Origin of the sequence: Actinomadura kijaniata (genome assembly GCF_014138665.1) — a bacterium.
Taxonomy (GTDB): Bacteria; Actinomycetota; Actinomycetes; order Streptosporangiales; family Streptosporangiaceae; genus Spirillospora; species Spirillospora kijaniata.
In genome coordinates this window covers 56,666-169,556 of the sequence record NZ_JACJIA010000015.1, presented here as the reverse complement: position 1 = coordinate 169,556, position 112,891 = coordinate 56,666, and the positions used below count along the sequence as shown (strand labels likewise).

Below are 112,891 nucleotides of genomic sequence, written 5' to 3'. Positions count from 1 at the left end.
GGCGCTGAGGTCCTGGACGGCGTGGTGCGCGAACTGGCTGCGGTGGACGAAGGTGATCCGTTCGGCCTGCGCGCGCATCGCGTCCAGGACCTCCGGGACGCCGTGGCCCAGGTTCACGCAGACCGCGCCCGAGCTGCCGTCGATGTACTCGCGGCCCCGCTCGTCCCAGACGCGCGCGCCCCGGGCCCGTACCGCCACCGGCCGCCGCGGCGGGGGAGCGGCCGGCGCCGCCGCGTCCGCCGCGGTGACCGCGCTCACCGCTCCCCCTTCCGGGACGCGGCGACCCGGGCGCGGAAGCGCTCCAGGTCGACGACGGCGCGCAGGTGGCTCCCGTCGCACAGCACGGTCCCCGCCTCGTCCCGGACGGTGAACGCGAACTCGGTCCTGCGGTCCACCGCCGCGGCCGTGACCTCGTAGTGGACGGTGGCGCCGACCGGCGCGGCCGCGCGGTGGTTCATGGTCACCGTCACGCCCACCGACATCTGGCCGGGCTTCAGGAAACGGCCCATCCCCTCGGCGCACAGCCGCTCCATGTCGCCGAGGATCGCCGGGGTGGACAGTACCTCCAGCCCCTCGTTGCCCCACCGCGTCGCGCAGTCCTCGGGGAGGACGACGCGGGAGGCGGTCGCCCGCAGCGGGGTGGTCTCCGTCCGGGTCATCGCGTGGTCCCTCCGCTCACCAGGCCGCCGCCGTGCGCGCGCATGACCTGGGTGAAGATGTTCTTCTTCTGCATCTCGTTGGTGCCGCCCGCGATGCGGAAGGCGACCGCGTCGCGCAGGTGGCGCTCGATCCCGGTGCCCCGCTCGAACCCGAGGTGGCCGAAGATCTGGACCAGTTCGAGGGCGGCGCGGACCAGGCCGTCGGCCGACAGCAGCTTCACGCAGGAGGCCAGCAGGCTCGCCCGGTCGGTGCCGTCCTCGCGCTGGAGCGCGGCGGCGGCCGCGTACGCCAGGCCGCGGGACGCCTCGATCGTCGTCTGCATGTCGACGACCTTCTCCTGGACGTACTGGTGCTCGGCCAGCGGGACGCCGAACGCCTCCCGTTCGCGGATGCGCGCGACGGCGCGGGGCAGCAGCGCCTCCACGTGCGCGGCGACCACGATCCCGTAGATGAGCCGGTCGAAGGCCAGGCACCAGTACAGGACGTCCAGCCCCTCGCCGACCTCGCCGAGCACCCGGTCGGGCCCGACGGCCACGTCCCGCAGGGCGATCGGGCCGAGCGGGCTGCCCCGCAGCCCCAGCAGGCTCTCGTGGCCGCCCCGGGTCACGCCCTCCTGGTCCTTGTCGACGAGGAACAGCGTGATGTCGCGCCCGCCGATGCCGGCGACGCGGCCCACGACCATCATCAGGTCGGCCAGCGGGGCGTTGGTGATGTGGCTCTTGTCCCCGGTCAGCAGGAAGCCCCCGTCGGGGGTCCGCCGCGCCGTGGTGCGGACGGCCGACACGTGCGACCCTCCGGTGGCCTCGGTGGCCGCCGTCGAGCCGAGCCGCCCCGCCAGCAGACCGGGGACGAACCGCCGCCGCTGCTCCTCGGTGCCCCACCGCAGGAGCAGTTGCAGGAGCCCGGCGTGCGCGGCGGCCGACAGCACGAACGCGCAGTCGTCGGCCCCGGCGGCCAGGCCCTCGAACGCCGCCACGTGGTCCCACAGGTCGCCGCCGTCGCCGCCGAGCCGCTTCGGCACGTGGACGCGCCAGAAACCGGCGTCGGCGAGCTCGCGCCACACCGCCAGGTCGAAGGTCTCGTCGCGGTCGCGCTCGGCGCCGCCCGGAGCGATCCGCTCCCGCGCGAACCGGGCGAACCGGCGGCGCAGCTCCTGCTGCTTGTCCGTCCACGTCAGATCCATGTGCTCCTCCTGGGAGTGGTTCGTCAGGGCCGGGCGGCCGACGGCCACCGCATCAGCGCGCGGCCCCAGGTCATCCCGGCGCCGAAGGTGATCATCAGCACGGTGTCGCCGGCCCGGATCCGCCCGTCCCGCACCGCGGTGTCCAGCCCGATGGGCAGGGACGCCGCGGCGGTGTTGCCGATCACGTCGCCGGTGAGCACGACCTGGCCGGGCCGGAACCCGGCGTTCTCGGCGACCTCCCGGACCAGCCTCGGGTTGGCCTGGTGGCACACCAGGTGGTCGACGTCGGCGACGGTCAGGCCCTCCTCCTTCACCGCGTCCTCGACCAGCGCCGGGAACTCGGTCCGGACGAGCGCGGCGATGTCGCGCCCGAGCATCGTCAGGTGGTGCGCCCCGCCGGCCAGGCCGTCGGGGGTGAGGAGGTTGCCGTGGCCGCCGACGGCGTAGTGCCCGAGCCGCCCGTCGGTCCTGATCTCGATCCGGCCGATGCCCTCGCCGGCGGGGACCCGCGCCACGACGACGGCGCCCGCGCCGTCCCCGAACAGGGGATAGGTCCTGCGGTCGCCCGGGTTCAGGATGCGGGAGTAGGTGTCGGCGCCGACGACCAGGACGTACCGGCGGCGCTCGTCGGCGCGCAGGAACCCGCGGGCCGTCTCGATCCCGACGAGCCACCCGGCGCAGGCCGCGTTGACGTCGAAGGCGAACGCGTTGCGCGCCCCGACCGCCTCCTGCACGCGGGCCGCGACGCCGGGGATCGGGGTCTCGGGTGTGGAGGTGGCCAGGACGATCGCGTCGACGTCCTCGGGCGCGACGCCCGCCCGGTCGAGGGCCCGCGCCGCGGCCCGGGCCGCCAGCCCCGTGCCGGTCTCCCCGGTCCCGGCGAACCGGCGCTCCAGCACGCCGACGCGCTCGACGATCCACCGGTGCTCCACGCCGAGCGTCGCGGCGACCTCCCGGCTGTCCACCCGCCGCTCGGGCAGGCACGATCCGGTTCCGATCACTCCGACGTCGGTCGGTGTCAGCCTGGTCATGGGCTTCCCCCTGTCTGGGTGGCCCGAACCGCGTTCCGGACGGCGCCGGAGGGCTCGGGCGGGGACTTGTCGGCACGCCGGCCCGACCGGGAGCCGAACCGGCGGGTCAGCGGGCGCTCGACGAGGCGGTACAGCAGCCACGCCACGCCCAGGCAGACCGCGGTCAGCAGCGCCGCCGTCGCCGCCTGTCCGACCGCGGCGCGCACCCGCCCGCCGACCAGGTGGTCGAACAGGAGGATCACCTGGTAGTGGGGCAGGTAGAGGGCGTAGGAGATCTCGCCGAGCAGGAGCATCGCCGGGCTCCGCCACCAGGAGCGGGCGCCGCGCAGGTCCGCCGAGGCGCCGCCCACCACGGTCAGCGCCACCGGGACCACCGCGAGCGCGGCGTAGGAGAACGTGATCGGCAGCCGGGGGCTGACCACAGGCAGACCGCCAGCGCGGCGGCGAGCGGCGCGGCCACGCCGACGCGCGGCCGCCACCCCTCGCGCACCATCCGCGCCAGCACCATGCCCAGGACGAACTCCGGCAGCCGGCACACCGGCAGGTAGCAGGCGAACCAGAAGCGGACCATGGGCTCGTCCAGCACGCCGGGCGCGACCGCCGGTCCGGTCAGCGCCAGGGCGGCCGACGGCACCGCGACGACCAGCGCGACCGTGGCGCCCGCCGCCACCGGCAGCCGGGATCGCGGGATCCGCCGGACCAGCGGGAACAGCAGGTAGAAGAACGCCTCGCTGCCCAGCGACCAGCTCGCGGGGTTGGCGCTGTAGACGAAGTCGCGGGCGGGCACCCAGGTGTGCACCAGGAACAGGTTCGCCACGGCCTGCGGCGGGGGCGTCACGCCCTCCCGGACGAAGCCGGGCGCGGCCGAGGTCCCGGTGACCGCCAGCATGATCAGCGCGGTCGCCCAGGTGACGGCGCGGTTGGGGTAGATCTTCCAGAAGCGGCGGCACCAGAACGCGGCGGGCGCGTCGCCGGGCCGACCAGGTCAGCACGAACCCGCTCAGCACGAAGAAGAAGGTCACCGACGCCATCGCCACCGACAGCAGCGGCGGCGACACGTAGACGTGCCCGATGAGCACCCCGAACGCGGCGGCGAACCGCAGCCCGGTCAGGGTCGGCAGCCGGTCGTGGGTCACGGCCGCGGTCATGCGGCACCTCCGACCGGCTCGGGCGCCGCCGGGACCGCCGGGGCCACCGCGGGGTGGCGGAGCCGGTCGAGACCGGCCCGCCGCACCAGGTCGGCCGCCAGCTCCCGCGACCGTTCGACGACCTCCGGCACCGGGACGCCGGTCACCCCGCCGCCGGCGACCGACCGGCGTCCCGCCACCCACACGTCCCTGACCTCGCGCGGGCCCGCGCAGTAGACGACCGACTGGAACGGGTCGTGCACGTTCGCCAGCGCGGGGGAGTCCCCGTCGAAGACCACCAGGTCGGCGGACTTGCCCGGCTCCAGCGAGCCCAGCTCGTCGCCCAGCCCGAGCGCGCGGGCCCCGCCGAGGGTCGCCATGCGCAGGGCGTCGCGCGCCGACAGGGCCGCGGTGCTCAGCCGGTGCACCCGCTGGAGCAGGACCGCGCTCTTGATGACCTCCAGCATGTCCTGCCGGTCGTTGCTGGCCGCGCCGTCCACGCCCAGCCCGACCTCGACGCCGGCGCGCCGCAGGTCCCCCACCGGGCACACGCCCGAGGCGAGGACCATGTTGGCGACCGGGTTGTGCGCGACCGCGACCCCGTGCCCGGCCAGCAGCGCGATGTCGCGCTCGTCGCTCCACACGCAGTGCGCGGCCAGGGTCGGCGCCTCGAACAGGCCGTGCCGCGCGCAGTACTCCACCGGGCTCACGCCGTGCTCGGCGCGCGCCGCGCGCACCTCGTCCCGGACCTCGTGCAGGTGGACGTGGACGCCGTGGCCGCCGTCGACGGCCAGCCGGACGGTGCGCGCGAACAGCTCGGGCGACTGCGCCGCCAGGACGGTGATCCCCACCCGGAAGCGGCTGAGCCGGCTGGCCCCGGCCGCCCGCCGCAGCGCCTCGTGCTCGCGCAGGACGCCGGCGACGGTCACGCCCGGCCGCCGGTCGCCCGCGCCGAACGCCACCACGCCGCGCAGCCCCAGCTCGTCCAGGGCCCGCACGACCCCCGGGGTCACCGGCGGCCCGTCGGCCGCCGGGTCGCACACGAACATGTCACCGGTGAGCGTCACCCCGGTGCGCAGCAGCTGCACGCCCGCCAGCAGCGTCCCGACGTAGGCCGCCTCCGGGCCGAGGTGCGGCGCGACCGGGGCGATGAGCTCGCGGATCCAGTCCCCGAGCGCGTACTCCTCGCCCATCCCGGCGATGAGCGCCTCGGAGAAGTGGCCGTGCGTGTTGACGAAGCCGGGCGTCACGATGTCCCGCGGCCCGCCCGACACCCGGTCGGCCGGGTACCGCGCGGCCAGCTCGGCGTAGGGGCCGACGTCGGCGATGCGCTCGCCGACGATCCGCACGGCCCCGTCGGCCAGGACCTCCGGGGAGGCCGAGGTGAGCACGTGGCGGCCGCGGACCAGGGTGCCGGGGGCGGCGTTCACGGCGCCGCCCTCTCGGCGGCCGCCCCGGCGGCCAGGGCCGCCGGGGGGAACTCCGCGTCGAACAGCCCGGCCTCCAGGCCCTCCAGGTGGGCCAGGACGTCGGCGGTGTCGGTGACGTCGGCGTACTTCATGTGCAGGTCGAGCAGGGTCGCCTTGTGCGCCAGGCGGGACCGGTCGAACACGGCCTCGTGCGGGACGGTGACCCGCAGGTCGTGGGAGATGCCGTCGACGGCGGTGGCCCGGACGCAGCCGCTGGTCGTCGTCCCGGTCAGGATGAGCGAGTCGGCGCGCAGCATCGTCAGATGGCTGATCAGCGGGGTGCCGAAGAACGCCGAGGGCTTGCGCTTCTCCAGCAGGATGTCGCCCTCGCGCGGGGCGACCTCGGCCACGATCTCGTTGCCCAGGTGGCCCCGCACGTCCACGGTGTCGTCGCTGCGGTGGCTCTTGAGCGTCCACACGCCGAGGTCGAAGCCGTCGGCCCGGCGCGGGTTGGTGGTGTAGACGACCGGCAGCCGCTTGCGCCGCGCCACCTCCAGGATCCGGGCGATCGCCGGGATCCCGGTGGTCCAGGCGACCTCGCCGCACGAGTAGCGCCAGCGGCGGATCGAGTCCAGGATCGGCTCGGGCCGGTCGCCGCAGAAGTTGTAGTTGACGTCGATCACCATGATCACCGGTCGCCGGCCGAACCCGGCGCGCCGGCCCCAGCCCGCGGCCTCGAACACCGCCCGGTCGACGTCGTCGAGCACGTCGTCCCAGATCGCGCCGCTCATCGGGCCCCCTCGCCGCCGGGCTGCCGGACGGTGGTGTGCACGGTGGTCTCGGCGCAGAACCCCGGGCGCTCGAAGACCGGCGGCGACCAGCGGCCCGAGCGGGCGACGCGCGGCGGCTCGGCGGCGTCGTGGCCGGTGCGCGTGCCGTGCAGCCGCCGGGGCAGGTACCCGCCGCGCGGGTCGCCGACCGGGCGCATGCCGGGCGAGCCGTCGGCCCACTCGGCGGTGACCTCGCCGCGCAGGATGGTCTTGATCGGCCAGCCGGTGAAGGTGTGCCCCTCCATGATCGACCAGCCGGAGCGGGTGTTGAGGTGCTCCTTGCCGACCGTCACCTCGCGGCCCGCGTCGACGATCACCATGTCCGCGTCGAAGCCCGGCAGCAGCGAGCCCTTGCGGCCCCACAGCCCGCTGGTCTTGGCGGGGTTCTCGCAGCTCACCTGCACGAGCCGTTCCATGCTGATGCGGCCCTTGTTGACCCCTTCCGACAGCAGGACGGGCAGGAACAGCTCGACCCGGCTGAAGCCGGTGCGGCAGTCCCAGATGTTGGCGTTGTACATCTCCTCGTAGGAGGAGGGCTCCCAGCCGACGACGTGGTCGGAGCCGACGACGTCGACGATCCCGTCGGCGAGCGCGGCCCACAGCGCCTCGACGTTCTCGCGGCGGCGCAGCGGGACGTTGATGCGCCAGCCGCGGCCGTCCTCGGGCTGCGCCCACAGCCACGCCGGCCCCGTCTGCGCGTACAGGTCCACACCCTCGGCGCGCGCCTTGAGGACCTCCTGGAAGCTCAGCGCGGTCGTGCAGTGCTGGAGGTACAGCGGCACCCGGCCGGGCGTCTGCTTGGCGAGGTAGGCGTAGGCGGCGATGTGCTGGGCCTCCAGGAAGTCCGGCGAGCGGTCGGTCCAGGCGCCGAAGTCGGTGCGCCCGGCGGCCCGCAGCCGGTCCTCGAAGATCCGGCCGATCTCCCAGTTCTCCGGGTGGATGTGCACCATGCCCGGGTAGCCGAGGTGGGCGGTCTGCTCCATGGCCAGGTAGACGGTGCCGTCGTCGAGGCCGGTGCCGAGACCGGCCCGGCGCGAGGGCCAGTTGCTGTCGTCGTCGTCCGCCATGCCCTTGAGGCTGCGCGTCTGCAGGTACAGCTTGAACGAGGTGACGCCGTGCTCCTCGGCGTACTCGGGGATCTCGCGGGCCTGCTCGTCGGTCTCCAGCATGTAGGTCAGGTAGGCGTCGACCTGCGAGTAGGTCTCGATGACCTTGCGCGCGGCCGGGAACGACTCGTGGAACGACACCACGTCGGCCCGGCGCACCACCTCGTGGAACGGCTCGGTGCCCATCCGGGTCACCGGGGCCTGGATGCCCCAGGTGGTGACCCCGGCGCAGGCGGCGGCCCGCGACTCGGTGCGGATGTCGTCCTTGAACGGGACGTAGCAGCCGGGGTGGGCCTCGGAGTCGACGATCCCGGGCAGCACGTAGTGGCCCCGCGCGTCGATCCGCCGGCGCGCCGGGGGCATCAGCTCCTCGGGGGCCAGCGCCACCACCTTGCCGTCCTTGACACCGACCGCCAGCCGGTGCCGCCCGTCTCCGAGGACCACCGTCCCGTTGGCGACGATCAGGTCGAGGGTTTCGCTCGTCACCGCGCATCACCCCTTTCGACTTTCGCCGTACACGGCGAACCAAAAACCATCCGAACGTGCGGACCGAGTCTCACACCGCGAATTGGAGAGGGCAACGGAAAGGCGTCGCGGTGGCCGTCAACCGTCCCGCCGGCGAGACGTTCCAAGACCGTCACCTGCTAGAACGTTGGCATTGAGAAGGCTGACGGCATGCGCCACCGGTCCCTCGCCGGCATTGCCGGGCTTTTATTGCCGCGCCCGTGGCATCGGAATACATTGCGCTGGACCCTGTAATTCCAGGGAAACTTCCCGGCACTGGAGGGTGTATGAGGCTAGGAATTCTCGGCTGGGAGCCAGGTGAGGCCGAGTCCGTCGGGATCGCCGAGCTCGGCCGCACCCGAGGCCACGAGGTCACCGTCTTCGACATCGCCGACGTCGGCTGCGCGGCGACCCGGTACGGCACGGTCCCGACCGTCGCGGGACGGGACGCCGCCGACTTCGACGTGATCCTGTCCCGGGCGCACGTGGGCCACGACGGCTGGCGGGACACCGTGGAGCGGCTGCACCTGCTGTCCGGGATCCCCCGCGTGCTGATGCTGGACCCGGTCGACGTGCATGTCAGGACCGCCGGCAAGTTCGCCATGCTGCACCAGCTCACGCTGAACGGGATCAACGTCCCGCCGACGCGCTCGGTCCGCAGCCTGCCGGAGGTGGAGGAGGCGGGCCGCGCGTGGGGGCCGATCGTCCTCAAGCCGTCGGTCGGGTTCCGGGGCATCGACGTGGAACGGTTCCTCGGCGGGATCACCGGCGGGGAGCGGGACCGGGCCGCGGCCATGCTCGACCGGTACGGCGTGCTGATCTGCCAGCCCTACTACCCGCACGAGGGCGACCACCGCGTCCTGGTCATCGGGGACGAGCCGTCGATCTGCACGCGGTTCCACACCGGGGGAGAGGCGTGGAAGCCGTTCCCCGGCGACGGGCTGCCGTCCGGCGCGGACTGGGACGTGGACATCGAGATCGTCACCCCCTCGCCCGAGATGGCCGACATCGGGATCCGCGCGACCAAGGCGATGGGGCTGAGCTACGCCGGGGTGGACATCGTGGAGACCGACGAGGGTCCCGTCGTCATGGAGGTCAACGTCGTCCCCGGCTGGGGCGCGCTCCCGCCCGACGTGCAGGAGATCCCCAACCGCGCCGTGCTGGACCTGATCGAGCGCCGGTACGCCGAGTCGCAGGAGGCGGCATGAACCAGGTCACCGTACGCCACAACTTCGAGACCGCCCACCGGCTTCCCCACCTGGGCGGAAAGTGCCAGAACCTGCACGGCCACTCCTGGTGGGCGGAGGTCACCGTCGCCGGGGACCTGAACGACCAGGGGATCGTCGTCGACTTCGGCACGCTCAAGCGCCACCTGCGCGAGTGGATCGACACCCATCTCGACCACGGGGCGATGCTCGGCGACCTGGACCCGCTCGTCCCGGCGCTGGAGGAGGACGGCGGCAAGCTGTTCCGGTTCGGGGTGGCCGAGCCCTCCAAGGGGCTGGACTGGCCGACGGTCGAGAACGTCGCCGAGCTGCTCGCGCGGGTGACCGACGACTGCATCGACGCGGCCGGATGGCGGGGGGTCGCGGTGACGCGGGTCCGGGTCACCGAGACGCACGTCAACGCCGCCGAGGTGGTCCGATGACCGCGCCGAGCCCACCCTCGACCGCGTCGCCGGCCCCCTCGGCGGCCACCTGGCTGCCGCTGGCCGAGACGTTCGGCCCCACCATCCAGGGCGAGGGCCCGGCCGCCGGGCGCACCGCCTGGTTCGTCCGGCTGGGCGGCTGCAACCTGTCGTGCTCCTGGTGCGACTCGGCCTACACCTGGGACTCCTCCCGCTACACCCTGCGCGAGGAGATCCGGCACACCCCGGCCGGCGAGATCGCCGCGAGCGTCCCCGACGGCGCGCTGGTGATCCTGACCGGGGGAGAGCCGCTGCTCCAGCAGGAGACCGAGGGGTGGCGCGAACTGCTCACCCTGCTGCGGGCGCGCGGCTGCGTCCCGCACGTGGAGACCAACGGGACGATCGCGCCCACCGCGACGACCCGCGAGCTCGTCGAGACCTTCGTGGTCTCGCCCAAGCTGCCCAACGCCGGCCGGCACCGCGGGCACCAGAACCCGGCGCTGCACCGGGGCTGGGCCGCGGCCGCGCGGGCGGGGCAGGCGCACCTGAAGGTCGTGTGCGCGACCGCCGCCGACGTCGGGGCCACCCGGGCGCTCGCCGCGGCCCACACCTGGCCCGCGGGCCAGGTGTGGGTCATGCCCCTGGGCGTCACCACGGCCGAACTCGACGAGCGCTGGCGCGTCGTCGCCGAGGCCGCCGCACGGCACGGCATCAACGCCACCCACCGGCTCCACGTGCTCGCGTGGGGCGACGAGAGAGGGCACTGACCGATGATCAACCTGGACAAGGCCGAGAACGCCGTCGCGGACCTGCTGCTCGCGCTCGGCGTGGACGAGGGCGAGCACACCCGCGAGACCCCGCGACGCGTCGCCAAGGCGTGGGCCGAGACCCTCGCCGGATACAACGACGACCCCGCCCGGCACCTGGCCCGGCGGTTCAGCACCACCCACGACCCCGGCCTGATCATCGTGGCGGGGATCCGGCTGAACTCGACCTGCGCCCACCACCTGCTGCCGGTCACCGGCACCGCCACCGTCGCCTACCGGCCGCACCCCGGCGACCAGATCGTCGGGCTGTCGAAGCTGGCCCGGGTCGTGCACGGGTACGCGCGGCGGCTCCAGGTGCAGGAACGCATCGGGCACCAGGTCGCGAACGCCGTGCAGGAGGCGCTGAACCCCGTCGGCGCGGCCTGCGTGATCACCGCCGAGCACGGCTGCATGACGGTCCGCGGCGTCGGCGAGCCGGCGACGGTGACCACGACCCACGCCAGCACCGGCGAGTGGGGACCGGGCCACCCCGACCTGCAGGCGGTCCTGGCCGACCACGCCGCGAGCCTGCGCTGAGCGACCCGGAGGGGGACCGATGACGGCACCCGCCCTGGGCGTGAGCGCCACCGCCCTGGTGATCGCGGCCGCGCGCGCCGCCGAGAGCGCCCGGCCCGACCGGCTGTTCGACGATCCGCCGGCGGCCCGCTTCGTGGCCGCCGCCGAGCACGGCCAGCAGCCCGCCGTCGAGACCATCCGGCATCCGATGGAGCACTACTTCGCGATCCGGACCCGGCCGGCCGCGACCAGGTGGTCCTGCTCGGCGCCGGGCTCGACACCCGCGCCTTCCGGCCGGACTGGCCGGACGGGGTGCGGCTGTCCGAGGTCGACCCGCCCGGCGTGCTCGACTTCAAGGAGTCCGTGGTCACCGCGGCCGGGGCGCGGGCCCGGTGCCGGCGGAGCGCGCTGCGGTCGGACCTGGCCGACGACTGGGCGGAGCCGCTGCTGGCGGCGGGCCCGCGGCCCGACCGCCCCACCGCCTGGCTCATCGAGGGGGTGCTCTGCTACCTCACCGGCCCGGAGGCCGACCACGTGCTGTCCACGGTGTCGCGGCTGTCGGCGCCGGGCAGCACCCTGGCGGGCGAGCACGTGAGCCTGCGGGTGTTCGACGACCCGGTGGCCCGGCCGATGCTCGACGCGCTGGAGTCGGTCGGCGCGCCGTGGCGGTCGGGCGTCGAGGACGCCGGCCGGTGGCTCGGCGCGTACGGGTGGCGCGCCGGGATGCCGGACCTGACCGACCCGGCCGTCCACCACGGGCGGCTGGCCGACCTGGACCGGACGCGCCTGGACGACGGCCCGCCACGCGGCTGGATCTTCAGCGCCGTCCGCTGACGCCGGCGGGGGCGTCCCGCCGGCGGGACGCCCCCGACCGCTGAACGGTTGCGCCCCGGGCGCGGGCCGTTCCTACAATGAACGCTCACCGACAGCGATCAGCGACCACGGAAGCGACCATGTTCTGGACCGTTCGGCAGCGAGCTAGCCGCGCCGGGCTGGTCAGCTAGCGCGGTCGTCCCCTTCCGTCGCACCCGGCCCGGCGAGGACCGTCACCGTACCGTCCCCCGAACGCCGTCCGGGCCGCAGCCCCGACCGGGGACCGGGCCCGCGCGCCCGCGCGCGGAACGGCCCGGCCGGCGTTCGGCCTCCACCGGGAGATCGCCCCATGCGTTCCACCGAGATCCGCAGGACCTTCTTCGACTTCTTCGCCGCGCGCGGCCACCGGCGCGTCCCGTCCAGCCCGCTGGTCCCGTCCGACCCCACGCTGCTGCTCGCCAACGCGGGCATGAACCAGTTCAAGCCCTACTTCCTGGACGGGGCCGAGCCCGCGTTCCGGCGGGCGATGTCGGTCCAGAAGTGCGTGCGCACCTCCGACATCGAGAACGTCGGCCGCACCACGCGGCACGCGACGTTCTTCGAGATGCTCGGCAACTTCTCCTTCGGCGACTACTTCAAGCGCGAGGCCATCGCCTGGGCGTGGGAGCTGCTCACCGAGGGGTACGGCCTGGACCCCGGGCGGCTGTGGGTCACCGTCTACCTCGACGACGAGAGCGAGCGGATCTGGCGCTCCATCGGCGTCCCGGCCGCGCGGATCCAGCGGCTCGGCATGGCGGACAACTACTGGTCGATGGGCGTGCCGGGGCCCTGCGGCCCGTCCACCGAGCTGTGCTACGACCGGGGGCCGGCGTTCGGCGCGGAGGGCGGCCCGGCCGCCGACGACGAGCGCTACGTCGAGCTGTGGAACCTGGTCTTCATGCAGAACCTGCGCGGCGAGGGACCGCCGAAGGAGGGCTACCCGATCGTCGGCGAGCTGCCGAAGAGGAACATCGACACCGGCCTCGGCATGGACCGGCTCGCCGCGATCCTGCAGGGCGTCGACACCGTCTGCCAGACCGACCTGCTGGCCCCGGTCCTGGAGACGGTGCAGGAGCTGGCCGGACGCCCCTTCCCCGGCCGGGACGGCTCGGCCGGGTCGGTGTCGTTCCAGGTGGTGACCGAGCACGCCCGCTCGATCGCCTTCCTGGTCGCCGACGGGGTGCTGCCCGGCAACGAGGGGCGCGGCTACGTCCTGCGCCGGCTCATGCGCCGCGCGCTCCGGCACGCCCGCCTGCTGGGGATCGACGGCCCGGTGCTGCCGCCGGCGACCGGCGCGGTGGTGGCGGGCCTGGGCGCGGACTGGCCGGAGCTGACCGCCCACGCCGCGCTGATCGAGCAGGTCACGGCGGCCGAGGAGGAGTCGTTCGACCGCACCCTGCGCCAGGGCACCCGCCTGCTGGACGGCGCGATCGACCGCGCCCGCGGCGCGGGCTCGCCCACCCTGCCCGGCGAGACCGCGTTCGAGCTGCACGACACCTACGGCTTCCCGCTCGACCTGACGCTGGAGGCGGCGCACGCGGCCGGGCTGACCGTCGACGAGGACCGGTTCGGGGCCCTGCTGGAGGAGCAGCGCCGCCGCGCCAAGTCCCACGGCAGGGGGCGCACCGCCGCCGCGCTGGCGCGGCTGGAGACCTACCGGGAGATCTCCGCGCGGTCCGGGCTCACCGACTTCGTCGGCTACGGCACCACCGAGGCGGACGGCACGGTCGTCGCGCTGCTGGCCGGCGGCGTCCCCGCCGCGCGCGCCGGGGAGGGGCGGGAGGTCGAGGTGGTCCTCGACCGCACCCCGTTCTACGCCGAGGGCGGCGGCCAGGTCGGCGACTCCGGGACCGTCACCACCCGCGACGGCGCGGTCATCGAGATCACCGGGACGCGTCCGGGGATCGACGGGCTGCACGTCCACACCGGCCGGGTCGGCGCCGGCGAGGTCGGCGTGGGCGAGGAGGTCCTGGCGCGGGTCGACGCCGACCGCCGCGCCGCGGTCGCCCGCTCGCACTCGGCCACCCACGTCCTGCACGCGATGCTGCGCCGGGTGCTGGGCGGGCACGTCCGCCAGCAGGGCTCGCTGGTGGAGGCGGGCCGCCTGCGGTTCGACTTCGCGCACTTCCCCGCCGTCTCCGACGAGGAGCTGCGGCTGGTCTCCTCGCTGGTCAACGAGGCGCTGGCGGCCGACCCGGAGGTCCGCGTCTGGCACGCGAGCCGGGCCGAGGCCGAGGCGGCGGGGGCGATCGCGATGTTCGGCGAGAAGTACGGCGAGACGGTCCGGATCGTCGACATCGGCGACGTCTCCCGCGAGCTGTGCGGCGGCACGCACGTCGGCCACGGCTCGGCGGCGGGCCCGGTGCACCTGGTCGGGGAGTCCTCCGTCGGCGCGAACCTGCGCCGCGTCGAGGCGCTGACCGGACTGGACGCGCTGCGGCACATCGACCGGGAACGGCAGCTGCTGGACCAGCTCACCGCGGCCCTCGGCGTCCCCCGCGACCAGGCGCTCGGCACGCTCACCACCCGGCTGGACGCCCTCGCCGACGCCGAGCGCAGGCTGGCCGGGCTGCGCCGCGCCGAGCTGGAGGCGACCGCCGAACGGCTGGCCGCGACCGCGCGCGGCGTCGGCCCCGGCTGGCTGGTCGCCACGCACGCGCCCGGCGCCGACCGCGCCGAGCTGCGCGCCCTGGCGCAGTCGGTGCTCGCGCGGCGCGGCCCCGGGCCCGCCGCCGTCGTGCTCGCGGCGCGGGTCGACGGCAAGGCGGCGCTGGCCGCCACGGTCAGCCCGGAGCTGCGGGAACGCGGTGTCGCGGCGCGCGACCTGCTCACCGCCGCCGCCAGGGCGGTCGGGGGCGGCGCGGGCGGCCGGGGCGCGGTCGCCGACGCCGGCGGACGCGAGGTGGAGCACCTGGACCGGGCGCTGACGCTGGCGGCCGAGGAGGCCGCGCGGACCCTGACCTCCGCCTGACCGGAGAGCCGCCGCCGGGCCGCGCCGTTTCGCGCGCGTCCCGGCGGCGGCGCCGTGAACGCCTTTTCCTTGAATGCCCCATAACGATCGGCGACGCTGTTCCAGTACGCATTTCAGGGCGGCGTGCCATTGCGGTGCGGAACGCCGAGAGAAATGGGGAACTGGCATGTGCGGAATCGCTGGATGGGTCTCCTACGGCCGCGATCTGACCACCGCCCGCGAGACGGTCGACGCGATGACCGGGACCATGGCGGCCCGGGGCCCCGACGACGAGGGCGTCTGGGTGGGACGGCACGCCGCGCTGGGAAACCGCAGGTTGTCCGTGATCGACCTGGCCGACGGGCGGCAGCCGATGACGGCCGAGACCGACGCCGGAACGGTGGTCCTGGTCCACACCGGCGAGGTCTACAATTTTCGCGAGTTGCGCGCGGAACTGCGTTCCCGCGGCCACCGCTTCCGGACCGACTCCGATACCGAGGTGGTGCTGCGCGGTTACCTGGAATGGGGCGAGAGCGTCGCCGAGCGCCTCAACGGAATGTTCGCCTTCGCCGTCTGGGACGAACGCGACGCGAAACTCGTCCTGGTCCGCGACCGGCTGGGGATCAAGCCGCTGTTCTACCACCCCACCGACGACGGCGCGCTGTTCGGATCCGAGCAGAAGGCGATCCTGGCCAACCCCCTCGCCGAACCGGTGGTGGGCCTCGGCGGGCTGCGCGAGCTGTTCGCGTTCGTGAAGACGCCGGGCCACGCGATCTGGGAGGGCATGCGCGAGGTGCTGCCCGGATCGGTGACCACGGTCACGCGCGAGGGCGTCCGCACCCGCGTCTACTGGACGCTGCGCACCCTGGAGCACACCGACGACCTCGACACCACCGTGGCGCGGGTCCGCGAGCTGCTCGACGACACCGTGGACCGGCAGCTCATCGCGGACGTGCCGCGCTGCACGCTGCTGTCGGGCGGGCTCGACTCCTCGGTGCTGACCGCGCTGGCGGCGCGGCGCCTGGAACGCGACGGCGTCCGGCTGCGCAGCTACTCGGTCGACTTCCGCGGCTACACCGAGAACTTCGTCAGCGACGGCATCCGCGTGTCCCCGGACGCGCCGTACGTGCGCGACCTGGTCGCCCACGCCGGGACCGACCACCGCGACCTCGTCCTGGACGCCGACGCGCTGGCCGACCCCGAGGTCCGCGGCGCCGTGGTGGCCGCCTACGACATCCCGCCCGGCGTCGGCGACATGAACGCCTCGCTGTACCTGCTGTCCGGGGAGGTGCGCCGGAACTCGACGGTGGCCCTGTCGGGGGAGTGCGCCGACGAGGTCTTCGGTGGCTACAAGTGGTACCACGAGTCCGAGGCGGTGGAGGCCGACCTGTTCCCGTGGCTGGTGCAGGGGCCGGGCGACCAGACCGTGGACCCGTTCGAGAAGGTCTTCACCCCGGAGGCGGAGAAGGCGCTCGACCTGGCCGCGTTCGCGCGCGACGAGTACCGCGCCGCCGCCGCGCGGATCGAGCCGCTGCCCGGCGAGAGCGACCACGACCGCATGATGCGCAAGGTGTCGTACCTGCACCTCACCCGCTTCATGCAGTTGCTGCTGGACCGCAAGGACCGGATGAGCATGGCGGCCGGCCTGGAGGTGCGGGTGCCGTACTGCGACCACCGGCTGGTCGAGTACGTGTACAACGTGCCGTGGCGGATGAAGGTCTTCGACGGCCGGGAGAAGAGCCTGCTGCGCGCCGCCGCGCGGGACGTGCTGCCCCGGTCGGTCGTCGAACGGGTCAAGTCCCCCTACCCCTCCACCCAGGACCCCGGCTACGCCGACGCGCTGCGCCGCCAGGCCCGCGCGCTGCTCGCCGACCACGCGCATCCGGTGTTCGAGCTGCTCGACCGGCAGCTGCTGGCCACCGAGGCCGCGCGGACCGGCGCCGCGACCACCCAGGGCAGCCGGAGCCTGCTGGAGCGGGCCCTGGACTTCGCGGCCTGGTTCGACCGCTACTCCCCGACGGTGCGGCTCTCCTAGAACGCCGACCGCGACTCGTACAGGACCCGTACAGGACTCGTACAGGAAAGGACGGGTGCATCGGCGTGCGACCTGACCCGGTGTGGAACGACACCCGCCTGCCCTACCCGGCGGGCCAGAGCGTGCACGGCGTCGTGAGCCGGGTCGCGGCGGAGCGACCCGACGCCGTCGCGCTGATCGACGGAGCCGAGCGGACCACCTACCGGGAGCTCGAACGCGCCTCCGACGCGTACGCGCACCTGCTCCGCGGCGCGGGCGTGCGCCCCGGGGACGTGGTCCCGGTGCTGCTGCCCCGCAGCACCGAGCTGGTCGTCGTCATCCTGGGGCTGCTCAAGGCCGGGGCGGCGTACGCGGTGCTGGACGAGCGCTGGTCGGACGCCCGCCTCGGCGAGGTCGTCGCGGAGCTGGGCGCCGGGCTGCTGGTCGGCGGCGACCGGCCCGCCGGGGCGCCGGTGCGGCGGTGGACGCCGCCGGGCGTCCACGCCGCCGGGAGGCCGGACGGGTTCGTGCCCGCCGAGGTTGCGGGCGGGGACCCGTGCTGCGTGTTCGTCACCTCCGGCACCACCGGGCGGCCCAAGGCCGTGCTGTCCCCGCACCGGGCGACCGTCCGGCTGTTCCGGCCGGGGGCGTCGTTCGCGCTGTTCGACGAGCGGACCGTCAAGCCGCTCGCGGCGCCCCCTCCCTGGGACGGCTTCACCCTCGAACTGTGGTCGGTCCTGCTGAACGGCGGCACGTCGGTGGTCGTGCGCGAGCCCTACCTGACGCCGGAGGCGCTGCGCCGGGGCGTGCGCGAGCACGGGGTCAACACGGTGTTCCTGAGCAGCGGGCTGTTCAACCTGTTCGTCGACGAGGACCCGGGGGCGTTCGAGGGCGTCCGCCAGGTCATGAGCGGCGGCGAGCGGCTGTCGGTCCCCCACGTCCGGGAGTTCCTGCGCCGGTATCCCGACGTGCCGCTCGTCAACGGCTACGGCCCGGTGGAGAGCACGGTCGTGGTGACCGCGCACCGGATCGCCCCGGCCGACTGCGAACGGCCGGACGGCGTCCCGATCGGGCGCCCGGTGCCCGACACGGCCGTCCACGTCCTCGACGGGACCCGGCCGTGCGCCGTGGGAGAGCGCGGAGAGCTGTGCGTCTCCGGCGACGGGCTGGCGCTCGGCTACCTGGGGTCCCCCGGGCTGACGGCGGAGAGGTTCCCCGTGGTGGAGATCGACGGCGGACCGACGCGGATCTACCGCACCGGCGACCTCGCGCGGTGGGACGAGGACGGTCTGCTGCACTACCTGGGGCGGCTCGACCGCCAGGTGAAGATCCGCGGGCACCGCGTCGAGCCCGCCGAGGTGGAACGCCAGATCGAGCGGATCCTCGGCGTGCGGCGCTGCGTCGCGCTCCCCAGGCGCGGCCCGGACGGCGCGGTCGGGGGGCTGGTGGCGTTCTGCGTCCCGGCGACCCCCGGCGACCGCCTGCCGGACGCGCTCGGGACGCTGCGCGACGTCCTGGTCCACTACCACCTGCCCGACGCCGTGGTCAGCGTCGACGCGATCCCGCTGACCGTCCGGGGCAAGGTCGACGAGACGGCGCTGCTGGCCCTGCTCGACACCGTCACCCCCGACCCCGCGCCGTCGGGCCCCGGGCGGTCCGCCGCCGGACCGGACGACCCGCTCACCGCCCTGGTGGCCCGCGTCTGCGCCGAGGTCCTGGACCGCCCGGCGGTTCCGGCGGAAGCGGCCTTCGACGAACTCGGCGGGTCCTCGCTGGACGCCGGGCGGGTCTGCGCCCGGCTGACCACGGAACTGCGCCGGCCCGTGCCGGTCGCGCGCCTGCTCGGCCTGCGCACCGCGGAGGCGCTGGCCCGCTGGCTGCGCGAGCACCCCGCCGCGCCGCTCCCGGAAGGGGAGGCGGACGGGGCGGTGCCGCTCACCCCCGTGCAGGCGAACTTCCTCGCCCGGCACCTGCGGGACCCGGGCGACCGGACGGCGCACTGCGTGGGCGTCTGGCTGGCGGACGGCCCCGTGGACGCCGGGGCGCTGGCCGGGGCGGCCGCCGAGACCCACCGCCGACACGAGGCGCTGCGCGCCGAGTACCGCGGCGGCGACGTCCCGGCGGCCCGCGCGGGCGACGTCCCCGCCCCGCGACCGGTGGTCCTTCCCGAGGCGGCGACGGAGGCGGCGGCCGTCGCGGCCGTCCGGGCCGCGCTGGACGGACCGCTGGACGTCACGCGGGGACGGGTCTGGCGGCTGGCGCTGGCCCCGGTGCGCGGCGGGGGCGCGGCGATCGGCCACGTCGTCCACCACATCGCCTTCGACGGCTGGTCCGAGGCCGTGCTCGCGCGGGACCTCTCCCGCGCCTACGCGTCCATCGTCCGGGGCGGCGGCGGGCGGGAGCGCCCCCCGGCCGCGACCCTGGCGCGGGCCCGCGCTCTCTGGGACGCGCAGCGCGCCGACGCGGCGGAGACGGCCGCGCTGCTGGCGGGCCGGGTCGCGGAGCTGCGCGACACCCCCGAGCTGCCGCTCCCCGCCGGGCCCGCCGCCGGGCGGGACCTGCCCCCGGACCGCGTGGAGCACGCGCTGCCCGCCGAGGCGGCCGCGGCGGTCCGGAAGGCGGCCGCGGCCGAGGGCTGCTCGGAGTTCACCGTGCTGCTGGCCGGCTACGCGCGGGCCCTGTCCGCCACCACCGGGCAGGACGATCTCGCCGTGGTCGTCCCGGTGGCGCAGCGGCTGGACCGGGAGATGGAACGGGCCGTCGGGTGCCACGTCAACATGGTCTGCGTCCGGTTCCGGAACGCCGCCCGGGTCACGGTCGCCGAGGCGGTGCCGCTCGTCCGCGCGGCCCTGGCGGCCCAGTACGTCGAGTTCGGCGAGCTGATCGGCGAGCTGCGGGCCGCGATGCCCGGCCGCCCGCCGCACGCCCCGGTCTTCCAGACGAACTTCGCCTACCAGAACGTCGCGCCCGCCGCCCTGGACCTGCCGGGGCTGCGCACCCGTCTGCTCCGGCCGCCCTACCAGGGCCTGTCCACGCCCCTCCAGACCGAGGTGTGGCCCGGCGCCGACGGCGGGCTGCGGCTCGTCGTGAACTTCCTGCCGGGCGCCGTGGACGCCGGGTACGCCGCGCGCCTGGCCGGCGCCCTCGCCGGCGAACTGGCGAGCGCCGCCACCTGGTGAGCCCAGCGGGCACGCGAACGGGCCGCCGGTCCGGGAGAGGACCGGCGGCCCGCCGTCCAGGGCCGGCTCAGACCGAGCCGACGCTGTCCCGCAGCCCGTTCCACCAGCAGCGGTTCTCCCGGTACCAGCGCACGACCTCGGGCAGGCCCTGGTCGAGACCGATCGCGGGGGCGTAGCCGAGCTCCCTCCTGGTCTTGCTGTCGTCCACGGAGTAGCGCAGGTCGTGGCCCTTGCGGTCGGTGACGAAGCGGACCCGTTCCCAGCCGGCGCCGCACAGCTCCAGCAGGCGTCCGGTGAGCTCCTTGTTGGTGAGCTCCTGACCGCCGACGTGGTAGACCTCGCCCGGCCGTCCCCGGGTCAGCACGAGCTGCACCGCCCGGCAATCGACTGACGGGTCCTCCGCCAGGGCGGCGACGGTGCGGGCCAGTCCCTCGCGCAGCGCGATCCGCGGCCGCCATCCGGTGGCCCGCCGGAACGCCGAAGGGGCGATCTCCATGTCGTGGAAGTCGGCGGTCATGGCGTGGTCCGGTGGGCGCACCGACTCGACCGGGACCGGCGGGCGCCGGTTCCGCGCGGCGGCGGCCCCGGCGATCTCCGCGAAGATCTCCCGCAGCGGCAGGCTGCGGCCGGCGCCCACGAGCCAGTGCCGTCCCGCCGGCGCGTCGGCGTGGTCGAGCGCCGCCGTGAAGGCCCGCGCGATGTCCCGCACGTGGACGAGGTCGCGCCGGACGGACCCGTCGTGCCACACGGTCAGCGGCCGGCCCGCCAGCGCCCGGCGGGCCATCGCCGCGACGACGCCCCGGCCCGCGCCGCCGGGGCCGTCCCCGTAGACCGTGCTCAGGCGCAGCGAGACGCCGCGCAGCACCCCCTCGCCGCTCGCCTCCTTCAGGATCAGCTCGGCGGCCAGCTTCTGCCGCGCGTAGGGGTCCACGGGCTCGTCGGGCTCACCGCCGCCGAGCCGCGCCGAACGCGACGGGCCCCGCTGCATCGCCGTGCCCGCGAACAGGACGGCCGGCGGGCGCTCGCGCCGGTCGCGCCGCAGCGCCTCGACCAGGTCGCGGGCCAGGCCGACGTTGACGCGCTCGGCCCCGTCGTCGTGCTCGGCCACGCGCCAGGAGGCCGGGCCGCCGATGCGCGCGGCCAGGTGCAGCACCGCGCCGGCGCCGGCGACGGCCGCCGCGACCCCGCCGTCCTCGGCGAGGTCGACGGTCAGGGGCTCGTGCTCGGCCACCGCGCCGGGCGGCAGCCGGACCGGGCGGCGCGCCGCCGTCCGCAGCCGGACGGGGCGGCGCGCGAGCTCGGCGGTGACCGCCGAGCCGACGTACCCCGCCGCGCCCAGGACGACCACCAGCGGCCGGGGGTCACGCGCCGGCATGGCGCGCCCCCCGCCGGTCCGCACTCGGCGTAGTCCGGGAGCAGGCCGCGTTCGGCGGCCTCGGTCAGCGCCAGCGCCGCCCGGTCCCGGTCGGACAGGTAGGGGCCGGGCACGCCGCCGAGGGGCAGAGCGGCGAGACGGCCAGCTCGTTCTCGGGCACGTAGCCGCCCGACATCAGATAGGTCATGACGGTCTCGTCCTCAAGGGCCACGAACGCGTGGCCGAGCCCCGCCGGGACGTACAGGGCGCGGGGGACCGCCGCGTCCAGCTCGACGACGTCGTGGCGGCCGAACGTCGGCGACCCGACCCGCAGGTCGACGACGAAGTCGCGCGCCCTGCCGCGCAGGCAGTACACGTACTTGGCCATGCCCGGCGGGGTGCGGGTGAAGTGGACCCCGCGGACCGTTCCATTCCGGGACACGCCGTGACTGACCTGGGCCACGGGGAAGGCGGGGCCGCCGGTCCGCTCCGTGAACGCCGTGCTCTCGTAGGGGGAGAGGAAGCACCCTCGCGCGTCGTGGTGGACGTCGGGGCGGAACTCCAGGGCGGGTTCCACGGACAGGGCACGCGTCTTCATCATCACTCCGGGGGAGGCGGGGTCAGGCGGGGATCGCGCCGTCGGCGGAGCACGCCTCGTCCAGGACGGCCTGCATCCACTCGTCGAGCTGGCGTCCCGCGCGGGCCGCCTGCTGCTGCCAGAGCCGCCGCCGGTCCGAGTCGATCTTTATGACGACGACGGTCTCCTCGCGGCGCTCCCCGTCGGGCAGCGCCCCCCTGCTGGCCCTCAGGTACTGCCGGAGCGTGGCCTTGGACCAGCCGAAGCGCTCGGCCCGTTCCAGCCAGGCGTCCTGCTCCTGCTCCGGCAGCGCCGCGACCTCCAGGTGGTGCTGCATGCTGAGGCCGCCGTGACGCCGCTCGGGCGGGAACTTGCGGGCGACCCAGGCGTAGTTGCGCAGCGTCTGGTGGTCGAGCCCGGTCTTCTCGATCGCCCGCTTGTAGCGGTCGGGGTAGCGGTTCTGCCCGTAGACGAGCCAGTCGCCCAGCCACCACGTCGAGGCGTCGGAGAGGGCGTGGATCTGCTCGCCGATGCTCCGCCACTCGTCGATGGGCATGGCCGGCGGGAGCGAGAGGCTCGTCCGCGTCGTGGTGGCCTTGCGGTCGAGGGGGCGCATCCGTCTCGGTCGTACTGATGTAACCATGAGGCACCTCACTGCTGGGAGCTCTGGTGATCATGTGATGTCCGCAGCATCGATCATGAGCCAAAGATCAATGAAGATCTATATTTGAACTCCGGTACATTTGTGGTATTCCGCCCGAGTCCGGTTCGGGCGGCGGCCGTGATGGGCGTCCCGGTGGCCAGGCGACGCTGGGTGTCCGCGGGGGACTCTCCTCTCGGTGGCCGTCAATCACAGACTGCATCGAGTCGGATGCGAAGAGGAACCTCCGGCAGGATGAACCGCCTTCGTCCTGTCCGGCGGCCCCGGATCATCCCCGTGCAGGAGCCGGGGTGTCGGCGACGAGGCCGTCATGAGGATCATGGGACGCGATTGACGCAGGTCAGAGCTGGTTTCGATGATCGACGCCCCAGGGTGCCCGATGGAACGAAAGTCGTATCGGACGGCTCCCCGCGACCAGGGATGAGGCGGCTTTCCGTGATCGTTCGATGACGTGCCGCATGGCGATCCGCCCCTGTCGTGGCACGGCCGGGTTTCGCACGCGTGGCCGGATGCGGCCACAAGATCTTGGTCTATAGATCAAAATTGATCTCCGATTGATTCTTGTACCCGGCCCGTGATGCGCGGGTGGTGCCGGACCCCCTGGGATCGCCGTCGTGGAAGGGAGCGAGGATGCTCGGAGCCAACGTCGAACAGGCTGGTCAGGAACTCGTCGCGGTCATCGGCATGGGAGGCAGGTTCCCCGGGGCCCGCGGTGTCGAGGAGTTCTGGCGGCTCCTCGTCGGCAACGTCGACGCCTTCCACGATCCGGTGCCCGGCGCCCCGGGCCGGACCGTGTCCCGGCACGGCGGGTTCGTCGGGGACCCGTTCCACTTCGACGCGGGCTTCTTCGGGATCTCGCCCACCGAGGCCCGCGGGATGGACCCCCAGCAGCGCCTGCTCCTCCAGGTCGTCTGGGAGGCCCTGGAGGACGCCGGGATCCGGCCGTCGGCGCTCGCCGGCAGCCGCACCGGGGTCTTCGTCGGCCAGGTGACCGCCGAGTACGGCGAACGCACCCAGGACCCGGAGAACGACGACGTCAGGTACACCGCCGGCAGCCGCCTCAGAGCGGTCGGCGCGGGCCGCGTCTCCTACGCCCTCGACCTGCGCGGCCCCAGCGTCATGGTGGACACCGCCTGCTCGTCCTCGCTGGTCGCGGTGCACATGGCCCGGCAGAGCCTGCTGACGGGGGAGAGCGACATCGCCATCGCCGCCGGGGTCGACCTCGTGCTGTCGCCGGTCGACTCCCTGGCCTACTCGCGCGGCGGGATGCTCGCCCCCGACGGCCGCTGCAAGTTCGGTTCCGCGGACGCCGACGGCTTCGTGCGCAGCGACGGCGTCGGCGTGGTGGTGCTCCGGCGGCTGCGCGACGCCGAGGACGCCGGCGACCCCGTGCAGGCGGTGATCCGGGGGAGCGCCGTCACCAACGACGGCCGGGGCGGCGGGCTGCTGCTCCGCTTCGCGGTGAGCGGCCAGGTCGCGGTGCTGCGGGAGGCGGCGCGCAGCGCGGGCGTGCACCCGGCGGGCCTGGACTACGTGGAGGCGCACGGATCGGGGACCCAGGTCGGGGACGGCGTCGAGCTGCGCGCCCTCGCCGAGGCGGCGACCGGCGGCCCCGACGGCCCCGGCGGCCACCGGACCCGCCCCGAGGGCGTCCCGCTGCGCGTCGGATCGGTGAAGAGCAACATCGGGCACGCCGAGGCCGCCGGGATCGCCGGGCTCATCAAGGTCGTGCTGATGGCCCGGCACCGGCTGATCCCGGCGTCCCTGCACGCCCCGGTCCCCAACGCGCTGCTGAGCGACGGCGCCCTGCCCGTCGAGCTGGTCCGGGAGAACACGCCCCTGCCGGCGGAGGGCCCGCCGCCGCTGCTGGGCGTCAGCCCGTGCCGTGGGCGGTGCAGGTCGCGCTCGCGCGGCTGTGGCGGGAACTGGGCGTCGAGCCCGACCTGTGCGTCGGGCACAGCATGGGCGAGGTGGCCGCCGCGCATCTGGCGGGCGCGCTCACGCTGGAGGACGCCGCCACCGTGATCTGCGAGCGCAGCCGCCTGCTGTCCCGGCTGGCCGGGCGTGGCGCGATGCTCCTGGTCGGCCTGGCGGCCGAGGAGGCGGCGGCCCTGGCCGCCGAGCACGCCCCGGCGGTGTCCGTCGCGGCGGTGAACTCGCCGCACGCCACGCTCCTGGCGGGCGACCCCGACGCCCTGGCGGCGATCGCCCGCGCGCTGGAGGCCCGCGGCGTCCTGGCCCGCCGCGTCCCGGTCGACGTGGCCTCGCACTGCCCGCTGGTGGACGAGATCCGCGACGATCTCCTCGACCGCCTGCGCGGGCTGAGCCCCGTGCCGGCGCGGACCCCCTGCGTTCCACCGTCCGCCCCGGACCGGTCGCGGGCGGGGACCTGGACGCCGGGTACTGGGCCGAGAACCTGCGCCGGCCGGTGCTGTTCGCCGACGCCGTCGCCGGTCTCGACGCCGACCACTCCCTCTTCGTGGAGATCGGCCCGCACCCCGTGCTCACCGGCGCCGTCGAGCAGACGCGGGCCGCCGCCGGACTGCCGGGGACGGCCGTGGCGAGCCTGGTCCGGCGGCAGGACGAACGGCGCTCGCTGCTGCGCGCCCTGGGCCGGATCTTCGGCCGCGGCGGCACGGTCCGGTGGGACCGCCTCTTCCAGGGCGGGGGCGGATACGCGCCGCTGCCGCCCTACACCTGGGACGAACAGCGCTTCCAGCGCGACTTCACCGGGACCGCCGGCCCGTCCCGGCGCAGCCGGGAGATCGGACCGGACGAGTGCGGGGCGGTCGGCGGGATCGCGGTGCGCGGCGTCACCCCCGTGCCGCCGGTCGTCTACCTCGACGCCGCGCTCGACACCGCCCGGCGGTTCGGCGACGCGCCCGACTTCGCCCTGGAGGACGTCCGGCTCGGTGACGAGCCGGTGGACGCCGCCGACGCGCCGTCCACCGGCCTGCGCGTCACCGTGGGCGCGCCGGACGAGGACGTCGAGGTGACGGCGTGGCGCGGGACCGGCGGCCACCGGACCGCCGTCCCCTGCCTGACGGGCCGCCCGCGCGCGGTTCCCGCCGGACCCGCGCGCGACCACCGGGCGCTCCTCGACGCGGCCCTGGCCCGGTGCCGCGAGTACCTGCCGATGGACGGGTTCCGCGCCGTCGTGGCGGCGTCCGGGACCGACTACGGCGCGACACCGGCGGTCGACGGCCGGGTCTGGCGCAGGAACGGGGAGGCCGTCGTGCGGCTGGACCTGACGGGCCTGCCGCGTCCGCTCGCCGTCGAGAGCGCGCTGCACCTCGTCCTCGCGGCGCTGCCGGGCAGGGCGGCCCGCGCGACCCACGTTCCGGTCTCCTTCGCGAGGGTGCGGCTCGCCGCCGCGCTGGACACCGAGGTCTGGGCGGTGGCCCGGGCCACCCGGGCGCGTGACCGGGTCCACGCCGACGTGCTCCTGCTCGACCGCGACGGCCGGGCCGTCGCCGAGTTCGTGGGGATGACGCTGCGCCGCCTCCCCCCGGGCGGGCGGCGTTCCCCCGCGGCGGACGCGTGCGTCCCGTCCCGCCGTCCATCGCCCCCCGGGCCCCGCGCCGTGACGGCGCCTCCGAAGGCCGCCGAACGCGCCGGGCGCACTCGCCCGGATGACGCGCGGGAGGTCTTCCTGAAGCAGGCGGCGGCCGTCCTCGGGCTGCCGGTCGAGCGCGTCGACGAACAGCGGCCGCTGCGGGCCCTCGGCCTGGACTCGCTGATGGCCGTCGACCTCAGCAGGCGTCTGGAACGTGCCCGTGGACCGCACTCCCTCGGCGCCGCCCGGCTGCTGTCGGCCGAGAGCGCGGGGCGGCTCGCCACGGCGTTCACCGGCGAGCCCCGCGTCCCCGCGGGCCGGGGAGCGTGATCAGGTCTCCGACCGGTCGGGCCGCCGCCCGTGCCCCCACCGGCACGGGCGGCCCCGCCCCCGGACCCGCCCTACGCCAGGATGCCGCGAAGGCAGATCTTCAGCACGTACTGCAGTTCCTGGTCGATGTCCATGCCGGACGGGCCCACCCGGGACCAGCGGAACAGGATCCCGAGATACGCGTCGCGAAGAAGGTTCCCCACGCGCTCCGCTTCCACGTCGGCCCGGATCTCGCCCCGCCGCTGGCCGCGTTCCACGAGCTCGGTGAATATCGCGGCGATGTGCGGCTCGGCGAGGATCGGCTTGCCCGTCTTGACCCAGGCCGTCACCAGCGCCGGGGCGACGTCGCGCTCCTCCTCGTTGAGCTCGGCGAGGATGGACAGGCACATGCGCATGAGGAGTGCGGCGCTCATCTCCTTGGACGAGAGGCTCTCCTCCAGACGGGTGCGCAACTTCGCCCCCCTCCGCTCCTCCCAGGCGTTGATGATGTCTTCCTTGTGCTGGAAGTAGTTGAAGAACGTGCCGCGCGCGACGTCGGCCCGGTCGGCGATCGCGTCCACGGTCGCCTGGTCGTAGCCCTCCTCCGCGAACAGGCTGATGGCCGAGGCGTAGATCCGTTCCCGGACCCGCTGCTTGTTGCGTTCCCGACGTCCTATCGCGGGCGCTTCCTCGACCTCTTCCTCGACCATGTCGATCCCTTTCCCGTCCCGCTTTCCGAGGGAAAAATGTACCAAAGTGTACTGATGAACTTTAGTATATGTATGTACAGACGTGCAAGAACTATATACCTTTCAGCAAGATCAAAGAGGGTGTCGGCACCGCCCTGACCAGCGGTGCCCTGGCCGGCATCGGCCTGGACCCCGAACGCGCTTCCACGGCGCCGCACGCCGACGAGATCGGCCATTGCCGAACTTCGCCACCCGGCCTTACCGGCACGCGCCGGCCGCGCCCCAGGCCGAGAGATCTCGTGGATCCCTTTACGCCTCCCCGCCCGTCCCCCATCCCCGATACCCCCGCGTCACGGTCGCGGAAGCGGCGGCCCGGGACTCCACATGGGGTGCGGGCAGAGCGCGCAGCGCCACCGGCCGGCCTTCGGCTACGGCAGGCGGAAGGCGGTCAGCACCGCGGCGTGGTCGGAGGTCCAGGCGTTGCCGGTGTGGCCGGGGTAGGGCGCGGGTGTGCCCTCGACGACCGCGTTCGACGTCAGGACGGTCGCCGGTCCCTTGAAGTGCACGAAGTCGATGCGGTCCTGCGGTTCGGGCTCGCCCTTGTGGGAGTCGTGGCCATAGCCGCCGGTGAAGGTCTTGTAGACCGGCGACCAGGTCGCGCCGGGGGAGGCGAGGGGGTCGGGGTGGGCGGCGCGGTAGGAGTCGGTCAGCCCGGCGTTGGCCACGGCCGCCGAGGTGGGCCAGTTGACGGCCCCGTAGCCGCACCGCCTGGTGGCCGCCGTCCAGTCCAGGTGGGAGGGGGCGTTGAAGTCGCCCACCAGGAAGACCGGCGTGGTGGAGGCGGAGGCCAGGTCCGCGCTCATGGCCTTGAGGATGTCGTTGATCTGCCCGGTGCGTCCCGACCGGGCCTCGCGGTCGAAGAGCTGCTGGACCGGCAGGCGGCCGAAGCAGGCGTCGTAGGGCCCGTAGGGGGTGTGGCCCAGGTGGGCGTTCCACACCACGGCGGCCCTGGAGCCGAGCCGGATCCTGGCGGCGATGGCCGCGCCCGCGACGGCCGGGGTGGTCCGGGTGATGGGGTAGCGGCTGATGACGCCGAGGTCGGCGGTCTGGTGGTAGGACCAGCCCAGCGCCTGGGCCAGGGCCTGCGCCGAGGTCCCCTCGTTCTCCTGGATCCCGACGACGTCGACGTCGCGGTCCAGCAGGAACTTCAGCTGTTTGTCGCGGTGGCCGCCGATGGGCGTGCCGCCGTGCCACAGGTTGTAGGACAGCACCTTCAGCTCCGGCACCAGCGGCGCTCCGGCCGCCTGGACGCGGACGCCGACCGAGGCGGCCGCCTTCAGCCCGGCGCTGTTGGCGGCCTCGATCCCGATCGTGGCGGTGCCGGGCGCGGTGGGCGTGCCACCGACCGTGCCGGTGGGGGAGACCGAGGCCCAGGCGGGGCCGGAGGTCTTGCGGAAGGTCAGGCCGGCGGTGTCACCGCGCACCAGCCCCTTGACGGTGGCGCCGTAGGAGCTGCCGACCTGACCGTTGCGCAGGAAGAACGAGGCGGACGCCCAGCGCGTCGGCGAGGAGTCGGCCAGCTTCAGCCGCCTCGGCTGAGCCAGCCAGGCGTACCCGTCGTCGTGCAGGAAGTAGACGATGTTAGTCGCCCGGCGGCAGACCGGTGGTGGGCAGGGGGACGACTGCCCGACCTGCGCCGGTGGCTGCGCGGTCGCGGGACCGCCCCACACGTCGCCCGTCGCGGCATCGACCGCTCCGATCGCCTCGCCCCGCTCGGTACCCCGTGTGTTCGACGCCATGAAGGCCCCGGCTGGAACGCGACGTTCCTGGCCGGGGCCTGCGTGGTGGGCGAGTGTCTAGCCGACCGTCAGGCCCAGGAACTTCGCCGGGGCCAGTTCGAGGGATCCCGCCATCGCGGTGCTCAGCCGGGCCGCCTCGGGGCCGCCGGGCTCGGCCGCCAGGCTGCGGAACGTCAGTTCCAGCGCCCGGTCGCCGTGGCGGACCAGCAGCGTGGTGATCTGGGCCTGTCGCGTTGCCGCACGACCAGACCGCCGCCCTCAACGAGACCGGCGTCGACATGTTCCTGGCCTACTACAACAACCGCTGAGGAGATCCGCCCAGGGCTTCCCCGGCGGACGGGCGCCTCTCGTGTCGCAGGTCGCCATCACCAGAGCCGGGCGGACGTCGGCCGCGCGCCGGTCCTCGGTCCGCATCGCCTCGCCGTCGTGTGCGTGCGTCCCAGATCATGGGGGCGCGGGTCAGGGCTACAGGCCCACGGAGCGGCCGATGATCTCTTTCATGATCTCGTTGGAGCCGGCCCAGATGCGGGTCACGCGGGCGTCCATCCAGGCGCGGGCCACCCGGTACTCGCGCATGTAGCCGTAGCCGCCGAACAGCTGCACGCAGCCGTCGATGATCTCGTTCTGGACGTCGGAGGTCCACCACTTGGCCTTGGAGGCGTCGGTGGTGTCGAGCTCCCCGGCCACATGGGCGGCCAGGCACTGGTCGACGAACGCCTGCGCCACGTCCAGCTTGGTGACCAGCTCGGCGACCAGGAACTTGTTGTGCTGGAAGCGGCCGATCGGCCGGCCGAACGCCTGCCGCTCCTTCACGTAGGCGACGGTCTCCTCCAGGACGCCGCGGGCGTGGGCGACGTTGGCGATGGCGCAGGACAGGCGCTCCTGCGGCAGGCGCTCCATCATGTGGATGAACCCGCGGTCCACCTCGCCGAGGACGCGGGAGCCGGGGACGCGGACGTTCTCGAAGAACAGCTCGGAGGTGTCGGCCTCGGGCTGGCCGACCTTGTCGAGCCTGGCGCCCCGGGTGAAACCGGGGGTGTCGGCCTCCACGCCGAACAGCGTGATGCCCTTGGCGCCCCGGTCCGGCGTGGTCTTGGCGGCGACGATGACCAGGTCGGCGTGGCCGCCGTTGGTGATGAACGTCTTCGAGCCGTTGATCACCCAGTGGTCGCCGTCGCGGACGGCGGTGGTCCTCAGGCCCGCCAGGTCCGAGCCGCCGGACGGCTCGGTCATCCCGATCGCGGTGACCAGCTCGCCGGTGCAGAAGCGCGGCAGCCACCTTTCGCGCGCCTCCTCGGTGGCCAGTTCGAGAAGGTAGGGGGCGCAGACGTCGATGTGGATGGCGACGATCGAGTTGTAGGCGGCGGCGACGCGGGCCAGCTCCTCGCCGATGACGGCGTTGAATCGGAAGTCGCCGGCGCCCTGGCCGCCGTACTCCTCGGGCACCTGCATGCCGAGGAGGCCCTGGCGGCCCGCCTCCAGCCACACCTCGCGCCGCAGCATGCGCTCGTCGCGGATGGTCTCGTCCAGCGGCAGCAGGGTGCGCTCGACGAACCCGCGCACGGACTCCCGGAACAGCTCGTGGTCCTGGTCGAAGACGGTGCGGCGCATGCTTCCTCCCGAACTCGAGGTGACTAGCCGGTCACCTTACTGGCGGGTCGGGAGCCGCCCGCGGTCAGTCCCACCAGAACGACCACCAGTGCTTGCCCCGGATCTCCTCGGCGTACCCGGCGAGCGTGCCGGGCCCCTGGAACAGGATGTCGGGGCAGAACGCCCAGTGCTCGGCGGCCACCTGGAGCGCGTGCCGGATGGTGACCGGCGGCGCGGCCACGCTCAGCTCCAGGGTGTTGAAGCCGAGCCCGATCACCCGCGCCCCGAACCGGTCCTCCCAGCCGCGCACCACCGCCGACAGCGGCGCGGTCCACTCGTTGTGGTTGAGCGCGCCCTGCCAGCCGACGGCGGTCAGCGCGTCGGCGCCCCGGTCCACCGCGACCAGGCCGAGGGACAGGCCGCGCGCGGCGATGGCGCGGGCGTGCCGGTCGGCGACCGCGTCGGGGTCCTGCAACGCCGCGCCGCGCGGGGCGGGGCCCGGGCACTGCCGCCCGAACGGGGCCAGGTCCTCGACCTCCTCGTCGCCCGCCTGCTCGGCCCAGTCGCTCCAGACCTCGGACATGAACGCGTGCGGCGCGTAGTTGTCGATCTCGCTGACGGGCTCGGGCGCGACCTGCCCGGCCGACCACGGCTGGTCGGACTCGTCCAGCAGCAGCGGCCACAGCCCCGAGCGGGGGTGCTCGGCGCGCAGCCGCGCCCACAGATCGCCCGACACAGGCTCCTCGCTCACCCAGAACGCGGGGCGCAGCAGCAGTTGCCGCTGCGGGAAACCGGGGTCGGGCCAGACCACCTCGCCCGCCGGCAGCGGCACCGACAGCGCGCGGTGGGCGGACTCGCCCCCGAAGAGCTGCGGCAGGTCGCCCGGCAGTCCCGAGCGAAGGTCGAGGTCATCCATTTCACGCCGTTCCGGTACAGAGCATGCCAACACAGGATCTTGGCACTCCGGAGATGTTAACGGCGTCGGGACCGCGCGGGGGACGGGCCTCCCGGTTAGGTCATCCCTCCCGGCCCGGTCCCGGGGGCCGCGCGTTCGCCGTCACGCCCCGGACCTGCGCTTCGATGGTCCGTCCCGGTCGCCGAGCCCCGGGACGGAACCGATCACGATCCGGTACCGGGTGCGGTCGCCCGGCGCGCGGGCAGCATCATGGCGGCCGTGCCGGAGACCGCGACGAACGCCAGGACCGCCAGGGCCGTCACCGGGGACACCGCGGGCAGCGGCAGCCCGGTGACGCCCGCCGCGAACGCCAGCAGCGTCACCGCGGCGATCAGCGTGCCGACGGCCAGTCCGGTGCCGAGCACGACCAGCGCCTCCAGCCGCACCATCGCCAGCACCTGCCGCCGGGTCGCGCCGATGTCGCGCAGCAGCCCGAACTCGCGGCGGCGCGCCCCGGTGGCCAGCGCCAGGGTGGTGACCAGGCCGATGACGACGAACCCGAGGATGGCAGCGACCACGACCCACGACAGGAGGTTCTGCAGCCGCAGCTCCCGCGCGAGCGCGACGCCGAGCGCCTCCGGCCCCGCCACGCGGGCCCCGGCGTAGCGGGCGGCGACGGGCCGCAGGTCGGCGTCGCCCCTGACCAGGACGTGGTCGTCGAGCGGCGCGGTGACCGCCGAACGCGGCAGCAGCACGTCGCCGAAGCCGAGCCCCCGCTCGTAGAGCGCCACCACGCGGGGCCGGATCCGCGTGCCGTCGGCCAGCCACAGGGTGACCGGGGAGCCGAGGCGGACGCCGCCGGCGACGTTCTCGCTGAGCGCCACGGTGCCGTCGGCGAGGTCGCCGAGCCGCCCTGCGGAGACCTTCGGGTCGAGGACGCGGGCGGCGTCTCCGGGGGTGACGCCCTGGCCGTGGAGGGAACGAAGCCGCCGCTCGCCCAGCTCGCGGACCGTCATGACCACGGTGGTGCGGGCGACCGCCGTCGCGGCCGTCACGCCGGGGACGGCGCGCACGGCGGCGGCGGCCTCGGACGGCAGGCCGGGGCCGGTGGACACCAGCACCTGGTCGGCGCGGTTCCCGGCGGCGGCCTCGGCCGTGGTCGCGCGGGCGACGGTGGAGGAGGCGAACAGCTGCGTCCCGGCGAACGCCACCGCCAGCGCCACCGGCGTGAGCATCGACCCCGCGCGCAGGGCGGCGGCGGCCGCGTTGTGCTGCGCCAGCCGCCCCGGGACGGGGGACAGGGCGCGGGCGAGCCGCCCGAGGATCCGGCCGCCGCGCCGGGCGATCAGCGGTCCGAGCAGCGCCGTCGCCGTGACCAGCGTGAGGACCAGCCCGCTGACCGACGCGGCCGCCGCCTGGCCGGAGACCGCGAACGACAGCCCGAGCGAGTTCAGCCCGAGGATCAGGAAGACCACCCCGGTCACGACCCGCCAGCGGGGCAGCGCGGCCGGTTCCAGCTCCGCCTCGCCGAGCGCCCGCGCCGGGCGGATCCGGGCGACGCGCAGCGACGCCAGCAGCGAGGTGACGGCGGCGGCCAGCACGGTGACCAGGAACGCCGCCAGCGCGGGCAGCACGCTCAGCGACAGCCGGTACCCGTCGGGCAGCACGTGCGCGGAGGCCATCACCGCGTGCAGCCCGGCCCCCGCGGCGAGCGACAGCGCGCCGCCGGCGACCCCGGCGGGCACCGCCGCCGCGAGGGCCTGCCGGACGATCCGCCCGCGCACCTGGCCGGGCGTCGCGCCGACCGCGCGCAGCAGCGCCAGCTCGCGGGTGCGTTCCCGGACCGACAGCGCGACCAGCCCGCCGACCACCAGCAGCGCGATCATGACGGCGACGCCGCCGAGCGACGCCGACAGCTCGATCATGTCGGGGCGGGCGGCGGCGACCGCGAGGTTCTCGGCGTCGCCGCGGTCGGCCCCGGTGGCGACCCGCAGCCCCGGAACGGCCCGGCGCAGCGCGTCCGCGTCGGCGTCGCCGAGCACGGCCAGCGCGTCGGCGTGGCCGGGACGCCCGCCGAGCGCCTCGGCCGTGGCGGCGGCGAAGTAGGCGGCCGGAGGACCGGCGACCAGCCCCGTCACCCGGAACGGCCGCGGCGCCCCGGTGGTCTGGAGCCGCACCGCGTCGCCGACCCGCGCCCCCGACGCCGCGTCCAGCGCCACCTCGCCGGGCGCCCGCGGAGCCCGCCCCTGCCGGAGCGGGAACGGCCCCAGCGCCGCCGACTCCCAGCCGTGCCCCCGCATCGCCCGCCCGGCATCCGACACCACGGGGAACGACACGTCCGCGACCACCGCCCGCACCCCGGGAAGGCCCCGCAGCCTCCCGGCGAGCGCGACCGGAACGCGCCCCGGCTCCGTCAACGGGCGGCTCTGCACCTCGGGAGCGTCGCCGAGCGGCTTGATGCGTTCCTGGACCCGGTGGGGCGCGGTGACCACGGCGGACGCCGCCCCGTAGCGCTCCACCGGCGCGTGCGCCCGCAGCGCCGACTCCAGCAGCACCCCGCACGACCCGACCAGCACCGCCGCGAACAGCAACGCCGCGAACACACCCCACATGCTCCCCGCGGCACCGCGCCCCTTCCCCTTCCTCATGCTGTCCCCCGATCGCCTGCGGGGCGCCAGGGGGTGCCGCCTTCCTTCGTCGCTCTGGTCGCTTCGCTCCCGGCGTTCCTCAGTCCAGGCGACACCGCGCCCCTCCGGCTCCCTCGCTGTGTTTCCCGGTCGCCTGCGGGGCGCCAGGGGGTGCCGCCTTCCTTCGTCGCTCTGGTCGCTTCGCTCCCGGCGCTCCTCAGTCCAGGCGACACCGCGCCCCTCCGGCTCCCTCACAGGGCCTCCCAACGGTTCATGACGGCCGCGACCGTCGGGGAGACCAGCTCGTCCACGATGCGCCCGGCGTTCAGGAACACCACCGAGTCGGCCCAGGCGGCGGCCACCGGATCGTGGGTCACCAGCACCACCGTCTGCCCGGTCAGGTCCGCCGCCTCGCGCAGCAGCCGCAGCACCTCGCGCGCGGTGCGGGGGTCCAGCGCGCCGGTCGGCTCGTCGGCGAACACCACCTCCGGGCGCGTGACCAGCGCGCGGGCCACGGCGGCGCGCTGCTGCTGCCCGCCCGACAGCTCGGCGGGCCGGTGCCGCAGCCGGTCGGCGAGCCCGACGCGGGTCACCACCTCGCGCAGCCACGCGCGGTCGACCTCCGCGCCGCCCAGCTGCAGCGGCAGCGTGATGTTCTGCTCGACGTCCATCGACGGGACCAGGTTGAACGCCTGGAACACGAACCCCACGCGCTCGCGCCGCAGCCGCGTCCGCTTCGCCTCACCGAGCTCCCCGAGGTCCACGCCGCCGATCCGCACCGTCCCCGCGTCGGGCCGGTCCAGCCCGGACGCGCACTGCAGGAACGTGCTCTTGCCCGACCCCGACGGCCCCATCACCGCGGTGAACGCGCCGCGCGGGAACGTCCACGACACCCCGTCCAGCGCCCTCACGTTCCCGTAGGTCCTGGTCACCGACTCCAGCCGCACCGCGTCCGCGGTGGCCTTGGCCGTCATTGTCATCGTCTGCTTCACCTGGTCGAAGCTAGGTTCGGGGAGGGGGCGGGCACATCGGGGTGATCTCCCGAAAGGGTGGTGTAGCCAGCTCCACCACCGGACCGGGGGCGGGCCCGGATGCGTACCGGCCGGACGCCCCGTAACGTGCTTCCCGACATGAGACCGACCCTCCACCACGTCCGCGACGCGACGGTGTACCTGATCCTGGGGCTGCGCACCGCGCTGCCCGCGCTGCTCGGCATGTGCCTGCTGCCCTACGCGCTCTTCCTGCTGGTGGTGCTGGTGGTCCTGCTGCCGTGGCTGCCGTTCCTGGTCCGCCCGATGCGGGCCCTGGCCAACGCCGAGCGCCGCCGCGCCGGACGGGCGCTCGGCCGGGAGATCCCCGAGCCCTATCCCGAGCTGCGGGGAACCTCCGTCGAGCGGTCGGTGGCCCTGCTGCGTTCGGCCTCCACCTGGCGGGACGCGGCGTGGATGGCCGCGCACGGGGTGACGGGCCTCACGATGGGGGCCCTGGCGATCGCGCTGGTACCGGGCACGCTGTACGCGCTGTCGATGCCGCTGTGGTGGTGGGCCGCGCCGGAGGGGTCGGTGTCGGCGTTCGTGCCCCTGGACGGCTGGCCGAAGGCGCTGACGCTGCCGCTCGCGCAGGCGGGCCTGAACACCGCGGTACTGGTCTGGTTCATCCCCCGCTGCGCGCACTGGCAGGCCCGGCTCGCCGAGGTGCTGCTGCGCCCCACCCGCCGCATCAGCCTCAGCGAACGCGTCGAGCAGCTCACCGAGACCCGCGCCGAGGCCCTGGAGGCGCACGGCGCGGAGCTGCGCCGCATCGAACGCGACCTGCACGACGGCACCCAGGCCCAGCTGGTCGCCGTCGCGCTGCGCCTCGGCCTGGCCGACCGCCGCTTCGACGCCGACCCGGCGGCGGCCCGGACCCTGTTCCTGGAGGCCCGCGAGGGCGTGGAGGACGCGCTGGCGCAGCTCCGCTCGGTGATCCGCGGGATCTACCCGCCGATCCTGTCGGACCGGGGGCTGGGCGGCGCGGTCCGCGCGCTGGCGGCGGCCCAGCCGATCCCGGTCACGCTGGACCTGCCGGACGCCGACCCGCGCGCCCCCGCCGCCGTCGAGGCCGCCGCCTACTTCGTCGTCGCCGAGTCGCTGACCAACATCGCCAAGCACAGCGGCGCCTCGCACGCCTGGATCTCGGTCCGCCGCGACGGGCCCGTGCTGCGCCTGACGGCCCGCGACGACGGCAAGGGCGGCGCGGACCCCGCGCGCGGCAGCGGCCTGGCCGGCATCCGCCGCCGCGTCGCCGCCCTCGACGGCACCACCAGCCTGGACAGCCCCGATGGGGAAGGAACGACGCTCACCGTGGAGCTGCCGTGCGGATCGTGATCGCCGAGGACAACGCCCTGCTGCGCGAGGGCCTGTCCCTCCTGCTGTCGACCGAGGGCCACGAGGTCGTGGCCGCGCCCGACAACGGCCCCGACGTGCTGCCCGCGCTGCTGGAGCACCGGCCCGACGCCGCCGTGCTGGACGTGCGCCTGCCGCCGGGCTTCCGCGACGAGGGGCTGCGCGCGGCGATCGAGGCCCGCAGGGAACTGCCCGGCCTGCCGATCCTGGTGCTGTCGCAGTACGTGGAGGAGACCTACGCCGCCGAGCTGCTCGCGGGCGGCGCCGAGGGCGTGGGCTACCTGCTGAAGGACCGGGTGAGCCGCGTCGACCAGTTCCTGGACGCGCTGCACCGGGTGGCGACCGGCGGCACCGCGCTGGACCCCGAGGTCGTCTCCCAGCTGATGACCTCGCGCAGCGACCCGCTGGCCGCCCTGACCCCGCGCGAACGCGAGGTGCTGTCGCTGATGGCGCAGGGCCTCGACAACGCCACCATCGCCGCGTCGCTGGTCATCACCGAACGCTCGGTCAGCAAGCACATCGGCTCGATCTTCGCCAAGCTCGGCCTGCCGCCCAGCGACAGCGGCCACCGCCGCGTGCTGGCGGTACTCGCCTACCTCAACTCCTAGGCTGTGTTGCAAAAGCCCTGGTCTACGGCGCTCGCCCTGGGGGCTCGCTTCTTACCAGGGCTTGGCGAGCGCGGCATCGCTTCGCGATCTGACCGGCGGGCCCTCGCCTTCGGCTTCGGGCCCGCCGGTCAGGTCACGCGCTCGCGTGCGTGGTTGAGGTCCGCTTTGAAACACGCTCTAGCCCGGGGCCGGGCCCGAACCCGGGGCCGCGTGCGGGGTCATGCCGTCCAGCAGGTAGGCCAGGCCCCGGGCGAACACCTCGTCCCAGTCGTGGCCGCTGGTGTGGCCGTGCTCGGCGAGGCTGGGGTAGCGGTCGTGCCGTTCGCGGAGCATCGCGTCGACGGTGTCGCGCAGGTCGTCGCCGGCCCCCGCCTGCGGCGCTTCGAGGAGGCCGGGCCGCCGCGCGCCGCGCCCAGGGAGCAGAACGTCCGCATGCGGCTGCGCGGCGGCCGCACCGGCAAGCGCGCCCTGGTCTGCGAACGGCTCGGGCTGACCGGCCTGATGCGCCCGTTCGACCTGGAGGTCCGCTACGGCGAACGCGTCGCGGTCCTCGGCTCCAACGGGTCGGGCAAGTCCGCGTTCCTGCGCCTGCTGGCGGGCGAGGACGTCCCGCACACCGGCGAGGCCCGGCTCGGCGCGCGCGTCGTGCCCGGCCACTTCGTGCAGACCCACGCCCGCCCCGACCTGCACGGCCGCGCCCTCGCCGACATCGTCACGACCGAGCACGCCCTGACCCGCAACGACGCGATGGCGGCGCTGGCCCGCTACGAGCTGGCGCCCGCCGGGGCCCGCCCGTTCGAGACGCTGTCGGGCGGCCAGCAGGCCCGGTTGCAGATCCTGCTGCTGGAACTGTCGGGCGCGACCCTGCTGCTCCTCGACGAACCCACCGACAACCTCGACCTGGCCAGCGCCGACGCCCTCCAGGAGGGGCTGGCCGGGTTCGCGGGCACCGTGCTGGCCGTCACCCACGACCGGTGGTTCGCCGCCGACTTCGACCGGTACCTGGTTTTCGGCGCCGACGGCACGGTCCGCGAGTCCCCCGAGCCGGTCTGGCGGGAAAAACGGCCCCGGCCTCCCCTGTCCAGGGAAAGCCCGCTGGTCTAGCCTTTGCGCAACACAACGGGCGGCAGGGCCGAAGGGAATTCCCGCATGAACAGAACCGAACTCGTCGAGGCCGTCGCGGCCCGCGCCGGAAGCGACCCCGCGGCCGCGCGCCGCCATGTGGACGCCGTCTTCGAGGCCATCATGGAGAGCGTCGCGTCCGGTGACCGCGTGCTGGTCACGGGCTTCGGCACGTTCGACCGCGTCGCCCGCCCGGCCCGCACCGCCCGCAACCCGCGCACCGGCCTGCCGGTCGAGGTGCCCGCCGGCGACGCGCCGCGGTTCCGCATCGGCCAGACCTTCAAGAACCGCGTCGCGCGGGGCGCGGACCCGGCGGTCGAGGAAATCGCCGAGCGGGCGCCCGCCGAACCGGCCGCCGAGAAGACGAAGAAGCCGAAGAAGAAAAAGAAGACCGACACCAAGAAATCCGGCGCCAAGAAGACGGATGCCAAAAAGTCCGTCAAGCCTGACAAGCCTGACAAGACCGACAAGAGGGCGAAGAAGCCCGCCAAGGTCAAGGCCGGCAAGGGGAGCTGACGCCGCGCCGGCCTCAGTTCCGGCCGAACTCGCGCCGCAGGGCGCCCATGACCCGCCGGAGGACGGCGCGCCCGGCCGCCGCGACGTGCGAGGGACGGAACCCCACCGCCTCCGGCGCCCTCCACCGGCCGGTCCCGCGCGGCCTGCCCCCGTCCAGCTCCAGCAGGTGGTCGGCGGCGGCGCGCAGCACGGGGGAGTGGGAGGCGACCAGCACGGTGCGGGTCCGCGCCAGCCGCGTCAGCGACGTCGCGAACTCCGCCTCGGCGTTGATGTCCAGATCGGCGGTCGGCTCGTCCACGAGCAGGACCGGCGCGTCCGTCAGCACGGCCCTGGCCAGCGCCACGCGCTGGACGTCGATGTCCGACAGGAGCACGCCGCCCTCGCCGACCCGCAGGTCGGGACGCAGGTACAGGCCCGCCGTCCGCATCGCCGCGACGATCTCCCGGCGGCCGGCGTCCGGGACGGGCAGCGCGACGTTGTCGGCGATCGTGCCGGGGAACAGGTGCGGGCGCCGTCCGACCCAGGCGTGCCGGACGGCGGGGACGACATGGCCCCCGGACGGGGCGACCCGCCCGGCGGCGACCGCCAGCAGGGTGGTCTTGCCGCTGCCGGGAGGCCCGGCCACGACCGTCAGCGCGCCCGGCCGGGCGAACAGCGAGACGCCCTGGAGAGCGGGGCGGCCCCCGCCCGGATGGCGCACGGTCACCCCGTCCAGGACGACCGCGCCGCCCGGGCCGTCGGCCGCCGCCCGCATCTCGTCCGCCGCGCGGGAGACGGCGGCGAACCGGCGGGACGGCCGGAAGTACAGCGGCGTGGCCAGCAGCACGAACAGCCCGTCGCGCAGGTCCATCTCGGGCTGGAGTCCCAGCGCCGGCAGGACCGGCGACAGCACGAGCGCCAGCGTCACGCAGACCGCCGCCGCCACGACGGCCATCGCGGTCGCGGCCCCGGCGCGGGAGGGGCGCAGCAGGACCGGCGGCGCGGCCGCCAGCAGCACGATCCCCATCACCGGGCTGACCGGCAGGACCGCCGCCAGCACCACCAGCATCCCCGGCACGACCGCCAGCCGCGCGGGCAGGTAGCGGTGCAGGTACGGCTCGACCCGCCCGGCCTCCGCGACGAGCCGGGCCGACGCCGCCCCGGACCGTTCCCCGCGGTCCGCCGCCTCCCCGACCAGCCGCCTGCCCAGGTCGCGCGCGGCCCGTCGCGCTCCCACGGCGGCCAGGCGCGACCGGGCGCGGGCGGCGGCGACGCGGACCAGCGTGCCCAGCGCCAGCAGCCCCACCCCCCACCGCGCGGTCGCCAGGGACGCGTCGTCCGTCAGCGCGTGCCGGAGGAGGTCGGCGATCCCGTACACCTGCACGAGCGCGCCGGCCAGACCCACCGCGGCCGCCCCGGCGGCCGCCGCGGCCCAGCGGCGGTGCGGACGCGCCAGATCGTCCGGGTGCGTCGTCGGCAGGAGCTCGGTGTCGGCCATCGCCACCTCCGCCTCTCCCGTCGCCCGTTCCACACGGTGCGTCACACCGTCATCGCACTGTGTTGCTACCCGGGTCGCGGATCTTGAAGCCCGGCGCCGGTATGACCGGGCGGTGATAACTCGCGCCGAGGCCGGTATTTGATCGACACGGAGCGCGGGGGCGAGCCTGGGGGGATGGCAGTGCACAGCGGCTTTCCCGGTGACGAACTCACCGACGAGGAACTGGACGTCGCCTACAACGTGCGGCGCAAGGCGGGCCCCGAGCTCTTCGACCGGCACATGGAGCGCTACCGCGCCGAGTCCGGCAAGGCGGTGGCGGGCCTGCCCGGAACGCCCGGCGTCGTCTACGACGAGGCGAGCGGCGAGCGCCTCGACGTGTGGGGGACCGGCGACGGGCCGCGGCCGGTGTTCCTGTTCGTCCACGGGGGCTACTGGATGGCGCTGTCCCGCCACGAGTCGGCGTTCATGGCGCGGATGCTGCACGAGCAGGGGATCGCGACCGTCGTCCCCGACTACACGCTGGCGCCGAGGGCGACCCTGGAGGAGATCGTCCGCCAGGTGCGCGCGGCGGTCGCCTGGGTGCACCGGCACGGCCGCGACCACGGCCTGGACCCCGACCGGATCGTGGTGGGCGGCAGCTCGGCGGGCGGCCACCTGACCGGCATGACGATGGTCGGCGGCTGGCAGGCGGAGCTGGGCCTGCCCGCCGACGCCGTCAAGGCCGCGATGCCCGTCAGCGGCCTGTTCGACCTGCGGCCCATCACCCGGGTCTACGTGAACAGGACCGTCGGGCTGGACCTGGACCGCGCGGCGGCGCTCAGCCCGCTGCTGCTGCCCGCCGAACGCCGCTGCCCGGCGGTGGTCGCCGTCGCCGAGCACGACGGCGCGGGCTTCCTGGAGCAGACCCGGCGCTTCGGGGACCACTGGGGCGGGGGCGCGCCGTTGGTGGTGCCGGGCCGCGACCACTTCGACGTCGTCCTCGACTGGACCGACCCCGGCACCGCGATGAGCCGCGCCCTGCTCGACCTGATCCGGTCGGTCTGACCGGGCTCAGGCCGCCCCGGCGCGGGTGACCATGGACGCCTGCTCGCGCAGGTGGTCCAGCATCAGCTGCGCCGACGGGGTCAGCGGCCGCTGGTCCGGCAGGGTCACCCCCACCTGGCGGCGCACCGGGTCCAGCGGCACCGGCAGCGGCGCGATCTGCTCGTCGGTGCGGGCCACCAGCTCCGGCAGCGCCGCGATCATGTCGGTGTCCTGGACCAGGGTGCGCACGGTCAGGATCGAGGTGCACTCCACCAGGTCGGTCGGCAGCCGCAGCCCCGCGGCGCGGAACACCTGCTCCAGCTCCCGCCGCAGCGCGGTCTGCTCCAGCGGCAGCACCCAGGGATAGGCCAGCAGGTCGGCCAGTTCCAGATCGGCCCGGTCGCGCGCCGGGTGCCCCTTGCGCGCCACCAGCCGCACCGGCTCGCTGTAGAGGGTGATCTGCCGCAGCCCGCGCATGTCGTCGATCGGGTTGAGGCGGCCCAGGATCAGGTCGATCTCGCCGTCCAGCAGGCGGGGGACCTGCGCGTCGAACGTCGCCTCCTGCACGATCACGGTGATGCCCGGCCGGTCCTGCTTGAGCGCGGCGATGGCGCGCGGCAGCAGCACGTTCGACCCGGCCAGCAGCGTTCCGATGGTGACGGTGCCGACCTCGGCGTCGGCCAGCCCGGTGATGCGCTCCCCGGCGCGCCGCAGCTCGGCCAGCACCGCCCGCGCGTGCTCGACGAACGCCTCCCCGAACAGCGTCGGCGTCACCCCGCGCGGCCCGCGCGTGAACAGCTCCACGCCCAGGATGTGCTCGACCTCCCGCAGGCTGCGCGTCACGGCGGGCTGGGCCAGGTGCAGGTGCTCGGCGGCGCGCAGCACGCTGCCCTGGTCGGCGATGGCGACCACCAGCACCAGGTGCCGCAGCTTCAGCCGTCCGTTGAGCAGATCGATCGCGCGCATGGCGACTTCCTATCACGGAACGGTCATATCCGCCGCCGTCCGACGACGAATCGATCATGGCTCGCGGCCGGGGAGCGCCCGACCGGAGCGGGTATCGCCATTCTGCTATATCAACCTTGGCGAATGGTATTTGTCAGGCATAGCGTCGCGCGCCATCATCGCTGGTGTGTCCCCCACCATCGCGACGGAAGGAACGGCATGAAGGCCGCGCACTACGTCGGCGGAGGCTTCCGGACGGACGGCGCCGCCTTCGCCCTGGTCGATCCGGTCGACGGCCGCCGGGTCGGTGACGTTCCCGAGGCCACCCGCCAGATCGTCGACGAGGCGGTGCGCGCCGCCCGCGCCGCGCTGGAGGACGGCTGGGGCCGCACCGGCGCGACCGAGCGCGCCGCCGCGCTGCGCCGGATCGCCGACGGCATCCAGGCCCGCTTCGACGAGTTCGTGGACGCCGAGGTCGCCGACACCGGCAAGCCCCGCGAGCTGGCCGCCACCGTCGACATCCCCCGGGCGATCGGCAACTTCCGCGCCTACGCCGACCTGCTGTACGGCCGCCCCGAGCGCGCCTACACCACCGACGTCCCCGGCTGGAGCGCCACCCCCGGCGCGGGCACCGGCCAGGCCCTCAACTACTCGGTGCGCCGCCCGCTCGGCGTCGTCGCGATCATCTCCCCGTGGAACCTGCCGCTGCTGCTGCTCACCTGGAAGGTCGCCCCCGCGCTGGCCGCCGGGAACGCCGTGGTCGCCAAGCCCTCGGAGGAGACCCCCTCCACCGCCACCCTGCTCGCCTCGGTCATCGACCAGGCCGGGCTGCCGGACGGCGTGTTCAACCTGGTCCACGGGCACGGCACCGACGCCGCCGGGGAGTGGCTGACCCGGCACCCGGGCGTGGACGCCATCGCGTTCACCGGCGAGTCGGCCACCGGCGCGGCCATCATGCGCAACGCCGCCGACCACATCACCCCGGTCTCGTTCGAGCTGGGCGGCAAGAACCCGGCGCTGATCTTCGCCGACGCCGACCTCGACGCCGCCCTCGACGGCACCGTGCGCTCCTGCTTCACCCACTCCGGCCAGATCTGCCTGTGCACCGAGCGCGTCTACGTCGAACGCCCCGTCTTCGAGGAGTTCGTCGCGGCGCTGGGGGAGCGGGCCCGCGCGCTGGAGGGCTACGGCCCCATGATCTCGGCGCAGCACCGCGACAAGGTGCTGTCGTACTACCGGCTCGCCGTCGAGGAGGGCGCGACGGTCGTGGCGGGCGGCGGCGTCCCCACCTTCGGCGACGACCGCGACAACGGCTTCCACGTCGAGCCCACCGTGCTCACCGGGCTGCCGGAGACCGCGCGCCTGGTCCGCGAGGAGGTGTTCGGGCCGGTCTGCCACGTCGCGCCGTTCGACACCGAGGACGAGGCGGTCCGGCTCGCCAACGACAGCCCCTACGGCCTGGCCGCGACCGTGTGGACCCGCGACCTGTCGCGCGCCCACCGCGTCGCGCCCCGCGTCGAGACCGGCATCGTGTGGGTGAACTGCTGGAACCTGCGGGACCTGCGGACCCCGTTCGGCGGGGTGAAGGCTTCCGGGATCGGCCGGGAGGGCGGAGAGTACTCCCTGGACTTCTTCTCCGAGCCCGTCAACGTCTGCATCCAGATCTGAGAGCGAACCCTTGACCGAGACCACCGTTTCCCCGATCGACCAGGCGGCCGACCGCATCCTGGACGCCTACGCCACCGGCGTGCCGTGCGAACCCGTCCGCGACCTGATCACCTCGACCGACGCCGCCTACGCCGTCCAGGACCGGCTGACCGGGCACTGGCTGGCGCAGGGGCGCCGCCTGGTCGGCCGCAAGATCGGCCTGACGTCGGCCGCCGTGCAGGAGCAGCTCGGCGTGGACAGCCCCGACTTCGGGATGCTGTTCGCCGACATGGCCGTGCCCGACGGCGCGGAGATCCCCGCCGGGGCCGTGCTCCAGGCCAGGGCCGAGGCCGAGGTCGCCCTCGTGCTGGAGCACGACCTGACCCACGAGCGCCACACCGTCGCCGACCTGATCCGCGCGGTCGCGTTCGTCCTGCCCGCCATCGAGGTCGTCGGCAGCCGCATCCGCGACTGGGACATCACCCTCGCCGACACCGTCGCCGACAACGCCTCCTGCGGCATGTACGTCCTCGGCAACCGGCCCGCCCGGCTGTCCGACGTGGACCTGCGGCTGTGCGGCATGGTCGTGGAACGGCGCGGCGAGCAGCTGTCCACCGGCACCGGCGCGGCCTGCCTCGGCCACCCCCTCAACGCCGCGCTGTGGCTCGCCGACACCCTCGTCAGGGTCGGCCGCCCCCTGCGCGCGGGCGACACCGTCCTGACCGGGGCGCTCGGCCCCATGGTCCCCGCCGTGCCCGGCGACGTGCTGGAGGCCCGCGTCGACGGGCTCGGCGACGTGCGCGTGGCGTTCGCCAAGGAGGAAGCGTGAGCACCCCCGACGTCAAGGCCCTGGCCGACGCCCTGGAGCGGGCCACCGCCGACCGCACGGCCATCCCGAGGCTGACCGACACCGTCGCGTTCGACGTGCCGACCGCCTACGAGGTGCAGCGCGAGGGCATCGCGCGGCGGATCGCCGCCGGGGAACGCCCCGCCGGGGTCAAGATGGGCTTCACCAGCCGCGCCAAGATGGTCCAGATGGGTGTCGACGACGTCATCTGGGGCCTGCTCACCGACGGGATGCTCGTGGAGTCGGTGGTGGACACCGCCGCGCTCATCCACCCGCGCGTCGAACCCGAGATCGCCTTCCTGGTCGGCGCGGAGATCCACAACCCCGCCGAGGCGGCCACCGCCGTCGCCGGGGTCGCGGTCGGGTTCGAGGTGCTGGACTCCCGCTACACCGGCTTCAGCTTCACGCTGCCCGACGTGATCGCCGACAACGCCTCGGCCGCCGCGTTCGGGTTCGGCACCTGGCACCCGCCGCGCGAGCTGGCCAACCTCGGCATCGTCATGGAGATCGACGGCCGGGTCGCGCAGACCGGCTCGTCGGCGGCGATCCTCGGCGACCCCTACCGGTCGCTGCGCGCCGCCGCCCGCCTGGCGCTGGCGGCGGGCGTCCCGCTCCGGCCCGGCGCGGTCGTGCTGGCCGGGGCCGCCACCGCCGCCGTGCCGCTCCCCAAGGACGCCCACGTCCGCGTCACCTGCGCGGGCCTCGGCAGCGTGGAGGTGACCACGAGATGAGTGACGCGATCCTGGTCGAGGGGAAGGCGAGACCGCGCGGGAGGTTCCCGCACGTGAAGCGGGCCGGGGACCTCGTGTTCGTGTCCGGGACCAGCTCGCGCCGCCCCGACGGCACGTTCGCCGGGGCGAGCGCCGACCCCATGGGCGTCACCGACCTCGACATCCGCGAGCAGACCCGCGCCGTCATCGAGAACATCCGCGACCTGCTGAGGGCCGCCGGCGGCGACCTGCCCGACATCGTCAACATCACCACCTACCTGGTGAACATGAACGACTTCGGCGGCTACAACGAGGTCTACGGCTCCTACTTCGACGAGACGGGCCCCGCGCGCACCACCGTGGCCGTCCACCAGCTGCCGCACCCCCACCTTCTCATCGAGATCTCCTGCGTGGCCCACATCCCCCGGGGCACCGCCCCAGGCAAGGAGGACCGCTCATGACCCTGCCCAAGCTGACCCACGGGCAGCCGTTCAACTTCGACAAGTGGATCGACGAGCACCGCGACCTGCTCAAGCCGCCGGTCGGCAACGTGCAGGTCTGGGACGAGTCCGGGCTCATCGTCATGGTGGTCGGCGGCCCCAACCGCCGCACCGACTTCCACGACGACCCGCGCGAGGAGTTCTTCTACCAGCTCAAGGGCAACATGGTCCTGCGCGTGATGGAGGAGGAGGGCAAGCCGCCGGTCGACGTCCAGATCAACGAGGGCGACGTGTTCCTGCTGCCCCCGCACGTGCGGCACTCCCCGCAGCGGCCCGAGGAGGGCTCCATCGGCCTGGTCGTGGAGATCCCCCGCGCCGAGGGCGAGCTGGAGTCGTTCGAGTGGTACTGCATGGAGTGCCACCACCTGGTGCGCCGCTCCACGCTCCAGGTCCGCTCCATCGTGGACGACCTGCCGCCGGCCTTCCAGGCGTTCTACGACAGCGACCGCGAGTGCCCGCACTGCGGCGCGACCCACCCGGGCAGGCAGTGGCCCGACCACATGGTCCCGACCACCGCGCCCCGCGCCTGACCCCAGCTCCCGAGGCCGCCGCCGACGCCGCCGGACCCCTCCGCCGGGGACCGGCGGGCGGGAGCGTGCCCGCGACCCACCCAGCAGAAAGCAGGGAACCGTGACTGTCATCGACGTCCACGCCCACGTCTTCCCGCGCCTGACCCGCGCCGAGGGCCGCGTGCTGACCGACGCGGGAGAGCCGTGGCTGCGCGTCAACGGCGACGGCACCGGGATGATGATGAGCGGCGACGAGGAGTACCGGCCCGTCACCGAGGCGCTGTGGGACCCGGCCCGGCGCGTCGCCGACATGGACGCCCTCGGCGTCGACGTGCAGGCGGTGTCCTCGACCCCGCTGATGTTCGGCTACGACGCCGACCCCGCCCGCGCCGCCGACTGGTGCGACCTGGTCAACGACCGCATCCTCGCCTACTGCGCCGCCGCCCCCGACCGGCTGCTGCCGCTGTGCCAGGTGCCGTTGCAGGACACCGGGCGCGCCTGCGAGGTCGCCACCCGCGCCCTGGCCGCCGGGCACCGCGGCGTCCACATCGGCAACCACGTCGGCGACCGCAACCTCGACGACCCCGGCATCGTGGAGTTCCTGGCCCACTGCGCGCGGATCGGCCTGCCGGTCCTGGCCCACCCGTGGGACATGATGGCGGCCGAGCGGATGCGCGGGCACATGCTGCCCTGGCTGGTGGGGATGCCCGCCGAGACCCAGCTCGGCATCCTCGGGCTGATGCTGTCGGGGGCGTTCGAACGGATCCCCGCGTCGCTGCGGCTGTGCTTCTGCCACGGCGGCGGCAGCTTCGCGTTCCTGCTGGGCCGCGCCGACAACGCCTGGCGCAACCGCGACATCGTCCGCGCCGACTCCCCGCGCCCGCCGTCGGAGTACACCGACCGCTTCCACGTCGACTCGGCCGTGTTCGACCCCCGCGCGCTGCGGCTGCTGGTGGAGGTCATGGGCGCCGACCGGGTGATGCTGGGCACCGACTACCCGTTCCCGCTGGGGGAGAAGGAGCCCGGCGCCGTCGTGCGCGCCTGCCCCGAGCTGGACGACGCCGACCGGGCGAAGGTGCTGGGCGGCAACGCCGCGGCGTTCTTCGCGCCCGCCCCCGCCCCGGTCGGCGCGGTGGGGGGCGGGGCGTGACCGCCACCGCCGCGTCCGCCGTCGTGCGGACCGGCGCGGGCCCGGTGCGCGGCGGCCGCGAGAACGGCGTCACCGTCTACCGGGGCGTCCCCTACGCCTCGGTCGCGCGGCGGTTCGCCCCGCCCGCGCCGCCGGCGCCGTGGAACGGGCTGCGCGAGACGCGCGCGTTCGGCCCGCCGGTCCCGCAACGCCCCGGCCACCTGGCGTGGGTGCCCGGCCTGGGGCCGCCGCCCGGCCCGGCCCGCGAGAACCGCCTGACCCTCAACGTCTGGACGCCCGGCCCCGGCACCGGCCCGCACCCGGTGCTGGTGTTCCTGCACGGCGGCGGGTTCGTGTCCGGGTCCGGCGCGCAGCCGATCCACCGCGGCGAGGTCCTGGCCCGCGACCACGGCCTGGTCGTCGTCACCGTCGACCACCGCCTCGGCCTGCTCGGGTTCGGGTACGACGACGAGATCCCCGCCAACCTCGGGCTCCGCGACCAGATCGCCGCGCTGGAGTGGGTGCGCGACACCATCGCCGCGTTCGGCGGCGACCCCGCCCGCGTCACCCTCGCCGGGCACGGCACGGGCGCCACCGCCGCGCTGGCGCTGACGGCGAGCCCGGCCGCGCACGGGCTGTTCCACCGGGCCGCGCTGCTGAGCGCGCTGCCGTACGGGTTCGCCACCGAACGCGGGGCCCGCGTGCGGACCGCCGCGTTCCGCCGCGCCCTCGGCCGCGCGCTGCCCCGCTCGGCCCCGCTGCGCGCGGTGCTGGACGCCGAGGCCAGGGCGGTCGCGGCCCTGCCGCCCGTCGAGGGCGTGCTGCCGGTCGCCCCGGTCGTCGACGGCGAGATCCTGCCGCGCCACCCGATGGACGCCGTCCGCTCCGGCACGGCCGCGCGGGTCCCGCTGCTGGTCGCCACCACCGCCGAGGAGACGCGGCTGTGGGCGGCCGACGACCCCGGGAGCCTGTCGCGGGCCGACGTGCGCACCGAGGTGGTGTTCACCCGGCCCGCCAACGAGCTGGCCCGCTGGCACCGTACGCACGGCTCCCCGGTGCTGCGGGAACTCTTCGAACACCGCTCGCCGCTGGCCCGCCGGGGCGTCCCGCTGGGCGCGGCGCACCTGGTGGACCTGCCGTTCCGGTTCGGGACCCTGCACGACCGGCGCGTGGCGCCGCTCACCGGGACCGGCCCGGAGGCCGTGGCGCTGGCCGGGCGCGCCACGGCGGCGTTCGCCGCGTTCTGCCACGGCGGCGACCACCGCGCGCAGACCGACCACCACAGCGAAACCCACGACCGAAGGGAGGGACGGCCATGCCGGACGCGCAGCGTGTCGCGATCCTAGGATCGGGCAACATCGGCACCGACCTGATGATCAAGGTGATCCGGACCTCGAAGTCCCTCGACATGGCCGTCATGGCGGGCATCGACCCGGACTCCGACGGCCTGGCCCGCGCCCGCCGCCTCGGCGTCGCCACGACCGCCGAGGGCGTCGAGGGCCTGGTGCGGATGCCGGAGTTCGCCGACGTGGCGGTGGTGCTGGACGCCACCTCCGCCCAGGCGCACCGGCACAACGCGAAGGTGCTGGCCCCGCACGGCAAGCGGGTCGTGGACCTGACCCCGGCGGCGATCGGCCCGTACGTGGTGCCGCCGGTCAACCTCGACGAGCACCTGGACGCCCCCAACGTCAACATGGTCACCTGCGGCGGACAGGCCACCGTGCCGATCGTCGCGGCCGTGTCCCGGGTGACCCCGGTCCGCTACGCCGAGATCGTCGCCTCGATCGCCTCTAAGTCGGCCGGGCCCGGCACCCGCGCCAACATCGACGAGTTCACCGAGACCACCTCCCGGGCGCTGGAGGAGGTCGGCGGGGCCGCCCGGGGCAAGGCGATCATCGTCCTGAACCCGGCGGAGCCCCCGCTGATCATGCGGGACACCGTGTACTGCGTGGTCGGCGACTGCGACCACGACCAGGTGCGCGCCTCGGTGGAGAAGATGGTCGCCGAGGTCGCCGCCTACGTCCCGGGCTACCGGCTCAAGCAGCGGGTGCAGATCCGCCCCGTCGCCGACGACGACCCGCTCGCCGGGCTGGCCGGGGGCGGCGGGAACCTGGTCTCGGTCTTCCTGGAGGTCGAGGGCGCGGCCCACTACCTGCCCGCCTACGCCGGGAACCTCGACATCATGACCTCGGCCGCCCTCCGCGTGGCAGAAAGGCTGGCCCTGCGATGACGCACGAGCTGTACGTGCAGGACGTGACCCTGCGGGACGGGATGCACGCCATCCGGCACCGCTACACCGTCGACCAGGTCCGCGAGATCGCCCGGGCGCTCGACGCCGCCGGGGTCGACGCGATCGAGGTCGCCCACGGCGACGGCCTCGCCGGGTCCAGCGTCAACTACGGGCCCGGCGCGCACCTGGACGAGGAGTGGATCGCCGCCGCCGCCGAGGTGATGGAGAACGCCGTCCTCACCACGCTGCTGCTGCCCGGCATCGGCACCATCGCCGAGCTGAGGCGCGCCTACGAGCTGGGCGTGCGCTCGGTGCGCGTGGCCACCCACTGCACCGAGGCCGACATCTCCGCCCAGCACATCGCCACCGCCCGCGAGCTGGGCATGGACGTCGCCGGGTTCCTGATGATGTCGCACATGGCCGACCCGGAGACCCTCGCGGGGCAGGCCAGGCTGATGGAGTCCTACGGCGCGCACTGCGTGTACGTCACCGACTCCGGCGGGCGGCTGACGATGGACGGCGTCCGCGACCGCGTGCGCGCCTACCGCGACGTGCTGGACGACGCGACCGAGATCGGGATCCACGCCCACCACAACCTCGGCCTGGGCGTCGCCAACTCCGTCGTCGCCGTCGAGAACGGCGTGCGCCGCGTGGACGCCTCCCTGGCCGGGATGGGCGCGGGCGCGGGCAACTGCCCGCTGGAGGCGTTCGTCGCGGTCGCCGACCTGATGGGCTGGAAGCACCGCTGCGACGTGTTCGGCCTGATGGACGCGGCCGACGACATCGTGCGCCCGCTCCAGGACCGGCCCGTCCAGGTGGACCGGGAGACCCTGACCCTCGGCTACGCGGGCGTGTACTCCAGCTTCCTGCGGCACGCCGAGGACGCCGCCCGGCGCTACGGCCTGGACACCCGGGACATCCTCGTCGAGGTCGGCCGCCGCGGCATGGTCGGCGGCCAGGAGGACATGATCGTGGACATCGCGCTGGACCTGGTCGAAGGAAAGAACGAGCGATGAGCACCAGAGAGCGGGAGGCCCGGAGCCTCGACGCGAACGACCCGCTGCCGACGCTGCGCGAGGAGTTCCTGATCCCGTCGGCCCCCGGCGGCGACCACGAGGAGTGCGCCTACTTCGCGGGCAACTCCCTGGGCCTCCAGCCGCGCGCCACCGCGGCCCGCGTCGCCGAGGAGCTCCAGGACTGGGCCGAGTACGGGGTGGAGGGCCACACCGACGCCCGCCGCCCCTGGGTGAGCTACCACGAGCTGCTGCGCGAGCCCGCCGCCCGCCTGGTCGGCGCGCTGCCGCACGAGGTCGTGGCGATGAACACCCTCACGGTCAACCTGCACCTGATGATGGCCAGCTTCTACCGGCCCTCCGGCGCGCGGACCCGCATCGTCATCGAGGACACGGCGTTCCCCTCCGACTCCTACGCCGTCGCGAGCCAGGCCGTCCACCACGGCCTGGACCCGGCGGCGGCGGTCGTGCGGCTGCGCCCCCGCGACGGAGAGGAGAACCTGCGCACCGAGGACGTCGTGGCGTTCCTGGAACGCGAGGGCGACACGGTGGCGCTGCTGATGCTCGGCGGCGTCAACTACCTGACCGGCCAGCTCATGGACATGGAGACCCTCACCAAGGCGGGCCACGCCGCCGGGGCGGTGGTCGGCTGGGACCTGGCGCACGCGGCCGGGAACGTCCCGCTGCGCCTGCACGACTGGGACGTGGACTTCGCGGCCTGGTGCACCTACAAGTACCTCAACAGCGGCCCCGGCGCGGTCGCGGGCTGCTTCGTCCACGAACGCCACGTCGGGAACCCGGAGATCCCCCGGCTGTCGGGCTGGTGGGGCACCGACCCGGCGGTCCGCTTCCGCATGGACCCCGAGATCGCCCATCCCGCGTCCGCCGACGCCTGGGCGCTGTCGAACCCGCCGATCCTGTCGCTGGCCCCGGTGCTGGTCTCGCTGGAGATCTTCGACCGGGTCGGCATGGACGCGCTGCGCGCCAAGAGCCTGCGGCTGACCGGCTACCTGGCCGACCGGTTCGCGGAGATCGGCACGATCGAGGTGCTCACGCCGCCGGACCCGGCCGCGCGCGGCACCCAGCTCTCGGTGCGCGTCGCCGACGCCCGCGCGACCGTGACCCGGCTGGCCAGGGAGCACGGCGTGATCGCCGACGCCCGCGAACCCGACGTGATCCGCTTCGCGCCGGTCCCGCTGTACTGCACCTTCCACGACTGCCACCGGGCCGCCGAGGCCCTGGCCGCCGTGACGGCCTGACCCGCGCCACGCGACGGCGGCGCCCCCCCGGTCCCGGGGAGCGCCGCCGTCGCGTTCGGTGATCAGCCGCCGGTCGCGGCGGCGAAGGCCGGCAGGTAGCCCTTGGCGTGGCCCTCCGCCGTGGGGTGGACGTTGCCGCCGTCGATCCACTCGTCGGCGGTGCAGATCTCGTGTCCGGCGAACGCCGGGCGGGCGTCGGCGAACGCGAAGCCGGCGGCGCGGGCGCGGTCGGCGATGACGGCGTTGAGCTGGTCGGACCCGTCGTTGATCAGCTCCCGCTTGGTGGCGTTCATGCCGGCGCAGACGCCGCCCTCCCGGTACAGGTAGGGGTAGCCGAGCACGACGACCCGGGCGCGGGGCGCGCGGGTCCTGATCGCGGTGTAGAGCCCGTCGAGGCGTCCGGGCAGCTCGGTGCGGACGAAGACGGCCGCGTTGCGCAGCGCGTTCTGGCAGGCGGTGGTCGAGAAGTACCGGCAACTGATCATGGTGCTGGCGAAGCCGGAGTCGTTGCCGCCGATGCTGATGCTGACCAGTTCGGTGGTGGAGGTCAGGGCCGGGAGCTGGGCGTTCTGGACGTCGGGGATCCGCGCGCCCCCGCAGGCGACGAACCTGAAGGCGCCCGGGGCGTTGGCCGCGGCCCACCGCGCCGGATAGGCGTTGCGGCTGCGGGTGCACGCGATGTCGGTGTAGTCGCCGGCGCCGGTGCCCGACGAGTAGGAGTCGCCCATGGCGACGTACTCGCGGACCTGCGCGGCGGCGGCCGGAGCGGGCAGCAGGGCGGCGGCGAGCGCCGCGATGGCGACGGGGAGGGCGGGGGACAGGCGCATGAGGCCTCCTTGGGGGGCGGGACGCGCCAGTAAAGCCGGGACCGTGGCACCCCGATACGCCTCGGCGGTCCGAATCGCGGGAGCGCCGTGCGGGACGCGTGCCTGGCAGTGGTTTCGGCGCGACGGGCGCCGGCGGGCCGTTCGACCCGGCGCTCCGGACCCGGCGATGTCACCGATGCCCCCACCGATCGGGCGGTGGCGGGGGGTGGGATGCCGACGGTGCCTCCGCCGCCCCGGTGCGCATCAGAGACCCGTTCTCAGCGGGTGTCGTTCCCGGTCGCGAAGCGGCGGACCAGGTCGGTGCGCGAGGTGATGCCGAGCCGCTCGAAGACGTGCCGCAGATGGTGGTCCACCGTGCGCGGGCTCAGCGACAGCCGGGCCGCCACCTCCTTGTTGGTCGCGCCCTCCGCCACCAGCCGCGCGATCTGGCGCTGGCGGGACGTCAGCACGGCGTCGGTGGCGGCCGGGTCGGGTCCGCCGTCGCCGCCCGCGCGCAGCTCGGCCCGCGCGCGTTCCAGCCAGGGCCCGGCCCGGTGCCGCCGGAACACCTCCGCCGCGTCCCGCAGCTGGACGCGGGCCTCCCCGCGCCGGCGCTCCCGGTTGAGGTGCTCCCCGTACAGCAGCGCGGTCCGGGCCCGTTCCAGCTCCCGGCCGCCGGAGCGGTGCAGCCGCAGGGCCTCCCGGTAGTGCCGGTCGGGGTCGCCGGTGTCCAGCAGGGCCCGGCAGCGCGCCGCCAGCGCGGCGGGCCAGCCCCGGCCGATCTGACCGGCCCACCGGTCGAACGCCGCCGCGGCGCGCTCGGCGCGCTCGCGCCGCCCGGCCCGCACCGCGGCCTCGACATAGGTCGGCACGGCCTCCACCGCGACGCCGGGATGCCCTCCGTCCGGGCGGGTGACCTGGCCGAGCCGCTCGGCGGCCCGCGCCCAGTCGCCCTCGGCCAGGCTCAGCAGCGCCAGCCCCCACAGCCCCAGCGACGACGCCAGGCCCAGGCCGTGCTCGGACGCCTCGTCCACCACGCGGTCGGCGTACCGGCCGCAGGCGCGGGCGTCGCCGGTCAGGCCCGCGGCCAGCATCAGCGTTCCCATCAGGGTGCGGGCGCAGTTGAGCTGCCCGGTCTCGCGGGCGAGCCGCAGCCCCTCCACGGCGGTGCGCGTCGCGGCGGCGGGCCCGCCCAGCCAGCACTCCGGATACGCCTGGTACTGCATGGCGTGCGCCATCGCGGCGGTGTCGCCCGCCGCGCGCGCCAGCGCCACCGCCCGGGACGCCAGCGCGCGGGCGCGCGCGTCGTCGGCGGCGAACAGCGCCCCGTAGGCGCCCCAGGTGAGCAGCTGCGGGTCGGTGATCCGGTCCGCCGTGTCGAGCAGCCGGCGCAGCCGCGGCACCGCCTCGGCGAGGCGCCCCTCGAACGAACCGGCCACGCCCAGCAGGAAGTCGGCGGCGAACCCGATCTCCGCGCGGTCGGGCCCGGGGGCGTCGCCGAGCAGCGCCCGCAGCCGCCGTCCCGCCCGCACCGGCAGCGCGGCGTCGCCCGCGTACAGCCCGGCCTCCCCGGCCGCGACCAGGGCCTTGACCGCGAGCGGCCGGTCGTGCCCGGCGAGGTGCCCGGCGGCCGACAGCAGCGCGTCGAAGGCGTCGGGGGCGGCGGCCTGGCGGAGCGCGATGACGCCCTGGAGGTACTGGAGACGGCCGAGCAGGTCCGGGCCGGCCAGGGGCGTCGCGCGGTCCAGGAGCCGCGCGGCGCGCCGCGGGCGGCCCGCCCGCAGGTCGCAGTCGGCGGCGCCCAGCAACCGGCGCGCGCGGCGCTCCCCGTCCCGGCCCAGCCACGCCGAACGCTCCAGCAGCGCGGCGGCCCGCGCCTGCTCGCCCCGCCGGCGGGCCGCGGTGCCCTGGCGTTCCAGCTCGTCGGCGAGCCCGTCGTCGGCGCCGGGCGCCAGCGCCGCCTCGTGCCAGGTCCGCCGCTCGTCGCCGGTCTCGGCGAACGCCCGCGCCAGCGCCTGGTGCGCCCAGTGCCGTTCGGCCAGGTCGGCCGTCTGGTAGATCACCCGGCCGAGGTCGGGGCGCCGGAAGCGCACGGCGGTGGCCGACAGCGTCACCAGCCCGGCGTCGGCGGCGGGCGCCAGCGCCACCGGGTCGAGCCCGGCCCGGCGCGTGACGTGGACCAGCGCGAGCGGTTCCAGCCGGGGTTCGGCCGCCAGCAGCACCAGCAGGCGGCGGCACCCGGCGGGCAGGCGGCGGAACCGGTCCAGGCGCGCGGCGGTGAGCCGGGGACCGAGCGGCAGCGGATCGGGCAGCAGGGCGGGCTGCCCGAGCTGCGCGGGGCTCAGCGTGCGCAGCAGCTCCAGCAGCGCCAGCGGGTTGCCGTCGGCGGCGTGCGCCAGCACCTCGCGCGTGCCCGGCGCCACCGGCGTCGGGCAGCGTTCGGCGATCAGCCGCAGGCAGTCGCCCTCGTCCAGGCCGCGCAGCGGCAGCACCGGCACGCCCGGCATCAGCGCGGCGGGGTCGCCGTCGGTGGCGGCCAGGACCAGCGCCCGTTCCGCGCCGACGCGGCGGGCGACGAACCCGAGGACCCGCCGGGACTCGGCGTCGATCCACCGCAGGTCGTCCAGCAGGACCAGCAGGGGACGCCGGGCGGCGGCCCGCGTCAGCAGCCCGAGCGTCGCGACGGCGACCCGCAGCCGTTCCCGGGGCGGCGGGGTGCGCCGCCCCAGCACCCGTTCCAGGGCCTGGCGGGCCGCCGGGGGCAGGTGGGGGACCCCCTCGGCCAGCGGCCGCACCAGCCGGTGCACCGCCCCGTAGGTCAGATCCTCCTCCGAGGGGACCCCACCGGCGCGGATCACGCGGAAACCCCCGGCCAGCCGCACGGCGTGCTCCAGCAGCTCGCTCTTGCCGATCCCGGGTTCGCCGGTCAGGACCAGCGCGCCGCCCTCCCCGCCGCGTGCCTGCCCGACCAGTTCGGCGAGCCGGCGGCACTCGCCGCTCCGGCCGATGAGCGCGTGTTCCGTGCGGGGCCTCATGGGACCTCCTCGGGCCGAACGTCGCCTGGAATAACGTTCGGGGACTTCCGCGGACACGGACCCGCCGAGGCGGGCGCCCTCCTGTTCCGCCCCGATATCCGGTTGACGTGGCGAGGACGTCCGGGATGCTGGTCGGATGGACGTTGAGGGCTTCGTGCGCGACGGCTACGCGGTGATCCGCCGGGCGTTCGACGCCGACACCGCCGCGGCGTGCCGCGAGGTGATCTGGTCGGCGCTGGAGTCCCACGGGATCGACCGGGCGGACCGCGGCACGTGGCGGAGCCCCAAGGTCGAGGCCGAGTGCCCGCCGGGAGGTCCGTTCGCCGCCGCGGCGGGCGGCGCGGCCCTCCTCGACGCCGTCGACACGCTGATCGGCCCCGGCCGCCGGGAGGCTCCGATCCCCGCGCACGGCGGGATGCCGGTGCGGTTCCCCTCCCCGGACTGGCCGGGCGACACCGGCTGGCACATCGAGGGCAACCGGTGGGGCGGCGAGGACTACTGGACCGACGTGCGTTCCACCGGGCGCGGCCTGACCGCCTTCTTCCTGTTCTCCGACATCGGCCCCGGCGACGCGCCCACGCGGCTCGTCGCCGGCTCCCACCTGTACATCCCCCCGATCCTGGCCGCCGCCGGCCCGGCCGGGATGAGCGGCGGCGCCGCGGCCCGGCGGCTGCGGCCTTCCGTGCTGCACCGGCCGGTCGCCCACGTCACCGGCCGGGCCGGTGACGTGTACCTGCTGCACCCGTTCATGGTCCACACCGCGACCTGGCCGCACACCGGGACGACACCGCGGATGATGTCCCAGCCGGGCGTCGCCGTTCCCGAAGGCTTCGCCCTGGACGGCGGCGACCCCTCACCCGTCGCCCGGGCGATCGTCCGCGGGCTCGGCTCCGCCCCGGCGTGATGACACCTGCCTTCCGCGCGTTCCCTGGTGGGGGACCAGGCGGCGACGATGCGGAGACGCTGGGGAACGACGGCGGCTCCGGCGAAGAAGCCCACGGCCCCCGGATCATGGTGAAGACCGACCACAGGAAGGTCGCGGCCCCGTGGACACGTTCGAGGTCGGCACCCGCCCATAACGCGCTGTCCACCGGCTCCGCGCGACAGTGGCGGATGGTGACGCCGTTGTGCGGGGACGCTAGCTTGCCGGGCATGCGCATGCTGCATCTCGGGCTGCGGGTCACCGACCTGGAACGCTCGCTCGCCTTCTACACCGCGCTCGGATACGCCGTTCTCGGCAGTGTCCCCGAGACGGAGTTCGGCAGTCTGACCATGCTCAAGCTGCCCGACGACCCGTTCGTCAGCCTCGAACTCGTCCACGACCCGGCGCGTCCGGTCAAGGACACCGGCGCCGTCAACCACCTGGTCGTCCAGGTCGACGACCTCGACGCCACGGTCGCCGACCTCGCGGCCGGGGGCGTCACGGCCGAGCCCCCGGCGGACCTGGGACCGGGCATGCGAACGTCGTGGCTGACCGACCCCGACGGCTACCGGATCGAGCTCGTGCAGTGGCCACCCGGTCACCCCGCCGGTATGACAGCGGCCGACTTCGCCTGACCGTCCGTTGTCCCCCCGATGCGGGACCTGGTTCCACCCGGCGGAAGCGGGTGGTGCCGGTGGGGGACTCGAACCGAACGCACATGCCCGCTCATGATCGGGCACACGTCGGCCGCCGGGCGATGCTCATCCCGGTGCGCGGTCTGCCGGCGAACGAGTTCGGTGACGGGAGCCTCCCCAGCGGTGGCGGGCGCGTCGGACGGAGCTTTGAGGACGAGGGCGGTGTGCTCGGCCGACCGCTTGGCGGTCTTGGAACTCCTGGCCCGGTGTGCGTCGGAGGCGGTGCCGGCAGATGATGGCGGCGGCCAGGGCCGGGAACGCCTCGCGGACGTCACCCTGGTCGGCCCACCCGGTCCGCGAGGCCGCGAGCGGGATGCCGTCGCCATCCCGGATCGCATGGCGCCTGGAGCGAGCCCAGGCACGCCCCGCCCGGGCTCGGACCGGTCGTGGGCCGCCTTGATCGCCCGCGCGTGCGAATGGTCGATCACCATCCACGCCCTGCGGTACGGCCGGTGACGTCCCGTTCGGCCCCTACACCAGGCCGCCGTCGGCGACGAGGTTCTGGCCGGTCAGCCACGCGGCGTCCGGGCTGAGCAGCAGCATGACGACGGCGGCGATGTCAGCGGGCGTGCCCACCCGGCCGAGGGCCGTCATCCGCGCCACTCCGGCCACCGCCTCCGGCGGGGCGCCGGCGCGCAGCATGTCGGTGTCGGTGGGGCCGGGTGACACCGCGTTGACCGTGATCCCGCGCCGCCCCAGTTCCCGGGAGGCGACCCGGGTGAGCTGCTCGATCGCCGCCTTGCTGGCGGCGTACACCGACTCGCCCGCGCTGGGCCAGGCGGTGCCGGTGGAGGAGACGCTCACGATCCGGCCGCCCTCGGTCATCCTGCGCGCCGCCTCCTGCACGGTGAAGAACGCACCACGCACGTTGACCGCCATCACCCGCTCGTACGCCTGGAGGGTCAACCGGTCGATCGGCGTATGGTCGATGACACCCGCGTTGTTCACCAGTGCCGACAGCGGACCCGCGGCCCTGTCGGCGAACACCTCGTCCGCCGTGGCCAGCAGCCGCTTCACCTGGTCCAGATCGGCCGCGTCCGCGCGCACGGCGACGGCCCGCCCGCCGCACCCCCGTTCCACCTGCCGGGCCGCCCGCTCGTCGGCGACGTAGCTGAACACCACCGTGGCGCCGCCGTCGGCCAGCCGCTCGACCACGGCCCGCCCGATCCCGCGCGATCCGCCCGTCACCACTGCCGCATGCATGGATGATCTCCCTTTCGGTTCGAGGAGGCCCCACCATGGCAGCCCTTGCGGAAGCAGGACTTCCGCGAGGTGCGAAATGCTGGACGGCGTGGTCACCAAAGATCCTGCGGCGCGGCTGCTGCGGCTGCTGTCGCTGCTGCAGTCCCGCACCGACTGGCCGGGGCCGGAACTGGCGGACCGGCTCGGCGTCAGCACCAGGACCATCCGCTCCGACATCGAACGGCTCCGCGACCTGGGCTATCCGGTCTCGGCCACCTCCGGCACAGCGGGCGGCTACCGGCTGGGAGCCGGTGCCCGGCTGCCGCCGCTGCTGCTGGACGACGAGGAGGCCGTCGCGGTGGCGATCGGCCTGCGCACTGCGGCGGCCCAGACGGTGGGGGGTATCGAGGAGACATCGCTGCGTGCGCTGGCCAAGCTCGACCAGGTGCTGCCGGCCCGGCTGCGCTCCCGGGTGGCCGCGCTGGCGGCCTCCACGGTGCCTCTGCCCGGGAACGGCCCGGCCGTGGACGCCGACGTGCTGGCCACCCTGGCCGCCGCCTGCCGGGACCGGCGGCGGATACGGTTCGACTATCGCGACCACGGCGGGAACGCCACCCTGCGCGACACCGAGCCGCACCGGCTGGTGGCGACCGGGAGACGCTGGTACCTGGTGGCCTGGGACGTCGACCGCGAGGACTGGCGGACGTTCCGCATCGACCGGCTCGCGCCGCGCACGCCCCCGGGGCCGCCCTTTCCCGGCCGCCGACTGCCGCCGGACGAGGCGATCGATGTCGTGACCAAGGGTGTGGCCTCGACGCTGGGTCCCTGCCGCACGGTCGCGACCGTGCACGCCCCGGCCGCGGTCGTCAGCGACCGGATACCGCCGGTGGCCAGGGTCGAGCACCTCGACGACGAGCGGTGCCTGCTGCACATCGGCGCGGCCACGCCACTGACCCTGGCGGTCTACCTCGCCGCGCTCGGCCTGCCTTTCACCGTGGAGGGGCCGGCCGCGCTGTTGGAGGCGTTGCGGCAGGTGTCGCGGCACTGCGCGGGCGCGGTATGAGCGGGGACGTGTGGCTTCGTGGTCGAGACCGGCGGCGGTGCCGGGCGCCGTGGCCGCGTCCCGGGGCGGTCACGACGCTCAACCGCGCGGCGGATGCGGGCGGTGGTGTTCGAGGCCGTCCGGGACCCGGCCGGTCGCATCGGTCGCGACCGTCGGCGACCGGCGCGTTCAGCGGTGGGCCAGGACGTTGACCACCCGGCCGTCGGGATCGCGGACGAAGAACCGGCGCACTCCCCACTCCTCGTCCCGCAAGGGGTGCACGATCTCCGCGCCGCTCCGGCGCATGACCGCGTAGGCGGCGTCCACATCGTCCACCTCGACGCTCATGTCGGGGGTGACCGGGGCGGTCCTGTCGCCGGTCATCAAGCTGACCTGCGCCGTCGGGGCGGACGGGGAGGCGAGCGTCACGATCCAGCCGAGGTCCATGACCTCCTCCAACCCCAGCAGCCCGTAGAACTCCCGGCTCTCCCGCACGGCCTCTGACCGGACGTTGGGAACGACACGGCGAACGGCCATCGAGAACTCCCATCGGGAAAACGGCGCGGCGGGCCCGCTCCGTGCAGGCCATCGTCGCCCCGGGTCACGTTCGCGTCTTGGACGGATGGGAACTCCGCGGGCCACGGCGGCGCTGACCGGGGATTGGCGCGGCGGTGGTGGAGGGTTGGCCTGGACGCGGGCAGGGGTGGGGCGTGGAGTTCGTGCGGGTGTCGAGGTGGACGGAGGCGCTGGAGGCCAGGGCCGCCTGCCCGCGCGCGGTTCCGGTGTCCGGCGGCACCGACGTGATGGTGGAGCTCAACGCCGGGCGGCTGCGCCCGGCGATGTTGCTGGACCTGGGACCGGTGGCCGAGCTGACCGGGTGGGAGCCGGTGGACGGGTGGCTGCGGGTGGGGGCGGGGGTCACCTACACCCGGTTGATCGAGGAGCTGGGAGCCCGGCTGCCGGGGCTGGCCCAGGCCGCGCGCACCGTCGGCTCCCGGCAGATCCGCAACCGCGGCACCCTGGGCGGCAACCTGGGGACCGCCGCGACCAAGGGCGTGTGCCACCCGGTGCTGCTGGCCTGCGATGCCCGCATCGAGCTGGCCGGGGCCACCGGCGGCACGCGCCTGGTCGAGGCGGACGGCTTCTACCGGGGTGAGCGCCGCACCGCGCTGGCCGACACCGAACTGATCCGTGCGGTGTGGCTGCGCCCGGCGTGCGGGCCGCAGTACTTCGCCAAGGTCGGTGTCCGCAACGCGATGACCACCGCGATCTGCTCGCTGGCCCTGACGGTGGACCACGACCGGCGCCGGGTGGGGGTCGGTATCGGCGCCGCCGGGCCGGTCCCGTCGCGCGCCCGGGCGGCCGAGGAGTTCGCCGCCGCCCACATCGACTGGGGGTGCGGCCCCGACCGTCCCCGGCCCCTGGCGGCGGACGTCGTGCGGCACTTCGCCGATCTGGTGGCCCGGGCCGCCGACCCGGCCGACGACCCCGGCGCCGCCTACCGCCGCCACGCCCTGGCCGTGATCGCCCGCCGCACCCTCACCTGGGCCACCACCCCGTCCGCGCCCCGTCCGGCCGACCACCTGTGGCGACATGGAGGTGAACCATGACCGGCGACGGCGTCACCGCGCAGCGCATGGCCGACGACCAGGCCGACCGGGACGCCCGCGTCCACGCCGACAGCGAGTTCTACGACCTGGACCGGCGACCGGCCCACACCCGGTTCCATCCTCGGGAGTGGCAGGACCTGGAGCCGCTGGGCGGGCGCGCGGTCCTGCACCTGCAATGCCACAACGGCGCCGAGACCCTCGCGTTCGCCCAGCGGGGCGCCCACGTCACCGGCCGGACTTCTCCGCCGCCGGCCTGCGCGAGGCCCGCCGCAACGCCGACGGCCACGGAGCCGACATCGAGTGGGTGTGCGCCGATGTCCACGACGCCCTGGACGCCCTGGCCGGGCGCGCCTTCGACGTGGTGTACACCGGACGCGGGGCCCTGATCTGGCTCCCCGACACGCGCCGCTGGGACGAGATGGTCCGTGCGGTGCCCGGCTGGTGGCGCCTGCCCGACCACCACCTGAAACTCGCGTTGGTGTACGGCGTGGGGGCGAGGCGACCCGCCCGGTAGACATCCTTGGCCTCTGCCCGCCCCGGCGGTCGAGCCGGGGCCACCTCCCGGAAGCCGCCGAGGTGCTCGACGGCGGGAGCCGTCCGGGCCTACGCACGTTGTGTCGTGAGCGGTGCCGCCGGTGGTTTCCGGCGGCACCTCGTCGCTGGTGGCCGCGCCCGCGTGACCACGGCGGGTCACGGTGGCGCACTCCGAGGGCTGTTAGCTCCAGCCCTCGGCGCGCAGCTTGGTGATGTCGGTGAGCTTGCCGGCGTTGCCGGGGTCCTTGGTGGAGAAGATCTGGACGTCGACGTCGCGGGTGTGGCCCTTGAGCAGGATCTCGCCGGTCTTGTTGCTGAGGGTGACCTGCCGCCCGTTCTCGGTGTGGTTCGCGGCGGTCTGCTCCACGAACGCCCCGTCGGGCATCTCGAACATGATCTTCCAGTTCTTGATGTCGAACTCCTCGGGCTGGAGGGTGAATCTCCAGGTGGTGATGGCGCCGTTGACCTCCTTGTTGTATCGGTTGGACCAGCCCGCGGACCAGGTCTTCACGCGCTGGTAGGACACCGCGATCATCTTCTGCGACGGGTCGGGGACGTGGTCGCGCTTGCCGATCACGTAGCTGACCGCGACCGGCGTGCCGCTGGACAGGTCGACCGGGTACCGGCCGCCGGTCGGGATCTCCTTGCCGCCGATGAGCAGCCTGGAGTCGATCGGTGAGCGGTACTGGCCGGTGAAGTCGTAGATCTGCGCGGCATTTCCGTACCGCTCGAAGTGCAGGTGCGCCGCCTGGTTCTCCTGCCAGGGCCCCGACTGCAGCGGCCGGTGGTCGACCAACAGGTGGAGCCCGTCGTTGAAGTGGACCTCCAGTTGCAGGTGCTTGCCGCGCAGCAGCGCGCCCTTGGCGCGGTCCAGGCCGGGCGAGTTGCCCGCCACGAACGTGTAGTCGGTGTTCTCGGCGCCGTTGTAGTACGGCTTGCCGTGGGGACGCAGTTGCAGGTCGTGCTCGGTATGGTTCTCCACCGTCAGGATCGCGGTGGCCACGCCGGTGCCCGCTGCGGGCGCCGTCTGGGTGGTTGGGGTCATGTCTTTCCGCCCTTTCATGGTGAGGGGGGGGTTGACCGACCCTGTTCAGCACTCAACGTAACTGATTGACTACTTGGAGTCAATGGCGTCAATTATCGCCGTTGTGGCATCCGAGCGGGACGCCGCGACGGCCACGGCACCGGCGAAGTGCAGCACCGTGCCGATCGCGGCCGCCACCCCGAGCGGCCGGTAGGCGATCCCGGCCAGCGACCCCAGCGCCCCCGCGAACTTCGCCGCAGCCGGCAGCGGGAGCCAGCACAACGGAACCCCCCAGCTCGGTCAGGGTCGTGGTGACGCCCTTCTCCCTGGCCGGCAGGAGGCCGCCGGAAACGGTCAGCAACGTTCCGGCCGGCACTGCGACGACGACGTAAGCGATGAACATGGTGTTCCTCCGGTCCACTGCGCGGCCGTCGGCCGCGACGGTGTCCACAGGGCTGACCGGAACCGGGTGGAGGGAGACCGCAAGCGAGACCGGCCCCGACAGGACCATGATCTGCGGAGGCCGTCGGCGCCCACACAGGCCGCACGCCCCCGGGAGGCCGTCTTCGACCTTCCCCGGCGGTCACCGGGAGGATCGAAGACGACCTGTGAGGCGTCGCCTCGGTCAGAACGTGGTCACTCCCGGGGCGATCGGGGCGATGGCCACCACGAGGAGGACGACGGGGAGGGGCGCTTCCTTGACGTCGCGGGCGCGCAGGTGCGTCGGCACCGCGCCGGTCGAGTAGAGCGCGACGCCGATCCCCGCCGCCGTCCCGAAGGGGCGGAAGGCGATACCGGCGAGCAGGCCGACCGCCCCGGCGATCTCCAGCGCGGCGAGCCGGGGAACCAGCCGTCCGGGACGCCGATCGCGGTCATGCCCGCGACGGCCCTCTCATCCCGGACGAGCTTGGCGCGTCCGGAGCCGACCAGCACCAGCGACAGCAGGACGGCGACGGCGACGAACACGGGGGTCCCCGCTCAGACGGTGACGGCGAGCTTGCCGAGGGTCCCGTCGGTGAAGTCGGTGATCGCCTGTGCGACCTCGGGCAGCGCGTAGCCGCGGGCGATCGGGACGCGCAGGCGGCCCGCGACCACGTCGGCGGCGAGCCGGGCGAGGGCCTCGGGGGCCGGGTCGGACATGATGGTGGTGGCCTTGACGCCGCGCGCGCCGGCGTCCCGCGGCGCGAAGTGCACGGTGGACGTGAACCGCCCGCCATCGGCGACCAGCCCGGACACGGTCGGGCCGTCACCGGCGAGATGCACGGCCGCGTGGACACCGCCGGGCGCGATCTCCCGGACCCGTGCGGCCAGGCCGGTGCGGTCGACCGTGTGGGCCGCGCCGAGGGCGGTGACGAACGCGGCCTCGGCCCCGGGTTCGGCGGTCGCGATGACGCGGGCCCCGCGGGCCGCCGCGAGCTGCACCGCGAACGCGCCGACACCGCCGGTCGCGCCCGAGATCAGGACGGTCTCGCCCGGGGCGGGGGAGACCGCGTCCACCGCGTTGAGCGCGGCCGTGCCCGCCAGGCCCAGCGCGCCCGCGCGGGTCGCGTCGAGACCCTCGGGGATCCGGGCGACGCCGTAGGCCGCGTTCACCGCGACGTATTCGGCGAAGGCGCCCTGGCCCAGCGTCGGGCGCATCACGACGCCGAACACCGCCTCACCGACGGCCAGGTCGCTCACGCCCTCGCCCACGGCGGCCACCGTTCCGGCGAAGTCCTTGCCGACGACCACCGGGAACTCGTACTCGTACACCCCCTTGAGGAACCCGCCCATCGCCCCGAGGTCGAAGCCGTTGAGCGAGGAGGCGCCGACCCGCACCAGCACCTCGCCGGCTCCCGGCTCGGGAACGGGCAGGTCGGACAGGGCCGGGGCCTTACCGAAGTCGTGGAACGCCACTGCGCGCATGTCTTCTCTCATTCCTTCTCGTCAGGGGAAACGGACGCCTGCCGCCAGGAGGCGCGGAGGACCGCGACGGCGACGGCGAGCTCGGCCTCGTCGCGCGGCGCGTAGAGCATCACGATCGTGTCGGGCCACTGCGGCCGGAGGCTGATCGGATGCCGCTCGGCCCACCCGCCGCCGGTGAGCGCCGCCACCAGCGGCGGCGGCACCGTGAGGTGCAGGAACCCGGCACGATGGATGTGGCCGAACTCGTCGGGGCTCGGATGCAGGAACGCCTCCCACGGGCCGGCCGGCCGGTGCAGCCGCAGGGCCAGCGAGGACGGCTCCGACACCTGGCTCGGCCCGGTGAACACCCCCGGCAGCGACTCGGCCTCGCGGACCAGCGCGGCCCTGATCTCCGGCGGGGAGAACTGGTCGAGCTGGTCGTGCGGGATCTCGCGGCCGGTGGTCGTCGGGCGGGGCCCGGACCGGCGCGGCGGCGCGCCGAGATTCAGGATCATCGGTACCGCACTTTCTGTGCGTTGGTTACGTGTTGTGCGCACCGAGAGTCTGATCGACAATGCCGTCATGACGGAAGAAGGCACTTTGGCCTACGGAACGAACATCGATGTTCGTTCCGCGGCCGGTCCGGTGGGCGCGGCGACCCCGACCTGCCAGTTGCGCGACGTCCTGGACCGGGTGGGGGACAAGTGGAGCGTGCTGGTCATGGCGCTGCTCGGCGACGGCCCGCGACGCTACTCCGAGCTGCAGCGCGGCATCGAGGGGATCTCCCAGCGCATGCTCACGCTGACGTTGCGCAGCCTGGAACGCGACGGCCTGGTGGTGCGCACCGTCACCCCGAGCTCGCCGCCGCGCGTGGACTACTCCCTGACACCGGTCGGCCGGACGCTGTCCACCGAGGTCGGCTCGCTGATCCGCTGGGCGGAGGCCCACCGCGACTACGTGGCGCAGTCACGCCTGCGATACGACGAGCAGTGACAGCCACCGCATCCGGGGGCTTGGTCGCGTTCTCTCCCTCGGACCACACCGGAGGTGGCAGGCGGGGAACTCGGCGCGTCAACGTCGGTGTCACAAACCTCGTGTCGACAAACGCGGAGTGGTCACGCGCTACGGCCGTTCGACCGGCGCTGACGCTTTTCGCTCACCACTCGGTCGGGAGGCCGGAGGCTCCGTGGGTGGGCGCGGTGGTCATGTCCAATACGGCATGGCCTGCTCGGCTGCGCGGCGGATGGCGCTTCCGTCGACGGTGGCGGTGGCGGTGTCGATGCCCAATGCCCGCCAGTCGATGACGAACTCGAAGGGGACGGGCGGGGGAAGCGGCCACAGCCAGAGTCGCCGCTCGCCCTCGTAAAGCCGTTCGCTGCTGCTGGAGGTGGCGTCGGTCTCGGTGAGCAGGGGAGGTTCGGGCCGGTCGGCGGCAGGCCCCCGGCCGTGTGGAACGGTGCCGGCGGTCGTGGCCCCGGTGCCGTCGGGGAAGCGGACGCCGAACCTCAGGTCGCCGTCGTCCGGCGTGCGGGCGGGATCCCCGTCGACCTGGCGGGCCAGGAGATCCTTCCACTCCCGCTCTTCCATCGAGCCTCGCCGGGCGGCCAGGTGCAGGACGAGGGCGCACCCCTCGCGGAAGGCGATCACATGCCGCAACGCGACGACGGCACGGTCGGTCCTGGTGACGAACTGCTGGACCGGTACCGGATGACCCAGGGTCTCGGGGGGCGGTCGATGCCGGGTGGCGACGTCCATGCGCCCCACTTTAATCACCAATAAAAGCCGACAGAGGCCCCTATTACGGCCAAATCACGAGCTGCTTGGGATGATCACCCTATCAGAGCCGTATGTCCCACGGCAGGGCTGTTTGGTCCGGTTAAAACCAGGCCCTATAACCGTTTTGGCCGACCCAAATGACCAAAAATGATCATACCTGACCCTGCTTCCGCTCCCTAGCGTTCAAGTCGTCAGGTGATCAAGGCGGCGCGTCGGGCCCGGGCGTTCGTCCGGATCACTACTGTCATCGGGGAAGGAACACACGTACATGCTCGCGAACCGGAATCTGGCCAGAACCGTCCTGGTGCCCGCCCTCGTGCTGGGGGCGGTCTGCAGCTCCTCGGCGGCCTTCGCCTCCACGGGCGGCCATGCGGCGCCCGTCGCCAAGGACGGCAACGCGGCGCCCGTCGTCAAGCGCGAGATGAAGCGGGGCATGACCCTCGTCCGCTTCGACGCGGCCGTCGCCAAGGCCAACGGATACAAGATCGTCACCTACGCCAACGGTGACCAGCAGTCGGTCCCGATCGCCCGTAACTCCAAGAAGCCCAAGAGCCCGATCCTGCGCCACGGCAAGGGCGTGAAGGCCGCGAACTCCGACTACGACAAGGTCGTGGGCAACTGCGGCACCGCCTGGATCGCGGTCAGGCAGACCGCGCGGAACAAGGTCCAGGTCGGCACCGGCTTCACGGTCTCGTCCCCGGCCATCAGCTACGGCTGGAAGATCAAGCTGAGCGACAGGAACGGCACCTCCGCCCAGTCGGCCGGCGGCGCGCTCGCCGCCCGGACCCAATGGGCCCGCACCTGGAGCAATCTGAACCAGTACGGCTGGACCTTCGACCACGTGGAGAAGGGCGCCGCGCACCTGGCGAACGGCGGCGTCTGCTTCGCCGGCCGGCCGGGCGTCTCGATCAGAGGCCTCGGCTGATGACGCGGCCGTAAGTGAGCATCCCGCGCCCGGCTCGTGAAGCGAGCCGGGCGCGGCCCCAGAGCTTGCCGTTCAACCTACGGAGCGGATCGCCCCTCCTCGCTTGAGGCCAACGGGCCGGAACGATCTCCCGCGCGATGAAGCACTAGAAACGCTTGATGGCGTTGGTGACCTGGCGAAACTCGTGCCGTTCCATGAGGAGGACGGGACCGTCCGGGCTCTTGCTGTCACGAACGGCAACGACACCCGGCACGTTCGCCAGCTCGACGCAGTTGCCGCCCTGCCCGGCGCTGCGTGAAGACTTGCGCCAGCCGAGAGTGCGTAGCTCCATGGCTGAGGCTCCTCGCTGGATCGTGTCGGGTTAGTAGCCCTTGATGGTGGCGGTGATCCGACGGAACTCATGGCGCTCTATGAGAAGCACGGGGCCGTCCGGGCTCTTACTGTCGCGAATGGCCACGACGCCCGGCACGTTCGCGAGCTCGATGCAGTCGCCTTGGTTGTCGCCACTGTGTGACGACTTCCGCCACTGGACAGCGCTCAGGTCCATGCTTGAATCGCCTCTCTGATCGCATCACGCGACATGCTCACGGGCAGCGCCTTTCCTCTTATCTTTATCAGTTTGTCCGCTATGGCGGCAAGGTCCTCCGGAGCATCGGTCGTAATTCCTCTGATCATCGTGTCGATGTAGGCCACCTGGCTTCTATCCTCGAGAAATGCCACCACACAGGCTCCGTCGACCCCAGCGGGCAGGCCATCGTTCATCACGATTTGGATCGTGACGTTGGGGCGCTCGCTCATCTCCAGTAGATACTCAAGCTGTTTGGACATGGCTTCCTTTGAGTTTACGAGATAGTAGAGAACCTCTTTCTTGATGAGTGCGACGAGTTTTGTGGGATTCTCGGCGCGTGTGATGATTTTCTGTCTTTCGATGCGGGCTGCGGCTGACTCGTCATCGGTGAAGAAGGTGCGAGCGTAATCTTCGTGCTGGAGCAGTCCAGGGATGACATTCGGTTGCCATGCCGTCAACTCCACGGCGTCCTTCTCGATTTCTGGCCAGTCGAACCACAGGGGAACGGGATGTCCCTCCCTGTTGAGGTCCTCCCAGAGCTCGATGAGTGCCCCGTTGGTTTCCAGGTAGGCGTCGGCCTGTCTGACGAAGTCGGCGTTGCAGCGCCGGAAGCCGTTCTCGACCTTGGAGACGAACGAGCCGTGCGTGTTGGTGAGCTCGGCGAGCGTCGTCTGTTTGATCTTCTTGGCCTCTCGGGCTCGGCGTAGCTGCGCACCGAACGCTTTGAGCGCAGGGGAGTTCTGGGGGAAGTGACGGCGGGGGGCCATGAAGATCTCCTTGTTGTCAGGCTTTCCGCTTTTTCTTGATCGTTGGACATCTGTAGACAACTTGTCCCGTCAAGTGGCGTTAAGGCCGATCCTAGCGAAGTGTGATGTGCGACACAGTGGAATCGGTGACAGGGGTCGACATGGCGCGAGAAATGATCGAAAAGCCGCCCGTCGCGACGACGGATCCGTCGATGTTGGTGGTCGCTTCGGTGGCGGAGTCGATCAAGAGTGCGCGGGATTTCGCTCGGGGTTGGCTGCGCGCCAAGGGATATGCGGACGAAATGGTCGCGGTCGCCGCTCTCGTCGTCACCGAGCTCGTCACCAACGCCTACAAACACGGCAGTGAGCCCGGTGACGTCATCTCCCTGCGGCTCTACCTGTCGGAGGACGGGCCTGTCGTCGAGGTTCGGGACGGGAGTGACGCCGAGCCGCGGGTGAAGCCGCTGACGCTCGACGCGTTCGCCGGGCGCGGGCTTGCGATCGTCTCCGAACTCACCGCCGCGTGGGGGTTCCGGCGGCTCTCGTCCGGGGGCAAGGCCGTGTACGCCGTTCTGAACGGCGGCGCGCCGTGACGCCCCGGGGCGTTCTGCTGGTGATCCTTCGGGATCTGTTCCCCGCCTGGGAGATCTGGGTGTGCGACCGGGGCGTGTGGCGGGCGGCCGGGTTCACGCTGGTCAGCTCCTCCACGGTCGAGGGGCTGGTCGGGCATCTGGCGGGGGCGGACCCGGCGGCGTTCGAGCGGGCCGCGCGCCGGATAACCGGTTCGCTATAGCGGACGCGAGCAAAGGTATTGGCGGTTATGCCCTGCCGAACGTGATGATCTCGCCTACCTGAAAAGCGGGGGACGACGAAGGGAATTCCGTATGAGGAAAATCCGCCTGGCGGCGGCCGGTTCGCTGGCCGTGGTCGTCGCGCCGCTCGCGGTGAACGGGTCCACCGCGGCCCAGGCCGCGCCCCCCGACCCCTACGTCCCCGTCGTCTGCGGTGACCGGCGGCCCTCGGAGCCGGATCCGGGCAGCTTCGGGATGCAGTTCGACGGCACCTTCCGGCACCCCGCGCTCACCCCGCCGGGCGAGGAACGGCACTCGTTCCCCGGCGGGGCGCAGGACCTGTTCCCGAAGACCAAGGGTTATGACCCGAAGTCCCACACCTCCGGCCCGGTGAAAGTCGAGGCCGCTTACCGTGGGCCGGAATTCACGCCCGACTACTTCCACTCCTGGCAGAACGTCGTCGACTTCAAGGGGCGGCGTTATCTGTTCCAGTACGACCGGAGCGAGGGCCGCGTCTACGACGTCACCGACGTCCGCAAGGTGAAGGTCGTCGAGAAGCTGACCCGCAACGACGTCGACGGCGACGAGAGCAAGGGCAACGCGTCCTGGGCCCCGCACGACATGTGGGGCGCGTCCACGATCCAGTGGAACAAGAGGCTCAACGCCTACGTCATGGTCCAGAGCTTCGAGGCGCGGCGGCAGGTCTCCGAGCTGGGCGACGGCGTGGACAGGAGCAAGTTCAACAATCCCGCCGGGGTCGCCGCGCTCCGCAAGAAGATCGCGCTGAAGGGCTTCAAGGTCTACCGGCTGGACGGGCCGCGCAAGAAGGACTGGAAGCTGCTGGCCACGGTCACCACCGACGCGGCCGCGGCCGACCCGCTCAAGCCCGACATGACCAGGCCCCAGCAGGGGTCGGGGTCGCTGGACGTGCCGTACTACACCGGCGACAAGTACATGTTCATCGCGACCGCGCCCCGCGACTCGTGGGGCAACACCGAGGTCCCCACGTACCTGTACTCGCCCGGCTACCAGTCCTGGGACATGTCCGACCCCGCGCACCCGCGCAAGCTCGGCGAGTGGCACCTGCCCGGCCAGGTCGAGGGCGAGGAGGCCGCCTACCGGAAGAACCCCCGGTGCGGCAACCGGACCTCCTGGAACGGCGCGCGCATGCCGCTGTTCATCCCCAGGCCCGTCGAGCGGGGCGGCCGGTACGCGTTCGCCGCGCAGGGCGGGTTCGGGTTCACCGTGCTGGACATCTCCGACCCGGCCCGCATGCGGACCGTGGGCCACCTGGACCTGCCGCCGTCGGTCGGCGGCACCGAGGCCGACAACGTCGACGTCTCCCAGTACGCGAAGACCGGCATGGTGTACGTCAGCGGCTACCCCCTCGGCGAGGACTGCCACGAGCCGTACAAGGAGATCTTCCAGATCGACGTCCGCGACCCGGCCCGGCCGCGCATCGTCGGCGCGCTGCCCCGCCCGGTGCCGCCCAAGGGGGCCGGGTTCACCGACTACTGCCAGCGCGGCGGCTCGTTCGGTCCCAAGCGCTCCGGCTACTACACCTCGCCCGGCAACCCGCCGAACGGCCTGCTCGCCTACGGCTTCTACAACGCCGGGGTGCAGTTCTTCGACGTGCGGGACGTCCGCTGGCCCCGGATCGCCGGCCAGTTCGTCCCGCAGGGCTACAGCCCGCGCGTCCCGGACTGGGCGCTGGGCAACCAGACCCACGGCACCTACGTCGAGTGGGACCGGAAGATCGTCTGGGTGTTCACCAACGACGGCGTCTACGCCGTCTCCTCCCGGAAGCTGATCGGCGAGCCCAACCTGGGCAGGCCGCGGACCCCGTTCCGCAACTCCTGGCTGTGACTTGCGCCACCTGTCCCATGGATCCGTGCCAACCGCGGATCCATGGGGTAGGCTCAACCTCGTTGCAGTCTTAGCAGTTCCTCGTAGTTTCGCTCGACGAAGCGCCCGCGGAAGTTCTGGACGGCGGGCGTTTTCGCTTTCTCCCGGTGAAACGGGTGGATCGCAGAAGGGTCCGCACGCAGCCCCGGCCACCGAGGTGGCGGCCGGTGAGGCTTCATCGCAAGGAGAAAGATCATGGCTGAAGGTACCGTGAAGTGGTTCAACGGCGAAAAGGGCTTCGGCTTCATCGCGCCCGACGGTGGCGGCCCGGACGTGTTCGTCCACTACTCGGCCATCGCCACCCAGGGCTACCGTAGCCTCGACGAGAACCAGCGCGTGTCGTTCGACATCACCCAGGGCCAGAAGGGCCCGCAGGCTGAGAACGTCATGCCGCTCTAATTCCTGAGCTTCGAACGGCGCCCGGGGGCATCCGCCCCCGGGCGCCGTTCGCCTTTCCCGGGCGGTCAGGCGGCGGTGGTGACCTTCCACAGGTGGCCGTCCGGGTCGCTGAAGCAGCCGGAGTACCCGCCCCAGTCGGCGGCGGCCGCCGCCGCGACCACGGTGCCGCCGGCGGCCTCCGCGGCCCGCATGACCCCGTCGACCTCGTCCCTGGATTCGGTGATGAAGTGGTACGACACGCCGCGGAACCCCGTCCCCTCCGCCGGGACGCCGGCGTCCTGAGCCACGGCCTCCCACTCGTAGAGCGCGAGCATCGAGGACCCGTCGCCCAGGCGGCACCGGACGAAGCCGGGGAAGTCCTGGTCGACCTCGCAGCCCATGCCCTCGACATAGAACCTCCTGGCGCGATCCACATCCCGCACGCCGAGCATGATGACGCTCACCTGCAATGGCACGGTCGCCTCCCTGTCGTCGTCCTCCCGTCACGCTAGGACGGCCGGGGGGCCGGTGCTTCTCGATTCCTGACCGCTCCGGAGCGAGCCCTCAGACCCCGACGCGGCGGCGGGGCCGCAGCATCCGGCGGGCCGGGCGCACCACCCGCAGCAGCTCGCCGCCGATGTAGACGCCCGCGCCGATCGCCAGCGCCGTGGCCAGGGACTCGAGCAGGATCAGCCCGCCCCGGCCCGCGTTGCCGCCGGTGAGCTGGATCATCCCGCGGTACATCAGCGTCCCGGGCATCAGCGGCGCCACGCACGGCGTCACCAGGATCAGCGCCGGGACGCGGCGCAGCCGGGCGGCGGTCGCCCCGAGCGCGCCGACCAGCGTGGCGGCCAGGAACGTGGCCGGCGCCGACGGCAGGTCCAGGGCGCGCAGCTCCACGTAGGCGCCCCAGCTCAGCATCCCGCCCAGCGCGACCGGCGGCAGCCAGCGCCGTGGCACCAGGTGGTACACCGCGAACGCCGCCGCGATGGCCGCCGCGCCCAGCGTCTGCGGCGCGGCCACCGACGACGGCGCCGACGGCAGGTTCTGGAGCGAGATCGGAACGCCCTGCCGGGCCGCCACATAGGTCACCGCACCGATCCCGCTGAGGATCGCGGTGATCAGGAACAGCACCTCCACCAGCCGGGTGGTGCCGGTGACCAGGTCCCCGGCGATGCCGTCCTGCATCGCCACCACCAGCGCGCGGCCGGGGATCAGCGCGATCACCACGCCGACGATCACCGTGCCCGACCGCACCGGGGCGTCCACCGCCAGCAGCAGCACCGTGACCAGCGTGCCGATCGCCGCGGCCACCGCCATCTGGAAGAAGTCGGCGATGCCGCGCCGCCCCAGCCAGGCGCCGGTCCGGTCGCCCACCAGCGTCGCCAGGAACGCCGCGCACGCCGCGACGAACCCGCCGCCGACCAGCACCGCCCCGGCCGCTCCCAGCAGCGACAGCGCGCCCGCCTGCGCCCACCCCGGATAGGCGGGCCGCCGCCCGATGATGTCGCCCAGCCCGTACTTGGCCTGCTGGAGGCTGAGCCCCCCGGCGGCGGCGTCGCGTACCAGGTCGTGGATGGCGGCCAGGCGCGTGTAGTTGGGCTGGCGGCGGCGGACGCGGCGTTCGGCGGTGACCGGGGGGCGGCCGCCGCGCGGCAGGTAGGACAGGCCGACGGCGGCGAGGGTCACGTTGGTCTCGGGGTGCGGCAGCCCGTAGGCGCGGCCCAGCCGGGCCATCGCCAGGTCGGCGGCCTCGGCGGTGTCGCCGCCCGCCAGCATCAGCTCGCCGACCCGCAGCGCCAGGTCCATCGTGGCGTAGGCGTCCTCGCCGACGCCGGGCTCGGTCCCGGGGCCTCCCGGGCCGGTGCCCGCGTCGCTCGTGTCCCCCGACTCGGCCGTCACGCCGGTGGAGCCTAACCAGCGCGGCGGCGCGGATCAGCGGGGATCGGTGGCCATGGGGGAGTCTTTGCCCGCCGGGTCCCTGTCCGGCGCGGGCAGGCGTTCCCCCGAGCGGAGCCGGTCCAGCCCGAGCCAGATGAACTCGACCGCCATCTGCTCGGCGCGCTCGCGCGCGGTGTCGGGGTGCTCCAGCCACCACGACACCATCGACAGCATCGACCCGTACATCAGCGGGACCAGCAGCCGGGCGCGGCGCTCGTTGGCGGCCAGCTCGGCGGGGGACAGGGTCGGGTCCGAGCGGCGGCGGCGCAGCAGCAGGTCGGCGAACGCCTCCCCGAGCCGGTCGCGCAGGTCCCGCAGCTCCAGCCCCACCTCGGGCTTGTCGAGGTGCGTGATCACCAGGTTGTAGGCGTCCGGCTCGTCGGTGGCGTAGTCGAACAGCACCCGCACCATCGCGCGGATGCCGTCCATCGAGGACTGCTCGGCCAGCACCGCCGCGTTCAGCCGGGCCGTCAGATCCGCCACGATCGCCTCGGTGACCTGCGCGAACAGCGCCTCCTTGGAGTCGAAGTGCTGGTACAGCAGGGCCTTGGAGACCTGCGCGGCGGCGGCCACGTGCTCCATCTGGGTCAGGTGATAGCCGCGCCGCCCGAACTCGCCGAGCGCGACCCTCAGCAGCTGCTCGCGGCGGCGGGCGTGCGGCATGCGCCGCCGCACGCCCGGAGCCGCGTCCCCCGTTGCGTTAGCCATCAACCGGTGAACTTACCCAGTTCCGCGCGCGCGACGGACCGCACGTGCACCTCGTCGGGGCCGTCGGCCAGGCGCAGGGTGCGCAGGCCCGCCCACATCGCGGCCAGCGGCGTGTCCTCCGACACCCCCATGCCGCCGTGGACCTGGATCGCGCGGTCCACGACCTGGAGGGCGGCGCGCGGCACCACCACCTTGATCGCGGCGACCTCGGAGCGGGCGGCCTTCACGCCCTGCTCGTCGATCAGCCAGGCGGTCTTGAGGGTCAGCAGCCGGGCCTGCTCGATCGCCATGCGGGACTCGGCGATCTGCTCGCGCACCACGCCCTGCGCGGCCAGGGGCTTGCCGAACGCCACCCGCGACACCGCGCGCCGGCACATCAGCTCCAGCGCCCGCTCGGCCATGCCGATGGCGCGCATGCAGTGGTGGATGCGGCCGGGCCCGAGCCGCGCTTGGGCGATCATGAAGCCGTCGCCCTCCTGCGCGATCAGGTTCTCCACCGGGACGCGCACGTCGGTGAAGCGGATCTCGCAGTGGCCCTCCTGGTCGCGGTAGCCGAACACGGGCAGCGCCCGGACGACCTCCACGCCGGGGGTGTCCATCGGCACCAGCACCATCGACTGCTGCCGGTAGGGGTGGCCGTCGGGGTCGGTCTTGCCCATCACGATCATGATCTTGCAGCGCGGGTCGGCGGAGCCGGTGATCCACCACTTGCGGCCGTTGATGACGTAGTGATCGCCGTCGCGCTCGATGCGGGTGGCGATGTTGGTGGCGTCGGAGGAGGCCACCTCCGGCTCGGTCATCGCGAACGCCGACCGGATCTCGCCGTCCAGCAGCGGTTCCAGCCACCGCTTCTTCTGCTCGGGCGTGCCGAACATGTGCAGGACTTCCATGTTGCCGGTGTCGGGGGCGGCGCAGTTGGTCGCCTCCGGGGCCAGCAGCGGCGAGCGCCCGGTCACCTCGGCCAACGAGGCGTAGTCGGTGACGCTCAGCCCGTGCTCGGGGTCGGTGCTGCCGGGCAGGAACAGGTTCCACAGGCCCCGCGACCGGGCCTCGGCCTTCAGCTCCTCCACGATCGGCGGGACGGTGTGCTCCTCGCCCTTGGCGATCAGGTCGGCCCGCTGCCGGGCGTAGACCGGCTCGGCGGGGTAGATGTGGGAGTCCATGAAGTCCGTCAGGCGGCCGAGGTAGTCCTGGGCCCGTTCGCTCAAACCGAAGTCCATTCCGCTAGAGTAACTGACGAGTCAGTTACTTGTGGAGGGTCCCATGGCATTCGAGGGCGCGGGCAAGGTCGCTCTGATCACGGGCGGGTCCAACGGCATCGGGGCGGCGGTCGCCCGGAGGCTGGCCGAACAGGGCGCGCACCTGGTGCTCGCCGACGTCGACCGGGAACGCGGCGGCGCGCTGGCGAAGGAGCTGGACGCGGCCTTCGTCCGCTGCGACGTGCGCGAACCCGACGACAGCAAGGCGGCGGTCGCCACGGCCGTGGAGCGCTTCGGCGGCCTGGACCTCGCGTTCCTCAACGCCGGGGTCGCCAGCGGCTTCACCCTCGGCGACGACTTCGACGTCGAGCGGTACCGCCGCGCGATGGCCGTCAACCTCGACGGCGTCGTCTACGGCGTCCACGCCGCGCTGCCCGCGCTGCGCGCCCGGGGCGGCGGCGACATCATCGCCACCGCGAGCATGGCCGGGCTCACGCCCATCCCGCTCGACCCCGTCTACGGGGCGAACAAGACGGCCGTGGTCGGCCTGGTCCGCTCCCTCGGCCCCGCCTACGCCGCCGAGAACATCCGGGTCAACGCGCTGTGCCCGTCGTTCGCGCACACCGACATCATCGACCACATCAGGGACCACCTGGTCTCCACGAACTTCCCGATCCTGGAGGTCTCCGCCGTCGTCGACGCGTTCCTGGGAATCCTGAACGCGGAGGGAACGGGTGAGGCATGGTTCGTTGTGCCAGGTCGTCCCAGCGAACCGTTCAAGTTCCGCGGCGTCCCCGGCCCGCGCTGAACCAGAGAGGGAGAAATGCGCGCCATCCAGATCACCGAGTTCGGCGGCCCCGAGGTCCTGACCCTCGCCGACCTGCCCGACCCGGTCGCCGGGCCCGGCCAGGTCCTGGTCGACGTCTCCCGCGCCGGGATCAACTACGCCGACACCCACCAGGCCGAGAACAGCTACCTGTCCGCCGCCGAGCTGCCGCTGGTGCCCGGCGGCGAGGTCGTCGGCCGCACCCCCGACGGCCGCCGCGTCGTCGCGCTGGTCGGCACCGGCGGCTACGCCGAGAAGGCCGTGGCCCCCGAGGCGATGGCCTGGAACGTGCCCGAGGGCGTCGACGACGCCACCGCGCTCGCCATGGTCGTGCAGGGCGCGTCGGCGTGGCTGCTGCTGCGCCGCAGCGTCCACCTGGCCCCGGGCGAGTCGGTCGTCGTGCACGCCGCCGCCGGGGGAGTGGGCACCCTGGCCGTGCAGCTGGCCAGGGCATGGGGCGCGGGCCGCGTCATCGCCACCGCGTCCTCGAAGGAGAAGCGGGACCTGGCGCTGTCGCTGGGCGCGGACGCCGCGGTCGACGCGGGCGAGCCCGACATGAAGTCCGCCCTCATCGAGGCCAACGGCGGCCGCCGCGTGGACGTGGTGCTGGAGATGACCGGCGGCACCGTCACCGACCAGAGCCTCCAGGCGCTGGCGCCGTTCGGGCGGCTGGCGTTCTACGGCATGGCGTCGCGGCAGGCGCCGAAGCCGGTGCAGCCCGCCAACCTGATGAAGTACTCCACCACCGTCGCCGGGATGTGGCTCGCGCACGTCTTCCAGCTCCCCGGCGACGTGATGGGGCAGGCGCTGGACGAGCTGTTCGGCCTGGTCGCCGAGGGCCGGCTGAAGGCGGTGCCCGGCGGCGAGTACGGCCTCACCGAGGTCCGCCGGGCGCACGAGGACCTGCGGGCCCGCCGCACCACCGGCAAGCTGCTGCTGGACCCCTCCCGCTGACCCGTCCCGCCGACCCCGGGACGCCGACGGGCGACGGCCCGGCCCTACCCGGCCAGGCCGTTCTCGTAGGCGAACACGACCGCCTGGGTGCGGTCGCGCAGGGCCAGCTTCGTCAGCACGTGGCCGACGTGGGTCTTGATGGTCTGCTCGGCCAGCACCAGCTCGGCGGCGATCTCGGCGTTGGACAGGCCCTTGGCGATGAGCCGCAGCACGTCCATCTCGCGCGGGGTCAGCGAGGCCGTCGCGGCGGGGCTGGGCCGCTGGTGGTGCCGCCGCCGCGCGAAGTCGCCGATCAGCCGCCGGGTGACCGAGGGGGCCAGCAGCGCCTCCCCGGAGGCGACCACCCGCACCCCGTTGACCAGGTCGGCGGCCGAGGCGTCCTTGAGCAGGAACCCGCTGGCGCCCGCGGCGAGGGCCTCGTAGACGTACTCGTCGAGGTCGAACGTCGTCAGGATCAGCACCTTCGGCCGCAGCTCGGCGGGGTCGGCCCCGGCGGCGGCGCGGGCGCCGACCAGCTCGCCGGTGGCGGCCAGCCCGTCCAGCTCCGGCATCCGGATGTCCATGACCACCACGTCGGGGTCGAGCTCCCGGGCCATCTCCACGGCTTGGCGGCCGTCACCGGCCTGCCCCACCACCTCGATCTCGGGGGCGGAGGACAGCAGCGCGGCGAGGCCGTCGCGGATCATGATCTGGTCGTCGGCGATGAGCACCCGAATCGTCACGGAGGCACTTTACGGGGAAGGGGCCCTACGTCGAGGCCTCGTAGGGGATCTCGGCCCGCACGAACCACCCGCCGTCCGGCGCGGGCCCGGCCTCCAGGGCCCCGCCCAGCATCGTGACGCGCTCGCGCATCCCGACCAGGCCGTGGCCGCCGCCGCGCCACTCCTCCCGGTCCCGCCGCGCGCCGCCGTCGGCGACCGTGATCGTGAGCCGGTCGCGGCCGTAGCGCAGCTCGACCGCCACGCGCGCGCCGGGCGCGTGGCGGCCGGCGTTGCTCAGCGACTCCTGCACGATCCGGAACGCCGACAGGTCCACCCCCGCCTCCAGCGGCCGGGGGACCCCCACGATCGCGACGTTCACCGCCAGCCCGTGGTGCTCGGCCGACACCAGCAGGTCGTCCAGGCGGTCCAGGCCGGGCTGCGGGGCGCGCTCGGCGCCCTCGTCGTCGGCGCGCAGCAGCCCCACCACCCGCCGGGTCTCGGTGAGCGCCTCGCGGGCGGCGTCCCGCACCACCACGAACGTGTCGCGCGCCGCGTCCGGCAGGTCGGGGATCTTGTAGGGGGCGGCCTCGGCCTGCATCGCGATCACCGACATGTGGTGGGCGACCACGTCGTGCAGCTCGCGGGCGATGCGGGCGCGCTCCTCCAGCACCGCCTGCCGGGCCAGGTCGCGGCGGCGCAGCTCGGTCTGCTCGGCCAGGTCCGCCACCAGCGTGCGCCGCGCGCCGATCGCGTCGCCGAACGCCAGCGCCACCACCGTCAGCGCGACCAGGATCGCCGCGAACCAGGCGGCCGTCCCGTGCGCGACCGCCGCGCCCAGGACCACGGTGGTGACCGCGCCGACCGCCACCGTCGTCCGGCGCGGCACCGAGGCGCCCACCCCGAACAGGATCGCCAGCAGGGCCAGGAACGCGGGCACCGGCCACGGCCAGAACCCCCGCCCGCCCACCGCCAGCAGGCACAGCACGAACCCGAACGCCGACGCCCGCCAGGCGTGCAGGGGCCACCGCGCCGCGACCGCCAGCGGCCCCGCCATCAGCACCCCGATCGGCCAGGCCACGTCGGCGTTCACCTTCGCGCTCCCGGCCAGGAGCGCGATGGACCCGGCGGTGAACCCGGCGCCCAGCACCGCCAGCACCCCCAACGCCGGGTACCGGTAGCGGCCGCGCACCGACATCAGCGGGCCGGCGGGCTCGCCGCGCCGGGGCGTCAGCGCATCGCGCAGGCCGTCGCTCAGGCCGTGCGGCCACGGGGCGGGGGAGGACTCGTTCATCGTCCGCGAGCCTAGGCCGCCGGACCGCCACCCGTAATGACCCCGGAGGAGGAGATCGCGACCACCGCCCCAGGTAGCGGTCGCCGCGCGGCGGCCGGGCGCCCCGAAAGCTTGATCCGTTCGCGGCGGCGACGGACACTGCGGAAATGGCTGGTGATCTCAGACACCCGATCTTCGCCCGGCTCTATCCCCGGATGGACGCCGCCACCGCGCGGATCGGCGGCGCGGCCCACCGCGACGAACTCCTCGACGGCGCCTCCGGCCGGGTGCTGGAGATCGGCGCCGGATACGGGGCGAACTTCGCGCACTATCCCAAGACCGTCGGCGAGGTGGTCGCGCTGGAGCCGGAGCCGACGCTGCGCCGCCGCGCCGAGGAGGCCGCCGCCGTCGCGCCCGTCCCGGTCACGGTGCGCGCGGGCGTCGCCGAGGACCTGGACCTCGACGACGCCTCCTTCGACGTGGCCGTGGCCTCGCTGGTGCTGTGCTCGGTCCGCAACCCCGTCCGGGCGCTGGCCGAGATCCGCCGGGTGCTGCGCCCCGGCGGGGAGCTGCGCTACTACGAGCACGTGCGGCACCGCGACCCCGGCGGCGTGCGGTTCCAGCGCTACGCCGACCTGGTGTGGCCCTACCTGGCCGCCGGATGCCGCAGCTCCCGCCCCACCGACGAGTGGATCGCCCGCTCCGGCTTCACCGTGCTGCGCGAGCGGCGCTTCTCCTTCCCTCCGTCGCGGCTGCCCAACCCCGCCGCCCCGCATGTGATCGGCGTTGCGGTGCGTGACTGACGCCGCATCCGGTTTCCGGCATAAGCCCAGCTCGGTAGGGAAGATCACCGTGCATGACTACAGAGGGTGGTGACGCGGTCGGCCGGCCGCAGGCCGAACCCTCGCACTCGGCCGCGATCGCCGCACTGCTGGCGGGGGCGGCGGCCCTGGGCGGGTTCCTGTTCGGCTACGACACATCGGTGATCAACGGCACCGTCGAGGCGCTGAAGTCGCAGTTCCATCTGAACTCCTTCGTGGTGGGCCTGGTGGTGTCCTCGGCGCTGCTGGGCTGCGCGGTGGGGGCCTGGTTCGCCGGCCCGCTGGCCGACCGGTTCGGCCGCGTCCGGGTGATGCAGGCCGCGGCGCTGCTGTTCGTGGTCAGCGCGCTGGGCTCGGCGCTGGCGTTCAACGCCTGGGACCTGACCTTCTGGCGGGTGGTCGGCGGCCTGGCCATCGGCGCCGCCTCGGTGATCGCCCCCGCCTACATCGCCGAGATCGCCCCCGCCGACCTGCGCGGCCGCCTCGGCTCGCTCCAGCAGATGGCGATCGTGCTGGGCATCTTCGCCGCCCTGGTGGTGGACTACATGATCGCCCGGGTCTCCGACGGGGGAGCGGCCGGGGAGTTCCCCTGGGGCGGCACCGCCTGGCGGTGGATGTTCGCCAGCGCGGTCGTGCCCGCGGTGATCTACGGGGTGATCGCCTCGACCATCCCCGAGTCGCCCCGCTACCTGGTCAAGAAGCGCAAGCTGGACCAGGCCCGGCAGGTCCTGCTCAAGGTCACCGGCCGGGGCGGCGACGTGGACCTGAAGATCCGCGACATCGTCCGGTCGCTGACCACCGAACGCCAGGTGAAGCTGTCGGACCTGCGGGGCCCCCGGCTCGGCCTCAGGCCGATCGTGTGGGTCGGCATCCTGCTGTCGGTCTTCCAGCAGTTCGTCGGCATCAACGTGATCTTCTACTACTCCTCCACGCTGTGGCAGTCGGTCGGCTTCAGCGAGGACGACGCCATGATCACCTCGGTGATCACGTCGGTCACCAACGTGGTGACCACGCTGATCGCCATCGCCCTGGTCGACAAGATCGGACGGAGGAGGCTCCTGCTCGTCGGCGCGGCCGGGATGGCGGTCACCCTCGGCACCATGACGGTCTGCTTCGCCACCGCGCCGGTCGTGGGCGGCGAACCGCACCTCGGCGAGGTCGCCGGGCCCCTCGCGCTGATCGCCGCCAACCTCTACGTGCTGTTCTTCGGCGCCACCTGGGGCCCGGTGGTGTGGGTGATGCTCGGCGAGATGTTCACCAACTTCATCCGCGCCTCCGCGCTGGCGGTGGCGGCCGCCGCCCAGTGGATCGCCAACTGGCTGATCACCGTGTCGTTCCCCGGCATGGCCTCGCTGGGACTCGGGTTCGCCTACGGCTTCTACGCGCTGTGCGCGGCGATCGCGTTCGTGTTCGTGCTGCGCGACGTGCCCGAGACCAGGGGCCGCGAGCTGGAGGACATGGACCAGCTCGAAACCCCCCGCGTCCGGGCCTGACGGCTGGGCTACCATGGGGGCATGGCGGCGGTGCTGAGCACGACGACGCCGGGGACGCCCCGGCGCGATCACCGCACGCCCTAGAACCTGACACGCGGTGAGGCCCCGGGAGCGATCCCGGGGCCTCACCGCTTTCCGGGGTCGCGTCCGGGGCGCGCCGCCCGGCCGACAGGAGCGCCCCATGCCCCCGGATGCGTCCGGCGACGATCCCGACTCGATAGCATCGGAAAACCCTGAACCCGTCCCACCACCGCGAGGAGAACCCGTGTCCACCGTGTCGTCTGAGCTGCGCGTCACCCTCGACGGGAGCGAACGAGTGGTGCCCGCCGGCGCGACCGCCGGACAGGCCCTCGAAGCGGACGGCCGCACCGTGATCGCCGCCCGGGTCAACGGCGAGCTGCGCGACCTGGAGCACGTGCTGGGCGACGGCGACGCCGTCGAGCCCGTCGAGATCGGCTCCGACGACGGCCGCGCGATCATGCGGCACTCGGCCGCGCACGTCATGGCCCAGGCCGTCCAGGAGCTGTTCCCCGAGGCCAAGCTGGGCATCGGCCCGCCGGTCGAGAACGGCTTCTACTACGACTTCGACGTGGCCGAGCCGTTCACCCCCGACGACCTCAAGCGCATCGAGAAGCGGATGCGCGAGATCGTCAAGCAGGGCCAGCGGTTCTCCCGCCGCCCGGTGTCGGACGAGGACGCCCGCGAGGAGCTGGCCGGCGAGCCCTACAAGCTGGAGCTGATCGGCCTCAAGGGGTCGGCGGGCTCCGAGGACGGCGCGAACGTCGAGGTCGGCGCGGGCGAGCTGACCATCTACGACAACCTCGACGCCAAGTCCGGCGAGCTGCGCTGGAAGGACCTGTGCCGCGGCCCGCACCTGCCCAGCACCCGCGTCATCCCGGCGTTCAAGCTGATGCGCACCGGCGGCGCCTACTGGCGCGGCAGCGAGAAGAACCCGCAGCTCCAGCGCATCTACGGCACCGCCTGGGAGTCCAGGGACAAGCAGGACGAGTACCTGAAGCTCCTGGAGGAGGCCGAGAAGCGCGACCACCGCAGGCTCGGCGCCGAGCTCGACCTGTTCTCCTTCCCGCCGGAGCTGGGCTCCGGGCTCCCGGTCTTCCACCCCAAGGGCGGCATCATCCGCAAGGTGATGGAGGACTACATGCGGCAGCGGCAGATGGAGGCGGGCTACGAGTTCGTCAACACCCCGCACCTGACCAAGTCGTCGCTGTTCGAGATCTCCGGTCACCTGCCCTACTACGGCGAGGACATGTTCCCGGCGTTCGAGGTGGACGGCACCGACTACCGGGTCAAGCCGATGAACTGCCCGATGCACAACCTGATCTTCCGGGCGCGCGGCCGGTCCTACCGCGAGCTGCCGCTGCGCCTCTGCGAGTTCGGGTCGGTGTACCGGTACGAGAAGTCCGGCGTGGTGCACGGCCTCACCCGCGTGCGCGGCATGACCCAGGACGACTCGCACATCTACACCACCAAGGAGCAGATGGGCGACGAGATCAAGTCGCTGCTGAACTTCGTGCTCAGCGTGCTGCGCGACTTCGGTCTCAGCGAGTTCCACCTGGAGCTGTCCACCCGCGACGACTCCGACAAGTTCATCGGCGAGGCCGCGGACTGGGAGGAGGCGACCGAGGCGCTGCGCCAGGCCGCCCTGGAGTCCGGGCTGGAGCTGGTGGACGACCCGGGCGGCGCGGCGTTCTACGGCCCGAAGATCTCGGTGCAGGCCAAGGACGCCATCGGCCGCACCTGGCAGCTGTCGACCATCCAGCTCGACTTCAACCAGCCCAAGCGGTTCGGGCTGGAGTACCAGGCCGCCGACGGCACCCGGCAGACCCCCGCGATGATCCACCGGGCGCTGTTCGGGTCGATCGAGCGGTTCATGGGCGTGCTGATCGAGCACTACGCGGGCGCGATGCCGCCGTGGCTGGCCCCCGTCCAGGTGGTCGGCATCCCGATCGGCGACGCGCACGTGCCGCACCTGGAGAAGGTCGCCGAGCGGCTGCGCGGGCGCGGCGTCCGGATCGAGGTGGACGCCTCCGCCGACCGGATGCAGAAGAAGATCCGCAACGCGCAGAAGCAGAAGATCCCCTTCATGCTGCTGGCCGGGGACGACGACGTCGCCAAGGACGCGGTGTCGTTCCGCTACCGCGACGGCGAGCAGAAGAACGGCGTCTCGATCGACGAGGCGGTCGAGGAGATCGTCAGGGCGGTCGAGGACCGCGTCCAGGTCTGACCCCGGGACCGGCCGCCGCGACGGCGGGAACCGCGCCCCCGGCCGGTTCCCCCCGCCGCGGCGGGGCGGCGACTTGCGCCGTTCGGCGGGCGGGGCGCCGGGCGGTGCGGGACACTCGTGGTAGGTGATTCCCCTCGAAGGGTCGCGCCGTCATGGACGATCGCTACATCCAGGAAGTGGCCAGGCTCATCGCCCGGGCGGATGCGCGGGGCCCGCGGGCCTGCGAGCTCTGCGGCGGCCGGGAGGTGCTCACCGCGGCGGTGCCGCTGGACCCCGACACGATCGGGGTCGCGGCGATCGCGATCACCTACTGCCGGGCCTGCGACGGCGGCGATCCGGCGGTCGCGGAGATGTTCGCCCGCCTCGACGCGGCCGCCGGCGAGACGGGCGGCGAGGCCGGCGGCGAAACGGGCGGCGAGGCGGCCGGCGAGGGACCGTGACCACGCGGCGAGCGAGGTCGGAGCGCCCCGGGACGACCTGTTAGCCTCAACGGTCACTTGGCACAACCGGGGAGACAGCGGATGAGGACCACGAAGCCGACCATGGGGGCCCGGCCGGGCTGGAGCCGGGTCGCCGGCTACGGCGGCGCCGTGCTGCTGGTGGTGGCGGCCGTCGTGGTGCTGCTGATGCCGCTGTTCGACGGGAACGACGGCGCGCGGGCGGGAGGCCGGAACGCAGGGGCCACCGGGCGGCCCTCCGACCCGGCGCCGCCCGGCGCGGGCGGCCCGAGCGCCGCCCCCACCAACCCCACGCCCCAGCAGGACCAGGGCGGCCGGCCCTACCCGACCACCCAGCCCCGCCAGCGCGGCGACCAGGGGCGGCAGGGCGGCCAGGGCCGGCAGGACGGGCTGTCGCCCACCACCGGCGACGTCGGCTTCACCTGGTGCCCCCAGGGCACCGCCTTCTACCGGCCCACCGGCGACAGCCGGGGCGTGGAGGTCGTGGTGCGGGTGTCGGGCAACGGCGCGGTCAAGGCCGAGGTGATCACGCCCGGCGGGTCGAAGACCCAGCAGACCACCGTGCGGGGCGGGCGCCCGCACACGTTCCGCTTCCCGGGCGTGGCCCCGCTCCAGGTACAGCGCGTGAAGATCACCACGCTGTCGACCGGCCTGTCCTCCGACACCTGCTACGCGCCGCCCGGCTCCTGACCGGCGCTCCGGTGGGGACCGGAGCAGGACGCGGGCAGCGACTCCAGCACCGAGTCCACGTCGGGGCAGACGGCCAGCCGCCGGTCCAGCCCGGTGACCTCCAGCTTGCGGGCGACCGCGCCGCTCGGCCCGACCAGGAACAGCTCCCCGCCCGCGGCGCGGGCCCGCCGCCAGAAGTCGACCAGCACCGCCAGCCCCGACGAGTCGACGAACGTCACCCGCGTCAGGTCCAGCACCAGCCAGGGACCCAGGTGGCAGAGCACGGCCAGCAGGTGGTCGCGCAGGTCGGGAGATGATCCCAGGTCCACCTCGCCGCCGGCCAGGACCACGGCCAGCGGCCCGACCAGACGAGTGGACAGCCAGAGTTCCGCCACTGCCGTGTTATGGCCGTCAGGGACGGGGTTATGCGCTTTCGAGCGAGGTTTCCGGTGAAGGCCCGCGAACGGCTCAGCCGCGGTCGGCGGCGGGCATCCGGACGTCCTCGACGGTGACGTTCACCGCCGCGACCCGCATGCCGAGCATCAGCCCCAGCACGCGCGCCACGTTGCCGCGCACCACCCGCGCCACCTCCATGATCACGCTGCCGTACTCCACGGCCACCCGCAGGTCGACGGTGATCTCGTCGTCGCGGATCATCGCCCGCACCGGCGGCCGGGCGGACGGGCCGCCGGGAACGCCGCCGGGGGCCTCCCCGGCGGGCGGGCCCTCCCCGCCCAGCCCGGCGACCCCGCTGACCTCCAGCGCCGCCAGCGTCGCGATCCTCTCGACGACCGCGTCCTCGATCACGATCCGTCCCTGTGCCGCCTGGGGGTCCCGGGAGCCCCCGGGGACCGGTTCGGAGTAGTCGCGCTTCGGGGCGTACTGCGCGCTCTGCGCGGGCTCGCGGGGCGGGGCGACGGTGGGGGCCGCCAGCGGCCCGGTCGCCCCGGTCGGCGCGCCCGGTCCCGGCGGCGCGGACGGGCCGCTCGGCGGCCCCGGCAGGTAGGGCATGGACCGGACCTCGGGGCGCGGGTCGGGCCCGGCGCCTCCGGAGTAACTGCTGTCGAGGTCGGACATCGGTCGGCTCCCCACGGTTCGGCTGGTGCCCATGATGCAGGAGGGACGCGCGGGGTGTCAGGGACCCCCGGTTTTCCGAGTGAAGATCGTTGTTCGGCGGCCATCCCGACTTCAGGGCGCGCGCCCCGGCTCTCTATGCTGCTGGACAGGCCGTGAACAAAAGGAGACCGCCGCCTTGAGCGTAGAGCCGGACAAGCCCGTGGTGCACGAACGAGCGCCTGGACAGGGCGTGCGAGAGCCCCAGCTCGAAGAGGAGCGGGGCGGCGCGGGCGCTCCCGACAACTTCCAGCGGCTGTGGACCCCGCACCGGATGGCCTACATCAAGGGCGAGAACAAGCCGACCGGGGCGGGCCGGGGGGACGGCTGCCCGTTCTGCGAGATCCCGGCGATGTCCGACGAGGACGGCCTGGTCGTGGCGCGCGGCACGGCGGTGTTCGCCGTGCTGAACCTCTACCCCTACAACTCCGGCCACCTGATGGTCGTGCCCTACCGGCACGTCGCCGACTACACCGAGCTCGACGACGCCGAGTACACCGAGCTGGCCGTGCTGACCCGCCGCGCCCTGACCGCGCTGCGCAAGGCCAGCGGCGCGCAGGGGTTCAACGTCGGCATGAACCTCGGCCACGTCGCCGGGGCCGGGATCGCCGCGCACCTGCACCAGCACGTCGTCCCGCGCTGGGGCGGCGACACCAACTTCATGCCGGTGGTCGGGCAGACCAAGGTGCTGCCGCAGCTGCTGCGCGACACCCGCCGGATGATCGCCGAAGCCTGGCCGGACGAGGACTGAGGACCATGCCCCCCACCACCCCCACCGGCACCCCCGCGGACGCCCCCGCCGACGACCGTCCCGTCCTGCTCTACGACGGCGACTGCGGCTTCTGCACCGTCTCGGTGCGCTTCCTGGAGCGCCACATCCCCACCCAGGCGGAGATCGTCGCCTACCAGTTCGCCGACCTGGACGCGCTCGGCACCACCGCCGAACGCGCCGACTACGAGGTGCTGTGGATCGACCGGCGCGGCCGGGTCGCCGGTGGCGCGCAGGCGGTGGCGCGGCTGCTGATGGACGCGGGCGGGGTGTGGTGGCCGCTGGGCGCGGTGGTGCGGGTGCCGCCGTTCCGGTGGCTGGCCCACGGCGTGTACCGGCTGGTCGCCAACAACCGTTCCCGGCTGCCCGGCGGCACCGCCGCGTGCGCCCTGCCCGCGCGGCAGCGGCCCCGCGACTGACCCCTCCCGGCGTCAGCCGACGGCGACCCGCTCCCTCTCCCCGCGGCGCGCGCCGACGCGGTCGCCGAGCCGCTCCAGCGGCAGGAACGCCGCCAGCCAGATGGCGTGCGGCAGGAAGTGGATGCTCAGGATCGCCCAGGTCACGACGTGGAACGCGACGCACATCGCGACGCCCACGTACAGCGCCCGCCCGCGCAGGAACAGCAGCGCGGGGGAGACCATCTCCGCGATCAGCAGTCCCCACTGGCCGACCCGCAGCGCCGCCGACTGGTCGATCAGCAGTCGCCCCAGCGGCGTTCCCCGGCGGCTGAGCGCCCACTGGATGGTCGCGCCGTTGGGCCACTGGGGGAACCCGCCGATGCGGACCTTCGCCCAGGCCGACAGGAAGTAGGCGGCCACCACCGCGATCTGGACGCACCGCACCGACCAGCCCGAGGCGTGGCACCCCTCGCGGTCGCGGATCGACGCGCGTCCGACGGTCGGCAGCACGAACAGCGCCACCACCAGCGCCAGGTGGTCGTGGTCGACCTTGCCGTAGGACATGCCGACGGTGACCCACCACAGGTACCCGGCGGCGGTGACGAGCCCGGCGGCGCGCGGCAGCCGTCCAGCGGCGGCGACGGCGGCGCTCACCAGCGTCACCGCCAGCAGCAGGTACATCGCCACCGGCGTCGGCGCGGGCAGGTGCAGCCAGCGCGCCAGCCGCACCGGCTGGTACAGGTCGGCCGGCAGCCCGGCGTGCGCCAGCGCGCTGTTGGTCAGCAGCAGCATGTCGAACGGCAGGAAGCCGTACCCCAGCAGCCGCAGCCACGCGATCCGCGCCCGGGGCACCGGCGTGAACCACCATCCGTCCCACAGGCTCGCCGGGGACCTCATCGCACCTCCCAGGTGACGCGGGGCGCCGTGGTGGTCGACACCACGCGGCCGCGCCGCAGCTGCTTGATCTCCCGCACCACGATGATCCGGGCCAGGGGCCGGTCGGGACGGCGCGCGTTCTGCTGCCGGGCGATGCCCTCCAGCAGCGAGGGGTCGGCGACGAACCGCTTGATCTGGCCCTCGACCTCGGCGCGCTTCAGCCCGGCGCCCATCGCGTCCATCGGGAGCCGGAAGCGCGTCCCGTCCCTGGTCTCGGCCTCCAGCCAGTGCGACTGGATCTGGCCGCCGTCGTCGGACACCGAGAAGGCGAACTGGGTCATCGGGCCCAGCGGGAAGTCGTCGTCGGTCCCGGCGACCGTGGTCCACACCAGGGTCGCGGTCACCGCGGCGGCGGCCAGCGACCGCCACAGGCGGGGGGCGCGGCCGAGGGCCGGAGGGGTCGTCTGCACGGGGACAAGCGTAGAGCGCGGACGCCCCGCCCACGGCCGCTCCGGGCCGGGGCGCCCGCGCCGAGACGATCAGCGGCGGCCCTGCCGCCGGCCGGTCTCAGTCGACGCGCTCCTCGGCGGCGACCTTGTCCGCCAGATGGGTCGGCAGCGGCTCGTAGCGCAGGAACGTCCGGCTGAACGTCCCGGTGCCCTGCGACATCGACCGCAGGTCCACCGCGTACCGGATGATCTCCAGTTGCGGCACCTCCGCCCGGACCAGCGTGCGCCCGCCCGGCACCGACTCGGAGCCGAGCACCCGGCCGCGCCGCGAGGACAGGTCCGACATCACCGAGCCCACGTACTCGTCGGCGACCAGCACCGCGACCTCGTCGACCGGCTCCAGCAGCAGGACCGGCACCTTGGTCGCCGCCTCCTTGAGCGCCAGCGCCCCGGCCGCCTGGAACGCCATGTCGGAGGAGTCCACCGAGTGGGCCTTGCCGTCGTACAGGGTGACGCGGATGTCGACCAGCGGGTATCCGGCGGACACGCCGCGCGTCATCTGCTGGCGCACGCCCTTCTCCACCGACGGGATGAACTGCCGGGGGACCACCCCGCCGACGATCTTGTCGACGAACTCGAAGCCCTCCCCGGACGGCAGCGGCTCGACCTCGATGTGGCAGATCCCGTACTGGCCGTGCCCGCCGCTCTGCTTGACGTGCCGCCCGAGGCCCTGGGCCCTGCCGCCGAACGTCTCGCGCAGCGGCACCCGCAGCTCGACGCGCTCGACCTCCACCCCGTAGCGGGCGGACAGCCGGTCGATGAGCACGTCGGCGTGCGCCTCGCCCATGCACCACAGCACGAGCTGGCGGGTCTCGGAGTTGTTCTCCAGCCGCAGCGTCGGGTCCTCGGCGACCAGCCGGTTCAGCGCCTGGCCGAGCTTGTCCTCGTCGGCCTTGGACCGGGCGCGGACCGCCACCGGCAGCAGCGGGTCGGGCATCGTCCACGGCGCCATCAGCAGCGGCCGGTCCGGGTCCGACAGGGTGTCGCCGGTCTCGGCGCGCGCCAGCTTGGCGACCGCGCAGACGTCCCCGGCGCGGCACTCGGCGATGGTGCGCTGCTGCTTGCCCAGCGGGGAGGACAGCGCGCCGACGCGCTCGTCCACGTCGTGGTCCTCGTGCCCGCGGTCGGCCAGGCCGTGGCCGGACACGTGCACCACGGTGTCGGGCCGCAGCGTCCCGGAGAACACCCGCACCAGCGAGATGCGCCCCACGTACGGGTCGGAGGTGGTCTTGACCACCTCGGCGACCAGCGGGCCCTCCGGGTCGCACTCGATCCGCTGGGGCGGGCCGCCGGTGACGGCGGTGACCGGCGGGACGGTGTGCTCCAGCGGGCAGGGGAACGCCTGCGTGATCACCTCCAGCAGCTCGGCCATCCCGATCACCGGGCCGGGGTGGTCGCCGTGCGGCACCGAGGTGGTCAGCACCGGGTAGAAGCTGCCGCGCGCCACCGCGGTCTCCAGGTCCGCGATCAGCCCCTTGACCTCGATGTCCTCGCCGGTCAGATAGCGCTCCATCAGGGACTCGTCCTCGGACTCCTGGATGATGCCCTCGATCAGGGCGCCGCGCTGCTCGGCGATGCGCTCCAGGAACTCGGGGTCGGGCTCGCGCTCGACGCGCTCGCCCGAGGAGTAGTCGAAGCACCGCTGGGTCAGCAGCCCGATCAGCCCGCTGACCCGGTCGCCGTCGGCGACCGGGAAGTAGCAGGGCAGCACGCCCTCCCCGAACGCGTCCTGGCAGGTCATCAGGGTGTCGTCGAAGTCCCCCCGGGCCTGGTCGATCTTGGTGATGACGACGGCGCGGGGCATCTGGACCGCCGCGCACTCCTCCCACAGCATCCGGGTCAGCCCGTCGATGCCGTCCACCGCCGAGACGACGAACAGCGCCGCGTCGGCCGCGCGCAGCCCGGCCCGCAGGTCGCCGACGAAGTCGGCGTAGCCGGGGGTGTCGATGAGATTGACCTTGACGTCGCCGAAGCGGAGGGGGGCGAGCGCCAGGTTCACCGAGCGCTGCTGGCGCATCTCCACATCGTCGAAGTCGCTGACCGTCGTTCCGTCCTCGACGCGGCCCCGCCGCTGGATCGTGCCGGTGGCCGCCAGCAGCGCCTCCACCAGCGTCGTCTTCCCGGCTCCCGAATGGCCGACCAGCACGACGTTGCGCACCCCGTCGGGCCGGCCGACCTCCGGCGCCCTGCCGGGGCCCCCCGGGTGGCCTCCCTTGTCCGCCATGACTAACCTCCTCGGACGGGCCCCCACGCCGGAGCCCGCGTGCGGCTTCCGGGCCCGGCCGAGGGATCGGCCCGGCCCTGACGTCCGAGTGCGGCGCCCGGCCTGCGACGTGCGTGACCGACGTCACACCCGTGCCACCCACCCTTTCCCGGTACGGGCCAGATCACAAGAGGCGGACGGCAGAAGAAGCGCCGCCGGCCCCCCGGCGGCGGGGCGGGCGGCCGGGCCCGCCCGGTCCGGGCCCGGCCCGGCGGGCGCTCCCACTACGATGGGCGCGCCGCACGGCCCGCGGGCCCGACCGGCTCCCCACACCACGAGAACGGACGGCGATGCTCAACAAACTGCGGCCCGCGCTGGGACGAGTCCTGACCCCGATCGGCCAGGCGGTCGCGCGGACCGGGATCTCGCCCAACGCCATCACCGTCATCGGCACCGCCGGTGTGGTCGCGGGCGCGCTGGGCTTCTTCCCGCGCGGCTCGTTCTTCTGGGGCACCATGGTGATCACGGTGTTCGTGCTGTTCGACATGCTCGACGGCGCGGTGGCGCGGGTCACCGGCAAGGGCTCCAAGTGGGGCGCGTTCCTGGACTCCACGATGGACCGGGTCGCCGACGCCGCGATCTTCTCCGGGCTGGCGATCGGGCTGTACGCCGGCGGCCAGGAGACCCTGGCCGGGGTCGCGCTGTACTGCCTGGTGGCGGGCGTGGTGGTGTCCTACGCCAAGGCCCGCGCCGAGGGACTGGGCTTCACCTGCGACGTCGGTATCGCCGAGCGTTCCGAACGCCTGGTCATCGCGCTGGTCGCCGCCGGGCTCGACGGCCTGGGCGTCCCCTACGTCCTCACCGCCGCGCTGTGGCTGCTGGCGGTCCTCAGCACCTACACCGTCGGCCAGCGGTTCGCCGTCGTGCGCAGGCAGGCCCTCGCCGAGGCGGGCGGCGCCGCCCCCGAGCCGGAGAGGCAATCATGATCCACACCGGTGGACTGCGCGACGAGGTGACCGACGCCGCCTACGCCCTGGGCTGGACGGTCGTCCGCAAGATGCCCGAGCGCGCCGCCCGCCTGGCGTTCACCGCCCTGGCCGACCGCACCTGGCAGCGGCACGGCCGGGGCGTGCGGCAGCTGGAGCGCAACCTGCTGCGCGTCACCGGCAAGAAGGAGGTGGACGACGAGATCCGCGCGCTGAGCAGGAAGGTGCTGCGCTCCTACTTCCGCTACTGGCTGGAGGTCTTCCGGCTGCCCGAGTACGACCGCGACCGCATCCTCGGGAGGATGCGCATCACCGGGCACGAGAAGCTGTTCGCCACCCTCGACTCCGGGCGCGGCGCGGTCATCGCCCTGCCCCACATGGGCAACTACGAGCAGGCCGGGGCGTGGCTGGTCCACAACGGCCACCCGTTCACCACCGTGGCCGAACGCCTCAAGCCCGAGTCGCTTTTTGACCGGTTTGTCGCATTCCGTGAGAGCCTGGGGATGGAGGTGCTGCCGCACCGGGGGGCCGCGGCGTTCGGGCAGCTCGCCCGGCGGCTGCGGTCGGGCCGCCCGGTGTGCCTGGTCGTGGACCGCGACCTCACCGACAGCGGCGTCGACGTCGAGTTCTTCGGGGAGACCGCCCGGATGCCCGCGGTGTCGGCGGCGCTGGCGATGCAGACCGGCGCCGCCCTGTACCCGGTCACCCTGTGGTACGAAGGCGAGTACTGGGCGGCACGTGTCCACGAGGAGATTCCGGTGCCTGACGAGGGCGTCAGACAGGAGAAGATCCAGGTCATGACCCAGGAGCTCGCGCGCGTCTTCGAGGAGGGCATCGCCGCGCACCCCGAGGACTGGCACATGCTGCAGAAGGTGTGGGTGGCCGACCTGTCCCCGCGGGGCGGGGACGGCGCGGAGGCCGGCCGGTGAGGGTCGGCATCGTCTGCCCCTACACCTGGAACGTCCCCGGCGGCGTCCAGCAGCACATCCGCGACCTGGCCGAGGCCCTGCTGGGGTTCGGCCACCACGTGTCGGTGATCACCCCGGCCGACGACGACGCCCCGCTGCCCGACTACGTGGTCCCGGCGGGCCGCGCCGTCCCGGTGCCCTACAACGGGTCGGTGGCGCGGCTGGCGTTCGGGTTCCTGTCGGCCTCCCGCGTCCGCCGCTGGATCAACGAGGGCGACTTCGACGTCCTGCACGTCCACGAGCCCGCCGCGCCGTCGCTGGGCCTGCTGGCCTGCTGGACCGCCGACGGGCCGATCGTGGGCACCTTCCACGCCTCCTACGAGAAGTCCCGCATGGTGTCGGTGACCGCGCCGATCCTGCAGAGCGCCCTGGAGAAGATCACCGGGCGGATCGCGGTGTCGGAGGCGGCCCGCAAGACGCTGGTGGAGCACCTGGGCGGCGACGCCGTCCTGATCCCCAACGGCGTCGCCACCGAGAAGTACGCCATGGCCGACCCGCTGCCGGGCTGGCCCGGCCGCAACGGCGTGGACCAGACCGTCGAGGGCGGCGGCACACTGGGCTTCCTCGGCCGCATGGACGAGCCCCGCAAGGGCCTGCCGGTGCTGCTGCGCGCCTTCGAGACCCTCGGCCGCGAGCGCCCCGGCCTGCGGCTGCTGCTGGCCGGGCCCGGCGACGCCGACGACGTGGCCGCCAAGGTCTCCCCGGAGCTGCGCGACCGCGTGGTGGTCCTCGGCATGGTCAGCGAGGAGGACAAGGTCCGCGCCTACCACTCGGTGGACGTGTTCGTGGCCCCCAACCTCGGCGGCGAGAGCTTCGGGATCGTGCTGGCCGAGGCGATGAGCGCGGGCGCGCCGATCCTGGCCAGCGACATCGAGGCGTTCGACCGGGTGCTGCGCGGCGGCCGCGCCGGGGCGCTGTTCCCGGTCGGCGACCACGAGGCCCTGGCCGCCGCCGCCGGGGAGCTGCTGGACGACCCGGCCCGCCGCAAGCAGCTGTCGGCCGAGGCCCGCGCCGCCGTGCGCGTCTACGACTGGTCGGCGGTGGCCCGCGACGTGCTGCGCGTCTACGAGACCGTCGCGCTGGACGGACTGACCGTGACGGCCTCCGGCCGGGGCGGGTGAGGGAGGACCCGTGTTCCCCGGTTGGATCATCGACATCCTGTTCTGGGTCGCGCTGCTGTTCCTGGTCGGCGTGTACGTGTCGTGGCGCGCGACCCGGCTGGACCGGCTGCACGTGCGCGTCGAGACCGCCCGCGCCGCGCTGGACGCCGCGCTGGTGCGCCGCGCCGCCGTGGCGCTGGAGCTGGCCGCCTCCCGGCTGCTGGACCCGGCCACGAGCCTGGTGCTGGCCACCGCCGCCCACGAGGCGCGCACCGCCGACGCCGACGGCCGCGAGTTCGCCGAGAGCGACCTGTCGCGGGCGCTGCGGGCGGTGGTGGACCAGCCCGAGTTCGCCGCGACGCTGGAGGACCGCGGCGACGGCAAGGCGGTGCTGGACGAGCTGGCCGCCGCGGCGGCCAAGGTCGTCTATGCCCGCAACTTCTACAACGACGCCGTCGCCGCCGCCCGGATCGCCCGCTCCAAGCTGCTGATCCGGGTGCTGCCGCTGGCGGGCAAGGCCCCGCTGCCGGACTTCTTCGAGATCGACGACGATCCGCCCAAGTGGTGAGCGACCGCAGCCACCTTTGCCGCGAATCTGGACAAAGGGCGACAAGGGGTTGGCTACCCTCGGGCACGTCGCCGACCGGAGGGAAGGACGCCGTGCGCCTGGTCTGGGAGTGCTCGACCCGGGGCCGGACGGCCCTCGTCCTGGGGGCCGCCGTCCTCGGCGGAAGCCTGGGCGCCTGCTCCGGCGGGGAGGGGACGAAGGTGGTCCCGCCGCCGGGCAACGCCGCCGCCCCCGCGTCTCCGAGCCCCACGCCGGCCGTCCACCCGTTCACCGGGGGCCGCACCGGGCTGCGCAACCCGGTACTCGCCGTCAAGATCGAGAACACCCGGCCCGCCATGCCGCAGCACGGGGTGTCGGCCGCCGACATCGTCTACGTCGAGCAGGTCGAGGGCGGCGAGACCCGCCTGATGGCCGTCTACTCCTCCAGGCTGCCGGGGCAGGTGGGCCCGGTCCGCAGCGCCCGCATCTCCGACCTGCACATCCTGCCGCAGTTCGGCCGCCCGGCGTTCGCGTTCTCCGGCGTGCAGGGCAAGATGAAGAAGTACGTCCGCCGGGCCCCGGTGTACGACATCTCGCAGGAGAACGCCGGCCGCGCCTACTACCGCCGGGGGCCCAAGCAGATCCCCTACAACCTCTACGCCGACCCCAAGGTCCTGCTGAAGCAGGCGCCCAAGGCCCAGGGCCCCCGCGACATCGGCTTCCGCTTCGGCCCCGCGCCCGAGGGCGGCAGGCCGACCAGGAGCTTCACCGCCAGGTGGCCCGCCGCGACGATGGCGTTCACCTGGTCGGCCAGGGAGAAGCGCTGGCTGTCGTCGTGGGGCGGAAGCCCGCACACGGCCGCCGAGGGCGGGCGGCTCGGCGGCCGGACCGTCGTCGTCCAGTACGCCAGGACCACGCGGTCGAGGTTCCACGACTTCCTCGGCTCCTACACGCCGCTGATCCACACCACCGGCACCGGCCGCGCCGTCGTGCTGCGCGACGGCAGGGCCTACGACGCCCGCTGGTCCCGGCCCGCCGAGGACAAGGGCACCACGTTCACCACCGCCGACGGAAAGCCGATGACCTTCGCGCCCGGCCAGGTCTGGGTCGTCCTCGTCAACGACGGCAAGCCCCGCATCCCCTGACCGCCCCCGGACGATCTCCGATCGGTCACTCCGTAAGGCGAGCGCGGCCCCCGCTGACACTCTGCCGGGTCCGTAACGGGCGCTAGCAGGCAATATCATGGGACCGACTTATCGTCCGCCACGTGAGGAATGCCCGTGTCCACTCCCAGTGCCGCCACCGAGAACACCGTGCCCGCGACGGGGACCGCCCGCGTCAAGCGCGGCATGGCGGAGCAGCTCAAGGGCGGCGTGATCATGGACGTCGTCACCCCCGACCAGGCCAAGATCGCCGAAGACGCCGGCGCCGTCGCCGTCATGGCCCTGGAGCGCGTCCCCGCCGACATCCGCGTCGAGGGCGGCATCTCCCGGATGAGCGACCCCGACATGATCGACGGCATCATCAACGCGGTGTCGATCCCGGTCATGGCCAAGGCCCGCATCGGCCACTTCGTCGAGGCCCAGGTGCTCCAGTCGCTCGGCGTCGACTACATCGACGAGTCGGAGGTGCTCACCCCCGCCGACTACACCAACCACATCGACAAGTGGAAGTTCACCGTCCCCTTCGTCTGCGGCGCCGTGAACCTGGGCGAGGCCCTGCGCCGCATCACCGAGGGCGCGGCGATGATCCGCTCCAAGGGCGAGGCCGGCACCGGGGACGTCTCCAACGCCACCACCCACATGCGCAAGATCCGCCAGGAGATCAAGCGCCTGCAGGGCCTGCCCGAGGACGAGCTGTACGTGGCGGCCAAGGAGCTCCAGGCCCCCTACGAGCTGGTCAAGGAGATCGCCGAGAAGGGCAAGCTCCCGGTGGTGCTGTTCACCGCCGGCGGCATCGCCACCCCGGCCGACGCCGCGATGATGATGCAGCTCGGCGCCGAGGGCGTGTTCGTCGGCTCCGGCATCTTCAAGTCCGGCAACCCGGCCCAGCGCGCCGAGGCCATCGTGAAGGCCACCACCTTCCACGACGACCCCGACGTCATCGCCAAGGTCTCCCGCGGCCTCGGCGAGGCCATGGTCGGCATCAACGTCGCCTCCCTGGGCGAGGACCAGAAGTTCGCCCACCGCGGCTGGTGACCCCTTCCCGAGAGGCCGCCTGACACGGTGTGAGACCGCCCGGTCAAGCGACCGGGCGGTTTATTTTCGCGCCCCCTCCACACCGCCGGGCCGCAGGGTTTACGCTGGCCGCGCGGCCGAAGGGGGGTGCCGGGCCCCCAGGGCGCGTACGGCCGCGGGAGGGGAAACGAGCATGGGGTGGTCGGTCGCACTGGCGTGCGCGAGCGCGGGGGATCCCGCCGAGGTCTTCCGGCCGGGACTGGCGCCCGACCCCGCGGCCGCCGCCGGTCTGGCGCGCCGCCTGCACCCGTCGGCCGGGCTCACCGAGACCGGCGAGACCGTCCTCGACTTCGGGCTGTGGCCCTACGAGGACGAGCTGTTCGTCGGCGCGTTCGACCGGGCGCTGCTGGTGTGCGACCGGCGGCTGTTCCGCCCCGACGACGACGCCCGCCGCATCGCCGACACCGTCGCCACCGCCCTGCCCGACGCGCGCTGCGGCGTGCTGGTGATCAACAGCGTCGTGCCCGGCTGCTGGTTCCGCTGGTACACCGGCGGCGAGCTGCGCCGCGACGTGTTCGTCACCGCCGAGGACGGCGTCGTGGTCGACCAGGGGGCGCGGCTGCCCGCCGAGTACCCGTTCTGGAAGGCCATCGACGAGGGCGAACCCGACGTCCCGCTGCCGTTCGCCCCCGAGGCGTTCGGCCTGGCGCTGGCCGAGACCCACATGTTCGGCCGCGGCATCGGCGAGCGCGGCGCCGACGGCTTCCTGCCGCTGGAGCTGCCCGTCAGGCGCTTCAAGCTGGGCTGACCCGCCCCTGTCCGGGGAAGAACGGCCCGGTTCGGGCGCGTTGTAAGGAGCGTCTAGGGTGGTGGCGACCGACCCCCCGCGCGCATCCCGGAAGGACCATTGGTGACTGCTGAGCCGACCATCGGCGTGCTCGCCCTGCAGGGCGACGTGCGCGAGCATCTGCGGGCCCTGGCGGGCGCCGGCGTCCGCACCGCGACGGTGCGCCGACCCGCGGAGCTGGAGGCCGTCGACGCGCTGGTCATCCCCGGCGGGGAGTCCACCACGATGTGGAAGCTCGCCACCGCCTTCGAGCTGATGGAGCCGCTGCGCAAGCGCGTGGAGGCGGGCATGCCCGCCTACGGCACCTGCGCCGGAATGATCATGCTGGCGGACCGGATCACCGGCGGCATCGAGGGCCAGCAGACCATCGGCGGCATCGACATGACCGTGCGCCGCAACGCCTTCGGCCGCCAGGTGGACTCCTTCGAGGCCGAGGTGCCGCTGACCGGCATGGGGGACACGCCGTACCACGCCGTTTTCATCCGCGCCCCCTGGGTGGAGAACGTCGGCGAGGGCGTCGAGATCCTCGGTCGTGCCGAGACCGGCCCGAACGTCGGTAGGATCGTCGCCGTCCGTCAGGGCCGCCTCATGGCGACCTCCTTCCACCCGGAACTGACGGGCGACTTCCGCGTGCACCACTACTTCGCCGATCTGGTGCGCCGGGCGATGGATCAGGAGGATTGACGGATGTCCGGCCATTCCAAATGGGCGACGACCAAGCACAAGAAGGCGGCCCTGGACGCCAAGCGGGGCAAGCTCTTCGCCAAGCTGATCAAGAACATCGAGGTCGCGGCCCGCACCGGCGGCGGTGACCCCGACGCCAACCCGACCCTCTACGACGCCATCTACAAGGCGAAGAAGAGCTCGGTGCCCAACGACAACATCGAGCGCGCGCGCAAGCGCGGCGCCGGTGAGGAGGCGGGCGGCGCCGACTGGCAGACGATCATGTACGAGGGCTACGCGCCCGGCGGCGTCGCGGTGCTCATCGAGTGCCTCACCGACAACCGCAACCGCGCGGCCTCCGAGGTCCGCGTCGCGCTGACCCGCAACGGCGGCTCGCTGGCCGACCCCGGCTCGGTGTCGTACATGTTCAACCGCAAGGGCGTCGTGATCGTCCCCAAGGCGGGCACCACCGAGGACGACGTCATGATGGCGGTCCTGGAGGCGGGCGCCGAGGAGGTCAACGACATCGGCGACTCCTTCGAGGTGGTCTCCGAGGCGAGCGACCTGCTGGCGGTCCGCAAGGCGTTGCAGGACTCGGACATCGACTACGACTCGGCGGAGAGCAAGTTCCTGCCGACGATGAGCGTGCCCCTGGACGCCGACAACGCCAGGAAGGTGTTCAAGCTGCTGGACGCGTTGGAGGACTCCGACGACGTCCAGGAGGTCTACGCCAACTTCGACGTCAGCGACGAGGTCATGGCTGCGGTCGACGCCTGACGAACGCACGGTCGAACGCCGCCGCATCCCCCCCGGGGACGCGGCGGCGTCGTGTTTTCGGCTCGTGTTTCCGGCTCGTGTTCCGGCCCGTGTGCCCGCGAGCGGGAAGGCCGTTACGGTCGGCGTATGGAGATTCGTTCGCTGACCTTCGACGAGATGGACGTCACCCGCACGATCCGCTCCCAGGCGTTCGGCCGGTTCTCGGACGCGGACTGGGCGGAGACGCTGCGGGTGGCGCGGCCCGTGGTCGAGGCGGGGCGGCAGTACGGGGGGTTCGACGGGGACCGGCTGGTCGCGACGGCCCGGCTGCACGACATGACGCAGTGGTGGCACGGGCGGCCGGTGTCGATGGGCGGGGTCGGCGGCGTCGCGGTCGCGCCGGAGGAGCGCGGCCGGGGGCTCGGCCGCCGGATGATGACCGAGGTGCTGCGGCGCTGCGCCGAGTACGGGCATCCGCTGTCGATGCTGTATCCGGCCACGACGCCGCTCTACCGTTCGCTGGGCTGGGAGCACGCGGGCGCGCTGCACGTGGCCGAGTTGCGGACCGAGGCGTTGCGCGGGGTCGGCGGGGAGCGGGTCGCGGTGCGCCGTGCCGGGGCCGGGGACGCGGCGGAGGTCGCCGCGGTGATCGCGCGGGTGCACGGGGCGGCCGGGGACTGCGGTCCGGTCGGCTGGCGGGAGGAGGTGTGGCGCGCCTTCCTCGCCGAGGACGACCGCTTCTTCTACCTCGCCGAGGACGGGTACCTGGCGTACCAGTGGTCGGGGCCGAGCGAGCTGGAGGTCGAGCGGGTCGTGGCGGCGTCGGAGGCGACGCTGCGGGCGCTGTGGGCGATCGTCGGCTCGACGTCCTCGACGGCGGACACCGTGCGGGCCCATGTCGCGCCGGACGACCCGGTGCTGTGGCTGCTGGGGGAGCGGACCGCCGAGAGGGTGGAGCGCACCCGCTGGATGCTGCGGGTGGTGGACGCCCCCGCCGCGATCGGGGCGCGCGGGTTCCCGGCGGCGGTGCACGCGAGCGTCCCGCTGCGGATCGACGATCCGCACCTGCCCGCCAACTCCGGGGACTGGCTGCTGTCGGTGAAGGAGGGGCGGGGCGTGCTGGAGCCCTCCGGCGGCGCGGCCGATCCGGTGCGGGTGGGGACGCGCGGCCTGTCGGCCCTGTATGCGGGCGTTCCGGTGGCGACGTTGCGGCGCGCCGGGCTGCTGGAGGGCGGCGCCGCCGACCTGGCGGCCCTGGGGGCGGTGTTCGCGGCGGTCCCGTTCTCGCTGGACCACTTCTGACGCCGGACCGTTCCGGACACGGCACGCCGTGCGCGAGGATGTCGCCGGGGTTCGGTAGCGTGGAGCGGCAGCCGAACAGATGATCGAAGGAGTGGGTCGTGCGGGTCATGGGCGTGGACCCGGGGCTCACCCGGTGCGGCGTCGGCGTCGTGGAGGGCGTGCCCGGCAGGCCGTTGCGGATGCTCCACGTCAGCGTGGTGCGCACCAGCCCCGACGACGACATCGCGCTCCGGCTGCTGGGCATCGACCAGGGGATCAACGCCCTGATCGACGAGTGGCGGCCGGACGCGATCGCGGTGGAGCGGGTGTTCGCCCAGCACAACGTCAGCACCGTGATGGGCACCGCGCAGGCGGCCGGGATCGCGCTGGTCGCGGCGGCGCGGCGCGGCCTGCCGGTGGGGATGCACACCCCCAGCGAGGCCAAGGCCGCCGTCACCGGCAACGGCCGGGCCGACAAGGCGCAGGTCACCGCGATGGTGACCCGCCTGCTGGGGCTGGAGACGCCGCCGAAGCCCGCCGACGCCGCCGACGCGCTCGCGCTGGCGATCTGCCATGTGTGGCGGGGCGGGGCGCAGTCGAGGCTGGCGCGGGCCCGGCGGGCGGCGGCGCCCGGCGGCGCGGGGATGACGCAGGCCGAGATCAACGCGGCGAAGCTGGCGGCGGCCCGCCGGGCCGCCCGGGGCAAGGGAGGATACGGACAGTGATCGCCTTCGTCAGCGGCCGGGTGGCCGCGGCCGGACCGGACGGCGCCGTGATCGACGTCGGTGGCGTCGGGTACGCGGTGCAGTGCGCCCCGGCCACGCTCGCCGGGCTGCGGGTCGGCGAGGAGGCGAAGGTCCCGACCTCGCTGGTGGTGCGCGAGGACTCGATGACGCTGTTCGGGTTCGCCGACGACGACGAGCGGCAGGTGTTCGAGCTGCTGCAGACCGCCAGCGGCGTCGGCCCCCGGCTGGCGCTGGCGATGCTGGCGGTGCACAGCCCCGACGCGCTGCGGCACGCGGTGGCCTCCGAGGACGTCACCGCCCTGACCAAGGTGCCCGGCATCGGCAAGAAGGGCGCCCAGCGGATCGTGCTGGAGCTGAGGGACCGGCTCGGCGCGCCCAGCGGGGACGCGCCGAGGGCGCGGCCCGCCGCCGCGGGCGCGGCGTGGCGCGAGCAGGTCCAGGCCGGTCTGATCAACCTGGGCTGGTCCGCCCGGGACGCCGACGCCGCCGTGGACGCGGTCGCCGCCGACCTGGGCGACGGCGCCACCCCGCCCGTTCCGGTCCTGCTGAAGGCCGCGCTGAAGAAGCTGAGCAAGTGAACGACGACGACTACACCGACCGGCTGGTGTCCGGCGGCGCCGAGAGCGCCGAGGAACAGGTCATCGAGGCCGCGCTGCGGCCCAAGAAGCTCGACGACTTCGTCGGCCAGGACCGCGTGCGCGAGCAGCTCTCGCTGGTGCTGCACAGCGCGCTGCGGCGCGGCCGCACCCCCGACCACGTGCTGCTGTCGGGCGGCCCGGGCCTCGGCAAGACCACCCTCGCGATGATCATCGCGGCGGAGCTGGGGCAGCCGCTGCGGATCTCCTCCGGCCCGGCCATCGAGCGCGCCGGGGACCTGGCGGCGATCCTGTCCACCCTCCAGGAGGGGGAGGTGCTGTTCCTGGACGAGATCCACCGGATGGCCCGCCCCGCCGAGGAGATGCTCTACATGGCGATGGAGGACTTCCGCGTCGACGTCGTGGTCGGCAAGGGCCCCGGCGCGACCGCGATCCCCCTCGACATCGCCCCGTTCACCCTGGTCGGCGCGACCACCCGCGCCGGGATGCTGCCGGGCCCGCTGCGCGACCGGTTCGGGTTCGTGGCGCACATGGACTTCTACGCCCCCGCCGAGCTGGAGGTGATCGTCCGGCGGTCCGCGCGGCTGCTCGACGTGGAGATCACCGACGAGGGGGCCGCCGAGGTGGCGGGCCGGTCCCGGGGCACGCCCCGGATCGCCAACCGGCTGCTGCGCCGGGTCCGCGACTACGCCGAGGTCCGCGCCGACGGCGTGGTCACCGAGGAGCTCGCCAAGGCCGCCCTGCGCCTGTACGAGGTGGACGAACGCGGCCTGGACCGCCTGGACCGGGCGGTGCTGGGGGCGCTGCTGCGCAAGTTCGGCGGCGGCCCGGTCGGCCTGTCCACGCTGGCGGTGTCGGTGGGGGAGGAGCCCGAGACCGTGGAGGTGGTGGCCGAGCCGTTCCTGGTCCGGCAGGGGCTGCTGGCCCGCACCCCGCGCGGCCGGATCGCGACCCCCGCCGCCTGGGCCCACCTGGGCCTCACGCCGCCCCCGACGGCGCCGCTGGCGGGCACGCTGTTCGACCTCGACGAGGGGGCGGACCCACAACAGTGATCTTCCGGTAACGGGTTGGGAACTTCCCGGCGTCGCCGCTCGTCCCGTCGTTGCCGGGCCCTGGCGTACTCTCTAAACTCCGGGACTTGGTCACCGTCTCCCAGCCGACGGGCCCGTGAACGGCCGGTACCGGCGACGGGCTGGGGCAAACCACATCGGAAGGACGCCCGATCATGGGCAACGAAATGATTCTCGCGGCACAGAACTCCGGCAGCGGCGCCTTCAACCTGCTGCTGCTCCTCGCGGTGCCCGTCGTGTTCTACTTCCTGCTCATCCGCCCGCAGAACAAGCGGCGCAAGGAGCAGTTGCGGATGCAGAACTCCGTCTCGCCGGGCGCCAAGGTGGTCACCACCGCCGGCATGCACGCCACCGTGGTCGAGGTCGACGACGACGGCGTGGTGCTGGAGATCTCCCCGGGCGTGCACGCCCGTTTCGTCAGGCAGGCCATCATGCAGGTCGTCCGGGAGGACGCCGTGGCCGGCGACGCCGACGCCCTCGACGGCGACGAGGGCAAGCCCGCGGGCGAGTCGATCGACCTGTCCAAGGACGACAAGGGTGCCGACGACACCGAGCAGGTCGAGCAGGTCGAGAAGGCCGGGAAGGCGGAGAGCAAGGCGACGGAGAAGCCGTCGGCCTGACGTCGCGCCGGCACCGAACTCAGACGGGAAGTATGACGACCAGTGGCTCCGCCTCGTAGCAATGTCCCCAGGCCCGGGCGCACCCTCCTCGCCCTCTTCGCGGTCCTGGCGGTCCTGACCGGTGTGATGGTCATGCAGGGGCAGTTGACCCCGAAGCTCGGCCTGGACCTCGCCGGCGGCACGACCGTCACCCTCACCGCCAAGACCGGGAGCGGCGGCGCCCCGCCCGCGACCCAGATGGACCAGGCCGTCAAGATCATGACGCAGCGCGTCAACGGTCTGGGCGTGTCCGACGCCGAGGTCGCCAAGCAGGGCAGCAGCAACATCGTCGTGAACGTGCCCGGCGAGGGGCAGGACCGCGTCGTCCAGCTCATCGGAACCACGGCGAAGCTCCAGTTCCGGCAGGTGTACGCGGCCGCCGACGGCAAGCCGCTCACGGCGGCGCCGGCGCCGACCCCGACCGACGGCAAGAAGAAGAACGACAAGAAGGCGTCGCCCTCGCCGAGCGCGACGCCGTCGGCCTCCTCGACGCCGCGCGGGCGGGCGCTGTCGGAGGCGCTGACCGCCGCCGCGCCGTCCCCGTCGTCGAGCGCGTCGCCGTCCGGCACGGGCACGCCCAAGCCGTCCGGCACGCCGAAGGCCTCGCCGTCGCCGTCCGGCACGCCGAACCTCCAGGTCCCGCCGATCGCCAACCCCGGCCAGGACTACACCGGCATCGACGACAAGGCCGTGATCAAGCAGTTCGAGGAACTGAACTGCTACCGGTCCGACAAGACGGTGTCCGGCGCCAACGACCCCAACCGCAAGTGGGTCGCCGCCTGCGACCAGAAGGAGGAGCGCGGGCAGGTCGCCAAGTACATCCTCGGCCCGGTCCGGGTGCTGGGCGAGCAGGTCGCCGAGGCCAACGCGATGCCGCCGGACGCCACCCAGGGCCAGGCGAGCTGGTCGGTGCAGCTGCGCTTCAAGTCCCAGGGCGCCCGCGAGTTCGGCGAGGTCACCACCGACGCCTACAAGGCGTTCCAGGAGCAGGGCCAGGGCACCCCGCGCTCGCAGGTCGCGATCGTGCTGGACGGCAAGGTCGTCTCGGCGCCCACCATCGAGCGGGGCGCGATCACCGGCGGCACCGCCAGCATCGACGGCCCGCCCGAGAGCTTCACCCAGACCTACGCCACCGACCTGGCCAACGTGCTGAAGTACGGCGCGCTGCCGCTGGAGTTCACCCAGTCCTCCATCGACGAGGTGTCCTCCACGCTGGGCTCGGACCAGCTGCGCGGCGGTCTGATCGCCGGCGCGATCGGCCTGGTGCTGGTCGTGCTGTACTGCCTGTTCTACTACCGGGGCCTCGGCGTGGTCGCGGTGGCCAGCCTCGTGGTCGCGGCGGGCATCACCTACCTGTCGGTGGTGATCCTCGGTGAGAACATGGGCTTCCGGCTGTCGCTGCCGCACATCATCGGTCTGATCGTGTCGATCGGCATCACCGCCGACTCGTTCATCGTCTACTTCGAACGGCTGCGTGACGAGCTGCGCGCCGGACGCAAGCTGCGGCCCTCGGTGGAGACGGCCTGGAAGCGGGCCCGGCGCACCATCCTGGTCGCCGACGCCGTGACGTTCCTGGCCGCGCTGGTGCTGTTCTTCCTGGCCGTCGGCGGTGTGGCGGGCTTCGCGTTCGCGATGGGCCTGACCACCCTGATCGACATCGTCGTGGTGTTCTTCTTCACCAAGCCGCTGGTGGCGCTGCTGTCGCGGACCAAGTTCTTCGGCAAGGGGCACCCGATGTCCGGCCTCGACCCGCGCCGGCTGCACAAGGCGACCCCGGCGGCGTCCGTCCGCCCGACCGGTCAGGAGGCCTGATCATGGCGTTTCGCGCGGTACTCGCCCGCGTCTACCGGGGCGAGGTCAGCGCCGACATCGTCGGCAAGCCCAAGCTGTGGTACTCGATCTCCGGCCTGCTGCTGGTGTTCTCCATCGCGGGACTGGTCTTCCAGGGCCTGAACCTCGGGGTGGAGTTCAAGGGCGGCTCGGTCTTCACCTTCGGCAACTCCGGCCAGTCGATCGAGCAGGTCCGCGGCGCCGTCACCGGCGGCGGCGCGCACCAGGCGATCGTGCAGCAGGCCGGCGGCGACTGGCGGGTGACCACCGAGAGCCTCCCCTCGCAGAAGGTCACCGAGGTCAAGGAGAACATCGCCAAGGAACTGAACGTTCCGGCCGACAAGGTCAGCACCCAGGTCGTCGGGGCCTCGTGGGGCGGTGAGATCTCCAACAAGGCCTGGCAGGCGCTGATCGTCTTCATGATCTTGATCATCGCCTACCTGTCGGTCGCCTTCGAGTGGCGGATGGCGCTGGCCGCGATCGTCGCGCTGGTCCACGACCTGGTGATCACGGCGGGCATCTACGCCTGGTCCGGGTTCGAGGTCACCCCGGCGACCCTGCTGGGCTTCCTGACGATTCTGGGCTACTCGCTGTACGACGCGGTCGTGGTCTTCGACATGATCAAGGAGGTCACCAAACCGCTCACCCCGACCTCCAAGATCACCTACAGCGAGGCCGCCAACCAGGCGCTGTCGTCCACGCTGGTGCGTTCGCTGAACACCTCGCTGGTGGCGATCCTGCCGGTCGCGGCGATCCTGTTCATCGGCACCACGCTGTTCGGCGCGGGCACGCTGAAGGACCTGTCGCTGTCGCTGTTCGTCGGCATGATCGTCGGTACCTACTCGTCGATCTGCGTGGCGACGCCGCTGCTGGTCCAGCTCAAGGAGCGCGAGCCCAGGTACGTCCAGCTCCGCCAGAACATCGCCCGCCGCGAGGCCAGCGGCAAGCGGCAGGGCAGGCTGGCCAAGGCGACCGGCGCCGGGGAGGGGACCGAGCCCGACGCGCCGGTCGCCGAGCCCGCGACCACCCCGGCCGGCCCGGCCGCGGACGAGCGGGACGACGCCGCGGCGGGCGTCACCGTCCGCAAGGTCGTCCAGACCGGGCCGCGCCAGCAGCCCAAACGCGGCACCCGGACGCAGCGCCGCGGCAAGTGACGCCGTAGGCTCTGTGCAGGAAGGATCACCGACGGCCGCGCCCACCCCGGTGGGCGCGGCCGTCGCGGTTCCCGAACACCGACCACCACCGACCCCCTGGGGGAGCGCGCCCGATGGACCTCGACCGCCTCATCAACGACCGCATCCGCGACATCGCCGACTACCCCAAGCCCGGCGTGATGTTCAAGGACATCACGCCGCTGCTGGCCGACCACGTCGCGTTCGCCGGGGTGGTGGACGCCATCGTCAACCACCACGGCCGGGGCACCATCGACAAGATCGTCGGGATCGAGGCGCGCGGGTTCATCCTGGCCGCCCCGGTCGCCTACCACTTCGGCGCGGGCTTCGTCCCGGTGCGGAAAAAGGGAAAGCTGCCCGCGCGGACGTACGAGGAGACCTATGATCTCGAGTACGGGACCGAGACGATCCAGATGCATGTCGACGCGTTCTCGCCCGGCGACCGGGTACTGATCGTCGATGACGTGCTGGCCACCGGCGGTACCGCGAAGGCGGCCGCCGAGCTGGTCCGGCGCGGCGGCGGCGAGGTCGTGGGGCTGTCGGTGCTGATCGAGCTCTCGTTCCTCCACGGCCGGGACCGTCTGGGTGATTTGGACGTCCATTCACTGGTTACGGTCTAGTGCGAAAAAGGCGCCGGATAGACTGGCGCCAGCAGGGTCCGGTGGGGACGGGCGCTACCCGCCGGGGGGACAGGGCCGCGCGCCCACACAGTCTGGGGAGGCTGGGTGCCCGGTGAGGTGGTATCGACCGACGCGGTGAACGGGGCCGCGCCTCCGGCGGAAAGGGCGCCGGAGCGTTCCCCCGCGCCCGCCGAACCGGCCCCGGCGCCAGACCAGCAGCCACCGGACCAGCGGCCACCGGACCAGCCACCACCGGCCCGGGCGGCGGAGTCGCCACCGGAGCAGCCCCCGCAGCAGTCGACGCAGCAGCCCCGGCCCCGGCCGCCGGCGAAGCCACCGGCCCAGTCTCCGGCGTCCTCCGCCGACCAGGCCCGGCCGACGCCGGGCACGACCCCACCTTCCGCCGCCCGGGTGCGCCGCAGGCTCGCCAGGCTGGGCGCCCAACGCGGACCCACCATGAACCCGGTACTCGAACCACTGATCAAGACGGTCCGCAACACGCATCCCAAGGCGGACCTGCGACTGATCGAACGCGCCTACGACGTCGCCGCCCACTACCACCGCCACCAGAAGCGCAAGAGCGGCGACCCCTACATCACCCACCCGCTCGCCGTCGCCACCATCCTCGCCGAGCTCGGCATGAACACCGAGACGCTGTGCGCGGCGCTGCTGCACGACACCGTCGAGGACACCGAGTACACCCTGGAGGAGCTGCGCTCCGACTTCGGTGACGAGATCGCGGCGCTGGTGGACGGGGTCACCAAGCTCGACAAGGTCAAGTACGGCGACGCCGCCGAGGCCGAGACCGTCCGCAAGATGGTCGTGGCGATGTCCCGCGACATCCGCGTCCTGGTGATCAAGCTGGCGGACCGGCTGCACAACATGCGCACCCTGCGCTACATGCCCCGGCACAAGCAGGAGAAGAAGGCCCGCGAGACCCTGGAGGTGTTCGCGCCGCTGGCCCACCGCCTGGGCATGAACACCCTCAAGTGGGAGCTGGAGGACCTGGCGTTCGCCACCCTGTTCCCCAAACGCTTCGACGAGATCGCCCGGCTGGTCTCCGAACGCGCCCCCCGCCGCGACATCTTCCTCCAGGAAGTGATCGAGAACGTGTCGGCGGACCTGCGCGACTCGCGGATCAAGGCCACCGTCACCGGACGGCCCAAGCACTACTACTCGATCTACCAGAAGATGATCGCCCGGGACGTGTCGTTCGACGACATCTACGACCTGGTCGGCATCCGGGTCCTGGTCGACAGCGTCCGCGACTGCTACGCCGCCCTCGGCACGATCCACGCGCGATGGAACCCGGTCCCCGGCCGGTTCAAGGACTACATCGCGATGCCGAAGTTCAACATGTACCAGTCGCTGCACACCACCGTGATAGGGCCCGAGGGCAAGCCGGTGGAGCTGCAGATCCGCACCTGGGGCATGCACCGGCGGGCCGAGTACGGCGTCGCGGCGCACTGGAAGTACAAGGAGGAGACGGTCGGCGGCCGCAAGGCCGGCGACATGCAGTGGCTGCGCCAGCTGCTGGACTGGCAGAAGGAGACCGCCGACCCGGCCGAGTTCCTGGAGTCGCTGCGCTTCGACCTGTCGGTGTCGGAGGTCTTCGTCTTCACGCCCAAGGGCGACGTGATGGCGCTGCCGCAGGGCGCGACCCCGGTCGACTTCGCCTACGCCATCCACACCGAGGTCGGGCACCGCACCATCGGGGCGCGCGTCAACGGCCGCCTGGTGCCGCTGGAGTCCACCCTCGACAACGGCGACGCCGTCGAGATCTTCACCTCCAAGTCGCAGGACGCCGGGCCCAGCCGCGACTGGCTGAACTTCGTCAAGTCCGCCCGCGCCCGCAACAAGATCAAGCACTGGTTCTCCAAGGAGCGCCGCGACACCGCCATCGAGTCGGGCAAGGACTCCATCGCCCGCGCGATGCGCAAGCAGAACATGCCGTTGCAACGCATGATGTCGGGGGAGGCGCTGCTGGCGCTGGCCCGCGACATGCGCTACCCGGACGTGTCGTCGCTGTACGCGGCGGTGGGGGAGGGCCACATCTCGGCGCAGGCGGTCGTGCACCGCCTGGTGGAGGCCCTGGGCGGCGTGGAGAGCGCCGAGGAGGACCTGGCCGAGATCGCGGTCCCCACGCGCCGCAAGCGCAGCCGTCCGTCCGCCGACCCGGGCGTGGTCGTGGACGGCGACGCGGACGTGTGGGTGCGGCTGTCGCGATGTTGCACCCCGGTCCCCGGCGACGACATCGTGGGCTTCGTGACGCGCGGCCACGGCGTGTCGGTGCACCGCAACGACTGCGCGAACGTCACCCAGCTCAAGGAGCAGCCGGACCGGCTCGTCGACGTCAAGTGGTCGCCGGGCGAGGACTCGGTGTTTCTGGTGGCGATCCAGGTGGAGGCGCTGGACCGGCCGCGGCTGCTGTCGGACGTCACCCGCGTCCTGTCGGACCAGCACGTGAACATCCTGTCGGCGTCGGTCACCACCACCCGCGACCGGGTGGCGGTCAGCCGGTTCACGTTCGAGATGGGCGACCCCAAGCACCTGGGCCACGTGCTCAAGGCGGTGCGGTCGATCGACGGCGTGTACGACGTGTACCGCGTCACCAGCGGCGCGCACCGCTGAGCGCCACCTGAGCGCTCCTCGAGCGGCGACGCCCCGCCGGAGGACCGGCGGGGCGCGCTCCCTCCCGTGCTCCCGTTACCGGAACGCGGGCATCACGTGCTCGTGCACCAGCCGCAGCTGGGTGTCGACGTCGGGGACGCCCGCCAGCTCGCGGCCGGTGAACGACTTGACCAGCGCCGAGTCGGTGATCGCCAGGATCATGTGGTTCACGCCGGTCGGCGCGATGTCCTTGGCGATCTTCTCGCGGACCTCCTCGGGCGTGCCGGAGATCGACAGCTTCTCGGTGATCTCCGGGGTGGTCAGCTCGATGCCGCGGGCCAGGTCGCCGGCGCCGATCGCCTCGATGATCGGGGCGACGTCGGCGGGGGAGACGCCGTTGCGCTCCAGCTGCTCGGCGGGCATCGCCGAGGCGTACAGGCCGACCATGCTGCGCGCGGCCTGCTTGGCGGCCTCGGAGTCGGGGCCGGTCGCGAACACGACCCACGCGCCGATGTCGAGGCTCTTCCAGTCCTTGCCCGCCCGCTCGGCGCCGATCCGGAAGTGCTTGACGGCGTACTCGTAGGCCTCCCGCGAGTAGCTGAGGGCGTGGTGGACGCCGTCGGACAGCTCACCGGCGGCCTCGAACGACTTCGGCCCCCGCATCGCGCCGATCTTGACGGGCAGGTGCTCCTGCACCGGGCGGGCGAAGGTGAACAGGCCGTCGTAGGAGTAGAACTCCCCGTCGCGGGTGATCGTGCCCTCGTCCAGCAGGGTCCGGACGACCCCGACGGCCTCCTTGACGCGGGTCAGCGGCTTGGTCTTCGTCCAGTCGATCTTGTACTGGGCGAGCACCCCGAAGTTGCCCGAGCCGAGCACGACCTCGGCGCGGCCGCCGGTCAGCTCGTCCAGGGTGGCGGCGGCCTGGGCGATCAGAGTGGGCTCGCGCAGCGTCACCGCCGACACGCTCGGCCCCATCTTGATCTGCTCGGTCTGCGCCGCGGCCGCCGCGAACAGCAGCCACAGGTCCTTGTGCCAGGGCTCGTCGGCCGCGTAGACGGCGTGGTAGCCGAGCTCGTCGGCCAGCCGGATCGACGCCAGCGACTCGGTGAGCGGGTAGTCGGGAAGCATGGCGTAGCTGAACTTCACGAAAGGGACCTTCCTCGTAGGGGGAATGGGAGGGGGTCTAGCCCTTGATCTGCGTCCACGCCTGGGACCAGCGGGCGTAGTCCACGCACGCGTCGCCCCGGTCGTCGCCGCAGTTCCTGACGGGGGTCTTCCAGAACGAGATGCGCCGGTAGAACTCGGCGTCGCCGACATGGAAGTCCCGGCAGAAGCCGGGGGCGGTGTACCGGCACGCCTTGGGGTTGGCGGGGGCCTGGCCGAACCACTGCCCGACCTGCGCCTGCACCTTCGGCGTGGTGATCCAGTTCATCCACCGGTACATGCAGTTGGGATGCTGGGCCCGGGAGGAGACCATCCAGGTGTCGGACCAGCCGGTGGCCCCCTCGCGGGGGATCACCGTGGCGACCGGGGCCCGGGCGTCGCGGGCCAGGTTGGCGGTCACCTGCCAGGCGGTGCCGGCGTGGATGTCACCGACCTTGAACGACTGGATCTCGTCCAGGTAACTGTGCCAGTACTGCACCACGTTCGGCCGCTGCTTCTTCAGCAGGTCCACCGCCGCCGCGAACTGCTCCTCCGACAGGGCGTACGGGTCGGTGATCTTGAGGTCGGGGCGGTGGGCCTTCAGGTACAGCGCGGCGTCGGCGATGTAGATCGGCGAGTCGTAGGCCGCCAGGTTCCCGGCGGCGGGGGACTTGGGATCCCACATCACCTTCCAGGAGTCCAGGCCCTGGGGGAACCGGTCGGTGCGGTACATCAGCATGTTCGCGCCGTAGCCGTGCGGCACGCCGTACATCTGGCCGCCCGCCGAGTTGTAGGGCTGGTCCTTCAGGTACGCGGCGATGTCGCCGTAGTTGCTGAGCAGCGCGGTGTTCACGGGCGCGACGTCGCCGTTGTAGATCAGCCGCACGCTGGCGTCGCCGGACGCCGACACACCGTCGTAGCGTCCGGTCCGCATCAGCGCGACCATCGCGTCCGACGTGTCGGCGATCTTGGCTTCCACCCGGCAGCCGGTGGCCCGGGTGAACGGCGTCACCCAGTCCACCTTCCGGTCGGTGGAGCCGTCCTCGGCGTACCCGGCCCACACCACCAGCGACAGCTTGCCCTCACCGGGGCCGATGCTCTGCTGGGCGGGGAGCCGGGGCGGGGAGGAGCCCTGCTCGTCGGGGGAATCATCGCATGCGCTCGCGGTCACCGCCGTCAGCAGCGTGAGCAACGCCGCCAGGCGGATGGCGCGGCCGGCTCCGTGCGCGGGGTGTCGTCGGACGCGTCGCCCCCGGGGGAGCCGGGAGGGGACGACACGTGCACGGGCTTCGGGCGGGGTCCGGAAGATCATCGGACCGGATTGTAGAGGTAAGGGGGGTGGTCGTGTCACCCGAATCGCATGATCGATCTCTCTCCGTGTATCGTCCCAAAAACGGACGGACTGTTGCTAGGGTCTGCTCTCGTCTCTCGTGACCGACAGCTCCCAGTACCCCCCGTCTCCGTAACCGCCAAGGGACCGTTGAGTGGGATCACGCAACACTCGTCGGCGGCCCCGCTCATGGGCCGCCCGCTTCCGTACCGTCCGCTTCAAGGTCGTCTCGCTGGTTCTGGTCTCGCTGGTCTCGCTCGCCACGCTGTGGGCGTTCGCGGCGAGCGTGACCCTCGGCGAGGGCCTCAACCTGCGCAACGTCAAGACCGTCCAGGACCACTTCGGCTACCCCTCCGGCGCGCTCGGCAGCGCGCTGCAGGTCGAACGCCGCCTGACGCTGGTGTTCCTCGGCAGCCGCACCCCCGGTGACCGCGCCGCGATGGAGTCGGGCCGCCTGGTCACCGACCGGCAGGCCGCGCTGTTCCGCCGGCTGGTGGGCGACCAGGGCGCGCGGGAGGCCGCGCCCGCGCAGGCCCGGCGGCTCGCCGACGAGGTCCTGGGCGGCCTGAACGGCCTGGCCAACAAGCGCGCGGCCATCGACACCGGCGCGGCCGCCCGGCCGCAGGCGTTCGCCGACTACACGGGGCTGATCGGGGGGATCGGCGCGCTCCAGGGCTCGCTGTCCACGATCGGCAACCCCGAGGTCGCCAAGGACGCCCGCGACCAGCTCGCCCTGGCCCGCGCCCGCGAGGCGCTGTCCCAGGAGGACGCCCACCTGGCCGGGGCGCTGGCCGCCGGACGGCTGACCCGCGCCGAGCACGCCGAGTTCGTCAAGCTCGTCGGCACCCAGCGCGCCCTGTTCGGCCTGGCCGCGCCCGAGCTGCGGCCCGGCGACCGCGCCTACTTCGGCCGCGTCACCGGCGCCCCCGAGTACGCCCGGCTGCGCGACCTGGAGGACCGCATCGTCGGCGCGGCCCGCATGAACAAGGTCGCCGCCGACCTGCCGGTGCGGTGGAAGACCACCGCCGACGCCAACCTCACCCG

General features: G+C 73.6%; 107 protein-coding genes and 5 pseudogenes (2 of these 112 cut by a window edge). 65 read left to right on the top strand and 47 right to left on the bottom strand.

Translation table 11 applies throughout. The features are described from left to right. From HNR61_RS39785 to HNR61_RS50275, 9 genes and pseudogenes are all read right to left on the bottom strand, one after another. Nucleotides 1-258, bottom strand: the 5' portion of a protein-coding gene (locus tag HNR61_RS39785; RefSeq protein ID WP_220510351.1) for an aminotransferase family protein. Its footprint begins 1,026 nt before the window's first position; only the first 258 of its 1,284 coding nucleotides appear in the window; the start codon lies at nt 256-258; the stop codon falls past the left edge of the window. After that, on the bottom strand, nt 255-659 hold the full coding sequence (locus HNR61_RS39780; RefSeq protein WP_182848311.1) for a thioesterase family protein: 405 nt from the start codon (nt 657-659) through the stop codon (nt 255-257). Before HNR61_RS39780 ends, HNR61_RS39785 begins: the two co-directional genes overlap by 4 nt. Next, on the bottom strand, nt 656-1,843 hold the full coding sequence (locus HNR61_RS39775; protein ID WP_182848310.1) for an acyl-CoA dehydrogenase family protein: 1,188 nt from the start codon (nt 1,841-1,843) through the stop codon (nt 656-658). Before HNR61_RS39775 ends, HNR61_RS39780 begins: the two co-directional genes overlap by 4 nt. Before the next feature lie 23 nt (nt 1,844-1,866). Continuing rightward, the gene (locus HNR61_RS39770; protein ID WP_182848309.1) at nt 1,867-2,874 is read right to left on the bottom strand and encodes a 3-oxoacyl-ACP synthase III family protein; all 1,008 of its coding nucleotides are present in this window, start codon (nt 2,872-2,874) and stop codon (nt 1,867-1,869) included. Then, nucleotides 2,871-3,239 (bottom strand): acyltransferase, encoded by a 369-nt coding sequence (locus HNR61_RS39765; RefSeq protein ID WP_182848308.1) that lies wholly within the window; start codon nt 3,237-3,239, stop codon nt 2,871-2,873. The genes HNR61_RS39770 and HNR61_RS39765 overlap by 4 nt, the downstream gene beginning before the upstream one ends. Further along, nucleotides 3,230-3,820: pseudogene (locus HNR61_RS39760) on the bottom strand (acyltransferase family protein); the annotation flags it as partial. The gene HNR61_RS39765 and the pseudogene HNR61_RS39760, both read right to left, overlap by 10 nt. Before the next feature lie 198 nt (nt 3,821-4,018). Then, the gene (locus HNR61_RS39755) at nt 4,019-5,431 is read right to left on the bottom strand and encodes an amidohydrolase family protein (protein ID WP_182848307.1); all 1,413 of its coding nucleotides are present in this window, start codon (nt 5,429-5,431) and stop codon (nt 4,019-4,021) included. Beyond that, nucleotides 5,428-6,201, bottom strand: a complete 774-nt coding sequence (locus tag HNR61_RS39750; RefSeq protein WP_182848306.1) for an isochorismatase family protein — start codon at nt 6,199-6,201, stop codon at nt 5,428-5,430. Before HNR61_RS39750 ends, HNR61_RS39755 begins: the two co-directional genes overlap by 4 nt. Then, complete coding sequence (locus HNR61_RS50275) at nt 6,198-7,832, bottom strand: dihydroorotase (protein WP_182848305.1); 1,635 nt, start codon at nt 7,830-7,832, stop codon at nt 6,198-6,200. Before HNR61_RS50275 ends, HNR61_RS39750 begins: the two co-directional genes overlap by 4 nt. A 305-nt stretch (nt 7,833-8,137) precedes the next feature. On the opposite strand from HNR61_RS50275, the gene HNR61_RS39740 reads away from it, so the two are divergent. From HNR61_RS39740 to HNR61_RS39705, 8 genes and pseudogenes are all read left to right on the top strand, one after another. Then, nucleotides 8,138-9,058 (top strand): ATP-grasp domain-containing protein, encoded by a 921-nt coding sequence (locus HNR61_RS39740; protein WP_182848304.1) that lies wholly within the window; start codon nt 8,138-8,140, stop codon nt 9,056-9,058. Next, nucleotides 9,055-9,498, top strand: coding sequence for a 6-pyruvoyl trahydropterin synthase family protein (locus HNR61_RS39735; protein WP_182848303.1), 444 nt, complete (start codon nt 9,055-9,057; stop codon nt 9,496-9,498). The genes HNR61_RS39740 and HNR61_RS39735 overlap by 4 nt, the downstream gene beginning before the upstream one ends. After that, nucleotides 9,495-10,244, top strand: coding sequence for a 7-carboxy-7-deazaguanine synthase QueE (locus HNR61_RS39730; RefSeq protein WP_182848302.1), 750 nt, complete (start codon nt 9,495-9,497; stop codon nt 10,242-10,244). Before HNR61_RS39735 ends, HNR61_RS39730 begins: the two co-directional genes overlap by 4 nt. 3 nt (nt 10,245-10,247) lie before the next feature. Beyond that, nucleotides 10,248-10,820 (top strand): GTP cyclohydrolase I, encoded by a 573-nt coding sequence (gene folE / locus HNR61_RS39725; RefSeq protein WP_182848301.1) that lies wholly within the window; start codon nt 10,248-10,250, stop codon nt 10,818-10,820. Between the two features lie 225 nt (nt 10,821-11,045). Next, a pseudogene (locus tag HNR61_RS39720) lies at nt 11,046-11,633 on the top strand (SAM-dependent methyltransferase); the annotation flags it as partial. Nucleotides 11,634-11,961: 328 nt separating this feature from the next. Next, a complete protein-coding gene (gene alaS, locus HNR61_RS39715; RefSeq protein WP_182848299.1) occupies nt 11,962-14,622 on the top strand; it encodes an alanine--tRNA ligase in 2,661 nt (886 codons plus the stop codon). 166 nt (nt 14,623-14,788) lie between these two features. Further along, nucleotides 14,789-16,636, top strand: a complete 1,848-nt coding sequence (asnB, locus tag HNR61_RS39710; RefSeq protein WP_182848298.1) for an asparagine synthase (glutamine-hydrolyzing) — start codon at nt 14,789-14,791, stop codon at nt 16,634-16,636. A gap of 65 nt (nt 16,637-16,701) precedes the next feature. Continuing rightward, nucleotides 16,702-19,794 (top strand): non-ribosomal peptide synthetase, encoded by a 3,093-nt coding sequence (locus HNR61_RS39705; RefSeq protein WP_182848297.1) that lies wholly within the window; start codon nt 16,702-16,704, stop codon nt 19,792-19,794. A gap of 67 nt (nt 19,795-19,861) precedes the next feature. On the opposite strand, the gene HNR61_RS39700 is transcribed toward HNR61_RS39705, so the two are convergent. From HNR61_RS39700 to HNR61_RS39690, 3 genes are all read right to left on the bottom strand, one after another. Continuing rightward, nucleotides 19,862-21,169, bottom strand: coding sequence for an NAD-dependent epimerase/dehydratase (locus HNR61_RS39700; RefSeq protein ID WP_246444797.1), 1,308 nt, complete (start codon nt 21,167-21,169; stop codon nt 19,862-19,864). A 64-nt stretch (nt 21,170-21,233) separates the two neighbouring features. After that, a complete protein-coding gene (locus HNR61_RS39695; protein ID WP_312898322.1) occupies nt 21,234-21,746 on the bottom strand; it encodes a dTDP-4-dehydrorhamnose 3,5-epimerase family protein in 513 nt (170 codons plus the stop codon). 22 nt (nt 21,747-21,768) lie between these two features. Beyond that, nucleotides 21,769-22,341 carry an LmbU family transcriptional regulator gene (locus HNR61_RS39690; RefSeq protein WP_182848296.1) on the bottom strand — a complete coding sequence of 191 codons (573 nt, stop codon included), beginning with the start codon at nt 22,339-22,341 and terminating at the stop codon, nt 21,769-21,771. Nucleotides 22,342-23,016: 675 nt separating this feature from the next. Here HNR61_RS39690 and HNR61_RS39685 point away from each other — a divergent pair. The 3 genes and pseudogenes from HNR61_RS39685 to HNR61_RS49655 all read left to right on the top strand — a co-directional run bounded on the left by HNR61_RS39685 (nt 23,017) and on the right by HNR61_RS49655 (nt 26,272). After that, the gene (locus HNR61_RS39685) at nt 23,017-24,411 is read left to right on the top strand and encodes a beta-ketoacyl [acyl carrier protein] synthase domain-containing protein (RefSeq protein WP_182848295.1); all 1,395 of its coding nucleotides are present in this window, start codon (nt 23,017-23,019) and stop codon (nt 24,409-24,411) included. Next, a pseudogene (locus HNR61_RS50595) lies at nt 24,300-24,671 on the top strand (acyltransferase domain-containing protein); the annotation flags it as partial. The gene HNR61_RS39685 and the pseudogene HNR61_RS50595, both read left to right, overlap by 112 nt. Continuing rightward, nucleotides 24,656-26,272 (top strand): polyketide synthase dehydratase domain-containing protein, encoded by a 1,617-nt coding sequence (locus HNR61_RS49655; protein WP_376770303.1) that lies wholly within the window; start codon nt 24,656-24,658, stop codon nt 26,270-26,272. The pseudogene HNR61_RS50595 and the gene HNR61_RS49655, both read left to right, overlap by 16 nt. 71 nt (nt 26,273-26,343) lie before the next feature. Here the strand turns inward: HNR61_RS49655 and HNR61_RS39675 are convergent, their stop codons facing one another. The 6 genes from HNR61_RS39675 to HNR61_RS39650 form a co-directional block, all read right to left on the bottom strand. After that, entirely contained in the window at nt 26,344-26,961 is a 618-nt protein-coding gene (locus tag HNR61_RS39675; RefSeq protein ID WP_182848293.1) for a TetR/AcrR family transcriptional regulator, read from the bottom strand. Nucleotides 26,962-27,368: 407 nt separating this feature from the next. Next, nucleotides 27,369-28,739, bottom strand: a complete 1,371-nt coding sequence (locus tag HNR61_RS39670; RefSeq protein WP_220510350.1) for an endonuclease/exonuclease/phosphatase family protein — start codon at nt 28,737-28,739, stop codon at nt 27,369-27,371. A gap of 465 nt (nt 28,740-29,204) precedes the next feature. Next, on the bottom strand, nt 29,205-30,350 hold the full coding sequence (locus tag HNR61_RS39665) for an acyl-CoA dehydrogenase family protein (protein WP_182848292.1): 1,146 nt from the start codon (nt 30,348-30,350) through the stop codon (nt 29,205-29,207). Between the two features lie 64 nt (nt 30,351-30,414). After that, nucleotides 30,415-31,245, bottom strand: a complete 831-nt coding sequence (locus HNR61_RS39660; RefSeq protein ID WP_182848291.1) for a DUF4253 domain-containing protein — start codon at nt 31,243-31,245, stop codon at nt 30,415-30,417. Between the two features lie 203 nt (nt 31,246-31,448). After that, on the bottom strand, nt 31,449-33,836 hold the full coding sequence (locus tag HNR61_RS39655; RefSeq protein ID WP_182848290.1) for an ABC transporter permease: 2,388 nt from the start codon (nt 33,834-33,836) through the stop codon (nt 31,449-31,451). 266 nt (nt 33,837-34,102) lie between these two features. After that, entirely contained in the window at nt 34,103-34,831 is a 729-nt protein-coding gene (locus HNR61_RS39650) for an ABC transporter ATP-binding protein (protein ID WP_220510368.1), read from the bottom strand. A 150-nt stretch (nt 34,832-34,981) separates the two neighbouring features. On the opposite strand from HNR61_RS39650, the gene HNR61_RS39645 reads away from it, so the two are divergent. After that, nucleotides 34,982-36,217 (top strand): sensor histidine kinase, encoded by a 1,236-nt coding sequence (locus tag HNR61_RS39645; RefSeq protein WP_182848289.1) that lies wholly within the window; start codon nt 34,982-34,984, stop codon nt 36,215-36,217. After that, nucleotides 36,205-36,843, top strand: coding sequence for a LuxR C-terminal-related transcriptional regulator (locus HNR61_RS39640; protein ID WP_182848288.1), 639 nt, complete (start codon nt 36,205-36,207; stop codon nt 36,841-36,843). Before HNR61_RS39645 ends, HNR61_RS39640 begins: the two co-directional genes overlap by 13 nt. Before the next feature lie 177 nt (nt 36,844-37,020). Here the strand turns inward: HNR61_RS39640 and HNR61_RS39635 are convergent, their stop codons facing one another. Continuing rightward, a complete protein-coding gene (locus HNR61_RS39635) occupies nt 37,021-37,176 on the bottom strand; it encodes a hypothetical protein (RefSeq protein WP_182848287.1) in 156 nt (51 codons plus the stop codon). Between the two features lie 27 nt (nt 37,177-37,203). Between HNR61_RS39635 and HNR61_RS39630 the strand changes: the two are divergent. Together HNR61_RS39630 and HNR61_RS39625 are read left to right on the top strand one after the other, a co-directional pair. Further along, nucleotides 37,204-37,947 (top strand): annotated as a pseudogene (locus tag HNR61_RS39630) (ATP-binding cassette domain-containing protein); the annotation flags it as partial. 3 nt (nt 37,948-37,950) lie between these two features. Further along, nucleotides 37,951-38,481: an HU family DNA-binding protein gene (locus tag HNR61_RS39625; RefSeq protein WP_182848286.1), complete on the top strand. Its 531-nt coding sequence runs from the start codon at nt 37,951-37,953 to the stop codon at nt 38,479-38,481. A gap of 13 nt (nt 38,482-38,494) precedes the next feature. Here the strand turns inward: HNR61_RS39625 and HNR61_RS50270 are convergent, their stop codons facing one another. After that, nucleotides 38,495-40,003, bottom strand: a complete 1,509-nt coding sequence (locus HNR61_RS50270; RefSeq protein ID WP_182848285.1) for an ATP-binding cassette domain-containing protein — start codon at nt 40,001-40,003, stop codon at nt 38,495-38,497. A 129-nt stretch (nt 40,004-40,132) separates the two neighbouring features. On the opposite strand from HNR61_RS50270, the gene HNR61_RS39615 reads away from it, so the two are divergent. After that, the gene (locus HNR61_RS39615) at nt 40,133-41,002 is read left to right on the top strand and encodes an alpha/beta hydrolase (protein ID WP_182848284.1); all 870 of its coding nucleotides are present in this window, start codon (nt 40,133-40,135) and stop codon (nt 41,000-41,002) included. Between the two features lie 6 nt (nt 41,003-41,008). Here the strand turns inward: HNR61_RS39615 and HNR61_RS39610 are convergent, their stop codons facing one another. Continuing rightward, nucleotides 41,009-41,947: a LysR substrate-binding domain-containing protein gene (locus HNR61_RS39610; protein WP_067829916.1), complete on the bottom strand. Its 939-nt coding sequence runs from the start codon at nt 41,945-41,947 to the stop codon at nt 41,009-41,011. 198 nt (nt 41,948-42,145) lie between these two features. Here HNR61_RS39610 and HNR61_RS39605 point away from each other — a divergent pair, with 198 nt between their 5' ends. The 10 genes from HNR61_RS39605 to kynU all read left to right on the top strand — a co-directional run bounded on the left by HNR61_RS39605 (nt 42,146) and on the right by kynU (nt 51,770). After that, complete coding sequence (locus HNR61_RS39605; protein WP_182848283.1) at nt 42,146-43,594, top strand: 2-hydroxymuconic semialdehyde dehydrogenase; 1,449 nt, start codon at nt 42,146-42,148, stop codon at nt 43,592-43,594. Between the two features lie 10 nt (nt 43,595-43,604). Next, a complete protein-coding gene (locus HNR61_RS39600; RefSeq protein ID WP_182848282.1) occupies nt 43,605-44,402 on the top strand; it encodes a 2-keto-4-pentenoate hydratase in 798 nt (265 codons plus the stop codon). Continuing rightward, on the top strand, nt 44,399-45,151 hold the full coding sequence (locus HNR61_RS39595; protein WP_182848281.1) for a 2-keto-4-pentenoate hydratase: 753 nt from the start codon (nt 44,399-44,401) through the stop codon (nt 45,149-45,151). Before HNR61_RS39600 ends, HNR61_RS39595 begins: the two co-directional genes overlap by 4 nt. Beyond that, complete coding sequence (locus tag HNR61_RS39590; protein WP_182848280.1) at nt 45,148-45,591, top strand: RidA family protein; 444 nt, start codon at nt 45,148-45,150, stop codon at nt 45,589-45,591. Before HNR61_RS39595 ends, HNR61_RS39590 begins: the two co-directional genes overlap by 4 nt. After that, complete coding sequence (locus HNR61_RS39585) at nt 45,588-46,160, top strand: 3-hydroxyanthranilate 3,4-dioxygenase (RefSeq protein WP_182848279.1); 573 nt, start codon at nt 45,588-45,590, stop codon at nt 46,158-46,160. Before HNR61_RS39590 ends, HNR61_RS39585 begins: the two co-directional genes overlap by 4 nt. Before the next feature lie 100 nt (nt 46,161-46,260). Further along, nucleotides 46,261-47,289, top strand: coding sequence for an amidohydrolase family protein (locus HNR61_RS39580; RefSeq protein WP_067829893.1), 1,029 nt, complete (start codon nt 46,261-46,263; stop codon nt 47,287-47,289). After that, a complete protein-coding gene (locus tag HNR61_RS39575) occupies nt 47,286-48,614 on the top strand; it encodes a carboxylesterase family protein (protein ID WP_182848278.1) in 1,329 nt (442 codons plus the stop codon). Before HNR61_RS39580 ends, HNR61_RS39575 begins: the two co-directional genes overlap by 4 nt. After that, nucleotides 48,584-49,498, top strand: a complete 915-nt coding sequence (locus HNR61_RS39570; RefSeq protein ID WP_182848277.1) for an acetaldehyde dehydrogenase (acetylating) — start codon at nt 48,584-48,586, stop codon at nt 49,496-49,498. Before HNR61_RS39575 ends, HNR61_RS39570 begins: the two co-directional genes overlap by 31 nt. Beyond that, the gene (gene dmpG, locus HNR61_RS39565) at nt 49,495-50,514 is read left to right on the top strand and encodes a 4-hydroxy-2-oxovalerate aldolase (protein WP_182848276.1); all 1,020 of its coding nucleotides are present in this window, start codon (nt 49,495-49,497) and stop codon (nt 50,512-50,514) included. Before HNR61_RS39570 ends, dmpG begins: the two co-directional genes overlap by 4 nt. Continuing rightward, nucleotides 50,511-51,770, top strand: coding sequence for a kynureninase (gene kynU, locus HNR61_RS39560; RefSeq protein ID WP_182848275.1), 1,260 nt, complete (start codon nt 50,511-50,513; stop codon nt 51,768-51,770). Before dmpG ends, kynU begins: the two co-directional genes overlap by 4 nt. A 62-nt stretch (nt 51,771-51,832) precedes the next feature. Here kynU and HNR61_RS39555 read toward each other — a convergent pair whose 3' ends face one another. Together HNR61_RS39555 and HNR61_RS39550 are read right to left on the bottom strand one after the other, a co-directional pair. Next, nucleotides 51,833-52,597, bottom strand: coding sequence for an SGNH/GDSL hydrolase family protein (locus tag HNR61_RS39555; protein WP_182848274.1), 765 nt, complete (start codon nt 52,595-52,597; stop codon nt 51,833-51,835). A 257-nt stretch (nt 52,598-52,854) separates the two neighbouring features. Beyond that, nucleotides 52,855-55,611: a helix-turn-helix transcriptional regulator gene (locus HNR61_RS39550; protein WP_182848273.1), complete on the bottom strand. Its 2,757-nt coding sequence runs from the start codon at nt 55,609-55,611 to the stop codon at nt 52,855-52,857. Between the two features lie 136 nt (nt 55,612-55,747). Here HNR61_RS39550 and HNR61_RS39545 point away from each other — a divergent pair, with 136 nt between their 5' ends. After that, the gene (locus HNR61_RS39545; RefSeq protein ID WP_182848272.1) at nt 55,748-56,515 is read left to right on the top strand and encodes a phytanoyl-CoA dioxygenase family protein; all 768 of its coding nucleotides are present in this window, start codon (nt 55,748-55,750) and stop codon (nt 56,513-56,515) included. A 248-nt stretch (nt 56,516-56,763) separates the two neighbouring features. Beyond that, the gene (locus HNR61_RS39540; protein ID WP_067815383.1) at nt 56,764-57,168 is read left to right on the top strand and encodes a VOC family protein; all 405 of its coding nucleotides are present in this window, start codon (nt 56,764-56,766) and stop codon (nt 57,166-57,168) included. Between the two features lie 531 nt (nt 57,169-57,699). On the opposite strand, the gene HNR61_RS39535 is transcribed toward HNR61_RS39540, so the two are convergent. Beyond that, nucleotides 57,700-58,431 carry an SDR family oxidoreductase gene (locus HNR61_RS39535; protein ID WP_182848271.1) on the bottom strand — a complete coding sequence of 244 codons (732 nt, stop codon included), beginning with the start codon at nt 58,429-58,431 and terminating at the stop codon, nt 57,700-57,702. Nucleotides 58,432-58,507: 76 nt separating this feature from the next. On the opposite strand from HNR61_RS39535, the gene HNR61_RS39530 reads away from it, so the two are divergent. Next, on the top strand, nt 58,508-59,473 hold the full coding sequence (locus tag HNR61_RS39530) for a helix-turn-helix transcriptional regulator (RefSeq protein ID WP_182848270.1): 966 nt from the start codon (nt 58,508-58,510) through the stop codon (nt 59,471-59,473). Between the two features lie 168 nt (nt 59,474-59,641). Here HNR61_RS39530 and HNR61_RS39525 read toward each other — a convergent pair whose 3' ends face one another. Then, a complete protein-coding gene (locus HNR61_RS39525) occupies nt 59,642-59,989 on the bottom strand; it encodes a VOC family protein (protein WP_182848269.1) in 348 nt (115 codons plus the stop codon). Nucleotides 59,990-60,162: 173 nt separating this feature from the next. Between HNR61_RS39525 and HNR61_RS39520 the strand changes: the two genes are divergently transcribed. Further along, on the top strand, nt 60,163-61,062 hold the full coding sequence (locus HNR61_RS39520; protein WP_182848268.1) for an FAD binding domain-containing protein: 900 nt from the start codon (nt 60,163-60,165) through the stop codon (nt 61,060-61,062). Nucleotides 61,063-61,366: 304 nt separating this feature from the next. Further along, nucleotides 61,367-61,576: a hypothetical protein gene (locus tag HNR61_RS39515; RefSeq protein WP_182848267.1), complete on the top strand. Its 210-nt coding sequence runs from the start codon at nt 61,367-61,369 to the stop codon at nt 61,574-61,576. Nucleotides 61,577-61,777: 201 nt separating this feature from the next. Here HNR61_RS39515 and HNR61_RS39510 read toward each other — a convergent pair whose 3' ends face one another. The 5 genes and pseudogenes from HNR61_RS39510 to HNR61_RS39490 all read right to left on the bottom strand — a co-directional run bounded on the left by HNR61_RS39510 (nt 61,778) and on the right by HNR61_RS39490 (nt 65,019). Next, nucleotides 61,778-62,641, bottom strand: coding sequence for a hypothetical protein (locus HNR61_RS39510; RefSeq protein WP_182848266.1), 864 nt, complete (start codon nt 62,639-62,641; stop codon nt 61,778-61,780). Between the two features lie 69 nt (nt 62,642-62,710). Beyond that, nucleotides 62,711-62,905, bottom strand: a pseudogene (locus HNR61_RS39505) (DoxX family protein); the annotation flags it as partial. Between the two features lie 340 nt (nt 62,906-63,245). Continuing rightward, nucleotides 63,246-63,470 carry a DoxX family protein gene (locus HNR61_RS50590; RefSeq protein ID WP_182848379.1) on the bottom strand — a complete coding sequence of 75 codons (225 nt, stop codon included), beginning with the start codon at nt 63,468-63,470 and terminating at the stop codon, nt 63,246-63,248. Nucleotides 63,471-63,598: 128 nt separating this feature from the next. Then, on the bottom strand, nt 63,599-64,525 hold the full coding sequence (locus HNR61_RS39495; protein ID WP_220510349.1) for an NADP-dependent oxidoreductase: 927 nt from the start codon (nt 64,523-64,525) through the stop codon (nt 63,599-63,601). Between the two features lie 8 nt (nt 64,526-64,533). Beyond that, nucleotides 64,534-65,019 carry a luciferase domain-containing protein gene (locus HNR61_RS39490; RefSeq protein ID WP_182848263.1) on the bottom strand — a complete coding sequence of 162 codons (486 nt, stop codon included), beginning with the start codon at nt 65,017-65,019 and terminating at the stop codon, nt 64,534-64,536. 67 nt (nt 65,020-65,086) lie between these two features. Here HNR61_RS39490 and HNR61_RS39485 point away from each other — a divergent pair, with 67 nt between their 5' ends. Next, nucleotides 65,087-65,497, top strand: coding sequence for a winged helix-turn-helix transcriptional regulator (locus HNR61_RS39485; protein ID WP_182848262.1), 411 nt, complete (start codon nt 65,087-65,089; stop codon nt 65,495-65,497). A gap of 210 nt (nt 65,498-65,707) precedes the next feature. Here HNR61_RS39485 and HNR61_RS39480 read toward each other — a convergent pair whose 3' ends face one another. Continuing rightward, nucleotides 65,708-66,259 (bottom strand): hypothetical protein, encoded by a 552-nt coding sequence (locus HNR61_RS39480; protein ID WP_182848261.1) that lies wholly within the window; start codon nt 66,257-66,259, stop codon nt 65,708-65,710. A gap of 289 nt (nt 66,260-66,548) precedes the next feature. Here HNR61_RS39480 and HNR61_RS39475 point away from each other — a divergent pair, with 289 nt between their 5' ends. Continuing rightward, a complete protein-coding gene (locus HNR61_RS39475) occupies nt 66,549-67,205 on the top strand; it encodes a hypothetical protein (protein ID WP_182848260.1) in 657 nt (218 codons plus the stop codon). Between the two features lie 145 nt (nt 67,206-67,350). Here HNR61_RS39475 and HNR61_RS39470 read toward each other — a convergent pair whose 3' ends face one another. The 3 genes from HNR61_RS39470 to HNR61_RS39460 are packed head-to-tail and all read right to left on the bottom strand — an operon-like array spanning nt 67,351 to nt 68,540. Continuing rightward, nucleotides 67,351-67,536, bottom strand: a complete 186-nt coding sequence (locus HNR61_RS39470; RefSeq protein ID WP_182848259.1) for a DUF397 domain-containing protein — start codon at nt 67,534-67,536, stop codon at nt 67,351-67,353. A 30-nt stretch (nt 67,537-67,566) separates the two neighbouring features. Next, a complete protein-coding gene (locus tag HNR61_RS39465; protein ID WP_182848258.1) occupies nt 67,567-67,752 on the bottom strand; it encodes a DUF397 domain-containing protein in 186 nt (61 codons plus the stop codon). Beyond that, a complete protein-coding gene (locus HNR61_RS39460) occupies nt 67,743-68,540 on the bottom strand; it encodes a helix-turn-helix domain-containing protein (protein WP_182848257.1) in 798 nt (265 codons plus the stop codon). Before HNR61_RS39460 ends, HNR61_RS39465 begins: the two co-directional genes overlap by 10 nt. Nucleotides 68,541-68,665: 125 nt before the next feature. Between HNR61_RS39460 and HNR61_RS39455 the strand changes: the two genes are divergently transcribed. From HNR61_RS39455 to HNR61_RS39440, 4 genes are all read left to right on the top strand, one after another. Next, on the top strand, nt 68,666-69,112 hold the full coding sequence (locus HNR61_RS39455) for an ATP-binding protein (RefSeq protein ID WP_182848256.1): 447 nt from the start codon (nt 68,666-68,668) through the stop codon (nt 69,110-69,112). 20 nt (nt 69,113-69,132) lie between these two features. Further along, nucleotides 69,133-69,312, top strand: a complete 180-nt coding sequence (locus HNR61_RS39450; RefSeq protein WP_182848255.1) for a hypothetical protein — start codon at nt 69,133-69,135, stop codon at nt 69,310-69,312. A gap of 91 nt (nt 69,313-69,403) precedes the next feature. Then, on the top strand, nt 69,404-71,176 hold the full coding sequence (locus HNR61_RS39445; protein ID WP_220510348.1) for an LVIVD repeat-containing protein: 1,773 nt from the start codon (nt 69,404-69,406) through the stop codon (nt 71,174-71,176). A gap of 234 nt (nt 71,177-71,410) precedes the next feature. Then, on the top strand, nt 71,411-71,614 hold the full coding sequence (locus HNR61_RS39440) for a cold-shock protein (protein WP_067815429.1): 204 nt from the start codon (nt 71,411-71,413) through the stop codon (nt 71,612-71,614). Between the two features lie 65 nt (nt 71,615-71,679). Here HNR61_RS39440 and HNR61_RS39435 read toward each other — a convergent pair whose 3' ends face one another. From HNR61_RS39435 to HNR61_RS39420, 4 genes are all read right to left on the bottom strand, one after another. Continuing rightward, complete coding sequence (locus HNR61_RS39435; protein WP_182848254.1) at nt 71,680-72,069, bottom strand: VOC family protein; 390 nt, start codon at nt 72,067-72,069, stop codon at nt 71,680-71,682. A gap of 88 nt (nt 72,070-72,157) precedes the next feature. Beyond that, nucleotides 72,158-73,495 carry a threonine/serine exporter family protein gene (locus HNR61_RS39430; protein WP_312898320.1) on the bottom strand — a complete coding sequence of 446 codons (1,338 nt, stop codon included), beginning with the start codon at nt 73,493-73,495 and terminating at the stop codon, nt 72,158-72,160. A 33-nt stretch (nt 73,496-73,528) separates the two neighbouring features. Continuing rightward, entirely contained in the window at nt 73,529-74,242 is a 714-nt protein-coding gene (locus HNR61_RS39425) for a TetR/AcrR family transcriptional regulator (protein ID WP_182848253.1), read from the bottom strand. Further along, nucleotides 74,242-75,462 (bottom strand): acyl-CoA dehydrogenase family protein, encoded by a 1,221-nt coding sequence (locus HNR61_RS39420; RefSeq protein ID WP_182848252.1) that lies wholly within the window; start codon nt 75,460-75,462, stop codon nt 74,242-74,244. The genes HNR61_RS39425 and HNR61_RS39420 overlap by 1 nt, the downstream gene beginning before the upstream one ends. Before the next feature lie 43 nt (nt 75,463-75,505). Here HNR61_RS39420 and HNR61_RS39415 point away from each other — a divergent pair, with 43 nt between their 5' ends. Continuing rightward, entirely contained in the window at nt 75,506-76,249 is a 744-nt protein-coding gene (locus tag HNR61_RS39415; RefSeq protein ID WP_182848251.1) for an SDR family oxidoreductase, read from the top strand. A gap of 15 nt (nt 76,250-76,264) precedes the next feature. Continuing rightward, a complete protein-coding gene (locus tag HNR61_RS39410; protein ID WP_182848250.1) occupies nt 76,265-77,221 on the top strand; it encodes a quinone oxidoreductase family protein in 957 nt (318 codons plus the stop codon). 44 nt (nt 77,222-77,265) lie between these two features. On the opposite strand, the gene HNR61_RS39405 is transcribed toward HNR61_RS39410, so the two are convergent. Together HNR61_RS39405 and HNR61_RS39400 are read right to left on the bottom strand one after the other, a co-directional pair. Continuing rightward, nucleotides 77,266-77,943 (bottom strand): response regulator, encoded by a 678-nt coding sequence (locus HNR61_RS39405; protein WP_182848249.1) that lies wholly within the window; start codon nt 77,941-77,943, stop codon nt 77,266-77,268. Between the two features lie 25 nt (nt 77,944-77,968). Then, complete coding sequence (locus tag HNR61_RS39400) at nt 77,969-79,213, bottom strand: sensor histidine kinase (protein ID WP_182848248.1); 1,245 nt, start codon at nt 79,211-79,213, stop codon at nt 77,969-77,971. Nucleotides 79,214-79,359: 146 nt separating this feature from the next. On the opposite strand from HNR61_RS39400, the gene HNR61_RS39395 reads away from it, so the two are divergent. From HNR61_RS39395 to HNR61_RS39375, 5 genes are all read left to right on the top strand, one after another. Next, nucleotides 79,360-79,995, top strand: a complete 636-nt coding sequence (locus HNR61_RS39395) for a class I SAM-dependent methyltransferase (RefSeq protein WP_182848247.1) — start codon at nt 79,360-79,362, stop codon at nt 79,993-79,995. A gap of 53 nt (nt 79,996-80,048) precedes the next feature. Beyond that, on the top strand, nt 80,049-81,506 hold the full coding sequence (locus tag HNR61_RS39390) for a sugar porter family MFS transporter (protein ID WP_182848246.1): 1,458 nt from the start codon (nt 80,049-80,051) through the stop codon (nt 81,504-81,506). A gap of 265 nt (nt 81,507-81,771) precedes the next feature. Further along, the gene (thrS, locus tag HNR61_RS39385; protein ID WP_312898319.1) at nt 81,772-83,751 is read left to right on the top strand and encodes a threonine--tRNA ligase; all 1,980 of its coding nucleotides are present in this window, start codon (nt 81,772-81,774) and stop codon (nt 83,749-83,751) included. 152 nt (nt 83,752-83,903) lie between these two features. Further along, nucleotides 83,904-84,191, top strand: a complete 288-nt coding sequence (locus HNR61_RS39380) for a hypothetical protein (protein WP_182848244.1) — start codon at nt 83,904-83,906, stop codon at nt 84,189-84,191. An 81-nt stretch (nt 84,192-84,272) separates the two neighbouring features. Beyond that, on the top strand, nt 84,273-84,899 hold the full coding sequence (locus HNR61_RS39375; protein WP_182848243.1) for a hypothetical protein: 627 nt from the start codon (nt 84,273-84,275) through the stop codon (nt 84,897-84,899). On the opposite strand, the gene HNR61_RS39370 is transcribed toward HNR61_RS39375, so the two are convergent. Then, nucleotides 84,878-85,273: an STAS domain-containing protein gene (locus HNR61_RS39370; protein WP_182848242.1), complete on the bottom strand. Its 396-nt coding sequence runs from the start codon at nt 85,271-85,273 to the stop codon at nt 84,878-84,880. The genes HNR61_RS39375 and HNR61_RS39370 overlap by 22 nt on opposite strands. Nucleotides 85,274-85,346: 73 nt before the next feature. Further along, nucleotides 85,347-85,955, bottom strand: a complete 609-nt coding sequence (locus HNR61_RS39365) for an Asp23/Gls24 family envelope stress response protein (RefSeq protein ID WP_182848241.1) — start codon at nt 85,953-85,955, stop codon at nt 85,347-85,349. A 229-nt stretch (nt 85,956-86,184) separates the two neighbouring features. Here HNR61_RS39365 and HNR61_RS39360 point away from each other — a divergent pair, with 229 nt between their 5' ends. Together HNR61_RS39360 and HNR61_RS39355 are read left to right on the top strand one after the other, a co-directional pair. Next, nucleotides 86,185-86,742: an HIT family protein gene (locus tag HNR61_RS39360; RefSeq protein ID WP_312898318.1), complete on the top strand. Its 558-nt coding sequence runs from the start codon at nt 86,185-86,187 to the stop codon at nt 86,740-86,742. A 5-nt stretch (nt 86,743-86,747) separates the two neighbouring features. After that, nucleotides 86,748-87,179 carry a thiol-disulfide oxidoreductase DCC family protein gene (locus HNR61_RS39355; protein ID WP_182848240.1) on the top strand — a complete coding sequence of 144 codons (432 nt, stop codon included), beginning with the start codon at nt 86,748-86,750 and terminating at the stop codon, nt 87,177-87,179. Between the two features lie 12 nt (nt 87,180-87,191). On the opposite strand, the gene HNR61_RS39350 is transcribed toward HNR61_RS39355, so the two are convergent. The 3 genes from HNR61_RS39350 to HNR61_RS39340 form a co-directional block, all read right to left on the bottom strand. Continuing rightward, nucleotides 87,192-88,055: an HTTM domain-containing protein gene (locus HNR61_RS39350; protein ID WP_182848239.1), complete on the bottom strand. Its 864-nt coding sequence runs from the start codon at nt 88,053-88,055 to the stop codon at nt 87,192-87,194. After that, nucleotides 88,052-88,504: a hypothetical protein gene (locus HNR61_RS39345; protein ID WP_182848238.1), complete on the bottom strand. Its 453-nt coding sequence runs from the start codon at nt 88,502-88,504 to the stop codon at nt 88,052-88,054. The genes HNR61_RS39350 and HNR61_RS39345 overlap by 4 nt, the downstream gene beginning before the upstream one ends. Before the next feature lie 97 nt (nt 88,505-88,601). Continuing rightward, nucleotides 88,602-90,767: an elongation factor G-like protein EF-G2 gene (locus HNR61_RS39340; protein WP_182848237.1), complete on the bottom strand. Its 2,166-nt coding sequence runs from the start codon at nt 90,765-90,767 to the stop codon at nt 88,602-88,604. Nucleotides 90,768-91,096: 329 nt separating this feature from the next. Between HNR61_RS39340 and pgsA the strand changes: the two genes are divergently transcribed. The 18 genes from pgsA to HNR61_RS39250 all read left to right on the top strand — a co-directional run bounded on the left by pgsA (nt 91,097) and on the right by HNR61_RS39250 (nt 109,395). Beyond that, entirely contained in the window at nt 91,097-91,732 is a 636-nt protein-coding gene (pgsA, locus tag HNR61_RS39335) for a phosphatidylinositol phosphate synthase (RefSeq protein WP_182848236.1), read from the top strand. Then, nucleotides 91,729-92,661 carry a phosphatidylinositol mannoside acyltransferase gene (locus HNR61_RS39330; protein WP_182848235.1) on the top strand — a complete coding sequence of 311 codons (933 nt, stop codon included), beginning with the start codon at nt 91,729-91,731 and terminating at the stop codon, nt 92,659-92,661. Before pgsA ends, HNR61_RS39330 begins: the two co-directional genes overlap by 4 nt. Then, on the top strand, nt 92,658-93,821 hold the full coding sequence (locus HNR61_RS39325; RefSeq protein ID WP_182848234.1) for a glycosyltransferase family 4 protein: 1,164 nt from the start codon (nt 92,658-92,660) through the stop codon (nt 93,819-93,821). Before HNR61_RS39330 ends, HNR61_RS39325 begins: the two co-directional genes overlap by 4 nt. A 10-nt stretch (nt 93,822-93,831) precedes the next feature. Further along, nucleotides 93,832-94,368, top strand: a complete 537-nt coding sequence (locus tag HNR61_RS39320; RefSeq protein ID WP_182848233.1) for a hypothetical protein — start codon at nt 93,832-93,834, stop codon at nt 94,366-94,368. Between the two features lie 92 nt (nt 94,369-94,460). Continuing rightward, complete coding sequence (locus tag HNR61_RS39315) at nt 94,461-95,492, top strand: DUF3048 domain-containing protein (protein WP_312898317.1); 1,032 nt, start codon at nt 94,461-94,463, stop codon at nt 95,490-95,492. Between the two features lie 129 nt (nt 95,493-95,621). After that, entirely contained in the window at nt 95,622-96,545 is a 924-nt protein-coding gene (pdxS, locus tag HNR61_RS39310) for a pyridoxal 5'-phosphate synthase lyase subunit PdxS (RefSeq protein ID WP_182848232.1), read from the top strand. 172 nt (nt 96,546-96,717) lie between these two features. Beyond that, complete coding sequence (locus tag HNR61_RS39305; protein WP_182848231.1) at nt 96,718-97,332, top strand: DUF6928 family protein; 615 nt, start codon at nt 96,718-96,720, stop codon at nt 97,330-97,332. A gap of 102 nt (nt 97,333-97,434) precedes the next feature. Beyond that, entirely contained in the window at nt 97,435-98,055 is a 621-nt protein-coding gene (pdxT, locus tag HNR61_RS39300; protein ID WP_182848230.1) for a pyridoxal 5'-phosphate synthase glutaminase subunit PdxT, read from the top strand. Nucleotides 98,056-98,058: 3 nt separating this feature from the next. After that, nucleotides 98,059-98,811 carry a YebC/PmpR family DNA-binding transcriptional regulator gene (locus tag HNR61_RS39295; protein WP_182848229.1) on the top strand — a complete coding sequence of 251 codons (753 nt, stop codon included), beginning with the start codon at nt 98,059-98,061 and terminating at the stop codon, nt 98,809-98,811. Nucleotides 98,812-98,937: 126 nt separating this feature from the next. Next, entirely contained in the window at nt 98,938-100,092 is a 1,155-nt protein-coding gene (locus HNR61_RS39290) for a GNAT family N-acetyltransferase (RefSeq protein ID WP_182848228.1), read from the top strand. A gap of 98 nt (nt 100,093-100,190) precedes the next feature. After that, on the top strand, nt 100,191-100,796 hold the full coding sequence (gene ruvC, locus HNR61_RS39285; RefSeq protein WP_182848227.1) for a crossover junction endodeoxyribonuclease RuvC: 606 nt from the start codon (nt 100,191-100,193) through the stop codon (nt 100,794-100,796). Then, a complete protein-coding gene (ruvA, locus tag HNR61_RS39280) occupies nt 100,793-101,395 on the top strand; it encodes a Holliday junction branch migration protein RuvA (protein WP_182848226.1) in 603 nt (200 codons plus the stop codon). The genes ruvC and ruvA overlap by 4 nt, the downstream gene beginning before the upstream one ends. Nucleotides 101,396-101,418: 23 nt before the next feature. Continuing rightward, nucleotides 101,419-102,465: a Holliday junction branch migration DNA helicase RuvB gene (gene ruvB / locus HNR61_RS39275; RefSeq protein WP_218009654.1), complete on the top strand. Its 1,047-nt coding sequence runs from the start codon at nt 101,419-101,421 to the stop codon at nt 102,463-102,465. A 173-nt stretch (nt 102,466-102,638) separates the two neighbouring features. Next, nucleotides 102,639-103,103, top strand: coding sequence for a preprotein translocase subunit YajC (gene yajC, locus HNR61_RS39270; RefSeq protein WP_182848225.1), 465 nt, complete (start codon nt 102,639-102,641; stop codon nt 103,101-103,103). A gap of 132 nt (nt 103,104-103,235) precedes the next feature. Next, nucleotides 103,236-104,954 carry a protein translocase subunit SecD gene (gene secD, locus HNR61_RS39265; RefSeq protein ID WP_312898315.1) on the top strand — a complete coding sequence of 573 codons (1,719 nt, stop codon included), beginning with the start codon at nt 103,236-103,238 and terminating at the stop codon, nt 104,952-104,954. A gap of 2 nt (nt 104,955-104,956) precedes the next feature. Then, nucleotides 104,957-106,126 carry a protein translocase subunit SecF gene (gene secF / locus HNR61_RS39260; protein ID WP_182848224.1) on the top strand — a complete coding sequence of 390 codons (1,170 nt, stop codon included), beginning with the start codon at nt 104,957-104,959 and terminating at the stop codon, nt 106,124-106,126. A 113-nt stretch (nt 106,127-106,239) separates the two neighbouring features. Further along, on the top strand, nt 106,240-106,764 hold the full coding sequence (locus tag HNR61_RS39255) for an adenine phosphoribosyltransferase (protein WP_182848223.1): 525 nt from the start codon (nt 106,240-106,242) through the stop codon (nt 106,762-106,764). Between the two features lie 456 nt (nt 106,765-107,220). Beyond that, complete coding sequence (locus tag HNR61_RS39250) at nt 107,221-109,395, top strand: RelA/SpoT family protein (protein WP_220510346.1); 2,175 nt, start codon at nt 107,221-107,223, stop codon at nt 109,393-109,395. 75 nt (nt 109,396-109,470) lie between these two features. Here the strand turns inward: HNR61_RS39250 and HNR61_RS39245 are convergent, their stop codons facing one another. Beyond that, entirely contained in the window at nt 109,471-110,520 is a 1,050-nt protein-coding gene (locus HNR61_RS39245; protein ID WP_067815524.1) for an LLM class flavin-dependent oxidoreductase, read from the bottom strand. A 37-nt stretch (nt 110,521-110,557) separates the two neighbouring features. Next, nucleotides 110,558-111,688 carry an ABC transporter substrate-binding protein gene (locus tag HNR61_RS39240; protein ID WP_220510345.1) on the bottom strand — a complete coding sequence of 377 codons (1,131 nt, stop codon included), beginning with the start codon at nt 111,686-111,688 and terminating at the stop codon, nt 110,558-110,560. Nucleotides 111,689-112,001: 313 nt separating this feature from the next. Between HNR61_RS39240 and HNR61_RS39235 the strand changes: the two genes are divergently transcribed. Next, nucleotides 112,002-112,891: the start of a sensor histidine kinase gene (locus HNR61_RS39235; protein ID WP_182848220.1), read on the top strand. 1,726 nt of this gene lie beyond the right edge of the window; 890 of the gene's 2,616 nt are visible here — the first part of the coding sequence; it begins with the start codon at nt 112,002-112,004; the stop codon falls past the right edge of the window.

Bases quoted from the DNA above. Each gene is read 5' to 3' on its own strand.
- HNR61_RS39780 (WP_182848311.1), bottom strand. From the start codon at position 659: ATGACCCGGACGGAGACCACCCCGCTGCGGGCGACCGCCTCCCGCGTC.
- HNR61_RS39775 (WP_182848310.1), bottom strand. From the start codon at position 1,843: ATGGATCTGACGTGGACGGACAAGCAGCAGGAGCTGCGCCGCCGGTTC.
- HNR61_RS39770 (WP_182848309.1), bottom strand. From the start codon at position 2,874: ATGACCAGGCTGACACCGACCGACGTCGGAGTGATCGGAACCGGATCG.
- HNR61_RS39750 (WP_182848306.1), bottom strand. From the start codon at position 6,201: ATGAGCGGCGCGATCTGGGACGACGTGCTCGACGACGTCGACCGGGCG.
- HNR61_RS39740 (WP_182848304.1), top strand. From the start codon at position 8,138: ATGAGGCTAGGAATTCTCGGCTGGGAGCCAGGTGAGGCCGAGTCCGTC.
- HNR61_RS39735 (WP_182848303.1), top strand. From the start codon at position 9,055: ATGAACCAGGTCACCGTACGCCACAACTTCGAGACCGCCCACCGGCTT.
- HNR61_RS39730 (WP_182848302.1), top strand. From the start codon at position 9,495: ATGACCGCGCCGAGCCCACCCTCGACCGCGTCGCCGGCCCCCTCGGCG.
- folE (WP_182848301.1), top strand. From the start codon at position 10,248: ATGATCAACCTGGACAAGGCCGAGAACGCCGTCGCGGACCTGCTGCTC.
- alaS (WP_182848299.1), top strand. From the start codon at position 11,962: ATGCGTTCCACCGAGATCCGCAGGACCTTCTTCGACTTCTTCGCCGCG.
- asnB (WP_182848298.1), top strand. From the start codon at position 14,789: ATGTGCGGAATCGCTGGATGGGTCTCCTACGGCCGCGATCTGACCACC.
- HNR61_RS39700 (WP_246444797.1), bottom strand. From the start codon at position 21,169: ATGCCGGCGCGTGACCCCCGGCCGCTGGTGGTCGTCCTGGGCGCGGCG.
- HNR61_RS39695 (WP_312898322.1), bottom strand. From the start codon at position 21,746: ATGAAGACGCGTGCCCTGTCCGTGGAACCCGCCCTGGAGTTCCGCCCC.
- HNR61_RS39690 (WP_182848296.1), bottom strand. From the start codon at position 22,341: ATGCGCCCCCTCGACCGCAAGGCCACCACGACGCGGACGAGCCTCTCG.
- HNR61_RS39685 (WP_182848295.1), top strand. From the start codon at position 23,017: ATGCTCGGAGCCAACGTCGAACAGGCTGGTCAGGAACTCGTCGCGGTC.
- HNR61_RS39675 (WP_182848293.1), bottom strand. From the start codon at position 26,961: ATGGTCGAGGAAGAGGTCGAGGAAGCGCCCGCGATAGGACGTCGGGAA.
- HNR61_RS39670 (WP_220510350.1), bottom strand. From the start codon at position 28,739: ATGGCGTCGAACACACGGGGTACCGAGCGGGGCGAGGCGATCGGAGCG.
- HNR61_RS39665 (WP_182848292.1), bottom strand. From the start codon at position 30,350: ATGCGCCGCACCGTCTTCGACCAGGACCACGAGCTGTTCCGGGAGTCC.
- HNR61_RS39660 (WP_182848291.1), bottom strand. From the start codon at position 31,245: ATGGATGACCTCGACCTTCGCTCGGGACTGCCGGGCGACCTGCCGCAG.
- HNR61_RS39655 (WP_182848290.1), bottom strand. From the start codon at position 33,836: ATGTGGGGTGTGTTCGCGGCGTTGCTGTTCGCGGCGGTGCTGGTCGGG.
- HNR61_RS39650 (WP_220510368.1), bottom strand. From the start codon at position 34,831: ATGACAATGACGGCCAAGGCCACCGCGGACGCGGTGCGGCTGGAGTCG.
- HNR61_RS39645 (WP_182848289.1), top strand. From the start codon at position 34,982: ATGAGACCGACCCTCCACCACGTCCGCGACGCGACGGTGTACCTGATC.
- HNR61_RS39635 (WP_182848287.1), bottom strand. From the start codon at position 37,176: ATGCTCCGCGAACGGCACGACCGCTACCCCAGCCTCGCCGAGCACGGC.
- HNR61_RS39615 (WP_182848284.1), top strand. From the start codon at position 40,133: ATGGCAGTGCACAGCGGCTTTCCCGGTGACGAACTCACCGACGAGGAA.
- HNR61_RS39610 (WP_067829916.1), bottom strand. From the start codon at position 41,947: ATGCGCGCGATCGATCTGCTCAACGGACGGCTGAAGCTGCGGCACCTG.
- HNR61_RS39605 (WP_182848283.1), top strand. From the start codon at position 42,146: ATGAAGGCCGCGCACTACGTCGGCGGAGGCTTCCGGACGGACGGCGCC.
- HNR61_RS39590 (WP_182848280.1), top strand. From the start codon at position 45,148: ATGAGTGACGCGATCCTGGTCGAGGGGAAGGCGAGACCGCGCGGGAGG.
- HNR61_RS39585 (WP_182848279.1), top strand. From the start codon at position 45,588: ATGACCCTGCCCAAGCTGACCCACGGGCAGCCGTTCAACTTCGACAAG.
- HNR61_RS39570 (WP_182848277.1), top strand. From the start codon at position 48,584: ATGCCGGACGCGCAGCGTGTCGCGATCCTAGGATCGGGCAACATCGGC.
- dmpG (WP_182848276.1), top strand. From the start codon at position 49,495: ATGACGCACGAGCTGTACGTGCAGGACGTGACCCTGCGGGACGGGATG.
- kynU (WP_182848275.1), top strand. From the start codon at position 50,511: ATGAGCACCAGAGAGCGGGAGGCCCGGAGCCTCGACGCGAACGACCCG.
- HNR61_RS39555 (WP_182848274.1), bottom strand. From the start codon at position 52,597: ATGCGCCTGTCCCCCGCCCTCCCCGTCGCCATCGCGGCGCTCGCCGCC.
- HNR61_RS39550 (WP_182848273.1), bottom strand. From the start codon at position 55,611: ATGAGGCCCCGCACGGAACACGCGCTCATCGGCCGGAGCGGCGAGTGC.
- HNR61_RS39545 (WP_182848272.1), top strand. From the start codon at position 55,748: ATGGACGTTGAGGGCTTCGTGCGCGACGGCTACGCGGTGATCCGCCGG.
- HNR61_RS39540 (WP_067815383.1), top strand. From the start codon at position 56,764: ATGCGCATGCTGCATCTCGGGCTGCGGGTCACCGACCTGGAACGCTCG.
- HNR61_RS39535 (WP_182848271.1), bottom strand. From the start codon at position 58,431: ATGCATGCGGCAGTGGTGACGGGCGGATCGCGCGGGATCGGGCGGGCC.
- HNR61_RS39530 (WP_182848270.1), top strand. From the start codon at position 58,508: ATGCTGGACGGCGTGGTCACCAAAGATCCTGCGGCGCGGCTGCTGCGG.
- HNR61_RS39525 (WP_182848269.1), bottom strand. From the start codon at position 59,989: ATGGCCGTTCGCCGTGTCGTTCCCAACGTCCGGTCAGAGGCCGTGCGG.
- HNR61_RS39510 (WP_182848266.1), bottom strand. From the start codon at position 62,641: ATGACCCCAACCACCCAGACGGCGCCCGCAGCGGGCACCGGCGTGGCC.
- HNR61_RS39495 (WP_220510349.1), bottom strand. From the start codon at position 64,525: ATGCGCGCAGTGGCGTTCCACGACTTCGGTAAGGCCCCGGCCCTGTCC.
- HNR61_RS39490 (WP_182848263.1), bottom strand. From the start codon at position 65,019: ATGATCCTGAATCTCGGCGCGCCGCCGCGCCGGTCCGGGCCCCGCCCG.
- HNR61_RS39485 (WP_182848262.1), top strand. From the start codon at position 65,087: ATGACGGAAGAAGGCACTTTGGCCTACGGAACGAACATCGATGTTCGT.
- HNR61_RS39480 (WP_182848261.1), bottom strand. From the start codon at position 66,259: ATGGACGTCGCCACCCGGCATCGACCGCCCCCCGAGACCCTGGGTCAT.
- HNR61_RS39475 (WP_182848260.1), top strand. From the start codon at position 66,549: ATGCTCGCGAACCGGAATCTGGCCAGAACCGTCCTGGTGCCCGCCCTC.
- HNR61_RS39470 (WP_182848259.1), bottom strand. From the start codon at position 67,536: ATGGAGCTACGCACTCTCGGCTGGCGCAAGTCTTCACGCAGCGCCGGG.
- HNR61_RS39465 (WP_182848258.1), bottom strand. From the start codon at position 67,752: ATGGACCTGAGCGCTGTCCAGTGGCGGAAGTCGTCACACAGTGGCGAC.
- HNR61_RS39460 (WP_182848257.1), bottom strand. From the start codon at position 68,540: ATGGCCCCCCGCCGTCACTTCCCCCAGAACTCCCCTGCGCTCAAAGCG.
- HNR61_RS39445 (WP_220510348.1), top strand. From the start codon at position 69,404: ATGAGGAAAATCCGCCTGGCGGCGGCCGGTTCGCTGGCCGTGGTCGTC.
- HNR61_RS39440 (WP_067815429.1), top strand. From the start codon at position 71,411: ATGGCTGAAGGTACCGTGAAGTGGTTCAACGGCGAAAAGGGCTTCGGC.
- HNR61_RS39425 (WP_182848253.1), bottom strand. From the start codon at position 74,242: ATGGCTAACGCAACGGGGGACGCGGCTCCGGGCGTGCGGCGGCGCATG.
- HNR61_RS39420 (WP_182848252.1), bottom strand. From the start codon at position 75,462: ATGGACTTCGGTTTGAGCGAACGGGCCCAGGACTACCTCGGCCGCCTG.
- HNR61_RS39415 (WP_182848251.1), top strand. From the start codon at position 75,506: ATGGCATTCGAGGGCGCGGGCAAGGTCGCTCTGATCACGGGCGGGTCC.
- HNR61_RS39410 (WP_182848250.1), top strand. From the start codon at position 76,265: ATGCGCGCCATCCAGATCACCGAGTTCGGCGGCCCCGAGGTCCTGACC.
- HNR61_RS39400 (WP_182848248.1), bottom strand. From the start codon at position 79,213: ATGAACGAGTCCTCCCCCGCCCCGTGGCCGCACGGCCTGAGCGACGGC.
- HNR61_RS39395 (WP_182848247.1), top strand. From the start codon at position 79,360: ATGGCTGGTGATCTCAGACACCCGATCTTCGCCCGGCTCTATCCCCGG.
- HNR61_RS39390 (WP_182848246.1), top strand. From the start codon at position 80,049: ATGACTACAGAGGGTGGTGACGCGGTCGGCCGGCCGCAGGCCGAACCC.
- HNR61_RS39380 (WP_182848244.1), top strand. From the start codon at position 83,904: ATGGACGATCGCTACATCCAGGAAGTGGCCAGGCTCATCGCCCGGGCG.
- HNR61_RS39375 (WP_182848243.1), top strand. From the start codon at position 84,273: ATGAGGACCACGAAGCCGACCATGGGGGCCCGGCCGGGCTGGAGCCGG.
- HNR61_RS39365 (WP_182848241.1), bottom strand. From the start codon at position 85,955: ATGTCCGACCTCGACAGCAGTTACTCCGGAGGCGCCGGGCCCGACCCG.
- HNR61_RS39355 (WP_182848240.1), top strand. From the start codon at position 86,748: ATGCCCCCCACCACCCCCACCGGCACCCCCGCGGACGCCCCCGCCGAC.
- HNR61_RS39350 (WP_182848239.1), bottom strand. From the start codon at position 88,055: ATGAGGTCCCCGGCGAGCCTGTGGGACGGATGGTGGTTCACGCCGGTG.
- HNR61_RS39340 (WP_182848237.1), bottom strand. From the start codon at position 90,767: ATGGCGGACAAGGGAGGCCACCCGGGGGGCCCCGGCAGGGCGCCGGAG.
- pgsA (WP_182848236.1), top strand. From the start codon at position 91,097: ATGCTCAACAAACTGCGGCCCGCGCTGGGACGAGTCCTGACCCCGATC.
- HNR61_RS39330 (WP_182848235.1), top strand. From the start codon at position 91,729: ATGATCCACACCGGTGGACTGCGCGACGAGGTGACCGACGCCGCCTAC.
- pdxS (WP_182848232.1), top strand. From the start codon at position 95,622: ATGCCCGTGTCCACTCCCAGTGCCGCCACCGAGAACACCGTGCCCGCG.
- HNR61_RS39305 (WP_182848231.1), top strand. From the start codon at position 96,718: ATGGGGTGGTCGGTCGCACTGGCGTGCGCGAGCGCGGGGGATCCCGCC.
- HNR61_RS39295 (WP_182848229.1), top strand. From the start codon at position 98,059: ATGTCCGGCCATTCCAAATGGGCGACGACCAAGCACAAGAAGGCGGCC.
- HNR61_RS39290 (WP_182848228.1), top strand. From the start codon at position 98,938: ATGGAGATTCGTTCGCTGACCTTCGACGAGATGGACGTCACCCGCACG.
- yajC (WP_182848225.1), top strand. From the start codon at position 102,639: ATGGGCAACGAAATGATTCTCGCGGCACAGAACTCCGGCAGCGGCGCC.
- secD (WP_312898315.1), top strand. From the start codon at position 103,236: ATGCAGGGGCAGTTGACCCCGAAGCTCGGCCTGGACCTCGCCGGCGGC.
- secF (WP_182848224.1), top strand. From the start codon at position 104,957: ATGGCGTTTCGCGCGGTACTCGCCCGCGTCTACCGGGGCGAGGTCAGC.
- HNR61_RS39255 (WP_182848223.1), top strand. From the start codon at position 106,240: ATGGACCTCGACCGCCTCATCAACGACCGCATCCGCGACATCGCCGAC.
- HNR61_RS39250 (WP_220510346.1), top strand. From the start codon at position 107,221: ATGAACCCGGTACTCGAACCACTGATCAAGACGGTCCGCAACACGCAT.